Origin of the sequence: Aeromicrobium sp. HA, assembly GCF_027171405.1 — a bacterium.
In the GTDB taxonomy this organism is placed as follows: domain Bacteria; phylum Actinomycetota; class Actinomycetes; order Propionibacteriales; family Nocardioidaceae; genus Aeromicrobium; species Aeromicrobium tamlense.
Window position 1 is genome coordinate 1,916,837 of sequence record NZ_CP114372.1, and the last position, 110,962, is coordinate 2,027,798.

Here is a 110,962-nt window from a genome sequence, read left to right on the forward strand (position 1 = left end):
ACGTCCACGACGCGCTCGGTCTGGTGGGCCAGCTCGGTGAAGTTCACGCAGTCGGTGCGGTGCACCGAGATGCCGGAGCCGCGCGTGACGAAGCCCTGGATGGCGTCACCGGGCACCGGGGTGCAGCAGCGCGCCAGCTTGACCATGACGTCGCCCGACACGCCCACGACCTCGACGCCCGCGTCGCCGCGGACCGACGTGACCGAGCGGCTCGTGCGCAACGGCATCGCCGTGGCCTCGGCCGCCTCCTCCTCGGCGCCCTCACGGCCGCCGGCGAGGTCGATGACGCGGTCGACGACGTTCTGCGCGCCGACGTTGCTCTCCCCCACCGCCGCGTACAGCGCGGCGATGTCGGCGTGGCCCATCTCCTTGGCCACCGTGTCGAGGTTCGCCTGCCGGAACAGGCGATGCATCGGGAGGCCCTCCTTGCGCATCTGCTTCGCGATGAGGTCCTTGCCGTGGTCGATGGCCTCCTCGCGGCGCTCCTTCGTGAACCACTGGCGGATCTTGTTGCGGGCGCGGGGACTCTTGACGAAGTCGAGCCAGTCGCGGCTCGGGCCGGCCGTGGGCGACTTCGACGTGAAGATCTCGACGACGTCGCCGCTCTCGAGCTTGGACTCCAACGAGACGAGGCGGCCGTTGACCCGGGCGCCGACGCACGTGTGACCGACCTCGGTGTGCACGCCGTACGCGAAGTCCACGGGCGTGGCCCCGGCGGGCAGCTGGATGAGGTCGCCTCGCGGCGTGTACGCGTAGACGCCGGCGTTCTGCATCTCGAAGCGCAGTGAGTCCAGGAAGTCGCTCGAGTCCTCGGTCTCGGACTGCCAGTCGACGAGCTCGCGCAGCCACACCATCTCGTTGCCGCCGGGGGCGCCCTTGGACGCCTTGCCGCCGACCGCCGCCAGCGACTCCTCCTTGTACTTCCAGTGCGCCGCGACGCCGAACTCGGCGCGACGGTGCATGGCGTACGTGCGGATCTGCAGCTCGACCGGCTTGCCCTGCGGGCCGATCACGGTGGTGTGCAGCGACTGGTACATGTTGAACTTCGGGACGCTGATGTAGTCCTTGAAGCGGCCCGGGATCGGGTTCCAGCGCGCGTGCAGGACGCCGAGCACGGCGTAGCAGTCGGCCACGTCGTCGACGAGGATGCGCACGCCCACGAGGTCGAAGATGTCGGAGAAGTCGCGACCGCGCACGAGCATCTTCTGGTAGATCGAGAAGTAGTGCTTCGGCCGGCCCGTGATCTTCGCCTTGATCTTGGCGTGCCCGAGGTCGGAGTTCACGTCGCGGATGACGCGCTCCAGGAACGCCTCGCGGGACGGCGCGCGCTCGGCGACCAGGCGCACGATCTCGTCGTAGACCTTGGGGTGCAGGGTCGCGAACGACAGGTCCTCGAGCTCCCACTTGATCGTGTTCATGCCCAGGCGGTGGGCCAGGGGCGCGAAGATCTCGATCGTCTCGCGGGCGATGCGCTCCTGCTTGTCCTGGCGCAGGTAGCGCAGGGTGCGCATGTTGTGCAGGCGGTCGGCGAGCTTGATGACCAGCACGCGGATGTCGCGCGCCATCGCGACGACCATCTTGCGGATCGTCTCGGACTGGGCCGAGTCGCCGTACTTGACCTTGTCGAGCTTCGTGACGCCGTCGACCAGGTGCACGACCTCGTCGCCGAAGTCCTTGCGCAGCTGCTCGATCGTGTACGAGGTGTCCTCGACCGTGTCGTGGAGCAGCGCGGCGCACAGGGTGGGCGCGGTCATGCCGAGCTCGGCCAGGATCGTGGCGACGGCCAGCGGGTGCGTGATGTACGGGTCGCCGCTCTTGCGCTTCTGACCCTCGTGCATCGCCGCGGCGACCTCGTAGGCCTTCTGGATCGCGGTGACGTCGCCCTTGGGATGCGTGTCGCGGTAGACCTTGATGAGCGGGTCGAGCACCGGGTTGCCGGCGCCGGTGGACCGGCCGCCGATCCGCGCGAGGCGGCTGCGCACGCGCGAGGACGTCCGCGCCGAGTCAGGTGTCCTGGACTCGGCCGGCTTCGTCGAGGATCCCTCGGTCCGCTCAGCCACGCGTGCCTCCTTCAGTCCATCCTACGGAGGCCCGGTCAGAGCGCGCCGGAGATCACCGACGCGAACACGCCGAGCACGAGCGCGGCGATCGCGATGATGGCGACGATGCGGACGGTGTTCTGGCTCATCAGTACTCCAGGAGGGCGGTCAGGGCGAGGTCGCCGAGGGCGTCGCGGCCGCCCAGGGCGGGCAGCTCGATGAGGACGAGCCCGCCGGCGACCTCGGCGCCGGCGCGCTCGAACAGGCGCCGGGAGGCGGCCAGCGTGCCGCCCGTGGCGAGGACGTCGTCGACGAGGAGGACGCGGGCACCCTCGGTGACGGCGTCGGCGTGGATCTCCACGACCGCCTCGCCGTACTCGAGGGAGTAGTTCTCCGCGAGGGTCCGCGCCGGCAGCTTGCCGGCCTTGCGGACCGGCACGAGGCCGATGCCGAGCGCCTCGGCGATCAGCGGCGCGAGCAGGAAGCCGCGGGCCTCGACGCCGGCGACGACGTCGAGCGGGCCGAATGCGCGCGCGGCGTCGACGAGGGCGTCGACGGTGGCGCGCAGGCCCTCGGGGGCGGCGAGCAGCGGGGTGATGTCACGGAACGTGACGCCGGCCTCGGGCCAGTCCTCGATGGCGCGCACGAGGCGCGCGGCGACCTCGGGGAAGTCGCTCATGCCTGGGGGTCGATCACTTCGGCGACCGCGGCGCGGGCGACGGTGATGACGACGCCGGGCGCGACCTCGAGGTCGATCGTCTCGTCGGCGAGGGTCTGCACGGTGCCGTGGATGCCGCTGCTGATCATGACGCGGGCGCCCGGCTGGAGGGCGTCCTGCATCTGGCGCAGCTCGGTGTACTGCTTCTGACGCGCGCGCATCGGCCGGATGATCAGCAGGAAGAAGACGACGGCAAGAAGGAGGAGGGGAATCAGGTCAGCGGGACTCATCCCGATCGATTCTAGGGGTCGAGCCCCGCGCGGATCTCGTCGAGTATCCGGGGAGGGAACTCGGTCGTCGCGCGACACCGCTCGACGAGGTAGACGATCTTGTTCAGCCGCGGCCCGGGGAGGTCGATCGAGCGCCGCGCCAGCGCCGGGCGCAGGACGTTGCGGTCGAAGGCGCCGTCACTCGGCTCGGGGATGCCACGCCACGTCGCGAACGCCGTCTTCAGGTCCCCGTGGGCGACCACACCGTGCGGCGGCGAGAGCGCCACGGCGAGCGCTCCGACGAGCCACCCGTCATCGCCCTCCAGCGCGGCGACGCCCAGCTGCACCGTCCCGGAGCCCTCCGTCGGCGCCTGCTGCGGTGTCTCGATGTCGAGCGTCATGACCAGGTCCGGGAAGCGCAACGACACCTCGGTGCGTGCGTGCGGCAACGACAGGTGCTGGCCGGCCGCGGGGACGGTGATCTCGCCGGTGCCGGTCCTGACCTCGACGATCGCGCCGTTCGCGCGCTGGCCTCGGTAGAGCGCCGGGCGGTCCGCCGAGGCCGTGAGCACGAGGGCCGGGTCGCTGACGTACGGCAGCCGCACGAAGACGAAGCACGATCCGTCGATCTCCGTGGCCGCGACCAGCCGGTCCGTGGGCAGGTCCATCCGGCGGGCGACGACGCACCGCTGCCCCGGCTCGAGCTCGGCCGTGCCGGACGGGCCGGCGTCGGTCGACCAGGCGATGCGCATGTGAGTCCCCTCGCGCGGAACGTGTTCCACGGCGGCTCGACACCACCGATCCGGGGGCCGCACGCTGGCGTCATGATCGACTCGCTGACGACCCTCGGATCCAATCTAGTCGTGCTCGCGGTGTTCCTCGGCGTCGTGGTCGTGGCGCTGCTGGTCGCCCGCTCGGTGTTCGGCACGGTCTCGATCCGGTCGACGGCCGTCGAGGCGGCCGCCCGTCTCACGTCGCTGCCGACCGCGACGCCCGGCGCCCTGCGGCGCCGGTTCGCCCGCGCCGTGACGAGTCAGCACGTCGTCATGCCCAGCGGCGAGCGGCACGCCCACCCGCGCCTCGTCGTGCGGATCTCCCCGGAGGACGCCGAGCGCCTCGCTCCCGAAGGCGAGCTCTCGGGGCTCGAGCGCGATGCCGTCCAGCTGTACCTCAAGCACGCCGCCCGCAACCAGTGGAAGGTGCCCACGGACGTGCAGGTGGCCATCGAGATCGACCCGGTCCTCCGTCCCGGCTGGATCCCGCCGGCGCGCGGGGTCGGCCGCCCCACCGCTCCGGAGCCGGTCGCGTCGGCCCCGACCGGCACCGACGCCGAGCGGGCGGCCGCCTGGGCGCGGGTCGCGAGCCCGCGGTCGGTGTCGCTCGCCACGGACGACACCGGTCCGATCACCGCCACCTGGACCGCGGCCCAGATCGACCAGACTCGCGAGCCTGCCACCGTGGCCGTCGGCCGGTCCGGGATCGAGCTGGTGGGGCCCGACGGATCCGCCCACGTGGAGAAGGGGTCGATCGTCGTGCTGGGTCGGGGCGACCAGTCCCCCGTGCGGCTCACCGCCCCGGAGGTCTCGGGTCGCCATGCCGCCGTGCGCCACCGCGGCGGCGGCTGGGAGATCCGGGACCTGGGCAGCACGAACGGGACGGTGGTCGACGGCGAGCGCCTGTCGAACGACGCGTGGCAGCCCTTCCGGCCCGGCTCCACGATCGAGCTCGCCGGCGTCCGACTCACCGTGCGCGCCGACGCGTTCGGGACCGTGCCGCTGCTCGGGGGACAATGAGCCCATGGTCGTGACCGTCGGTGCCCTCGACCGGGCACCCCGCTTCGAGATGCTCGAGCGGATCGGCGCGGGCAGTCACGGCGTCGTCTACCGCGCGCACGACCACCAGCTGCGCCGGGACGTGGCCGTGAAGCGGTTCGCGCACGTCCTGACCGACGACCCGCGGGCGATGCACCGCATCCGGCGGGAGGTCAACGCCCTCGCCCGCGTGAGTCACCCGTACGTCGTCACGATCCACGACCTGGTGATGCTGCCCGACGGCGACGGCGAGGAGTCGCCGCACCTCGTGATGGAGCTCGTCGACGGCACGAGCGTGAAGCAGCTGCTCACCGACCACGGACCGAGCATCGAGTCCGTGCGACTCGTCCGGCACGTGCTGGCCGCTCTCGACGCCTGCCATCGGGCGGACATCCTGCACCTGGACATCAAGCCCGCCAACGTCCTGCTGACGGCGGCAGGCGACGTGCGCCTCGTCGACTTCGGCATCTCCCGCGCGGCCTCCGACCTGACGGCCACGATCGCCGGCACTCCGCACTACATGTCCCCCGAGCAGTACGAGGGCCGGGTCGACCGGCGCAGTGACGTGTACTCCGTCGCGTGCCTGCTGTTCGAGACCTTGACCGGCCGCACGCCGTTCCCCGGCCCGCCGGCGGTGCAGCTGATGGCGCACCGCTCGGCCGCCCGGCCGGATCCGCGCGAGGTCGATCCGGCGATCCCCGCAGGGCTCGTGGACGTCCTGCACCGTGCCATGGCGATCGATCCCGACCGTCGCTACGCGAGCGCCGCCGACTTCGCCGCGGCGCTCGCCCCCTTCGAGTCGATCGGGGCCGCCCAGGCGGGTCCGACGGTCACCGCCGTCGTCCCGTCGTCCCGCGTGACGCCCGAGCCGGCCCCGGCGCCGAGCGAGCCCGGTCTCGCCTGGACCACGCGCACGGCTCGTACGCTCGCGACCCTCGCGCTCAGCGCCGGCGTCGTCGCAGTCGTCCCGACACTCGCGTGGGCGAGCACGTCGCTGTCGCCAGCCGTCGAACACCGGCCGCCCGTCATGGACGAGTCCACCGCGTCCGCATGGTGGTGGGCGGCGGTCGTCCTCGCCGTCGCGTTCGTCGCGATCGGACGGAGGGCGTACTTCCGGCTCCTCGCGGACGCGCCGCGCCGAGCGCTGGGCATCGCCCTGGGAGCCGCCATCCGTGGATCCGCGGTACTCGCCTTCCCGTGGTACGCGGCCGGGGTCATGGCGGGCGCCCGCGCGTACGGCCTGTCGACGCCCGACCTCTACGGCTCGTGGGCCGACGTCGCCTGGATCCTCATGCCGCTCGCGACCCTGGTGCTGACGTGGCGGGCGCTGACCCGCCTGCGCTTCGGGATGACGGGGTTGCTGGCCTTCGCGCTGCGCCTTGGCGCCGCGGCCCTCGCCGCCGCGCTGTTCGCGGCCTACCCGAGCCTGCTCTGAGTTCTCACCCGTCGAAGTCGAGCGTGTCGGGCACGGCCGGCGGGGTGAGGCCGAGGTGCCGCCATGCCGCTGCGGTGGCGATGCGGCCGCGTGGCGTGCGGGCCAGGAAGCCCAGCCGGACGAGGAACGGCTCGGCCAGCTCCTCGACCGTCTCGCGCTCCTCCGACACCGCCACGGCGAGCGTGGCGATGCCCACCGGTCCCCCGCCGAAGCTGCGGCACAGGACGTCGAGCACGGCCCGGTCGAGCCGGTCGAGGCCGAGGTCGTCGACCTCGTACAGGTCGAGCGCGGCCCGCGCGATGGCGTGGTCGACCGAGCCGTCGGCGCGGACCTCGGCGTAGTCGCGCACGCGGCGCAGCAGCCGGTTCGCGATGCGCGGGGTGCCGCGCGAGCGCGAGCCGATCTCGGCCGAGGCCTCGGCGCTGATGCCCAGGTCGAGCAGATCGGCCGAGCGGCGCACGATGCGGTCGAGGTCGGCGGGCTCGTAGTAGTCGAGCTGGGCGGTGAAGCCGAAGCGGTCGCGCAGCGGGCCCGGCAGCAGGCCGGCGCGGGTGGTGGCGCCGACGACGGTGAACGGCGGGATCTGCAGCGGGATCGCCGTGGCGCCCGGACCCTTGCCCACGACGACGTCGACCCGGAAGTCCTCCATCGCCATGTAGAGCAGCTCCTCGGCGGGGCGCGACATGCGGTGGATCTCGTCGATGAAGAGCACGTCGCCCTCGTTGATGCCCGAGAGGATCGCCGCGAGGTCGCCGGCGTGCTGGATGGCGGGGCCGCTGGTGAGCCGCAGCGGGGCGGAGAGCTGGTGCGCGATGATCATCGCGATCGTGGTCTTGCCGAGTCCGGGAGGACCCGACAGCAGCACGTGGTCGGGGGTGCGCTCGCGCGCGACGGCGGCGTCCAGCACGAGGGCCAGCTGCTCGCGGACGCGCTCCTGGCCGATCAGCTCGTCCAGCGTGCGGGGCCGCAGCGCCTGCTCGAACGCGGTGTCCTGCGGTCCGGCGGCCTCGGCCACGATCGACTCGAAGTCGTCGTACTCGTCCATGCTCATCGGCGCCGGTCCATCGATCGCAGGGCGTCGCGCAGGACGGTGGAGACGTCGGGGTCGTCGCCGACGCCGTCGGCCACCCGGTCGATCGCGGCGTCGGCGTCCTTGGCCGACCAGCCGAGACCGACGAGGGCCTCGTGCACCTGGTCGCGCCACCCCGCACGGGCGGGCGCGGCGGCCGACGCGGCGACGGCGCCGACGCGGTCCTTGAGCTCGACGACGATGCGCTCGGCCCCCTTGCGACCGATGCCCGGGACCTTGGTGAGCGTGGCGTGGTCGGCCGACGCGATCGCGCTGCGCAGGCGCTCGGGTGGCAGCACCGCGAGCATCGCCTGGGCGACCTTGGGGCCGACGCCGCTGGCGGTCTGGACGAGCTCGAACATGTCGCGCTCCTCGGCGTCGGCGAAGCCGTAGAGGGTCATCGAGTCCTCGCGGACGACCATCGAGGTCCACAGCGTGGCCTCCTGCCCGATCCGCAGGTCGGCGATCGTGGAGGGCGTGCACATCACGTGGTAGCCGACGCCCTGCAGGTCGAGGACGGCGGAGTTGAGCGAGACGGTGGCCACGGAGCCCCGCAGGTGCGCGATCACCGGGCGCCTCCCGCGGCGGCGACGGCCGCGGCCAGGCGGTTCTGCGCCGAGCCGCGCCACAGGTGGCAGATCGCGAGCGCGAGCGCGTCGGCGGCATCGGCGGGCTTCGGCGGCGCGTCGAGGCGCAGCAGCCGGGTAACCATCGCGGTGACCTGGGCCTTGTCGGCCCGGCCGCTGCCGGTGACGGCGGCCTTGACCTCCGACGGGGTGTGCAGCTGGACGGGGATGCCGTGGCGCGCCGCGACGAGCATCGTGATGCCGCTGGCCTGGGCCGTGCCCATCACCGAGCGGACGTTCTGCTGGCTGAAGACACGCTCGACCGCGACGACGTCGGGCCGCAGCCGGACGACGAGGTCGTCGAGCGCGCGCTCGAGACGCAGCAGCCGCTTAGCGAGGTCGAGGTCGGCCGGGGTGCGCACGACGCCGACGTCGACCAGGTCGAGCGGGCGGCCCACCATCCCCTCGACGACGCCCACGCCGCACCGAGTGAGGCCGGGGTCGACTCCGAGCACACGAAGGGAACGCATGTTCGACACTGTAGGCGGTGGCGGCGACGGCCTCGCGGAGGCACGCCGCGCGCCGGGCTCAGCCCGTCAGCTGGTCGTCCGGGGTGCGCTCGATCTCCTCGGCCAGCTCGCCGGCGACCCGGCGCGCGTTCAGCCGTCCCGCCACGAGCGTGCGGTGCAGCGGCCGCTCGGAGCCGTCGCGGCGCAGCTCGACCGGATACCGCGCGAGCAACAGCCAGCCGGCGGCGAGCAGCACGGGGACGAGCGCGAGCACCCAGCCGCGATCCGACTTCAGCAGGACCGGCGTCAGGACGCCGAGCAGGACGAGCCCCGCCACGACGAGCAGCGGGCCGAAGCCGCCACCGGTCGGCGTGCCGCCGACGACGAGGTCGCCCTCGTGTCCGCGCAGCGCGGGACGACCGACACGGACGGTCCACCCGACGCCGTCGGGGGTGCGCACGCGTCGGTCCATGGCCACATCATGGCCGAGGCCGGCTCAGAGCTCGGCCATGACCTCGTCGGGCGCGTCGAAGTTGGCGAACACGTTCTGCACGTCGTCGGAGTCCTCGAGCGCGTCGATCAGCTTGACGACCTTGGCCGCCCCCTCGGCATCGACCTCGACGGTCACGCTGGGCACGAACGAGGCGTCGGCCGAGTCGTAGTCCAGGCCGGCCTCCTGCAGTGCCGTGCGGACCGTGACGAGGTCGCTGGGGTCGCACAGCACCTCGAAGCTGCCACCGAGGTCGTTGACCTCCTCGGCGCCCGCGTCGAGCACCGCCATCAGGACGTCGTCCTCGTTCGTGGCACCGCCCTCCTGCTCGGCGGGGACGATGATGACGCCCTTGCGGCCGAACATGTAGGACACCGAGCCCGGGTCGGCCATCGTGCCGCCGTTGCGGGTCATCGCGGTGCGGACCTCCATGGCGGCCCGGTTCTTGTTGTCGGTGAGGCACTCGATGAGGAACGCGACGCCGCTGGGGCCGTAGCCCTCGTACATGATCGTGGTGTAGTCGGCGCCGCCGCCGTCGGCTCCCCCGCCGCGCTTGACGGCGCGGTCGATGTTGTCGTTGGGGACCGACTGCTTCTTGGCCTTCTGGATCGCGTCGTAGAGCGTGGGGTTGCCGTCAGGGTCGGGACCACCCGTGCGCGCCGCGACCTCGATGTTCTTGATCAGCTTGGCGAACAGCTTGCCGCGCTTCGCGTCGATCGCGGCCTTCTTGTGCTTGGTGGTTGCCCATTTGGAGTGGCCCGACATGTCGTTCCTTTGCGTAGTCCTAGCTCTGCTTCACGAGATCGACGAAGAGTCCGTGCACACGGTCGTCGTCCCCGACCTCGGGGTGGAAGGACGTCGCCATGAGCGGCCCCTGCCGCACCGCCACGATCCTACCGGCGGCCTCGCCCGAGGGGACCTCGGCAAGCACCTCGACGCCGGGCCCGACCTCCTCGACCCAGGGGGCGCGGATGAACACGGCGTGCACCGGGTCGGCGACGCCCGCCATCTGCAGGTCGGTCTCGAACGAGTCGACCTGACGCCCGAACGCGTTGCGACGCACGGTGACGTCGAGACCGCCGACGGTCTCCTGCCCCGCCGCACCGTCGCGGATCCGCTCGGCGAGCATGATCATCCCGGCACAGGTGCCGAAGGTGGGCATGCCGTCCTTCACGCGCCGGCGCAGCGGCTCGAGCAGGTCGAACGTGCGCGCCAGCTTGTACATCGTGGTGGACTCCCCGCCGGGCACGATGAGCCCGTCGCACCGCTCGAGCTCGGCCGGGCGACGGACCGTGAACGCGTCCACGCCCAGCCGCTGCAGCGCGTGCAGGTGCTCGCGGACGTCGCCCTGGAGGGCGAACACACCGATGGAAGTCACCCCGGAAGTCTAGTCACCCTGGGCGACGGCGACCCTGACGTCGGTCAGGTCGAGTACATGGCCCTGTGACGTGTTGCCGAAGCCCGTGCCGAACGGGAAGTCGACCACGACCTCCGCGGCGAGAACGTCGCCGTCGTGGTCGTCCGTGATCTGGCCCGCCAGAGGCGTCCCGTCCACCGTGTACGTATCCGTGATCGAGACGTCGTCGGCCAGGCCGCCCTGACCCTCGAGGCCCGTGACATCGACGGTCGCCTCGAGGTCGTCGCCGGTCGCCGATATCGTCCACGAGCCGGTGAACAGCAAGGTGTCACCCGGAACGGCACGCACGGCCGAGACGTCGGCGAGCGGAGTGCCGTTGAGCGTCCAGGCGCCGGGCGTGGACTCCGTCAGCGTGAGTCGGCCTGCTGAGATGGTGCCGCCGGCGACGGCTCCGGAACCGTTCCAGTACGCGAGCGACGCCGCGCCGCCGAGCAGCACGAGCGCCGAGGCCCCGGCGACCGCGCCCTTGGTCCAGGTCTTCATGAGCTCCTCCCCGTGGGGAACGGGAACGACGTCCACGTGTCGTCCGACCCGCGCTCTTGGAGTCGTCTCGGCCCGGCTCAGGCGCCGACCGATGTGACGAGAGTAACTCGTGTGACGGATGGGGCCATCGGGGGTGGGGAGAGCTCAGGCCGTCCCGCAGTACGTGCGGTAGCTGAACTCGAAGAGCCCGCGCGTCTCGTAGAGCTTGAGCGTGACGTCGGAGGACGTCCACGTCGTCGACGACTTGAGCCGGCTGCTGACGCGCGCCGTGTACTGGACGGCACCGGCGTCGAAGAGGCCCCACGGGGTGAAGTTGCGCGCCACGTTGACGGTCTGGGCAGCGCCCACGGTCCCCGCTCCGGTGATCGTCCCGCCCCGGTTCGCGACGGTCGCACCGGTCTGGTCGTTCACGATCGTGACGACGTAGTCGTAGCGGGCGTCCTGGTGCGGGAACGTGAGATTGACCGACGCGCCACTGCCGCCGACATTGGTGCACGTGAAGGTGGCCGGCGCCTGCACGCTCGCGGCACCGAGGGCGCCGGAGACCATCATCGGGCTGTCGCCGAAGGCGGCCATGGTGGGCTGGAGCCCGAGTCCCGAGGCCACGAGCAGCGCGCCCGCACCGGCCCCCACGCCGACGACGCGCCGCACGCGGTGGCCCACGCCGTGATCGGGGACGAGCCCCCGATCGTCGGGTGCGGCGTCGTCGCTGTCGTCCTCGGCCGACGCGTCCGGACCGCCACCGCCGTCACGACGGAACGCGATCACCAGGATCGCGGCCACGAGCAGTCCGATGACGAACATGCCGAACGGCGAGTTCACGGCGTTGATCACGTAGCCGGCCTTCGGCACGGAGAAGCTCACGCGCTCGACCTCGTCGACGTTGTACGCCTGCTCGTCCGGCGAGGCGTTGGCGTCGCCCTGGAGCTGCAGCACCGCTCCCCCGTCGTCCTGAGGATCGATCCCGGTGACGCGGTGCGTGATGCGCACGCCGCGGTCGTCGATCACGCTGACGACGTCGCCCTCGGCGAGCTCGTCGGCCGGCACCGTGGTGGCGAAGGCCAGGTCGCCGGCCTCGATCGCCGGCGACATCGAGCCCGACGTGAACACCAGTGGCGTGAGCCCGAAGGCGAGCATGGCGGCGGTCCAGGCCAGGCACAGCGTGCCCAGGCCGGCGCCGATCCACAGGATCGTCTCGCGGAGCGTGCGGTTCATGTCAGGTCACTCGTTCGTCGGGTCGGGGTCACTGCAGCTGGCTGGCGGTGAGGGAGAACGTCGCGGTGCCCGTCGTTCCCTGCGCACTGTTGCCGGTGGTGGACGGCATCGCCACGCGGAAGCACAGGTTCTTGCTGAACGTCGTGCCGCCGAGGTTCACGGGCGTGGCCGTGGGGATCAGCGGCTTGGCGGTGCCGTCGAGCGTGACGTTCGTGGACAGCTGCGTTCCTGAGCAGGTGTTGGAGCGGACACCGTTCGCGTTGGTGGTCTGGGTCCCGGCGGTGCCCTCGTAGACCGACCACTGGACGTGGGGCGACAGGGTGCCCGCCGCCGTGCCGGTCGCGGTGAGCGCGAAGCCCGCGGTGTTGGCCTTGCGCTGCACCGGCACAGTGAACGCGAAGCTCTCCCCCGGGATCATCGCGGTGGCCGACATGGCCGTGTTCGTGACCGAGCCGCCCTGGCCGTCGAGCCGGCCGTCGAGGATCAGCAGGTCGAGCGATCCGGCCTGGATGGTGCCCGTGGTCAGCTGGGCCTCGTCGGTCCAGTACGCCAGCGTGCTGACGCTGGTCAGGCCCAGCACCATGCCGAGGCTCAGGATCGCTCGCGTGCGGGTCGACCGCAGGGTGCGGACGAGGCGCGAGGTCGTGGACTGCGTCATGAAACGTCACTCTCTTCTCGGTTCCGGCGGGCGCCCAGGGCGAGCCACAGGCCGGTGATGGAGGCGCCGATGCCCGCGGGCAGGAGCCACGAGGGCAGCTCGGCGCCGGTGCTCGGCAGCGAGCCGTCGCGCGCGGGCGCGGTCTCGGCTCGATCGTCGGGAGCGACCGCGCTGGTCGGCGAGGCCGCGGTGGGCCTCGCGGTCGGCTCCGTGGTCGGCCCGGTGGTCGGCTCGGTCCCGGTGACCTGGGTCAGCCGGGTCCGGACGTCGAACGCGAAGTGCTGGGCCTGGTCGGCGTTGGACGCCGTCTCGGACAGCGCGGCGCGGACCTGGACCCGTGCCGTCGTGCCCGCCGCCAGAGGACGCGGCGAGGTCCAGGCGGTGGAGAGGGGCTGCCACGCCTCGCCATCGGTCCGGATCTGCACGTCGAGGTCGCCGGACGCGTGAAGGGCGCCGTCCCGGGGCAGGATCACCAGCTCGATCTCCGCGGCGTCGGAGGATTGGTTGCGGGCCCAGAACTCTCCGGTCTGGGCGTCACCGGGCACCCAGCGGGTGTCGTCGGCGAAGACCGGCTCGGTCAGCGTCGAGGTCCACGGACCGACCCCGTCGGCGCTCAGGCCGAGGCGGGCCGCGGGCGCCGAGGCCGCAGAGGACCCCAGGGGCACCATCACGGCCAGCATGACGGCTGCCCCGAGTGCACCCGCTGCGGTGCGCACGGACTTCATCGCGTGGTCACCGCCTCGGCGTCGGAGTCGCTCCGGCGGCGGTCGCGGATCGCGCCGGCGAACATCCACGCGGCGTAGAGGCCCAGGCCACCCGCGACGACGTACACGGCCGAGTCGCGCTGGTCGTGCCCGATCGCCGTGCTGAGGAATCCCAGCTTCGGCACGGCGTACCAGAGGGTTCCCTTGAGCTGGACCGGCTGGACCGGCTCGGCGTCGACACCGTCGTTGGCGTCGCCCTGCGTCGTGAACTCGGGCTGGCCGTCCGCCCCGTAGGCGACCGAGACGACCCGGTGGGTCACGACGTCGCTGCGGCCCGACTCGAGCTGGTAGGTGACGACCGTGCCCACGCCGATCTCCTCGGCGGGCGTCGGCCGGACCACCACGAGCGTGCCGGGCGGGTAGGACGGCTCCATGGAGCTGGTGAGGATCGTGTAGGGCGTCGCGCCCCCGATCCGCGGGACGAGCACGCCGACGGCGATCGCCGAGGTGGCCACGAGGATGACGCCCAAGGCCAGGGCCTGGACGGCCCACCCCAGCACCGTGCGGTGCGTGCGGGTGGTCGTGGTGGTCGTCATCCTCGTGGGCCTTCCTCGTTCGATGGTCGGTCGGTTCGCTCAGTCCCGGGTCACTGCACCTGCGTGAGGGCGACCTTCACGTCGGACAGGTCGAGCGTCAGCGTCTGCGTCGTGTTGTCAGCAGAGGTGCCGAACGGGAAGTCGACGTTCAGGGTGGCGGCGAGGGTCTCGCCGTCGTCGGCGCTCGTGATCTGGTTGCCCGCAGGAGCCGTGCCGCCGACGAGGTAGGTGTCGGTGAGGGTGACCGCGGAGGCCAGCGAGCCCGAGGCGTTGAAGCCGGTCACGTCGACGACGGCCTTGAGGTTGTCACCGGTCGCGGTGATGTCCCAGCCGGCGGTGTACTCGAGCTCGTCGCCGGGAACGACGCGCACGGAGGACAGGCTGGTGACGGGGCTGCCGTTGAGCGTCCAGGCGCCGGGCGTCGGGTCGGTCAGCTTCAGCTCGCCGGCCGTGATGGAGCCACCGGCGATGTCGCCCTCGGCGTTCCAGTACGCCAGCGAGCCCGCTCCGCCGAGCATGAGGACGGCGGCGGCTCCGGCGGCGATGGCGCCCTTGGTGGACTTGTTCATCTTCTTCTCCTACGTCATGAGGCTGATCGACCATCGATCACATCCGTAACTGGTGCATCTGTTGCACCTGCTACCACCATGTAACGACGAAATACCGGCACTCTGATGCCGTTTAGCGAAGAAATAACGAAAATGAGTCACATGTCACGAACGATTCATGACTAGAGTCATGGTTCTTTGTGACCATGACATCGTCCTTTGTGACCAAGGACCCCCCTACGAACGAACGCCCCCGGTCGAAACCGGGGGCGTTCGCTCGTCAGCTGTGGTAAGGGTCACCAGCCGCGGGTCTCCAGGCGGTGCGGCTCGGGGATCTCGTCGACGTTGATGCCGACCATGGCCTCGCCCAGGCCTCGCGAGACCTTGGCGATCACGTCGGGGTCGTCGTAGAACGTCGTGGCCTTGACGATGGCCTCGGCGCGCTGCGCGGGGTTGCCCGACTTGAAGATGCCCGAGCCGACGAACACGCCCTCGGCGCCCAGCTGCATCATCATGGCCGCGTCGGCCGGGGTGGCGATGCCGCCCGCGGTGAACAGCACGACCGGCAGCTTGCCCGCCTCGGCCACCTCGGCGACGAGCTCGTAGGGGGCCTGGAGCTCCTTGGCCGCCACGAACAGCTCGTCCTTCGGCAGGCTCTGCAGACGCGCGATCTCGGCGCGGATCTTGCGCATGTGTCCCGTGGCGTTGGAGACGTCGCCCGTTCCGGCCTCGCCCTTGGAGCGGATCATGGCCGCGCCCTCGGTGATCCGGCGCAGCGCCTCGCCCAGGTTGGTGGCACCGCACACGAACGGGACCGTGAAGGCCCACTTGTCGATGTGGTTGGCGTAGTCGGCCGGGGTCAGCACCTCGGACTCGTCGATGTAGTCCACGCCCAGGCTCTGCAGCACCTGCGCCTCGGCGAAGTGACCGATGCGGGCCTTGGCCATGACGGGGATCGAGACGGCCTCGATGATGCCGTCGATGAGGTCGGGGTCGCTCATGCGGGCGACGCCGCCCTGGGAGCGGATGTCCGCGGGCACGCGCTCGAGCGCCATGACGGCGACGGCGCCGGCGTCCTCGGCGATCTTGGCCTGCTCGGCGTCGACGACGTCCATGATGACGCCGCCCTTCAGCATCTCGGCCATGCCGCGCTTGACCCGGGCGCTGCCGGTCGTGGACTGGTCGTTGCTGGGGATCTCGGTACTCACGGGTCAAGTCTACGAGGCCCGCTGATCGCTCCCGTCCCGGCCGGTCGTCGACGAGACGAGGGTCAGGCGGCGTCGGCCTGGCGCCTGACCATCACCATGCGCTGGGCCACGGTGACCAGGCTCGCGGCGGCCAGCGCCCACAGCGTGACGTGCTGCAGGATCGGCAGGTCGAACAGGCCCGACAGGCCCGTCATCACCAGGATCGAGACCAGGCGGTCGGACCGCTCGGCGATGCCGCCCTTGGCCTCCATGCCGAGCGACTCGGCGCGGGCCCGGATGTACGACGTCAGCGCGCCCAGGACGAGGCAGGCCAGCGCGAGGCACAGGTAGACCTTCGAGTCGCCCTCCCACGCGTACCAGAGCGCGATGCCGCCGAAGACCGCCGCATCGCCGACGCGATCGAGCGTGGAGTCCAGGAACGCCCCGTACTTCGAGGAGCGGCCGAGCTTGCGGGCCATCGTGCCGTCGATGATGTCGCTGAACACGAAGGCGGTGATGAACAGCGTGCCCCAGAAGAAGATCCCCTGCGGGAAGAAGAACAGCGCTCCGAAGGACACGCCGATCGTGCCGACCCAGGTGACCATGTTCGGAGTGACGCCGATCCTGATCAGGCCGTCGGCGACCGGCGAGAACAGCCGGTTCCAGAAGGCGCGGAAGCGTTCGAGCATCAGGTCACCTGCTCACTGGTCGACTGCGGCCAGGCGGCGCGCAGGAGCTCGGCGGACTCGGCGATCGTCTGGGGCAGCGTCTTGGTGCGCCCGACGACGGTCATGAAGTTGGCGTCGCCACCCCACCGCGGCACGACGTGCTGGTGCAGGTGCTGCGAGATCGAGCCGCCGGCGGACGCCCCGAGGTTGAGGCCGACGTTGTAGCCGTGCGGCGAGCTGACCTCGCCGATCGCGCGGATCGCCTGCTGCGTCAGCAGCGTCAGCTCGGTGGACTCCTCGAGCGTGAGCTCGGTGAGGCCGGACTCGTGCCGGTTCGGCAGCACCATGAGGTGGCCCGGGTTGTACGGGTACAGGTTCATCGCCACGAAGCAGTGCTCGCCGCGCACGACGATGAGGTCGGTCTGGCGCTCCCCCGCGACCATCGCGCAGAACGGGCAGCCGTCGTCGTGGCCGGCGTCGGTGCCGGCCTCGCGGACGTAGGCCATCCGGTAGGGCGCCCACAGCCGCTCGAGGCCGTCCGGATCCGGCATCAGACCTGGACCCGGTCGCGCACCGCGGCCACGATCTTGGCGACCGCGTCGTCGAGCGAGACGCCGTTCTCCTGGTCTCCGTTGCGGAAGCGGAAGGAGACGGCGTTCGCCTCGACGTCCTTGTCGCCCACCAGCACCATGAACGGCACCTTCTGCGTCTGGGCGTTGCGGATCTTCTTCTGCATGCGCTCGTCGGAGTCGTCGACCTCGAAGCGGATCCCCTCGGCGCGCAGCCGCACCGCGAGCCGCTCGAGGTACTCCACGTGGCGCTCGGCCACGGGGATGCCCACCGCCTGGACCGGGGCGAGCCACGGAGGGAAGGCGCCCGCGTAGTGCTCGACCAGCACGCCCATGAACCGCTCGATCGAGCCGAACTTGGCCGAGTGGATCATGACTGGCTGCTGGCGCGAGCCGTCGGCGGCGACGTACTCGAGGTTGAAGCGGTCGGCCGACGGCTGGTTGAAGTCGTACTGCACCGTGCCCATCTGCCACGTGCGGCCGATCGCGTCGCGCGCCTGGACCGAGATCTTCGGGCCGTAGTAGGCCGCGCCGCCCGGATCGGGCACGAGCTCGAGGCCGGTCGCGGTGGCAACCTCCTCCAGCACCTTCGTCGCGGTCTCCCAGTCCTCGTCGGAGCCGATGAACTTGTCCTTCGAGGCGTCGCGGGTGGACAGCTCGAGGTAGTAGTCGTCCATGCCGAAGTCGTCGAGCAGGCTCAGCATGAAGTTGAGCAGGTGCGCCACCTCGGCGGGCGCCTGCTCGGGCGTGACGTAGGAGTGCGAGTCGTCCTGGGCGAAGCCGCGCACGCGGGTGAGGCCGTGGATGACGCCCGACTTCTCGTTGCGGTACACGTGGCCGAACTCGAACAGCCGCAGCGGCAGCTCGCGGTACGAGCGCTGGCGCGACCGGTAGATGAGATTGTGCATCGGGCAGTTCATCGCCTTGAGGCGGTAGTCGCCGCCGTCGACCTCGAGCGCCGGGAACATGCCCTCGCCGTAGTACGGCAGGTGGCCCGAGGTGTGGAACAGGCCCTCCTTGGCGATGTGAGGGGTGCCGACGTACTCGAAGCCCTCCTCGATGTGCCGGCGGCGGACGTAGTCCTCCATCTCACGCTTGATCACGCCACCGCGCGGGTGGAACACCGGCAGGCCCGAGCCGATCTCGTCGGGGAAGCTGTAGAGATCGAGCTCGGTCCCCAGGCGACGGTGGTCGCGGCGTTGCGCCTCCTCGATGCGGTGCAGGTGCGCCTCGAGGTCCTCCTTGGTGGGCCACGCGGTGCCGTAGATGCGCTGCAGCTGCTTGTTCTTCTCGTCACCGCGCCAGTAGGCGGCCGCCGAGCGCATGAGCGTGAAGGCCGGGATGCGCTTCGTGGTGGGCAGGTGCGGGCCGCGGCAGAGGTCCTTCCACGCCAGCGAGCCGTCGCGCTTGAGGTTGTCGTAGATGCTCAGGCCGCCCTCGCCGACCTCGACGCTGGCACCTTCTGCGGCATCGCTCGCGGAGGACTTGAGGCCGATGAGCTCGAGCTTGTACGGCTCGTCGGCCAGCTCGGCGCGGGCGTCGTCGTCGCTGATCTCGCGGCGGCTGAACTTCTGGCCCTCCTTGACGATCTTCCTCATCCGCGACTCGATCTTCTGGAGATCCTCGGGAGTGAAGGGCGTCTCGACGTCGAAGTCGTAGTAGAAGCCGTCGGCGATCGGCGGGCCGATGCCGAGCTTCGCGTCGGGGAAGAGCTCCTGCACGGCCTGCGCCATGACGTGGGCCGTGGAGTGGCGCAGCACGTCGAGGCCGTCGGGCGAGTCGATCACGACGGGCTCGACGACGTCGCCGTCGGCCAGTTCGCGCGCGAGGTCGACCAGCGCGTCGCCCACCCGGGCGGCGATGACCTCGGGGTCGTCGGAGAACAGCTGCCACACCCGCGTCCCGGGATCGACCTGCTGCTGGGCTCCGTTGACGGTGACGGACAGGCTCATGAGATCCCCTCGGTGACTGGGCGGCCCCTACGGCTGGGCAGCGCTCTTGGCCTCACCCTACCGACGTCGTCGTTCTGCCCCGGCGACCGTCCCCGCTCGCGTACGCTGGGTGGACTTTGTCCCCGTTCTCGGAAAGGCGTCATCGCATGCGCCGCACCCTCCTCGGCCTCGTCGCCGCCGTCGCCGTCGCCGCGAGCACCACGCTCGTCGCCGCACCGGCCCAGGCCGCCGCCAAGCCGGTCACCATCAAGACGATCTCGAACAAGTCCATCGACTGGTTCGGGACCGCGCTGGTGAAGCCGTCCTTCACGAAGGCCAAGAAGGTCAAGGTCCTCAAGAAGGCCATGACGATCCACCAGGGCGGGAAGGTGCTGCGCAAGAACCGCACCGCCGTGAAGCTCAAGCCCGGCACCTACCGCGTGACCACGAAGGTCACCTACAAGTACAAGGGCAAGAAGCGCGCCACCGTGAAGAAGCAGCGCCTCGTCGTCAAGCAGGGCCGCTGCGCCACCGTGCAGAACCTGCGCAGCCTCAAGGTCGACCCGGCCTTCTCCCCCGACGTGATCGGCGACAGCATCGCCAACACCGCCCGCAAGCTGCACTCGCGCGGCTCGGGCGAGTCGTACACGCCCGACAAGCTGATCGCGCAGCTCGAGGCGCTCAAGGTGCTGCTCGGTGACGAGATGCCCGAGATCGTCGTCCTGATCGACGAGGCCATCGCGGAGGTGAAGGCTCTGCAGGCCAAGGGCGTGACGGTCCTCGAGGACCGCACCTACCAGGGCTGCGGCAAGCAGGACATCGACGTGTACGCCACGTTCGCCAACGGCGAGCTGATCATGGCCGAGGACGACTCGGACCTCATGATGATGAGCGGCGCCCGCGCCGCGCTCGCCGCCGCGCGCTGAGCCGCGTCCCGGCCGGGGCTCAGCCCTGGCCGGGCCGGCGGTGGCCGTCCGGCTCCACGAGCAGCTCGTCGCCGAGCAGCCGGCAGGCCAGCAGCGCGAGCTCGAGGTCGACCCGACGGTCGCCCAGGCGGTCGTCGAGGTCGGCCGTGATCCGCTCGATGCGGTACTTCACCGTGTTCCGGTGTACCTGCAGCGCCTCGGCCGTCGCCTGGAAGTTCCGGTCGTGGTCGAGCCACGCACCGAGCGTGGCCCGTGCCCGGGCCGCCGCGGGCGAGACCTCGCCGAGCGGCCCCAGCACGTCGCGCACCCAGCGCTGCAGGCCTCCGGGCTGCTGCAGCAGCAGGGAGATCAGGGCGATGCCCCGGTCGCCGAACCCCACCACCTGGCCGATGCGGTCTCCGGCCGTGAGCGCCAGCTCGAACGTGTCGCGCGCCTGCGCGTGCGTGCGCCGGAAGCCGTCGATGCCCGGCTCGGGCAGGCCGACGGCGGCACCGAGATCCGGGAACTTCGCCAGCACCTCGGCCACCACGCGGTCGATCGGCTCGGCGTGACGCCCCCGGCCCATCCACAGCCAGCCGGTGGTGCGGTCGATGGCGGAGAACAACGGCGGCGTGCCGGTGCCGATCCGCGCGTCGAGCTCGCGGCTGATCCGCTCCATCGTGAGCAGCGCGTCGGTGATGCCGCCGGGATCGCGCGACCACAGCACGAGGCCGACGTGGTGCTGGTCCATCCGGTAGCCGGTCTCGGACTCGAAGTCGTGCACCGACGTGTCCACGCCGCGCAGCAGGCCCTGCAGCATCGCCGAGGCGACGTTGCCCGAGGTGGTCGCCCAGCGGCCCCGCTCGTCCTCGTAGCGATCCAGCAGGTGCAGGCAGATCCAGTCGATGTACTGGTAGACCGCGTCGGCGATGACGCGGACCGCCCGCAGGGTGTCGGCGCGGTCGGCGTCGACCTGCTCGAACTCCTGCAGCACCACGGTCATGAGGTACTCCTGGCCCAGCTGGTAGGCCCGCACGAGGGAGTACGACGGGACGCCGCGCTGCGCGAGCCGCAGCGCGTACTCGACGGCCGCGGTGGGCGCCTGGATCCGCTCCACCGGGATCGCGTTGATGAGCAGGTGGACGATCGTGTTGATGTTGCTGTCGACGCTGGCGTCCAGCAGGTCGATGAGCGGCTGGTCGAGGTCGAGGTCGCTGATCGACCGGATGTTGTCGGTGAGCACGCGGGTCAGGTAGGGCTGCTGCTCGGCGAGCCGCTGTCCCATCGTCGCCACGAGCCGTCGGACCTCGGCGGCGTCGGGTCCCGCCCCGGTCAGCGGCTGCGTCATGGCCCGATGGTCCCGGCGATGCCCGCGCGGCGCAAGGCCCTGCGGGCGGCGAGATGGCCGCACATCCCGTGGGCGCCCGCGCCCGGAGGGGTGGCCGCCGAGCACAGCCACGTGCCGGGGACGCCGGTGGCGTACGGGTCGAGCGCGACCCGCGGACGGAAGATCAGCTGCCGCGGCGTGTTCGCGCCGGTCACGATGTCGCCTCCCACGTAGTTCGCGTTGTCGCGCGTGATCTGCTCGGTGGAGCGCACCGACATGCCGACGACGCGCTCGCGCACGCCCGGCGCGAACCGCTCGATCTGGGCCAGGATCGCCTCGGTGGCGTCGCCGTCGTACCCGGACGGGACGTGCGCGTAGGCGTCGATCGGGTGCACGTCCCCCGCGCGGCGGCCCGGGTCGGCCTGCGACTGCTGGCCCAGCAGGACGAAGGGCCGTTCGGGCATCCGGCCGCGCCAGACCTCGCGCTCAGCCGTGGCGATCTGCGCCATCGAGCCGCCCAGGTGGACCGTGCCCGCGGCACGCGTGGGCTCGTGGGTCCACGGGATCCCGCCCTCGACCGCGAGCGCGACCTGGAACGCGCCGGGTCCGTAGCGGTAGCGGCGGTAGGCCCGGGCCACGCGCGGCGGCAGGGCGTCCCCGAGGATGTCGGCGGCGGCTCCCGGCGTGGTGTCGAGCATGACGATGTCGGCGTGCGCGAGCTGGTCGCGGCCGGTCACGCGGACGCCCGTGGTGACCTTCCCGCCGTGCTCCGCCAGCAGCTGCTCCATGGCGCGCGAGATCGCCGCGGTGCCGCCCTCGGCGACGGGCCACCCGTAGCGGTGGGCCGCCGCGCCGAGGGCGACGCCGATCGCGGACGACAGCGGCGAGCCCAGCGGCCGGAACGCGTGGGCCGCGACGCCGGCGAACAGCGCCGCCGACTCCGGCGACCGCAGCATCCGGCCGAGCCACGTGGCCGGTAGCAGGCTGGCCACGCCGAAGCCGGCCAGGGCGATCGGGTGCCGCGGCACGTGGACCATCGGCTGGAGGAACTCGGTGGCGATCTTGTCGAACCGGTCGGACAGCGGGCCGAACAGCCTCCGGTAGGCCGCGCCGGACTCCCCCAGCGCCTGCGCCGTGCGGTCGACGTCGCGCCACACCGCAGCACCGGAGCCGCCGTCGAGCGGGTGCGCGTACTGCACCTCGGGCCACCGCCAGGCCAGGCCCTCCGCCGCCAGGTCGAACGCTCGACTGAAGGCCGTGTCGACCGCGAGCGGGTGGAACCCCGAGCACTCGTCGTGCAGCACCCCGTCGACCGTGTAGTGGCCGCTGCGGGTGCCGCCGCCGATCTCGTCGGCGGCCTCGAGCACCTCGACCTCGACGCCGGCGGCGGCGAGGGTGAGGGCGGCAGCGAGCCCGTTCGGACCGCTGCCGACCACCACCGCCGTCGTCACGTCGTCACCTTCTCCTCACCGGACAGCTCCCCCGCCGGACGGTAGCCGGGCGCCTGCCACGTGACCGTGTGCTGGACGCCGTTCGGGATCCAGGGCTGCTCGGACACAGCATCGCGCACGTCGTACCACCCGCGCTCGACGACACCCAGGGCCGCGTCGATCACCTTGTACTGCACCTTCGTGGTGTGGATCGGCTGCGACTCGGTGAACGTGGTGACCCACTCGCCGGGCTCGAAGCCGCAGCGCTGCTGCACCGCCGCGATCGTGCGCTCGTCGAACAGGTGGCCGTCGCCGAACTGCCAGCCCAACAGCACCGTGCAGACGACCTCGCCCTCACGGAGCCGGTAGTTCTCGAGGGCGTCAACGTGTCGCTGCATGAGTGCGAGCTGCACCCGGCCGTGGCTGTGCATGCTGCGGAACGCGACGCACTTCTGCAGGAAGACCTCGGCCACGTCGTAGCCGTACAGGGCGGCGAGCTGCTCGCGCTGGATCCTCATGCCCTTCACCAGACCCGCGTCGAGCTTGTCCTCGGCGCCGTTCATCCGGAACGCCATCGTGCCCGACGCCCAGTTGCCGGCGTACTGGCGCATGGAGATGAGGAACGAGACCCACTCGGGCTTGAGGTTGCCCAGGATCGGGCCGGTCAGGAAGCCGACCAGCACGGCCGCGAGCAGCCACGGGCTGGAGAAGTCGCCGATGCCGTAGCCGTCGCCGGCCATGAACCCGCCGAACAGGAACGGCGTCACGAAGATGAAGAAGATGTTCCACTCCAGCGGCACCGCGAGCGGGTAGGTGGAGTAGATGAACAGGTGGAACGCCATCATGCCGGCGATCGCGAGCCACGTGATCGTCGCGTTCGTCGAGAACAGCAGCACGAGCGGCAGCACGAGCTCCACGACGGTGCCGCCGATGTGCGCCCACCCGAACGCCATCCTCGTGGGCATGAGGTCCTCGTTCTCGACGTCGCGGTAGAGCGAGCGCTTGAACCGCTTCGAGGTCAGCCACGGGGTGTTGCTCATCATCGCCTGGACGACGAACGTCAGGTGGTGGCCGAACTTGGAGACGCCGGCGCCGAGCCAGATCGTGACCATCGCGATCTTGGCGACCAGCACCATGTCGACGTGCGAGGACAGCGTGGCGAAGGCCAGGAGGCACAGCGCGTACTGCTCGGGACGCGAGGCCAGGAAGACGACCTTGTCGCGGAACGCCATGACCACGAGACCCACGAAGTAGGCGACGAGCGGCCAGGACGCGATCATGCCGACCTCGGAGTAGGCCGCGTCGGTCTGCTGCCCGGGCAGGACCAGGGCGACGACGAGCATCGCCACGAGGGCCAGGTAGAGCGCGACGTCGAAGAGGCTCCGGGCCGCGCCGCCCGTGCCGGGGACCGTGTCCCCGTAGGGCGGGCAGCGCAGGGTGCCGACCTTCGTCCAGTACTTCCAGCCGCCGGTGAACGGCCCGAACTTGAACGAGAGCGGTCCCCACGAGGCCGCGTGCCCCGTGATCTCCCACAGCACGATCCAGACCATCAGCTTCTGGTAGACGATCAGCTCGCCCCACCAGTCGCCGAGGGACAGCAGGCCCAGCCCGGGCGTGGTGAGCCCGACGACGAGCCAGCCGCCGACGATGAAGGCGATCGTCTTGACCAGGTAGATCGCGTGCATCTGCTTGGGCCCGCCGAAGCCGTAGTCGGCCCAGTGCACCGCGAGCAGCCTCATCCGGTCCATCACCGGCATCTGCTCGAACCGCTCCGGATCGACCGGTGGCATGTCCGCTGTCGTGAATCCCATGAACCTCGACCTTTCTCGATGTGTCAGGCGCTGCGCACGAGTCGGCGCAGGGTGGGCTTGTCGATCTTTCCGACCGGGTTCTTCGGCAGTGCCTCGACGACGTCGACGGCAGCCGGGACCTTCACCCGGGTGAGCTCGCGCCGGCAGTGCGCGAGGACGTCGTCCTCGGTCAGCACCGCGCCGGGGTAGGCGACGACGAACGCGACGGGAACCTCGCCCAGGACGTCGTCGTGGCGGCCGACGACCGCCACCTCGAGGACGCCCTCGATGCGCGCGATCGCGTTCTCGATCTCCTTGGGATACAGGTTCTCGCCGCCGCGGATGATCATGTCCTTGATCCGGTCGACGAGCTGGAGGTAGCCGTCCTCGTCGAGCCGGCCCACGTCGCCGGTGTGCAGCCAGCCGTCGACGACCGTCTCGGCGGTGGCCTCGGGCTTGTTCAGGTAGCCCTGCATGACGGTGGGGCCGGCGATGAGGACCTCGCCGGTCTCGCCCGGGGGCAGGTGCTCGCCGTCCGGTCCGGCGATGGCGATGCGCTGGCCCGGGAGCGCCGGGCCGACGGTGCCGAGCTTGCGCACGGCGTCGGGGCCGACCGGGTTGCAGGCCGAGGCGCACGTGCCCTCGGTCAGGCCGTAGCCCTCGACCATCACGAAGCCGAACCGACGCTCGCAGGCCGCCAGCAGCTCCTGCGACACCGGCGCCGCGCCGCACACGACGAACCGCAGCGACGACGTGTCGGGACGGACCTCCTCGGGCAACGCCGCGAGCAGCGCGTAGATCGTCGGCACGGCCGAGAAGTAGGTGGGGCGCAGCCGCTCGACCTCGCCGAAGAACGTCTGGGGGCTGAAGCGCCCGATGATCGTCAGCCGGCCGCCGACCCGCAGCGGCGCGAGCAGGGAGACCATGACCGCGTTGACGTGGAACAGCGGCAGGATCAGCATGCAGTGGTCGTCCGCGGTCAGCTCCATGTGCCGCGCCATGGTCGCCGACATCGCGTCGACGTTCGCGTGGCTCAGCATGACGCCCTTCGGCCGGCCGGTGGAGCCGCTCGTGTAGACCAGCAGCGCCAGGTCGTCGGGCGAGACATCGACCGGGGCGGCGCCCGTGGGGGTGGCCGTGGCGAGGGAAGCCACGGTGAGGGGTCGGGCGCCGCCGGTCGGTGCGTCGTCGCTCTCGACGACGATCAGGGTCGCTCCGGAGTCGGCGACCTGGTGCGTGGCCTCGACCTCGGTGAACGCGGGGTTGACCGGCGTGGCCGTCCCGCCGAGCCGCCACGCGGCGAACAGGCAGACCACCAGCTCGACGCGGTTCGGCAGCATCACGGCCAGGACGTCGCCGCGTCCGAACCCCTCGGCGGCCAGACGTCCCGCCACGGCGGACGCCCGGGCGTCGAGCTCGGCGAACGTCAGGGCCGTCCGCTCGTCGGCGACGGCCGGTGCGTCGCCGTGCTGCTGGGCGAGTGCGTCGCTGAGATACGGCAGGGTCATCGCGTCGTTCCTCCGGTCCGGATGTGTGATGTGGGCCACAGTTCCGGACCGTAGGCCAGTCGCGCATGCCGCAAACAGGCGCGTTTCGGCAGAACTTCGGGGCGCGGATTGTGCACGGCGGACAAACCAGGGTGCGCCACCCCAGCCTCTTGTCACTCGTGCACAAGTTGGCGGCCCGGCTTGTCACTTCGGTCCATCGCGCCGTCGCGACCCGCCGGCGGTCCACACTGACGTCATGGAGGACCGGACGCCATGACGGCGGTGACCTGGTGGGGGCACTCGTTCGCCACGGTCGAGCTGCCCGGAGCGACCGTCGTGACCGACCCGCTCATGGTGCGCCGCCTGTTCCACGTGCGGCGCGCCTCGCCCCCGCCGCCGTCGGCGGCGACCCGCGCCGACCTCGTCCTGGTCTCCCACCTGCACCACGACCACCTGCACGTGCCGACGCTGCGGCGGTTCGACGACACCGTCCCGATCGTCGTCCCGCGCGGGGCGGTGCCCGCCGTGCGACCGCTCGAGCGGCTCGTCACGATCGAGGTGTCCCCCGGCGACCGTCTCCAGGTCGCGGGCGTCGACATCGAGGTCCTCCCCGCCCGCCACGACGGCCGGCGCGACAAGCGACCCGGTGCGGCCGAGGCGCCATCGGTCGGCTACCGGTTCGGTCGCGACGGCACGACGTGCTGGTACCCCGGCGACACCGGGGTGATGGACTTCCGCGCCGTCCGCCCCGTGGACCTCGCGCTCGTGCCGATCGGCGGCTGGGGCCCGTCCCTCGGCCACGGCCACCTCGACCCCGTGCAGGCCGTCGAGGCCGTGCGGCAGGTCGGCGCGCGCTGGATCGTGCCGGTCCACCACGGCACCTACTGGCCCGTGGTGCTGCGGTCCTCGGGGCCGACACACGAGGAGTGGTTCACCCGGCCGGCCGGCCGCTTCCTCGAGGCCGCCGCCGCGGCCGGCCTGGCCGACCACGTGGTGGCGCCGCCGATGGGCGTCCGGACGCCCCTGCCGCGTGGGACGATGCCGATGTGAGCCAGATCGCACCCGTCGGCTGGGCCGAGGAGCGCGTCGTCGCCGTCCGGCGCTCTCGGTGGGTGCCGCGCGTCGCCGACGTGATGCAGGCGCTGTGGACGGTCCTCGTCACCACCGCCGCGGTCACCCTCGGCCTGTGGTCCGTCGGCGAGACCGTCGACGACAAGGTGCAGCTGATCGTCTTCGTGATCGTCGCGATGTTCCTCGTCGACGTCATCCTCGCCGGTCCGCTGCGGCTGCTGGCCTCGCGCGGCAGCGTGCTGCTGGCGATGGCGCTCGGCCTCGGCGCGCAGGTGGTCGTGCTGGGTACGGCGATCAGCCTCGGCGCCCGGGCCGACCTCGACGTCGGCGAGACGCTCGTCATCCTGCTCGTCGCGTCGGCGGTCATGGCCGTCGGACGCTGGTTCTCCGGCGCGACCGACAGCGGCTACGTCGTCGGCGCCGCGACGGCGCGCACCGCGCGTGCCCTCGGGCGGGCGCGGTCCGACCCCGGCGGCCGCGGCGTGCTGGTCGTCCAGCTCGACGGACTGGCCCTGCCCGTGCTGCGCCGCGCGATCGCCGGCGGGCAGGCGCCCAACATCGCCCGCTGGATCGGCTCGAGCCACGCGCTGACGGGCTGGTGGGCCACGATCCCCTGCACCACGCCGGCCAGCATGGCGGGCTTCCTGCACGGCAGCCCCGACGTGCCCGCGTTCCGCTGGTGGGACCGGCGCTCGGGTCGTCTGCTCGCTGCGGGCAACCCGGCCGATTCGCGCTTGGTCGAGTCGCGGTTCCCGCCCGACTCGGGCCTGCTGCGAGACGGGAGCGCCATCAGCACGACCTACACGGGCGGCTCGTCGCGCGCGTACCTGACGATCAGCAAGGCCACCCGCGTCCGCGACCTGGGGTCCGGCTCCACGTACCTCGCGTTCTTCATCCGGCCCTTCCTGCTGCCCGGGGCGATCGTCATGACCGTCGGCGAGGTGCTCAAGGAGCTGTACCAGGGGTACCGCCAGCGCGCTCGCGACGTGCAGCCGCGCATCCCCCGCAAGGGCGGCTACGTCGTGCTGCGCGGTGTGACGAACGTGCTGCTGCGCAAGCTCAACCTGTCGCTCGTCGCCGAGGAGATGGCGCACGGCTCGCCGCTGATCTTCGTGGACTTCGTGGACTACGACGAGATCGCCCACCACGCCGGTCCCGAGCGCCCCGAGTCGATGCGCGCGATCGAGGGCCTCGACGGGGTCCTCGGTGCGCTCGAGGGCGTGGCGCGCACGGTGGCGACGCGGTACGACCTCGTCCTGGTCTCGGACCACGGCCAGAGCCTGGGCGCCCCGTTCTCCGACCTCGCCGGCGTCTCGTTCCCCGAGCACGTGGCGGCGCTGATGCGCACCGACCAGTCCGACGCGTCGCTGCTCACCACCACCGAGGGTGGCGAGGAGCGTGGTCCCGTCAACGCCCTGGTCTCCAGCGTCGTCGGCGAGGGCCAGCGACGCCCCGAGAAGGTCGTGGCCGACTCCGAGGATCCCGAGGTCGTCGTCACCGGCGGTGGCAACCTCGGCATGGTGTGGTTCCCCCGCCTGGCGGAGCGGCCCGCGCTGTCGCAGGTCGACGGCACGTGGCCGAACCTCGTGCCGGGCCTGTTGGCCAGTCCGGGCGTCGGACTCGTCATGGGCACCGACGACACGGGCGAGCCGATCGTGTTCGGGCCCGCAGGCGCACGCGCGCTCGGCGCGGACGGCACGGTGACGGGCGAGGACCCGCTGCGGGCCTACCCCTCGCGTACCGCGGCCGACCTCGCCCGGCTGCACGGCCTGCAGGACTGCGGCGACCTCGTCGTGATCTCCACGGTGGACGAGCTCGGCGGCATCCACGCGTTCGAGGGGCAGGTCGGCTCGCACGGCGGCATCGGCGGTCCGCAGAACCACGCGGTGCTCGTGCACCCGCGCGGCTGGAAGGTCGACCCCGACCTGACCGAGCCCGTGCCCGAGCTCGGCGACTCCCCCGTGCTGGTGGGCGCGTGGAGCGTGCACCGCCAGCTCCGGACGTGGGCGGGACTCCCGTGAGCGACGCGATCGCGCGGCTCGAGCGCTGGGTCGCCCACGGCGGCACGTGCCAGCTCGTCGAGCTCGGCGCCGAGGCCGACGTCGTCCTGTGCCGTTGCGACGGAGGCGAGGAGGTCGAGCGCTTCCGGACCAGCGACCCCGTCGTCGTCGACTGGGTGCGCGAACAGCCCTGAGGTCAGAACGCGGCGCGGATCGCGCCGACGGGGCGCCCGGCGCCCAGCACGTCACGCTCGCGCAGCGACGCGACGGCCTCGTGGTCCACGCCGTCCCCGTCGAACGCGCCCAGCGCGTCGAGGGCCGTGACGAGGACGGGAGCCAGGGGACGCTCGCCGCCGTCGAGCACCTTGAACGCCACGGCGCGGCCGTCGGGCAGACCCGCGGCGAAGATCCCGTCAGCGCCGTCCTTGGCGACCAGCCCGGGGACCGCGCGCATGAGCGTGGTGGTGGGCCGCTGACCGCCGGCGACCATGTCGGGATGGGCCGCCATGGCGCGCGCGACGCGAGCCTCGGCGGACTCCGGATCGCTCGTCGGAGCGGCCGCCACGCGGGCGAATCCCCGCGCGAGGCCCGTGACCGTCGTGGCGAACAGCGGCGCTCCGCAGCCGTCGACCGTCTCGGTCGTGACGGGCACGCCCGTGAGCTCGCCGACGGTCTCGCGGATCGCCCGCTGGAGCGGGTGGTCGGGCTGCAGGTAGGTCTCGGTGTCCCAGCCCGCGGTGACGCAGGTCAGCAGCATCGCCGCGTGCTTGCCCGAGCAGTTCTGGCTGATCCGCTCGGGACCCTGCCCGGCGGCGAGCCAGTCGCGCATCGCGGTGGATCCCCACGGCAGGTCGGGCGTGTTGCGCAGGGCCCCCTCGTCGAGGCCCGCGCAGGCCAGGATCGCGAGCGCGCCGGCGACGTGGTCGGGCTCGCCGTTGTGGCTGGCGGCGGCGAGCGCCATCAGCCGATCGGGCAGGTCGAGCCCGTGACGCACCATCGCGACCGCCTGGAACGGCTTGACGCTGGACCGCGGCCACATCGTCACGCCCGGGTCGCCGAGCTCCAGCACCGGCTCGCCGTCGGCGCCGAGCGCCACGAGATGGCCCAGGTGCACCGACTCGACGAGCTCGCCGCGCACCACGTGCGCGAGCGGGGCGGCGGTGAGGGTCGAGACGTCGTTCGGGGAGTCGGCGCGGGTCACTCTCGGAGGATAGTCACGCCACCGGCGACCCGCTTTGGGACACTGGTCGGGTGAGAGTCTCGACGAAGGCCGACTACGCGCTGCGCGCGCTGATCGAGCTGGCGGCCGAGCCGGGCGACAAGCCGGTGACCGCCGACGAGCTCGGACGACGCCAGGACATCCCCCACGGGTTCCTCCAGTCGATCCTCGGCGACCTGCGCAAGGCCGGCGTCCTCATCGCCCAGCGCGGCCAGTCCGGCGGCTGGAGGCTCGCCCGACCCGCCTACGCCGTGACGATCGCCGACGTCATTCGCGCGGTCGACGGCCCGATCGTCTCGATCTACGGCCTCCGTCCCGAGGCGGTCACGTACAACGGTCGCGCCGAGAGCCTCAAGCCCGTGTGGATCGCCGCGCGCGACGCCCTGCGCGAGGTGCTGGAGACGGTCACGATCGAGCAGCTCGCCGAGGGCAACCTGCCGTCGTCCGTGCTCAAGCGCACCGAGCACACGGAGGCGTGGCAGTCGCGCTGATCCCCGCCGGCCGTCAGCGCGCGAGCGCCGCGAAGGCGTCGTAGATCATGTACGCCGGCCAGAACAGGCCCTGGAAGATCGCGTATGCGTGCTCCCAGAACCCCTCGGCCTCGGTCCAGAACCACACCCAGGCCCCGAAGATCCCGAGGCCGTAGATCGCTCCACCGCCGGCCGCCGCGCCGGCTCCGCCGTCCGCCATGTCACGCCTCCCGTGATCGCGGGGCAGGATGCCCTCCTTCACTGTCCCGAACGGTGGGGTCCACCGGCAACGAGGCGTGTCGCCGCGAGGCCATCGGGGCTGATGGTGCCTACGATGTTCGGAACAGGCCCCGCCGGGGCCTCGACGAAGGCTGATCTCGTGGATGCATCTCGGGAGCGCGCCAGGGTGAGCGCGCTGCGCGACCTGAACGTGCTGGACACACCCGCCGAGGAGCGGTTCGACCAGGTCGTGCGCCTCGCGCAGCGGCTGTTCGACGTGCCGAAGGTGGCGGTGAACCTGGTCGACGACCGGCGCCAGTTCACGAAGGCGGCCGTCGGGTTCGACCTCGGCGACACGCCGCTCGACGAGTCCTTCTGCTCGCGCGCGGTCGCCGACCCGAATCCGCTGGTCGTCCGCGACGCCCGCCTCGACCATCGCTTCGCCCAGCATCCCGGCGTCGAGGCCGGCGACATCCGCTTCTACGTCGGCCAGCCGCTCGCGGCACCGGGCGGCGAGCTCGTCGGTGCCCTGTGCCTCGTGGACGACCATCCCCGCGACCTGTCGCCCACCGAGCTGGACCTGCTGGGCGACCTCGGTCGCTGGGTCGAGCGCGAGCTGGCGATGGACGCCGACGAGGTGCAGGCCCGCGAGGTCCAGCGCCGGCTGCTGCCGTACCGGCCGCTCGAGGTCCCCGCTTACGAGATCGCCGGCTGCTGCGTCCCCGCGCGACTCGTCGGCGGCGACTACTACGACTGGAGCCTGGTGGACGACTCCTTCCAGTTCGTCGTGGCCGACGTCATGGGCAAGGGCATGACCTCGGCCGTCCTCGCCGCCGGCATCCGCTCGATGATGCGGGTGGCCTCGCCGTTCAACCCGCTGGCCGAGGCCGTGCGCCGCACCGCCGTGGGGATGACCGAGGACTTCACCGAGACCTCTACGTTCGCGACGCTGTTCGCCTGCCGGATCACGCCCGGGACCGGTGCCCTGGAATACGTCGACGCGGGCCACGGCCTCACGCTGATCGTGCCGCCGGAGGGCCCGGCGCGCCGGCTGGAGTCCACCGATCTCCCGCTCGGCGCGCTCCCCGACGACACGTGGGCCGCCCGCGCCGAGCGTCTCGAGCCCGGCGAGACCCTGCTGCTGGTCAGCGACGGCGTCCTGGACATCTATCCCGAGGAGGACGCCGTGGTCGCCGTGGCGACCGACCTCGTCCGCACCGTCGAGCGGCCCGCCGAGGTGATCGGGCGGATCGAGCACTACGCCCGCACGCACGAGCTCGCGGACGACCTCACCGCGGTCGCGATCAGGAGGCTGCCCTCGTGAGGCGCCAGCTGCTGGTCCGCATCCTCGTCGTGCTGACCCTTCTCACCGGCACGTCGTACGTCGTGTGGCGGTGGGGCTGGTCGGTCAACTGGGACAACTGGTGGATCGCCGTGCCGCTCGTGATGGCCGAGACGTACGCACTGGTCGACTCGTTCCTCTTCGGCCTGACGATGTGGCGCATCAAGGTGCGCGGGGAGGCCCCTCCTCCTCCGGAGGGCGCGACCGTCGACGTGTTCATCACGACGTACGACGAGCCGATCGAGATGGTGATGGAGACCGCCCGTGGCGCGCAGAACATCACGTTCCCGCATCGCACCTGGATCCTCGACGACGGCAGCCGTGCCGACCTCGCCGCCGCCGCGGCCGAGCTCGGCATCGGCTACCTGACCCGCACGGACGACTGGACCGACCGTCCCCGGCACGCCAAGGCCGGCAACCTCAACAACGCGCTGTTCGCCACCGACGGCGAGTTCATGCTGATCCTCGACGCCGACCAGGTGCCCGATCCGGCGATCCTCGACCGCACCCTCGGCTGGTTCCGCGATCCCGCGGTGGCGCTCGTGCAGACGCCCCAGTGGTTCACGAACGTCACCGACTCCGATCCCCTCGGCAGTCAGGCGCCGTTGTTCTACGGTCCGATCCAGCAGGGCAAGGACGGCTGGAACGCCGCCTTCTTCTGCGGGTCGAACGCGGTGCTGCGACGCGAGGCCCTCATGCAGCTGGGCATCGTCGGCTACGTCCGCGAGGTCGAGACGGCCGTCGACTCCGCCCTGCGGGCCTCGCAGCGGATCCTCGCGAAGGCCGCGCGGGCGACGCGGACCCAGCACCCCGACGTCGCGGCCGGCCTCGAGGGCCTGCGCGCCGTCGCCCAGCGGGCATCGCGCGACCTGCGTGCGGGCGCGCCCGTCTCGGAGGTGACCTTCGCGTTCCAGCAGGAGGTCGACCGGGTCAGCCGCAGCGCCGTCGACCGCGACCTGGCCGCCATGCGCGAGGACCTGGCCGTCATCGCGCGCTACTCCCCCGTCGACCTCGACGACGAGATCGGCACCCTCGTCGTCGACGAGCAGGCGCTCGACCGGCTCTCCGACCGCGAGTGGTCGCCGATCGGCGCGCTCGAGTCCGTCGCCGCGCTGATCCGCGCGGTGGACGTCGACCGTCAGGACGAGGCGCAGCCGATGATGCCGCTGGCCACCGTCTCGGTCACCGAGGACATGGCCACGTGCATGCGGCTGCACTCGCTGGGCTGGAAATCGGTCTACCACCACGAGATCCTCGCCCACGGCCTCGCTCCCGAGGACCTGCGCACGATGCTCCAGCAGCGCCTGCGCTGGGCCCAGGGCACGCTGCAGGTCCTGCTGCGCGAGAACCCGCTCGTGCAGAAAGGGCTCTCGGCGGCCCAGCGCCTCATGTACTTCGGCACGATGTGGAGCTACCTGTCGGGCTTCGCCGCGGTGATCTTCATGGCCGCGCCGGTGTTCTACCTGTGCTTCGGCGTGCTGCCCGTGCACGCGTACGGGATGGAGTTCCTGGCCCGCTTCCTGCCCTACGTGATCCTCAACCAGCTGCTCTTCTTCGTCGTCGGGTACGGCGTGAAGACATGGCGCGGCCACCAGTACAGCCTCGCCCTCTTCCCCCTGTGGATCCGGGCGTGCACCACGGCCGCCGCGAACGTCTTCCTGAACCGACCGCTCGGCTTCGTCGTGACCCCCAAGACCCGCCAGGCCGGCGGCGGCTTCCCGTGGCGGCTCATCTGGCCACAGATCGTGGCCACCGTCGTGCTCGTCGGTGCGTGCGTGATCGGCGTCGTGCGACTGTGGACCGGCGCCGCCGACAGCGTGATCGGCACCGCGGTCAACGTGGTGTGGGTGGCGTACGACCTGCTGGTGCTGAGCATCATCTACAAGGCGGCGCTGTTCCGCCCCGACGAACCCGCCGAGGAACTGGAGTCCTGATGCAGATCGAGAAGACCCTCACCGACGACGTCGCCGTCCTGCGCTGCGAGGGACGCCTGACGATGGTCGCGGCTCCGCACCTGCGCACCGCCGTGGAGGAGAGCATCGCCACGGGCGGCCGGCGGATCGTCGTCGACCTCTCCGCCACGACGTTCGTGGACTCGTCCGGGCTCGGTGCGCTCGTGAACGGGCTCAAGTCGGCGCGCGTCGCCGGCGGCGACCTGCGCATCGCCGGGGCGCCCGAGCAGGCCCTCGCGGCGCTGCGCCTGACGAACCTCGACCGGGTGCTGCGCCCCTTCGCCGACGTCGACGAGGCGCGCCGTGAGTGGTGACGCGGACGGCGACCTCTCGCTGCGCGGGTGGGCCGTCCCCGACGGTCTCGAGGAGCTGCACGACCTCTTCGAGCGCGCCCGCAGCGCGCACCCCGAGGTGGAGGGCGCGGCGTTCATGATGCTCGAGACGGCCGTCATCGAGATCGCCGGCAACGTCGTCGAGCACGGCCGCCCGTCGGGTCGCGTGCAGTGGTCGTTCGAGCTGCGGGTCCTGCCCGAGGTGCTCGAGGGCGTACTGTCCGACGACGGGCAGGAGTACGAGGGCGACCTCAGCACCGTGATGCCCGACCTCATGTCCGAGTCCGGTCGCGGACTCGCGCTCGCGTGGGCGGCGCTCGACTCCCTCGACTACGCCCGGGAGGGCGACCACAACGTCTGGACGATGCGGAGGGACCGCTGATCTCCTCCCAGCGGGATCGACGACCAAGGCAGCCCGAAGGCGATACTCGACCCATGCCGGAGACCATCCCGATCCTGCCCAGCGCGGACTTCGACACCACCGCGACGTTCTGGCGTGACCTCGGCTTCGTCGAGCGGGGCCGGTGGGACGAGTACCTCGTCCTGCGTCACGAGGACCTCGGGATCGAGCTGCACTTCTGGCGCGACCTCGCCGTGGACCGGTGGACGAACGACGTGGCCTGCTACGTCCGCTTCGCCGATCCGGACGCCGCTCGGGCCTGTCACGCGGCCTGGAGCGGGGTGGAGGTGACCGCCCCGTCGGTCCTGAGCGAGCCACGGAACGAGCCGTGGGGAGCCACGGAGTTCCACGTCATCGATCCACACGGGAACCTCGTGCGGCTCGGCGGCTTCCCTCCGGTCAGCCCAGGAGACGAGCCGCCAGCTCGCGCGCCGAGCGCATGAGGCGCGCGTCGCCGTCGATCCCGCGCTGCGCGACGCCGCCCTCCAGGAGCAGGAACAGGTGCTCGGCCGTCGCGGCCGCGTCGAGGTCCGGCCGATCGGCCCGCATGAGCTCCTCCAGGCGCACCCGCACCGCGTGCTTGTGCGCACGGATCACGGCGTGCGCCGGGTGGCCCGCCGGCAGCTCGCCCGCGGCGTTGAGGAACGCACACCCTCGCTCGACCGACGGCGCGTCCTGCGCGTAAGCGTCGAAGACCGCCAGGGCGCGCGGTTCCGGTGCCTCCGCCAGTCGCTCGTCGAGACGTGCCCACCACGCGGCATGCCGGGCGCGCAGATACGTGGCCACGAGCACGTCCTTGGAGCCGAACCGGTCGTAGAGCGTGCGCTTGGTGACACCCGACGCGTCGGCGATCGTGTCGACCCCCACGGCGTGGATCCCGTGGAGGTAGAAGAGCTCGGCGGCCGCGTCGAGGATGCGCCCGGCCGCGGGCGTGAGGTCGGGCAGGACCAGCTCGCCCTCGTCGGTGGTCATCGCGTCCATGCTCGCTCCCCTGCTGTTCACCGATCAGTGTAGTAGCGTCGAGACGTATTCACAGATCTGTGAAGTGAGGAGCCCGATGACCCGTCGCGAGGAGCTGGCACTGAGCGCAGCCGGCCTGTGCCTGATCGGTGCCTGCTACGGGCTCGCCCGGTTCGCGTACGGCCTGTTCGTGCCCTCGTTCCGCGACGAGTTCTCCCTCGACGCGACCGCCACCGGAGTCATCGCGTCCGGCGGGTACGTCGTCTACTGCGTGGCGGTGCTCGCCGCGTCGGTGCTCACGCCGCGGCTCGGCGCCCGGGGGGTGGCGGTGACCGCCGGCGCCTTCGCGACGGCGGGCACGTTGACGATCGCGCTCGCCGGCAGCACACCCGCGCTGGTGCTCGGCGTCCTGCTGGGCGGGGCGAGCACCGGACTGGTGTCCCCCGCTCTCGCCCACGCGGTGGCGCACCGGGTGGCCTCGGAGCGACAGGGGCGCGTCCAGACGGTCGTCAACGCCGGCACCGGCGTGGGGGTCGCCATCGCCGGCCCGATCGCCCTGCTGACCCGCGACGAGTGGCGCGAGGCCTGGCTGTCCTTCGCGATCCTCGCCTCGCTCGCGACGCTCTGGGCCGCCGTCCGGGTCCCGGGCGACCGCGGTGACGCTCCGCCGGCCGGACTGCTGCCGCGGCCCTTCTTCCCGCCGGGGAGCCTGCACCTCACGGTGGCCGCAGTCCTCGCCGGGGCCGCGAGCGCCGCCGTCTGGACGTTTGGTCGCGACCTCATGGTCGCCGAGGGGCTCGACGAGCAGGGGTCCACCGTCGCGTGGATCCTGCTCGGCGCCCTGGGCGTCCTGGGCGCCGGCGCCGGCGATCTCGCCGCACGACTCGGGATCCCCGCGGCGTGGTCCGGTGCGACGCTCCTCCTCGCCGGCGCCACGGCACTGCTGGCCGTCGCGCCGGGCCGGCTCGCGACCGCTTCGGTGGCCGCCGCGTCCTTCGGCGCCGCCTACATCGCCGTCACCGGCCTGCTGCTGGTGTGGGCCACGCGCGTGCACCCCCGCAGTCCCGCCGCAGGCGTGGGCTGGGCGTTCCTCGTGCTCGCCCTCGGGCAGGCCGCGGGCTCGTCGGCCCTCGGCGCGGTCGCCGAGGCCTCGGACGCGCGGACGACCTTCGTCGTGGCCGCCCTCGCGGCGGTCGTGGCCGCAATGGTCCGGCCGACCGCCCGGGTCAGCCCCGACGCGCCGCCGCGACGAACGCGCGGATGAGGTCGGAGGACTTCTCCCCCGGCGCGACCTCGACGCCGCTCGAGACGTCCACCCCACCGGGACGGACCGCCGACACGGCCTCGGCGACGTTGGCCGGCGAGAGTCCGCCGGCCAGCAGCCACCGGCCGTCGGGCGCGCGCTCGGCGAGCTCCGACAGGTCCCAGCGCTCGCCCGAGCCGGGCTTCGGCGCGTCGAGCAGCAAGGCCTCCTCGCCCCACGCCCCGACCTCGAGCGGCGGGTCGAGGTCGAGCGAGGTGGCCCGCCACACGCGCGGGACGACCGCGAGGGCCGCGGCGAAGTCGGCCTCGCCGTAGGCACGCCCGTGCAGCTGCAGGACGTCGAAGCCCAGCCGCTGCGCGGTCCTCGCTGCCTCGGCCGACGGGAGGTCGTTGACCACGAGCACGGTGTCGGCGGCGCCCGACGCCTCGACCACCGCGCGAGCCTCGTCGTCGGTGGCCCGGCGCGGGCTCGTCGCGTTCATGACGACGCCGATCGCGTCGGCGCCGGCGTCCACCGCCGCGCGCGCGTGCTCGGCCGTGCGGAGTCCACAGATCTTCACGTACACGCGAACCAGTCTCCCAGTCTCCCCGACGCCCCAGTGCCGCGCCGGCCTAGACGGCCTGCGTCGGCGTGGGGAACAGCCGGTCCAGGACGTCGGTCATCGTGATGACGCCGTGGACCCCGTTCGTGCCCGGCGCGCCGACGACGGCGAGGTGGCTGCGCGACTCCCGCATCGACGCGAGTGCGCTGAACACCGGGGTGGTCGGGTCGAGCGCGAGCACCGGCCGGACGAGCGCTCGCACGGGGGCGTCCGGCTCGTGCAGCAGGGTGTCGCGCACGTGCACGAAGCCGTGCGTCGCGTCCTCCTGGTGGAGCAGGATCCGCAGGTGCCCGGACTCCTGCGCCGCCCGGCGCACGTCGGCCACGGTCGCGTCCGCGGGCACGCCCACGGGCTCCGAGTCCGCTGCGAGCAGCTCGGCCACCGTCAGCGATTGGAGCTCGAGCGCCACCGAGAGCTGGCTCGAGTAGGCCGGATCGAGCGTGCCCGCGGTGGCGGAGTGCGCGACCAGGTGACGCAGGTCGTCGCTCGTCTGCCCCGAGGCGACCTCGTTGGTCGGCTCGACGCCCACGCGGCGCAGGCACCGGTTGGCCAGCTCGTTCAGCCCCCGCAGCAGCGGACGCGTGAGCCACATGAAGCCGCGCATCGGCAGCGCCAGGACGGTCGCCGAGAGCTCGGGGTGGGCGATCGCCCACGACTTCGGCGCCATCTCGCCCACCACGAGGTGCAGGAACGTGACGATGATCAGCGCGAGGACGAAGCCCGCGACGTCGGCGACCCACAGGGCCATCCCCCAGGTCTCGAACCACGGAGTCAGCCAGTGGTGGACCGCCGGCTTCGTGATGGCACCGAGCGCCAGCGTGCAGGCGGTGATGCCCAGCTGGGACCCCGCCAGCAGCAGGGTCAGCTCGCTCGAGCTGCGCAGGGCCGCCCGGGCGGAGCGGCTCGTGCTGGCGGCGTCCTCGAGACGGTGCCGCTTGGCGGCCAGGAGCGCGAACTCCACGGCCACGAAGAACGCGCTGAGGGTGATGAGCGCGACGGTCGCGCCGACGATCAGCCAGGGGTTGCTCATCGGAGGGCCTCCTCGGCCTGGTCGTCGACGGGGGTGGTGACGCGGACGAGCGCCGGGACGTGCCGCTCGATCGCGAGCACCTCCACGCGCAGCAGCGGCGGCGCGACGTCCTCGGCGCCGACGAGGTCGGACGGGCGCAGCGGCAGCTCGACCTCGACGGTCGAGCCGAGCTCGGGCAGGGCGCCGTGGTGGGCGATGACGAAGCCGGCGATGGTCTCGTAGTCGCCGGGCGGCAGCTCGTGACCGATCGCGCGCTCCACCTCGTCGATGTGGACGTCGCCGCCCATCACCCAGCTGCCGTCGTCGGGCTGTGGCTCGGCCGTCGGGTCGTCGGGATCGTGCTCATCGGTGATCTCGCCGACCAGCTCCTCGGCCAGGTCCTCCACGGTGAGCACACCGGCGAATCCGCCGTACTCGTCGACCACGCAGGCCAGTTGCTGCCGCTCGCCGGTCAGGGCCTGGAGCGCGGCGGGCAGCGCCATCGTCGTGGGCAGGATGAGCGCTGGTCGCAGCAGGTCGGCCGCGGTGGGCTCGGCCGACCTGACGTCGGCCTCGAGCACGTCCGCGAGCTGGACGACGCCCAGCACCTCGTCGTCCTCGCTCAGCACCGGGTAGCGCGAGTGACCCTCGGCCATGACCGTGCGGATCTCGTCGAGCCCCGCGTCGGGGCGCAGCACGTCGACGCGCGAGCGCGGGATCATGGCGTGCTCCACGTCGGCCTGCGGGAAGTCGAGCACGCGGTCGAGCAGCGTCGACAGCTCGTGCGGGAGATCGCCGCTGCGCTCGGACTGCTCGACGATGTGCTCGAGGTCGCGCGGCGTGGCCGCGTGCTCGACGTCGTGCACCGGCTCGATGCGCAGCGCACGCAGGAGCGCGTTCGAGGCGGCGTCGAACAGCGTGATCAGCCAGCCGAACGCTGCGAGGTAGATCGTCGTCGAGCGGGCCAGCCACAGCGAGACCGGCTCCGGCCGCGCGATCGCGAGGTTCTTCGGGAACAGCTCGCCGAAGACCATCTGGACGAACGTCGACAGCAGCAGCGCGACGACCGTGCCGATCGCGATCCCGACGCCCGTGGGGACGTCCACGCCTCCGAGGGCGGTGCCGAGCGACTCGCCGATCAGCGGCTCGGCGACGTAGCCGACCAGCAGTCCGGTGACGGTGATGCCCAGCTGGGCACCCGACAGCATGAAGGACGTGCGGCGCGTCACGGCCAGCGCACGCCGGGCCCGTTGGTCACCCTTCTCGGCCAGGGCGCCGAGCCGAGCGCGGTCGACCGCCATGTAGGCGAACTCCTGCGCCACGAAGTACCCGGTGACGGCGGTGATCGCCAGGACCACCACGACGCCGAGCAGCAGTGTCAGCGCCCACATCAGTTCTCATTCCCCCCGTCCGCGTCTTCCTCAGGTGCAGGCAGGGGGCTCGTACTGTGTATGTCCATGTCTCTCTCGGGTCGACGGCGGACGACGGCGTCGTCCATCAGAGTGAGGCGAGTCTAAGCGCCGCCCCCAACCGCGGCACGCCGGTGCGTGCGCTCGGGCCCTTTGCAGGGCAGGATCGGGCCATGGTCACGATCGGTCTGGTCCTCGCGGGGCTCGCCGCCCTGCTGCACGTGTACATCTTCGTGATGGAGTCCGTCACCTGGACGAGTCCGCGGACCCGCGCCACGTTCGGACTCAGCGCCCAGGAGGCCGAGGCGACGAAGCAGATGGCCTACAACCAAGGCTTCTACAACCTGTTCCTCGCCATCGTCACGGGCATCGGCATCGCCCTCGTCCTGTCGAACGAGGACGACGCCGGCGTGGCGCTCGTGCTCGCCGGCATCGGCTCCATGGCCGCCGCCGCGCTCGTCCTGCTGCTCTCGGACCGGAGCAAGGCCCGCGCCGCGATCACCCAGGGCACGCTTCCCGTGCTCGGCATCGTCGCGCTGCTCGTCGGCGTCCTGGCCTGAGCCCCGCGGGGCGTCAACGACGCGCGGCCCGGGTCAGCGCCGTGCCGATCAGGTCGTTGCGGATCTCGCAGCCCCGCGCGTTGACGTGGATGCCGTCGCCTAGCAGGCGGGACCGGCCGTCGCGCAGCCGCCGGGTGTTCTGTCGCGACCACTCGAGCACCTCGATGCCCCGAACGCTGCGCAGGGCGCGGTTCGCCGCGTCGTGCCCCGTCACGGCGTCGGCGTAGACGTCCACCCACACCAGGCGCGTGCGTCGCGGCAGCAGCTGGCGCGTCCGGACCACCTGGGCGCGAAAGGCGCGAACGTCCTTCAGGTCATTGGTGCCGACCGCCATGACGACGACCGGAGGAGCGCCGTGCCGGCGCACGTCGGCCGCCAGCGCGTCGACCGCGCTCTCGGTGTCACGGCCCCAGTGCGCGTCCACGGCGGTGCGGACGGTGACGATCCGCCGCAGGTGCTGCCGCGACTGAAACGTGATCGAGTCGCCGTACGTCCAGGCCCCGGCGCGTCGGTAGGTCGCCGGAGCGGACTTCGACATCGGTCGGGCGGTGCGAGACTCGGGCTCGCAGGGCGGCGCACCGCGGGCCACCTCGACCGAGGTGGCCGCGTGGGCGACGCCGGGCAGGAGCGAGAGAGCGACCGCGGCGGCGATCGCGACGACGACGTGCTTCACGGGTGATCGGCGCCTCAGAAGTCGCCCACCCACAGGCAGGTCTTGACGTGACCCCGACTGGGAGGCGAGTACCGCGCATCACCGTTGCAGCCCTCGGTGCCGCACACCAGCGATGCGTCCTGCGAGCTCGCGGCCATCCAGGCCGCGAGCCGCTTGACCAGGTCTTTCATGCGTGGATGCTCGCATCACGACAGGTGCCGTGACCGCGGATTCAGCAGAGATGACCCCGATGGGCCATGCGGGCGCCGGTCACGCCGCCCGCACCCGGGTCGGTCTCAGCCGACGGCCACCTGACGGCCCGCGAGGATCTCGGTGCGCTCGGACTCGGTGAGACCGCCCCAGACGCCGTACGGCTCCTGGACCGCGAGCGCGTGCTCACGGCACCGGTCGATGACCGGGCACGTGGCGCAGACGGCCTTGGCGTTCTCCTCACGGCGGTGCCGCTTCATCCCACGCTCGGCCTCGGGCGAGAAGAAGACCGAGGAGTCGGCACCCATGCAGGCGCCCTCCCACTGCCATTCGTAGGACTCGATGATGGGCGACGGAAGCCTCTTGATGTTGACCATGGAACTGCCCCTTCCCCAGGGGTGTGTACTGACGCGAGCTGGGTGCACAACTCGGTGAGTAGTCCGACCGTACTACGTAACTTATTCATGTGGCAAGCAACGTGAATAGGTTTTTTCTCAGGAATCGGACGTGCGAGCACGAGGTGAGGACCCAGCAATGCCGAGAGCCCCGGAACCGTTGCGGTTCCGGGGCTTTCCTCGGGTGGGCGATACTGGGTTCGAACCAGTGACCTCTTCGGTGTGAACGAAGCGCGCTACCACTGCGCCAATCGCCCGAGTGCGACGACCAGACTAACGCACACCCCCGGCGCAGCACGAACGGGGGCATCCCCGATGCCCCTCGTCCCTACGCCACCGCCCGAATCGTGCCGTCGCGCGAGTGAACGTGGGTGTGGCAGACGGCGCAGCGTCCGGTCATGACGCCGAGGTCCGTGGGTCCGCCGAGCGACCACGGGATCTCGTGGTGGACGTGGTCGATCGGGTTCCGGCACCCCTCGGTGGCGCACTCCCCGCCCTGCCGGAGCCAGATCGCCTGCCGCTGCTTCCGGGTGGCGAGACGTTCGGCCCGGCCGACGTCAAGGATCTTCAGGTTCGGCTCGATCCGCTCGACGAGCACGGGCGTGAGGGTGGCGCCGCACGCGAGATGGCGCAGCAGGTTCCGGCCGATCATCCCGAAGCCGACCAGCACGGCGGGCTCGCCGGCCTCGAAGGACGATTGCGCGCCCGGAGCCAGCGCCTCGCGCAGCGTCCCGGCCTCGACGATGACGTGCAGCTGGGGCGCCACGGTGCCGTCCGTGGGCAGGCCCTCGGCGAGGACACGGTCAAGGAGGTCGTCGAGCGCATCGACGCGCCGCTGCGCGGCCGTGCGCTCGTCGCAGGCCTCTCCGGGCGCGGAGGCGGCCGTGAGGAAGGCCTGGAGGCGTGCACCGGTCTGGATCGGCAGGAAGCCGTTCACGTGCCAGCCGTCCTCGAACCGGTGCAGCTGCAGGTCACGTCGGTCCATACCGCGCAGCCAGGCCTCGTCGAGCGCCTCGGGGTGCATGACGTCCTTGAACCGGCGTGCCACCCGGCGCAGCTCGGTGGGCTCGGCCACGAGGGCCACGTCGAGCAGTGCCGGCTCGAGCTCGACCGTCTCGGGCTCCCCCACGTGCCGCAGCGCGAAGTCGAACGCCTTGGCGTGTTCGGCCGAGATCCGGCCCTGACGGTGGGCCTCGGCCATCGCCGGCAGCCGTCGCATCGCCCGCGCCGAGCGCAACCGCAAGCGGGTCTCGGCGGCGTCGAGACGCACCTCGCGTCGCGCCCAGGTCTGCACCGTGGACGCGTCCTCCTCGCGATGGACGCCCGTCTCCTCGATCGCGAGCAGCGACTCGGAGATCGCCGCGTCGAGCGCGTCGCGCGCCGCGACCATCGCGCGCACCTCGTCGAGCGCGGACGACGAGACCGACCGCAGGGTCTGCGCGGCGTCGCGCAGGCGTGCGATCACGGCGTCGCCGGCGGTCGTCGAGGTCATGGAATCGACACTAGGGACGACCACCGACACCGACTCAGGGCGTCGTCACGGGTCGGTCGACTCGGCCTCCCGGGCACGCCAGATCTCCTGCGCGCGCCGGGTGATCGGGCCGGGCGCGGGCAGTTCGCGGTCGTCCACGTGACTGATCGCCTGGATCGTGCGTGTGGTCCCCACGAGCATCACCTCGTCGGCGTCGAAGAGGACCTCCAGCGGCGCGTCGCGCTCGACCACGTCCAGCTCGCCGGAGAGCCACTCGATGGCCAGCGCACGCGTGATTCCGGCGAGACAGCCCGAGTGCAGGGTCGGCGTGACGACCTGCCCGTCCAGCACGTACATCACGTTCGAGCCGGTGCCTTCGCAGAGGTGGCCGCGCGTGTTCGCCATGACGGCCTCCGAGGCGCCGCGCGCCTTCGCGTACTCGACCATCTTGGCGTTCTCGGCGTACGACGTGGTCTTGAGTCCGGCCAGCGCGCTCCGCTCGTTGCGCGTCCACGGCACGGTCGCGATCCGGCTGACGGCGGGCGGGCGCTCGGCCGGCTCGGTGACCACGACGTGCGTGAGGCCACTGCTCCCCCGCGGCGAGCCCAGCGGCCCCCTCCCCGAGGTCACCGTGATGCGGATGCGTCCGAACGCGAGCTCCTGGCCGTCCATCGTCGCCGTGATCCCCTCGCGGAGCGCCCCGACGTCGGGTCGGCCGATCCCGAGACCTTCGGCGGACGTCACCAGGCGGTCGAGGTGACGCGTGATCGCGAACGGCTCGCCGTCGATCACGGCGGCCGTCTCGAACACTCCGTCGCCCACGACGAGCCCGTGATCGAGCACACTCAGGACCGGTTCGTCCGGTGATTCCAGCAGCTCGCCGTTGATCCACGCCTTCATGACTCGACTGTAGGCCGACCCGGTTTTGAGTGCGCCACGACCATCGGCTAATGTTTCTTCTCGGCCGGTAACGCGGCCAGCGCGGATGTGGCTCAGTGGTAGAGCATCACCTTGCCAAGGTGAGGGTCGCGGGTTCGAATCCCGTCATCCGCTCGGAGAGGGTCTCGCCGGACCCATCTGCGGTGGGTTGGCCGAGAGGCGAGGCAACGGACTGCAAATCCGTTTACACGGGTTCAAATCCCGTACCCACCTCGCTGAAAACTGCATCACCACGGGCGATTGGCGCAGCGGTAGCGCGCTTCCCTGACACGGAAGAGGTCACTGGTTCAAACCCAGTATCGCCCACCCACTGAGAACCCCCGGGAGACCGGGGGTTCTCGCATGTTCGGGGCTGGTCCCCACGGGAGGAGCGACACCGAGTGTTCGGCGAGGTCCCCGTGATGCCCGTGGTCGTGCCCCTCGCGGCTGTCGTCCTCCTCGTCCTGCTGTGGGTCCTGCACCGTCGGGAGCAGCTCACGGCGCCGCGGGCGTCGGTCGCGCTCGTGCTCTGCGTCTACGCCGCCGGAGTCGTGGCGAACACCGTGTTCCCGATCTACCTGGACATGCCCGGCGGCGACCGCCCCTGGCACGCGTCGCTGTCCACCGTGCCCCTCGTGGACTACGAGCTCGCCGACGCGGTGATGAACATCGTCGTGTTCCTGCCGGTCGGGGTGCTCGTCCCGCTGCTCGTGGCGGGTACGTCCTGGCGGCGCGTCCTGGTCGTGGGAGCGGCGTTCAGCCTCGCGATCGAGGTGTCCCAGTACGTCGCGGCGCACCTCTTCCACGGCGGCCACGTCGCCGACGTGAACGACCTCCTCTTCAACGTCGTGGGAGCGCTGCTCGGCTTCGGTCTCCTCACGGCGCTGTCACGGCTCACGCGGGTCGACGTGCTGGTGCAACGGTTCAGCTGGCACTGACCCCGTCGCGATTCGGGGACGGAGCCCGCGGCATGTGACAATCTCCGAGGCCCTTTCGTGACCTCGTCCCGGATCCGGCCCCCCAGTGACGACACGCCGTCTCACTCCCGCGTGCCGAGGCACGATCGGACGTGGCGGGCGCGCTATCTTCTACTGACTCAGCAGTGACGAACCCTCGGAGGAACCGGCGTGACGAGCCGTGCTCACTTGCCCTGGCGGCGCCTCGGACTCGTGGCCCTGGCCATCGCCGGCACCCTGATCGCCCTCGTCACCGGCGCCGGAGCGGCCTCGCCGTCCACGACGCCCGCGGCCAGCCCGACAGTCGCCCCGGTCACCGTGCCGGCGCAGCCCGAGACGATGCTCGTCATCGGCGACTCGTACTCCTCCTACTACGGCGACCGCCACAGCCGCTATCCCGGCTGGTGGGCCATGCTCGCCACCGACCTGGGCCTCGAGCCGCAGCTCGACGCGATGGGCGGCACCGGCTTCCTCTCGCGCAGCAGCAGCTGCGCGCACACCCGCTTCAAGGCCCGCCTCGACACCGTGCGCGCCGTCGACCCGCGCATCCTCATGATCGAGGGCGGCCGCAACGACTGGCGCCGCTGCACGCGCGACGGTCGCGTCGTGGAGGCCACCCGCACCGAGATCGAGCGGGCGACCGACGGCTTCTTCGCCGAGCTCGCCGGCGTCTGGGACGAGCTCGGTCATCCCCGCGCCGAGGTCTACGTCATGACGCCCTGGGGCACCACGAAAGCGCGTAAGGGCCGCATCATCCGCCCGATCGTGCAGGCCGCGGCCGAGCGCTACGGCTTCTCGTGGGTGGACACCGAGTCCCTGACCCTGGCCCAGGCACCCGACGGCATCCACCCCAACAACGACGGCAGCCGCTTCCTGCGCGACCAGGTCCTGCAGAACTCCGACCTCGCCGACCGCTTCCCCCGCGTCTGACGCCGTCGGGCAGGATCGACCCATGTCGATCGAGAGCGTGCAGGAGTTCCTGAGCGAGCACGGCCGCGGCGGCGACATCCGCCGCACCGACGGATCCAGTGCCACCGTGGCCGAGGCCGCCGCGGCGTTCGGCGTCGAGCCGGCCCGGATCGCCAAGACCCTGTCCTTCCGCGGCGACTCCCCCGAGACCTGCATCCTGGTCGTGATGGCCGGGGACGCCCGCACCGACAACGCCGCGTTCAAGGCCCGCTTCGGCCGCAAGGCCACGATGCTCAAGGCCGACGAGGTCGAGGCGCTCACGGGTCACCCCGTGGGCGGCGTCTGCCCGTTCGCGAACCCCGAGAGCGCCACCGTGTTCCTCGACACGTCGTTGAAGCGCTTCGACACGGTGTTCCCCGCCGCCGGCAGCGCCGACTCGGCGATCGAGCTGACGCCTGCCGAGCTGGAGGTCCTGTCCGGCGCCTCCGCGTGGGTCACCGTGAGCCGCCTGGCCTGATCAGGCGGCCCCGCACGACACGCAGTGCGGCGAGCCGACGCGGCGGGGTGCCCCGCACGTGGAGCACTCGCCCACGACCTCGCGGCCGCAGCCGGCACAGTGGGCGCCCGGCATCCCGGCGTCCTGGTGCGGGAAGCCGCAGAACGGGCACTCGCCCTTGCGCACCCGCCGCCCGGGCAGCCGCGCCGCGAGGTACCTCTGCAGGACACGGAACGCCACCACCGTGGCCGCGACGCCGAGGGCCGACAGCACGAACGGCCCGAGATCGAGCGGGTCGATGTAGTCGGTGACGTAGTCGATCGCGAAGACCAGCGCCATCACCGCGCCGACGGCGGCGCCCGCGAACGCCAGGGTGAGATAGCGCGAGTCGCGCCGCCGCAGCCGCGCCATCAGCTGGTAGGCGCCGACGGTCCAGGCCGCGACGAACGCGAGGCGGATGCCCGCGACCAGCCACGCCTTGAGCCCGGAGCGGTTCTCCCGGTCGTAGTCCTCGCGTGCCTCGACGGCGGCCTTCTCGGCCGTGCTCGCCTGCTCGGTGGCCGTCGTCAGGGCGGCGTCAGCGCGCTCGTACTCGCCCTGGGCCTGCTCGTACTCGGCACGCGCGGCCTGCACGCCCTCACCTTCCTGCAGGGCGACCTTGTACTCCTCACGCTCGAGGTCGAGCTGGACGAGCGCCTCGTCGCGGGCGGTCTCGGCGTCCCAGCGGGCGTCGGCCGTCTCCTGCTGCCGGTCCTCGGCCCGGACCACCGCGGAGTCGTCGACCGACGGCATCGCGTCGTCGACCCACGCCGGGACCTTCACGTAGAACCACACCGTGCCGACCAGCAGGAAGGCCGCGAGCAGGACCGCCAGCAGCCGCTCACTGCGCGTGGACTCGATCTCCTCGGTGTTGACGCGGGTGCTCATCGGGACTCCTTCATGGGACGGGTGCGCGGGCGGAACGTGACGTCCAGCTCGCAGTCGAGGGCCGCGGCGATCCGCAGCAGGGTGTCGAGCTTCGGCGGCCGTGAGCCGGTCTCGAAGCGGGCGATCGCCGACTGGGTGGTGCCGCACAGGTCGGCCAGCTCGCGCTGGGACAGGCGGCGCACGGTGCGCTGCTCGACCACCTGTCGGGCGATGCCCTCGTAGAAGTCGTCGTGCTCGATCGGTCCTCGCATGCCGGGACCGTATCGCACGCGTGCTATGCCTGTCCATAGCACCCGTGCAATGTTCGCTCAGCACCTTGCGCCCGCCTCGCGGTACCGTGGGCTAGAGAGAGACGTGCGTCACGCGCAGGCTCGGCTGAATCGCGACATCAATTCAGCCTGGAAATTCGGTGCTTCGCTTTCGCGAGTCTCGCCATGCGGACGATGGTTCCATCATTTGAGACGTCCGTTTGTTGGACCACCGTCTCACTGGACAGACTGTCTGCATGCTCGCCGCACAGACCACCTGGCTCGTGGAACGACTCCACGTCGACCTCGGTCGTGCGCGCTCCATGATGTGTCGTTGATCTGCCCCACCCCGCAGTCCTCAGCGCCGAGGCGACGACGCCCGCGCACCCGCACCGCGACAGAGAGCAACGATGTCCTCCTCCCCCGCAGCACCCGCACGTCCCCGCCGCCGTAAGGGCGAGGGCCAGTGGGCCCTGGGCTACCGCGAGCCCCTCAACGCCAACGAGCAGTCCAAGAAGGACGACAACCCGCTCAACGTGCGCGCCCGCATCGAGAACATCTACGCGCACCGGGGCTTCGAGAGCATCGACGGCGGCGACCTGCGCGGCCGGTTCCGCTGGTGGGGCCTCTACACCCAGCGCAAGGCCGGCATCGACGGCGGCAAGACCGCCACGCTCGAGCCCGAGGAGCTCGACGACTCCTACTTCATGATGCGCGTGCGCATCGACGGCGGTCAGCTCTCGCTCGAGCAGCTGCGCGCGATCGCCGACGTCTCGGTCGACTTCGGCCGCGGCTCGGCCGACGTCACCGACCGCCAGAACATCCAGTTCCACTGGATCGACGTCCGCGACGTCCCCACGATCTGGCAGCGACTCGAGTCGGTCGGCCTGTCCACGCAGGAGGCCTGCGGCGACTGCCCCCGCGTCATCATGGGCAGCCCGGTCGCCGGCGTCTCGGCGGACGAGCTGATCGACGGCCGTCCCGCGATCGACGCGATCGAGAGCCGCTACATCGGCGACCAGGCCTTCTCGAACCTGCCCCGCAAGTTCAAGACCGCGATCAGCGGCCACCCCGGCCACGACGTCGTCCCGCAGATCAACGACGTCGCGTTCGTCGGCGCGGTCCACCCCGAGCACGGGCCCGGCTTCGACGTCTGGGTCGGCGGCGGCCTGTCCACCAACCCGCACCTGGCCCTGCGCCTGGGCGCGTGGGTGCCGCTCGACGAGGTTCCCGAGGTGTGGGAGGGCGTCGTCAGCATCTTCCGCGACTACGGCTACCGCCGGCTGCGCTCGCGTGCCCGACTGAAGTTCCTCGTCCAGGACTGGGGCATCGAGAAGTTCCGCGAGGTCCTCGAGACGAAGTACCTCGGGCGCCCGCTGGTCGACCTGGACGCTCCCCCGGTCCCCGACACCCCGGTCGACCACGTGGGCGTGCACCGCCAGGTCGACGGACGCTTCTACGTCGGCGCCGCCACCACGGTGGGACGCATCTCCGGTCCGCTGCTCCAGCGGCTCGCCGACGTCGTCGAGGCCCACGGCTCCGCCCGCGTCGCGCTGACGCCGATGCAGAAGATCGTCGTCCTCGACGTCGAGGAGGACCGCGTCGAGTCGCTCGTCGCGGCGCTCGCCGAGCTCGGCCTGCACGCGCGTCCGTCGCAGTGGCGCCAGCACACGATGGCCTGCACCGGCATCGAGTACTGCAAGCTCGCGATCGTCAACACCAAGGACCGCGCCGCGGCGCTCATCGACGAGCTGGAGCAGCGCGTCCCCGAGCTCGACACGCCGATCACGGTCAACGTCAACGGCTGCCCGAACTCCTGCGCACGGATCCAGACCGCCGACATCGGCCTCAAGGGCCAGCTCGTCCTGAACGAGGACGGCCAGCAGGTCGAGGGCTTCCAGGTCCACCTCGGCGGCGCGCTCGGCCTCGACGCCGGGTTCGGCCGCAAGCTGCGCGCCCACAAGGTCACCGGCGACGAGCTGCCCGACTACGTCGAGAAGCTCTCGCGCACCTACCTGGCGAACCGCGAGGACGGCGAGTCCTTCGCCGCGTGGGTCGCCCGGGCCGACGAGGAGGTCTTGCGATGAGCGAGGGCCAGCGAGCGAACCGTTCAGCATCACGAGTCGCGACATCGCCGGACCGTTGCTTCTTCGAGGCGGTGTCGCGATGAGTGAACGCCTCGTCCCCTATTCGTGCCCGTACTGCGCCGACGAGGACCTGCGTCCTCACGGCGAGACGCACGGCGAGTGGGAGTGCCGCAGCTGTCTGCGCGCGTTCCGACTCAAGTTCCTGGGCCACCTGGCCCGCACCGACATCACCAGCACAGCACCGCAGGAAGGGAGGAATGCACGATGACCGCACCCGCACTGATCGCCCTGGCCCATGGCAGCCGCGATCCGCGATCGGCCGAGACCATCAACGCCCTCACGGAGGTGGTGGCGTGCATGCGCCCCGACCTGCGCGTGGAGACGGCGTTCCTGGACCTGTGCGGCCCGAGCTTCGACGAGGTCGTCGAGCAGCTGGCCGCGGAGGGCTTCGGCGAGATCGTCGTCGTGCCGCTGCTGCTGACCGAGGCGTACCACGCCAAGGTCGACGTCCCGGAGGTCGCGAAGGCCGCCTCGGCGAAGCACGACGTCCGCATCGAGGTGACGAAGGTCCTGGGCATCGAGGGCACGTTCCTCAACGTCCTCGACCGTCGCCTGCGCGAGGCGCTGCGCGAGAACCGCGTGCGTGAGCTCGACGCGCTCGTGCTGACCGGCGCCGGCTCGTCCGACCCGATGGCCAACGCGATGATCTCCCGCGCCGCCCGCGCGTGGGGTGCGCACCACAAGCTGCCCACGATCGCCGCGTTCGCCTCGAGCGTCCCGCCGGCGGCCAGCGAGGCCGTGCGCGCGCACCGCGCGGACGGTCGACGTCACATCGCCGTGGGCATGCTGTTCCTGGCGCCGGGCGTCCTGCCCGACCGCGCCAGGGAGCTCGCGCTCGAGGCCGGCGCCGTGGCGGTCGCCGAGCCGCTCGGTGTCGCCGACGAGGTCGCCGAGGTGATCCTGGCCCGCTACGCCGTGGGCGCGGTGGACCTGGTCCCGATGGACGCGCTCTTCGCCGACGTCTGAGAGCAACCGCCCGAGGGCGGAGGGAGGCGCCTGGTCACATCGTGGCCAGGCGCCTCTTCTGCTCCTCCACGTCGAAGTCGGCGGCCGGCCAGTCGAGGCCGAGCTCGGCCAGCGTCTCGCCGAGCATCGTGGCGATCGCCCAGTTGCGGTACCACTTGCGGCCCGCGGGGACGACGTGCCACGGGGCGTACTCGGTGGAGCAGCGCTCGAGGACGATCTCGTAGGCCTGCTGGTACTGAGGCCACAGGCTGCGCTCGTCGAGGTCGGCGGGGTTGTACTTCCAGAACTTCGTGGGGTCCTCGAGCCGCTCGGCGAGGCGCTCGCGCTGGTCGTCGGGGCTGATGTGCAGGAAGCACTTCAGCAGGACTCCCCCGCCGCCGGTGAACTCGCGCTCGAACGCGTTGATCTGCTCGTACCGCTGCTCGATCTCGTCGGCCGGGGCGAGCTCGCGCACGCGACCGATCAGGACGTCCTCGTACTGCGAGCGGTCGAAGACGCCGATCATGCCGGGCTCGGGCAGTCGCCGGCCGATCCGCCAGAGGAAGTCGTGCTCGCGCTCCTCGTCGGTGGGGGCCTTGAACGCGGTGATCGCCAGGCCCTGCGGGTCGACGAGACCGGCGACGTGGCGCAGCGTGCCGCCCTTGCCGGACGTGTCCATGCCCTGCAGCAGCAGGAGCACCTTGCGGTCGGTGGTGCCCGCGCGACCATTGGCGAACAGCAGCTCCTGCAGGTCCATCAGCCGCTCGCCGATCTCGGGCAGCAGGCGCTTCGCGTCGCGCTTCGTCCCCGTGAATCCGGGGGTCGCGTCGGAGGGGTGCGCGGCCAGGTCGATCGGTCCGGTGGTCGCGAGGGTCGAGCGCAGGTCCGTCATCTCGGCAGTATGCCTCAGGTCGCCCTACGGTGGAGCCATGCCGGATCTGGATGAGCTCGCCGACCTGTACGCCTACCCCGAGTCCCACAAGCCGTGGCTGCGCACGAACTTCGTCGCCTCGGTCGACGGCGGGGTGCAGAACTCGCAGGGCCTCTCGGGCACGCTCGGCGGCGAGCAGGACGCCCGGCTGTTCCAGGTGCTGCGCAGCCTCGCCGACGTCGTGGTCGTCGGCGCGGGCACCGCGCGGGCCGAGGGCTACCGCCCGATCGGCGCGGACGCCATCCACGAGACGCTGCGCGAGGACCGTCCCCGCGTGCCGCAGCTGGCCGTCGTCAGCCGCCATCTCGACATCCCGGAGTCGCTCCTGACGCCCGGGCTCATGGTGATCACGCCGGCCGCCTCCGACGCCGAGCGGCGGCAGGAGCTGTCGCAGTCCGTCGAGGTGATCGTCGCGGGCGAGCACGAGGTCGACTGGCCGGCCGTGCTCGACGCGTTCGCCGCCCGCGGCCTCGACCGGATCCTGTGCGAGGGCGGGCCCGACCTGCACGGGACGCTCGTCGACCTCGACCTCGTCGACGAGGTCTGCCTGACCGTGTCGCCGCACCTCCTCGGAGGCGCCGCGAAGCGGATGACCGAGGGCGCGCGACCCGTGGAGCTGCCGATGCGGCTGGGTCATGCGATCGACGACGACGGCGTGCTGCTCACACGCTGGGTCCGTGATCGGCGCGCGGCCTAGGCTGGGGACATGTACAACGTGGCCCTGCTGGTGGAGCGCCAGCTCATCGACCTCGACGCCGACCAGATCCTCGCCCTGCACGAGGGTGTCGACGACGAGGTCACCTATCACATGCTGCTGCCCGTGGACTCGTCCCCGGCGGCACTGAGCGCGTCCATGACGGCGTTCGGCGGGGCCCAGTTCGTCCCGCTCGAGGAGCCCGCCTCCTACACGCGCATCGAGGACGAGCTGCGCGCGGACGGTCAGCAGGAGCTCGACGCGTCCGCGGCCCTGCTCGTCGAGCGCGGGCAGAAGGTCACCACGAAGCTCGTGGAGTACGACCCGATCGACGCGCTGGTCGACCTCGTGAAGGAGCAGTCCTGCGACGAGGTCATCATCCTCACCGAGCCGCACGTCGTGCGTGAGTTCCTTCACCTCGACTGGACGTCGCGCGCGAGAAGAAAACTGGACGTCCCGACGTTGCACCTGTTGGAACACCTGACCTTCGACGAACAGGCGGAGATGTGAGCAACCCCACCGACAAGACCTACGCGGTCGACCGCAGCGACGACCAGTGGCGCGAGGACCTCAGCGCCGCCGAGTACCACGTGCTGCGCCAGGCCGGAACCGAGCGACCCTTCAGCAGCGACTACGAGCACGACCCCACGGTCGGCGTGTACCGCTGTCGCGGCTGCGGAGCCGAGCTGTTCCGCAGCGAGACCAAGTTCGACGCCCAGTGCGGCTGGCCGTCGTTCTACTCCCCCCTGGCCGAGGACCGCGTCGAGTACATCGAGGACTCCACGCTCGGCATGAAGCGCACCGAGGTCCGCTGCGCCAACTGCGGCTCCCACCTCGGCCACGTCTTCGCCGGCGAGGGCTTCGCCACGCCGACCGACCTGCGGTACTGCATCAACGGCATCGCCCTGGACCTCCAGGCCGACTGACCTGGCTTGTCGCGCCTCCGGCGCGCGAGATCTGTAGCGGTATCCACCCTTTTCCGGCCCATCGGCCGGAATTCCGGTGGATACCGCTACACATTTTCTGGGGTCGTCGGATCGGTCGTCCACAGGGCTGAGACGGAGGCTCCCGCACGACTCGCTCGCTCGCTAGGGTTCCTGCAACTCGGGTTCACACCATCGAGTCAGGGGGAACGATGCGGCTGGTCACGTCTGCCGTCATGGCGACACTCGCGCTCACGCTGAGCGCCTGCGGCGGGGACGACCCGCCGCCACCCGAACCCACCACGACGGCGACCACTCCGGCGAACCCGGACGCCACGCTCCCGCCCATGCCGGAGGTGGCGAAGGAGTTCACGCCGAGCGGTGTCTCGACCTTCACTCGGCACTTTGTCGATGTGATGGGCTATGCAGCAGCGACGGGCGATCTGCAGGAGCTGCAGCGGTTGTCCGACCCGCAGTGCGAGGGATGCGCGCGCTACGTCGAGTTCTTCAAAGACACCTACGAGAGCGGCGGGTTCATCCGCCAGACATGGTCCGCTCCTTCCGGTTCCGAGGTCCGGTTCGACAAGCGGAGGCAGCCCGAGGCCGAGTCGTTCGTCACCACCGATCTCAAGATCTCAGCCGGAGAGTTCCGCGAGTCGAAGCAGGCATCGACCGAGGCGACATCAGAGTCAAGCGACACGGTCACGTTCGGCCTGCGATTCGACGACGGCTGGACCGTGACCCAGTTCTGGGAAGGCAAGTACGAATGATCGCCCTGCTGGCGGCGCTCCTCTTAACAACTTCGTCTGGTGACATCGACGTCACCCCGAATCCCACGAGCCCGGAGGTCCGCCTCGACGGCATCAAACGGACTCCGCCGAAGAAGCCTGGCCCCATTCGCATAGGGAACCCGAGGCGCCCTGTGGAGCCTCCGCCGACCGAGCACGTCCCCGATCCGTTCTACTGCCGTCCCGAGGCACCATTCCCGAACGACGACTGCATCACCCGGCCCGAGCCGGCGGACCCGACCGAGGGGCCGGAGCGCGAGGTCAGGCCCGGCGACGTCGTCGAGGCGATCGAGCGCGTCGGGCTCCCCCGGCTCCAGGTGGCGGTCCAGCCCGCGGGGTCGACGCTCGTGAACCTCGAGACGATCTTCCACACCAGCGCCACGCCGTTCGAACGATCAGTCGACATCCTCGACTCCACCGTCGACCTGCGCGCCACGCCCGCCGGCTACACCTGGCACCACGGCGACGGCACCACCCAGACCACCGGCAGCCCAGGCCGCCCCTACCCCGCCCTCGACATCGTCCACCGCTACCGCGAGCCAGGGCGAGCCAGTGCACGCGTCGACGTCACCTACCGCGTGACCTACCGCATCGACGACGGCGACTGGCAGCAGCTCGACACCACCATCACCGCCACCGGCCCCGCCACGACCCTGCGCATCCGCGAAGCCAGACCCGTCCTCACCCGCTAGCGAAAGATGTGTAGCGGCATCCACGCCTTTCAGGCCGTCAGGCCCGAAAAAGGGTGGATACCGCTACACATCTCGCGCGCGGGGACCGCGTGACCGCGGCGCGGCGGTCAGGGCCAGAGCTGGGTGAGCTCGGGGAGCGAGAGGGCGCGGCCGGTGTAGAAGGGCAGCTCCTCGCGCACGTGGTTGCGGGCGCCGGTGGCGCGCAGCTCGCGCATGAGGTCGACGATGCGGTGCAGCTCGTCGGCCTCGAAGGCCAGCAGCCACTCGTAGTCGCCCAGAGCGAACGAGGCGATCGTGTTCGCGCGGACGTCGGCGTAGTCGCGGGCGGCCTCGCCGTGCTCGCGCAGCAGGTGGCGGCGCTCGTCGTCCGGCAGCAGGTACCACTCGTACGAGCGGACGAACGGGTACACGCAGATGTACTTCAGGGTGTTCTCGTCGGCGAGGAAGTTGGGGACGTGCGAACGGTTGAACTCCGCCGGACGGTGCAGGCCCGCGTTCGACCACACGGGCGCCAGGTGCGAGCCCAGCTCGGTGCGGCGGAAGGCGTTGTAGGCGTCCTGCAACGCGTCGGCCGTGGCCGCGTGCCACCAGATCATCAGGTCGGCCTCGGCGCGCATGCCACTCAGGTCGTAGGTGCCGCGCACGACCACGTCGTCGAGCTTGTCGAACAGCGCGTCGACCTCGGCCGCCATCGCGGCCCGGTCACCGTCGCCGAGTGGACGCTCGACCCGGAACACCGAGTACATCGCGTACCGGATGGTGGAGTTGATCTGTTCGGGGTCGACCTCGTGCGAACTCATGCGTCCATTCTCACCCGGCCATGGTTCGCTCGGCAGCAGCCCTCCCCGAAGCCACCACCGCGGCGACCCCGACGCCCTCGTAGGCCGCGCCGCACACCTCGAGACCCGGCACGGCGGCGACGTCGTCGAGCACGGTGCGAACGAGCTCGCGGTGCCCGACCTCGTACTGCGGGAGGCCACCGCCCCACCGCTGGACCGCCGACGCGGACACCGTGCCGAGCGAGCCGGCCGACGCCAGCACGGACCGCAGATCGGTGACGGCGAGGTCCACGAGCGCGGGGTCGTCGCGCTGGAGCACGGCGGTGTCGCCGGCGCGGCCGATCGAGGCGCGCAGCACCGTGGCGCCGCCGGCCTCCTCCGCCAGCCAGGCCCACTTGCGCGACGAGAACGTGGCCGCCTTGATCTCCAGCGGCTCGACCGGCGGCACGAGGAAGCCGGTGCCCGCGGGCAGCTCGGCGCCCTCGAGCAGCAGCGACACCACCACCATCGAGGCGTAGTCGACGCCCGCCAGCGCGAACGCGGCCCGGGGCGCGGCCTCGGCCAGCAGTCGCGCGGCAGCCGGCGCGGGCGTGGCCATCACGACGGCGTCGAAGCGCTCGCGGACGGCAGCGGTCGTGGGCCCGACCACGAGCTCCCAGCCGCCACCGTCGCGACGGACCGAGCGGACGGTGGCTCCCGTGCGCACCTCGAAGCCGCCGGTCTCGACGACCGCTCCTGGCACGCGCCCGACTCCCCCGCGCACGCCCACCAGCGCCGGGCCCGAGGCCTTCGGCAGGGCAGCACGCTCGGCGGCACCAGCCAGCAGGTCGGGACCGAGCTCGGAGATCACCGGCGCCGCAGCCCGCAGCGAGAGGCGCTCGGCGTGACCGGCGTACACACCGCCGAGCAGCGGCTCGACGAGGCGGTCGACGACGTCGCGGCCCAGCCGGTCGCCGACGAACTGCGCCACGGAGACGTCCTCGTCGGGCACGGGCACCGCCACCGACGTCACCGGATCGGTGAGGATCCCGGACGCCTCCAGCGCGGACAGGTCGGTCGGCACGCCCATGATCGTGGGCGGCAGCGGCCGGAGCGCGCCGTGACTCCACACCATCGACGGGATCGGCTCGGGCGCGACGACGTCGCCGGACAGGCCTGCCGCGGCGACCAGCTCGAGCGCCTCGGGCCGCCGCGCCAGCATCGCCTCGGCCCCGACGTCCACGGTGAGGTCGCCCAGTCGCGCCTGGCGCAGCTTGCCGCCGATCTCGGGCGAGCCCTCGAGCACGACGGGCTCGGCGCCCGCGGCCGCGAGGTGGAACGCGGCGGACAGCCCGGCGATCCCGCCGCCGACGACGGCGACCCGCACGTCAGGCCTCCGGCTCGTAGGAGTGGACGAAGTCGACCAGGCGCGTCAGCGCGTCGGGGTCGGTGGCGGGCAGCACGCCGTGGCCGAGGTTGAACACGTGGCCGCGCGCGGCGCGTCCGGCCTCGATGACCTCGGCGGCCCGTGCGTGGACGACCTCGGTGGGGGCGAAGAGCAGCGTGGGGTCGAGGTTGCCCTGCACCGCCCTCGGGCCGACCCGGCCGATCGCGTCGGCCAGCGGCACGCGCCAGTCGACGCCCACGACGTCGGCACCGGCGTCGCCCATCCGCGACAGCAGCTCGCCCGTGCCTACGCCGAAGTGGATGCGCGGCACGTCGAGGTCGGCCACCGACTCGAGCACGGCGGTCGAGTGCGGCCGCACGTAGGTGTCGTAGTCCGCCGGCGACAGCGCGCCCGCCCACGAGTCGAACAGCTGGATCGCCGAGGCCCCGGCCTCGACCTGCAGCCGCAGGAACTGGCCCGCGATCGCCGCGATCCGCCCCAGCAGCGCGTGCCACAGGTCGGGGTTGCCGTACATCAGCTCCTTCGTACGGCGGTGGTCGCGCGACGGTCCGCCCTCGACGAGGTAGGACGCGAGCGTGAACGGCGCGCCCGCGAAGCCGATGAGCGGCGTGCCGTCGAGCTCCTGCACGAGGCCGCGCACGGCATCGGTGATCGAGGTGACGTCGTCGGGCTCGAGGTCGCGCAGCGCGCCCACCTGCTCGGCCGATCGGATCGGCTCGGCCACGACCGGCCCGGTGCCCGGCACGATGTCCAGGTCGACGCCGATCGCCTTCAGCGGCACCACGATGTCGGAGAAGAAGATCGCCGCGTCCACGCCGTGACGGCGGACCGGCTGCATCGTGATCTCGACGACCATGTCGGTGCGGAAGCACGACTCGAGCATCGGCACGCCCTCGCGGATCGCGAGGTACTCCGGCAGGGACCGACCGGCCTGACGCATGAACCACACCGGCGTGTGCGAGGGCTCCAGACCCCGGCAGGCCCGCAGGAACGGGCTCGTGATGGCATCGTCGAGGGGGGTGGTGCGAGCGTCGGTGGTCACGTCCCGAGTCTGTCACGCCCTGCGTGTCGAGCCCCCGGCCCCCGCGATCCGTGCCTAAGATCACGGTGTGGGCGCCCGAACCAAGCTTGAAGGCATCCCGGCACCGTTCACGCGGGCTGTCGAGGAGGTCAAGCGTGCCGTCGCGCGCCCCGAGCTCGAGATCGGCGAGATGCCGGCCCCGCAGCGCATCGCGCCCTTCGCGCACGCCATGACCGCCGACGTCGTCGTCGCCGGCGCCGACCTCGGCACCGGTCGCTTCATCCTGCTGCACGACCCGGCCGGCAACGAGGCCTGGGACGGCACGTTCCGCTGCGTCACCTTCGCCCGGGCCGACATCGAGCAGGAGATGGCCTCCGACCCGCTCATCACGCAGGTCGGCTGGAGCTGGCTGACCGATGCGCTCGACGGCGCCGGTGCCGAGCACGCGAACCCGGCCGGCAGCATCACCGTGGTCCGCTCCGAGGGGTTCGGCGCGATGGCCGACGACGAGACCGACGCCCAGATCGAGGTCCGGGCCTCGTGGACGCCGCACGGTGACCTCGAGCCGCACGCCGCGGCGTGGATGGAGCTGCTCGCCAAGCTGGCCGGCCTCCCCCCGATGGCGCCCGGCGTCGTCCCCCTCACGCGTAGGCGCTCGGCCCGTTGACGAACGAACCGGAAGAGATCATCCCCGACGAGGCGCCCGAGCCCGTCCTCCCCCGCCTCGGCCTCCGCGAGCCGCTGACCCCGGTCGTCGACACCGAGGACGCCCTGGCGCGCGCGTGCGCCGAGATCTCGCTGGGCGAGGGCCCGATCGCCCTCGACGCCGAGCGCGCGTCCGGCTACCGCTACTCCCAGCGCGCGTACCTCGTGCAGGTGCGTCGCGAGGGCTCCGGCTCGTGGCTGATCGACCCCATCGCCTTCCCCGACCTCACCGAGCTCGGCCTGGCCTTCGGCGACGCCGAGTGGATCCTGCACGCCGCCACCCAGGACCTGCCCTGCCTGGCCGAGGTCGGCCTACGCCCCGCGTCGCTGTTCGACACCGAGCTCGCCGGGCGCCTGCTCAACCTGCCGCGCGTCGGCCTGGCGGCCCTCGTCGAGCACTACCTCGGGATGAGCCTGGCCAAGGAGTTCTCGGCGGCCGACTGGTCCACGCGGCCCCTGCCCGAGCCGTGGCTGGAGTACGCGGCCCTCGACGTCGAGGTCCTGCTCGAGCTGCGCGAGCTCGTGCTGGCCGACCTGGTCGCCGCCGGCAAGGACGGCTGGGCGCGCGAGGAGTTCGACGCCCTGCTGTCGTTCACCGGCCCGCCGGAGCGCAAGGACCCGTGGCGGCGCACCTCGAGCATCCACAAGATCCGCAGCCGCCGGTCGCTGGCCATCGTGCGCGCGCTGTGGCACGCCCGCGACGCCATCGCCGCCGACCGCGACGTCACCCCCGGGCGGATCCTGCCCGACGCGTCGATCGTCGCGCTCGCCACGCAGGCGCCGACCAGCCTCTCGGCGCTGAAGGACGACCCCACCATGCGTCGCCGCGGCCCGCGCCGGTTCCTCGACGACTGGTTCACGGCGATCGAGTCGGCGCTCGGCCTGCCCGAGGACGAGCTGCCCACCTCGGGCCAGCGCTCCGAGGGCCCGCCGCCCCCGCGCGCCTGGGCAGACAAGGACCCCGTCGCCGCGGCCCGCCTCGTGCGGGTGCGCGCCGTGGTCGCCGGCATCGCCGAGGAGCACAACCTGCCGGCCGAGAACCTCGTGGGGCCCGCCCTCGTCCGCGGCCTCGCCTGGCAGCCGCCGGCCGACCTCGATCCCGAGTCGATCGCGGCCGAGCTGCGCGAGCGCGGCAGCCGGAACTGGCAGATCGAGCTGGTCGCGGCGCCCATCGCCGCGGCGCTCGTCGACCCCTGAGCCGCATCCGAACGAACCTGCGCGTCACCTCACCGCCGCGGGTCTACGCTCGAACGCATGGCCGACTTCCACAAGCCGTCGTTGCCCGGTGCCGCCCTGTTCGACGCGGTGCCCGACCGGGACGACCCGGCCGAGCGCACGGCGGCGGGCCATCGCATCGCGAACCTGCTGGTGCGCGGCGCGCACGACCCGAGCGATCGTGACCTGATCGACCGCGTCCTGCACTTGGCCGACTCCGAGGGCATGGGCGTCATCGCCGAGCTGTGGTCCAAGGCGCCGTCCGAGACCGTGGCGGGCGCCCTGTGGCGGCTCTACGTCCTGCGCACGTGGGTGCGCAACAACCCCGTGCAGGCGTCGCGCGAGTTCGCGGCCGGACGCGCCTACGCGCCGGTGCAGGAGGTCCTGGCCGGAGTCGTCGACCCGCCCGGGCCGAACGAGGTCATCGAGCTCGCGGACACCGTCGTGCGGGGCATCGTCACGGCCGACTTCGACGTCGCCCTCGACCGGGCCGCGGCCTTCGCGCACATCGTCGGCGTGGGCCGCGGACAGATCGACGACAGCGATCCGGCCAGTGCCGCGCGCCTCGTCGACACGGCGCGCCACCTGCGCGCCGCGGCCGAGGCCGAGCGACACGGAGAGCTGCACTGAGTTTGGGCCCGGTCGTCTAGGCTGGTTCCCGCGCCGGGTCGAGGTAGCCCCGGGTCCCAACATCAGCCGCTACGAGCGGCCACGCGCCGTGAGGCGCTCCCGACCCGGCGCGCCCCTCCCCCTCCACGCCCTCAGCGGGGCGCGAACGTCGTGTACGAGTGCGCGGGCGCCATCAGCTCGTCGAGCCCCTCGGAGTCCTGCGCCGTGGGGGTCCACTGCGCCGCCTGCGCGTTCGCGGCCACCTGCTCCGGGCGCGAGACGCCCGCGATCACTGAGGCCACCGCGGGACGCGACGCGAGCCCGCCCATCGCGAGCTCGAGCAGGCCGATCCCGCGCTCGTCGGCGAACGCCTGGAGCGCGTCGATCCGTTCCCAGTCCGCGCCCTCCCAGCGCGCCCGCTGACCTGCGAGGCGGGTGCCCGCCTCGGGCTCGGCGTCGCGCGAGTACTTGCCCGTCAGCAGCCCGTAGGCGAGCGGGAAGTACGGCAGGATCCCCACCTCCAGCTCGACACACGCCGGGACCAGCTCGACCTCGGCCGCCGGGTTGTAGAGCGAGTACTCGTTCTGCGCCGTCACGAAGTGCGCGAGGCCGGCCGTGCGCGACACCCAGTCGGCGTCGACGAGCTGCCAGGCCGTGAAGTTCGAGCAGCCGATCGCGCGGACCTTGCCCTCGTCGACGAGCTCGGTCATCGCGCCGAGGGTCTCCTCGACCGGCGTGCCCGGATCGGGCGTGTGCAGCTGGTAGAGGTCGATGACGTCGGTGCCGAGCCGCCGCAGGCTCGCCTCGGCCGCGCGGCGCACGTAGGCCGCGCTGCCGCGGCGTCCGCCGTCGTCGCCGTTGCGTCCCTGCATGTCCATGCCGAACTTCGTCGCGATCACCACCTCGTCGCGCCGGCCGCGCAGCGCGGCGCCCAAGAGCGTCTCGCTCTCGCCGAGGGAGTAGGTGTCGGCCGTGTCGAAGAATCGCACCCCGTGCTCGAAGGCCGCGTCGACGACGGCGGCCACCTGGTCGCCGTCGATGCGCGCTCCGAACGCGTTGCAGCCGATCCCCACCGGTCCGACCTCGATGCCGCTCGTGCCCAGGACGTGTCGTGTGCTCACGCCCCCACCGTAGGACGGTTACACTCGCCGGGTGATCCGGACCACCCACGCCGCGCGACGTCTCGTCGCGGCCCTGGCCGCCGTGCTGCTCGCCGGCATGCTGGGACTGGGTGCCGTCGCCGGCTTCTCCGGCTCGGACCGTCGGGCCAGCGGCACGACGATGTCGGCCGGCCAGGACGGTCCCGCGCAGCCCCGGGTCACGGTCGCGAAGGCGACCTCCGACGATCACGCGATCTCCGTCGACCTGCCCGCGGGCACGATCGACGCCGCGCTGACCCTCACGGCGGCCGGCCTCGTGGCCCTGGCCGTGGCACTCGTCGTCGCGCAGGTGGGTCGGGCCGTCCCGGCGCCCGCCGGCCGCGCCCCGCCGCTGGCCTGACCGGATCCCCGGTCCGTCCCGCCACCCCTGTTCTTCCTCGCCGCGCCCCGCGGCCCCCATCGAAAGTCACCCATGCGCTCCAAGACCAACTTCTGGCGCGGGCTGATCTGCCTCGCCGTCATCGTCGGGTCGATCGCCGTCGCGTTCACCATGAAGCCCAACCTGGGCCTCGACCTGCGCGGCGGCACGCAGCTCACCCTCGAGACGAAGTCCACCGATCGCGTCACGGCCGACGCCGAGTCCACCGACCGGGCCCTCGAGGTCCTGCGCGGCCGCGTCGACGCCCTCGGCGTCTCCGAGCCCACGCTCGCGCGCTCGGGCGACAAGCGGATCATCGTCGAGCTCCCCAACGTCCAGGACCCGAAGAAGGCAGCCGAGGTCATCGGCCAGACGGCCAGCCTGGAGTTCCGTGAGGTCAAGGCTCCGGCCGACGAGAGCACCAAGCCCGCGAAGGGTGAGGTCGTCCTGCCCGACGAGTCCGGCCAGAGCCTGCTCCTGGGCCCCGTCGCGTTCGACGGCAACGGCATCAGTGACGCCAACGCCGCGCTCCCCCAGCAGGGCCTGGGCGACTGGGTCGTCAACGTGGAGTTCAACGGCACCGGCCGCGGGCCGTGGCGCGACCTGGTCACCTCGGCCTGCCAGAACACCGCCGCGGGCAACCGCATCGCGATCATCCTGGACAACGAGGTCATCTCCTCGCCCGGCATCGTCCCCGAGCTGTGCCAGTCCGGCGGCGGCAGCTCCACCAGCATCACCGGCGACTTCACGCAGGCCAGCGCCGAGGACCTCGCCGCGCTGATCAAGGGCGGCGCGCTGCCCGTGCCGGTCGAGATCATCGACCAGCGCACCGTCGGCCCGACGCTCGGCGCCGCAGCCATCGACGCCTCCATCCAGGCCTCGATCATCGGTCTGGCCCTCACCGGCCTCTTCATCATCTTCATCTACCGCCTCACCGGCGTGATGGCCACGATCGCCCTGTGCGTCTACGCCCTCATCTCCTACGGCGCACTGGTCCTGCTGGGCGCCACCCTGACCCTGCCCGGCCTCGCCGGCTTCGTGCTCGCGATCGGTCTGGCCATCGACGCCAACGTCCTGGTCTACGAACGAGCGCGCGAGGAGTATCACGAGAATCCGAAGGCCGGTCTGCTCTCGGCCCTGACCACCGGCTTCTCCAAGGCCTGGTCCGCGATCATCGACTCCAACGTCACCACCGTCCTCGCGGCGCTGCTCCTGTTCTTCCTGTCCGCCGGACCGGTCAAGGGCTTCGGCATCACGCTGACCATCGGCGTCATCGCCTCGATGTTCTCCGCGCTCGTCGTGGCCCGCTGGCTGACCGAGTGGCTGGTCAAGCGCGGCTGGGTGCGCCAGCACCCGCAGGTCAGCGGCATCGCCGGCATCTCCAGCGTGCGTCGCTGGCTGAACGACCACGGCCCCTACCTCGTGCGTCGCGCGGGCATGTGGGTCGCGGTCTCGCTGGCCGTGGCCGCGGTCGCCATCGGCGGCATCGTGGTGCGCGGCCTCGACCTCGGCGTCGAGTTCGCCGGCGGTCGCCAGATCGAGTACACGACCGCCGAGGAGATCACCCCCGACCAGGCCCGCGAGGCGGTCGCGGACGCCGGCTTCCCCGAGGCCGTGGTCCAGTCGTCCTCGGGCGACGGCGGCGAGAACATCTCGGTTCGCCTGCCCAACATCGACGAGGACCAGGCCGAGCAGGTCCGTGCCTCGATCGCCGAGGTGGGCGGCGAGACCGTCCAGGTCCGCTCCGACACGATCGACCCCACGCTCGGCAAGGAGCTGCGCAACAAGGCGATCCTGGCGTTCCTCATCGCGGTGGCGGCCCAGATGGCGTACCTCGCCTGGCGCTTCCGCTGGACCTGGGCCGCGGCCGCCATCGTCTCGATGGCGTCGGTCGTGCTGGCCGTGGTCGGCGTGTTCGCCTGGTGGGGCAAGCCGATCGACGGCGTGTTCCTCGCCGCGATCCTGTCCATCATCGGCCTGGCGGTCAACGACTCGATCGTCGTCCTCGACCGCATCCGAGAACGCACGCGCACCCGGGACATCCCGTTGCGCGAGATGGTCAACGAGGCGATCCTGTCGACGCTGCCACGAACGATCAACACCGCCATGGGTGCCACGTTCATCCTCGCGGCGCTCATGTTCCTCGGCGGCGATTCGCTGCGCGACTTCTCGATCGCGGTGCTGCTGGGCCTGCTGTTCGGCCACTTCTCCACCGTGTTCACGGCGGCCACGCTCGGCCTGCTGCTGGAGGAGCGCTGGCCGTACAACCCGGACAAGGACCCGCGGAACAAGGTCGATCCGTACGCCCACATCGTCGACGGGCGCGGCATGCCGGACGAGGGCGCGATCGTCTGATCGCGCGGTAGCGTTCGGGTCATGACGACCCCGCCGAACGACCCGCAGCCGGATCCCGATCCGCACGCGGGCGACCACGATCCGACGGTGCGGTTCGGCGGGGCACAGCCCCCGCCTCCCCCGCCTCCGCCGCCGCCTCCGGGTGCGTCCTTCCCGCCCCCGCCCCCTCCGGGGCAGGGTCCGGGCTGGGGCGTCCCGGGGGCGCCGTACGGGATCGACCCGAAGACCGGCATCCCGTTCTCGGACAAGTCCAAGATCGTCGCGGGCCTGCTCCAGCTGATCATCCCGCTGGGGATCGGCCGGTTCTACACCGGACACACGAGCATGGGCGTCGCCCAGCTGGTGGTCACCCTCGTCACGTGCGGCATCGGTGCGCTGTGGCCGTTCATCGACGGGATCCTGATCCTCGTGTCGGACTCCAAGGACGCTAACGGGCGCCCGCTCAGGTCCTGATCGGACGCGTGTGACACACGGTGCGATGATGGGGTCATGGCCATCGCGAACCACGTGGTCGACCTCATCGGCGACACTCCCCTAGTCCGGCTGAACTCCGTCGTACCCGAAGGCGCGGCCACCGTCGTGGCCAAGCTCGAGTACCTGAACCCCGGAGGCAGCGCCAAGGACCGCATCGCGGTCAAGATGGTCGACGAGGCCGAGGCGTCCGGTGCGCTCAAGCCGGGCGGCACCATCGTCGAGCCCACCTCGGGCAACACGGGGGTCGGCCTCGCGCTCGTCGCGCAGCAGCGCGGCTACTCGTGCATCTTCGTGTGCCCCGACAAGGTCAGCGAGGACAAGCGCAACACGCTCAAGGCGTACGGCGCGCAGGTCGTGGTGTGCCCCACGGCGGTCCCGCCGGACCACCCGGACTCCTACTACAACGTCTCCGACCGGCTCGTGCGCGAGACCCCGAACGCCTGGAAGCCCGACCAGTACTCGAACCCGGCCGGTCCCGCCAGCCACTTCGAGACGACGGGCCCGGAGATCTGGCGTGACACCGACGGTCGCGTCACGCACTTCGTCGCGGGCGTCGGCACCGGCGGCACCATCACGGGAGCCGGTCGCTACCTCAAGCAGCAGAACCCCGACCTCAAGGTCATCGGCGCCGACCCCGAGGGCTCGGTCTACTCCGGTGGCTCGGGTCGCCCGTACCTCGTCGAGGGCGTCGGCGAGGACTTCTGGCCCTCGGCCTACGACCCCGCGATCCCCGACGAGATCATCGCCGTCTCGGACGCCGACTCGTTCGACATGACCCGCCGCCTCGCCCGCGAGGAGGGCCTGCTCGTCGGCGGCTCGTGCGGCATGGCGGTCGTCGCCGCCGTGCGCGTGGCCGAGCGACTCGGCCCCGACGACCTCGTCGTCGTGCTGCTGCCCGACGGCGGCCGCGGCTACCTGTCGAAGATCTTCAACGACGACTGGATGGCGTCCTACGGCTTCCTGCGGACGCCGCTCGACGGCCACGCCGCCGACCTGCACGTGAGCGACATCCTGCGTCGCAAGAGCGGCGCGATGCCGGCCCTGGTGCACACGCACCCGTCCGAGACGGTGCGCGACGCGATCGAGATCCTGCGCGAGTACAACGTCTCGCAGATGCCGGTCGTCGGTCCCGAGCCGCCGGTCGTGATCGGCGAGGTCGCCGGCAGCGTGAGCGAGCGCGAGCTCGTCAGCGCCGTCTTCGAGGGCCGCGCCCAGCTGACCGACGCGGTCGCCCAGCACATGGAGCCGCCGCTGCCGATCATCGGCTCCGGCGAGGACCTCGCCGCCGCCCTCGACGCGTTCAAGGGCAGCGACGCGCTGATGGTCGTCGACGAGGGCAAGCCACTCGGCGTCCTCACCCGCCACGACCTGTTGGGAGTGCACGTATGAGCGAGAACGGCGGAGGCTTCTCCACCCGCGCAATCCACGCCGGCCAGGACCCGGACCCGCGCACCGGCGCGGTCAACATCCCGATCTACGCCAGCTCCACGTTCGCGCAGGACGGCGTCGGCGGGATGCGCGAGGGCTTCGAGTACGCCCGCACCGGCAACCCCACCCGTCGGGCGCTCGAGGCCAACCTCGCCGCGCTCGAGGGAGGCACGTACGGCCGGGCGTTCTCGTCCGGCATGGCGGCCACCGACACGGCCCTGCGTGCGATCCTGCGTCCGGGCGACCACCTCGTGATCCCCGACGACGCGTACGGCGGCACGTTCCGGCTCATCGACAAGGTGTTCTCGCACTGGGGCATCGAGCACACGCCGGCGCCGGTCAACGACCCCGAGGCCATCGCCGCGGCGATCACCGATCGCACGAAGCTGGTCTGGCTCGAGACGCCCACGAACCCGCTGCTGAACGTGGCCGACATCGAGGCCGTCTCGGCGATCGCGCGCGACGCCGGCGCCCGGCTGCTCGTCGACAGCACGTTCGCCTCGCCGTACCTCCAGCAGCCGCTGGCCCTCGGCGCCGACATCGTGCTGCACTCGTCTACGAAGTACCTGGGCGGTCACAGTGACGTCGTCGGTGGCGCGCTGGTCACGTCGGACGCCGAGCTCGACGAGGCGTTCGCGTTCCTGCAGAACGGCGCGGGCGGCGTGCCCGGTCCGTTCGACGCCTACCTGACGATGCGCGGGATCAAGACCCTCGCCGTCCGCATGGACCGCCACTGCGACAACGCCGAGGCGATCGCGCGGATGCTCGTCGACCACGACGCCGTCAGCCACGTGAGCTACCCCGGCCTGCCCGACCACCCCGGTCACGAGGTGGCCGCGCGCCAGATGCGCCGCTTCGGCGGCATGATCTCGCTGCGCCTGGCCGGCGGTCGCGAGGCCGCGCTCGACCTGTGCTCGCGGACGAAGGTGTTCACGCTCGCCGAGAGCCTCGGCGGCGTCGAGTCGCTCATCGAGCACCCCGGTGCGATGACCCACGCCTCCACGGCCGGGTCGCAGCTCGAGGTGCCCGAGGACCTGGTCCGCCTGTCGGTCGGGATCGAGGACGTCGAGGACCTCCTGGAGGACCTGGAGCAGGCTCTGGCCTGAGACTCGAGTCACTACGGCGGCGCTCAGCCGTTCGTTAGGCTCGACGTCATGTCCCGCAAAGGTCCTGCCACCGGTCTGTCCTGGCTCCAACTGGTGGCCGGTGCACTCGCCGCGATGACCTCTGCGTGGGTCGCGTCGTACCTCGGCGTGGCCGGCACGATCATCGGCGCGGCGGTCGGCAGCCTCGTGGCGTCGATCGCCAGTGCCCTCTACGTGCGCGGCCTCGACCGCGGCACGACGTTCATCACCGAGAGCGGCACCGTGGTCTCGCGCGCGGCGCCCGCCGGCGAGGTGGAGGGAGTCGACGAGGGCGAGATCCTCGTCACCGAGCACGAGTCGACCGTGGCCGTCGAGGACTCCGAGCGAGCCTTCTCGTGGAAGCGCGTCCTGACCTGGACCGCGCTGGGCCTGGGCACGGCGCTGCTGGTCATCGGCGGGTACGAGCTGGCCACTGGGTCCTCGTTCGGCAAGGCCGACAACCCCACGATCAGCCGCCCGTGGCAGGACCGCGGCAGCGGCGGCGAGTCGAACGACGAACCGGCGCCCTCGGAGTCGACGCGGCCCACCGCGGACCCGACCGCCGACCCCACCACGGCTCCGACGACGGCGCCCACGACGGCCCCGACGACCGCACCCGCGCCCGCGCCGCAGGTGCCGGATCCGACCACCGCGCCCACCGTCGAGCCCACGCCGGAGCCCACGGCCGGGGCCCAGGAGTAGCCGGGAACATTCCGCACCCTCCCGCCGTTGGAAGCGGTGACGAGAGGAGAGCGGAATGACCATCTGGATGAAGCCCACGCTGACCGACGAGAAGATCGAGGCGATGGAGCCCTTGGCGGCGTTCCGCTACGCCGAGGAGCTGCTGGACTCGCGCTTCCCGCGTGAGGCCGCCCGCGTGCTGCGGCCGCTCACCGAGGCCGAGCCGCGCAATGCCGCCGTGTGGGAGCTGCTGGGCCGTGCGCACTTCGCCGCCGCCCACCTGGGCCCAGCCGAGGAGGCGTTCCGCACGCTGGTCGATCTCGAGCCCACGAGCGCCTGGGCGCAGACCGCGCTCGGCCTGTCGCTCGACCGGCAGAGTCGTCACCGCGAGGGCGCGGTGCACCACCGCCTCGCCGCCGCGATGGGCTCCAGCGCGCGCGACGCCACGCGCGTCGAGCTGGTCGACCGCCCCGCCGACTGACCGCGAGCACGGCCCCGTCTGTTTGGATGGGGCCGTGTTCACCGTCGGAAGCACCCTGCCGGACGCCCCCGGAAGATCGGGCACCATCGAGACCCCGCACGGCTCGATCCGGACCCCCGCCTTCGTCCCCGTGGGCACGAAGGCCACGGTCAAGGCCGTGCTGCCCGAGTCGATCTCCGAGCTGGGCGGGCAGGCCGTGCTGGCCAACGCGTACCACCTGTACCTGCAGCCCGGCGCCGACATCGTCGAGGAGGCCGGTGGGCTCGGGGCCTTCATGAACTGGCGCGGTCCCACCTTCACCGACTCGGGTGGCTTCCAGGTGCTGAGCCTGGGCGCCGGCTTCAAGAAGACCCTCGCGATGGACGCGGTGGGCACCGAGGCCGACGACGTCATCGCCCCCGGCAAGGACCGCCTCGCCCACGTGGACGACGACGGCGTCACGTTCAAGAGCCACCTCGACGGCTCGAGGCACCGCTTCACGCCCGAGGTCTCGATGGGCATCCAGCACCAGCTCGGCGCGGATGTCATCTTCGCGTTCGACGAGCTGACCACGCTGATGAACTCCCGCGAGTACCAGGAGGAGTCGCTCGCGCGCACGCAGGCGTGGGCGCGGCGCTGCCTCGACGAGATCGAGCGGCTGCGCGCGCTGCACCCCGACCGTCCGCGCCAGGCGCTCTACGGCGTCGTGCAGGGCGCCCAGCACGAGGACCTGCGGCGCCGCGCGGCGCGGGGCCTGGCCGACCTGGCCTTCGACGGCTACGGCGTCGGCGGCGCGATCGAGAAGGAGAGCCTCGGCACGATCGTGCGCTGGGTGACCGACGAGCTGCCCGACGACCGCCCGCGGCACCTGCTCGGCATCGGCGAGCCCGAGGACCTCTTCGAGGGCGTCGAGGCCGGCTGCGACACCTTCGACTGCGTCACGCCCACCCGGGTGGCGCGCTCGTCGCGCGTCTACAGCGCCACCGGTCGCTACAACCTCATGGTGGCGGCCTCGCGCCGCGACTTCGGGCCCATCGAGGACGGCTGCGACTGCTACACCTGCACGCACTACACGAAGGCGTACCTGCACCACCTGTTCAAGGCGAACGAGTACAACGCCGCGACGCTGTGCTCGATCCACAACGAGCGGTTCTTCGTGCGGCTCGTCGACGCGATGCGCGCGGCCATCGAGAACGGCGACTTCGCCGAGCTGAAGCAGGACTGGCTGGGCCGCTACCTGGCGGGCCGGCGCTGAGTCAGGCCGCGAGGTAGCTGGGCTCGCGCCGCTTGAGCCCCGCGATGACCCGCACCGTGACGGGCATGACCAGCAGCTCGACGCCGACCTTCAGCACGACGCCCATGACGAAGTAGTTCACGAAGGCGCCGAACGTGGTGACGCCGATCGCCGAGGCGGCGATCGCGCAGAAGATCAGGGTGTCGGCGACCTCGCCCACTCCGGTGGAGCCGATGAGTCGGGCGACGAGGCGACGCTCGGCCGAGCGCTGCTTCATCCGCACCAGGACCCACGAGTTGAGGAGCTGCCCGACGACGTAGCCGGCCAGGCTGGCCAGCACGATCTGCGCGACCGGGCCGAGGACGGCCTCGTACGCCGCCTGGTTCTCGTACCAGGACGCGCCGGGCAGCAGCTGGACCACGAAGAACGTGGCGGTGGCCAGCGCGGCGGCCGCGAAGCCGGTGAGGATCGCTCGGCGGGCGGCGCGCAGGCCGTAGACCTCGGAGATCACGTCGCCGAGCACGTAGGCCAGCGGGAACAGCACGACGCCGCCGTCGACGACGAGCGGCCACAGCTGCACCGGACCCAGCATCACCTGGCCGGAGCCGATCTCTACGGCCTTGCTCGCGACGATGTTCGACACGACGATCACGACGCAGAACATCGCGATCAGGACGTCGTAGTGGGTGGAGCCGCGGGAGGCGAACCGGACGACGTCGGGGCTCGGCGTGGACGTGTGGGACACGACCGCCATCCTCCCACGGCGCGCCCCGCGCCGACCCGGCGTGGGCCCGGTGGGAGAATCGTCACATGAGCCTGCCGACCACCACCGACGTCCTCGTCGTCGGCGCCGGTCCCGCCGGCTCCTCGGCCGCCGCGTGGACCTCGCGACTCGGGCTGGACACCGTCCTGGCCGACGCGGCCACGTTCCCGCGCGACAAGACCTGCGGCGACGGACTCACCCCGCGCGCGATCGCCGAGCTCGAGCGTCTCGACCTCGGTGACTGGGTGCGCGGCCACACCGTGAACCGCGGCCTGCGCGCGGCCGGCTTCGGCCAGGAGCTGCTGCTGCCGTGGCCCGGCGGCTCGCTGCCCGACCACGGCTCGGCGGTCCCCCGCACCGAGCTCGACGACCGCATCCGGCAGCGCGCCATCGACGCCGGCGCCACCGGGATCGACGGCGCCCGTGCGGTCGACGTCGAGCGCGGTCCCGACGGCTCGGTCACCGGCGTCGTCTTCGACACGGCCGCCGGCCGCCACACGATCGCGTGCCGTCGCCTCGTCGTGGCCGACGGGGTCCGCTCTCCGCTGGGCCGCGTGCTCGGGCGCGAGTGGCACCGCGAGACCGCGTACGGCGTCGCGGGCCGCAGCTACGTCAAGTCGGGACGCGGCGACGACCCGTGGATCTCGTCGCACCTCGAGCTGCGCGGTGAGAGCGGCGAGCTGCTGCCCGGCTACGGCTGGATCTTCCCGCTGGGCGACGGTCGCGTGAACCTCGGCGTGGGCGCGCTGGCCACCGCGAAGCGCCCGGCGAAGGTCCAGATCCGCCCGCTCATGGAGTACTACGCCACCCTGCGCCGCGAGGACTGGGACCTCGGCGCCGACCTGCACCTGCCCACCTCGGCACTGCTGCCGATGGGCGGCGCCGTGTCCGGCGTCGCCGGACCCAACTGGATCGTCATCGGCGACGCCGCCGGCTGCGTCAACCCGCTCAACGGCGAGGGCATCGACTACGGGCTCGAGACCGGACGCATCGGCGCCGAGCTGCTCGCCACGGACGACTCCCCCGCCGAGGCGTGGCCGGCCATGCTGACCGCGCACTACGGCCCCGCCTTCTCGATCGCACGGCGTCTCGCGGGCCTGCTCACCGTGCCGCACCTGCTGCCCGCCGCCGGCCCGATCGGCATGCGCTCGCACGCGCTCATGACGATCGCCCTGCGCGTCATGGGCAACCTCGTCACCGACGAGGACCACGACCTCACCGCGCGCGTCTGGCGCTGGGCCGGCCGCCGCTCGATCCGCCTCGACGAGCGCCCGCCCTTCTCCGACTGACGTTCGCCCGCCCTCCGCACTTCTGGAACGCGATGCACGCTTTCGCCGCCCGGAAGCGTGCCTCCCGTTCCGAAAGTGGTGGGTGGGGGCCGGTAGCCTCGCGGGGTGCTGAGGATCTCGACCGTCAACGTCAATGGCATCCGCGCCGCGTGGCGCAAGGGGATGAAGGAGTGGCTCGAGGGCCGCGACGCCGACATCATCACGCTGCAGGAGGTGCGCGCGCCCGACGCGATCGTGCACGAGATCCTCGAGGGCACCGGCTACCACGTGGTGCACACCGAGGCCGCGGCGAAGGGCCGCGCGGGCGTCGCCGTGATCAGCCGCCTCGAGCCCACCAGCCACCGCGTCGGCAACGGCGACGCGTTCTTCGACGACGCCGGACGCTGGATCGAGTCCGACCTCACCCTGGCCGACGGCTCGGTCCTCACGGTCGTCAGCGTCTACGTGCACTCGGGCGAGGCCGGCACGCCGCGCCAGGAGGAGAAGTACCGCTTCCTCGACCAGATGACCAAGCGGATGGCCGAGCTCGGCGGGATGGACGGGCACGCGCTCGTCACCGGCGACCTCAACGTCGGCCACACCGAGCTGGACATCCGGAACTGGAAGGGCAACCGCAAGAAGGCGGGCTTCCTGCCCGAGGAGCGGGCGTACTTCGACCAGTTCTTCGGCGACCTGGGCTGGTACGACGTGCACCGTCACCTCGCCGGACCCGTCGAGGGCCCGTACACGTGGTGGTCGATGCGCGGCCAGGCCTTCGACAACGACACCGGCTGGCGGATCGACTACCAGATCGCGACCCCCGAGCTGGCGCAGTCGGCCCGCGCCGCGACGGTCGACCGGGCGGCCAGCTGGGGCGAGCGCTGGTCCGACCACGCGCCGCTCACGATCGACTACGACCTCGGCTGAGCGCCAGATACATAGCCCCGTGATATAACGGGGCTATGGAAGAGATCGCCGACATCACCGACGTGCTGCGTCGGCTGAGCAACACGATCGCGCGCCGCACGCCCCGGCTGGAGACCAGCCGAGCGGCGGCGAGCAGCCTGGCCATCCTCGACTCCGAGGGTCCCCAGCGCATCACCGCCCTGGCCGAGCGCGAGGCGGTGTCGCAGCCTGCGATGACCAACCTCGTGCAGCGGCTCGAGGCCCAGGGCCTCGTCACGCGCGCCGCCGACCCGGCCGACGCGCGGGCCAGCCTCATCTCGATCACGCCCGAGGGCCTCGCCGTGCTGCACGAGCGACTGCGCCTGCAGGACGAGCTCATCGCCGCGACCGTCGCGCGCCTCTCCCCCGACGACCGCGCCGCGATCGCCGCCGCCCTGTCCGCCCTCACCCACTTCACGGAGTCGCATGAGTCACGCTGAAGCCCCGCACCTGTTCCGCCAGCCGAAGGCCGTGTACGCCGTCGCCTTCGCCTGCGTCATCTCCTTCATGGGGATCGGCCTGGTCGACCCGATCCTGCCGGCGCTGTCGTCCGAGCTGGACGCGACGCCGAGCCAGGTCACGCTGCTGTTCACCAGCTACCTCGTCGTCACCGCGGTGATGATGCTCGTCACCGGCTGGGTGTCCAGCCGCATCGGCGCCAAGCGCACGCTGCTCGTCGGACTGGCGATCATCGTGGTCTTCAGCGCGCTGGCCGGCTCGGCCGACAGCATCGGCGGCATCGTCGCCTTCCGTGCGGGCTGGGGCCTGGGCAACGCCCTGTTCATCGCGACGAGTCTCGCGGCCATCGTCTCCAGCGCCCGGGGCGGCTTCGCCGGCGCGATCATCCTCTACGAGGCGGCGCTCGGCCTGGGCATCGCCGCCGGTCCGCTGCTCGGCGGCGTGCTGGGCGACATCAGCTGGCGCGGCCCGTTCTACGGCGTGGCGCTGCTCATGTCGCTGGCCCTCGTCGCGACGACGCTGCTGCTGCCGGCCACCCCGAAGCCCGCCACCCCGACCTCGCTGTCCGCTCCCCTGCGCGCCCTGCGCCACCGCAGCCTGCTGCTCATGAGCCTCACCGCTCTGCTCTACAACTGGGCCTTCTTCACGATGCTGGGCTACGCGCCGTTCCCGATGGAGCTCGAGGCGATGCAGCTGGGCTGGGTGTTCTTCGGCTGGGGCGTGCTGGTCGCGATCTTCTCGGTCGTCGGCGCGCCGCGCCTGCAGGCCCGCTTCGGCACGGCCGTGTCGCTGTACGGAGCACTCGCCGGCTTCGCGGTGGTGCTGGCGTGCATCGCGGCCTTCCCCGACGACCGCGCGGTCCTGGTGACCTGCGTGATCGTGTCGGGCGTCTTCATCGGCATCAACAACACGCTCACCACCCAGGCCGTCATGGTCATCTCACCCGTCGAGCGCCCGGTGGCGTCGGCAGCGTACGGCTTCGTGCGCTTCATCGGCGGCGGGCTCGCGCCGTTCGCGGCGGGCCAGCTGGTCGAGGCCACGAACCTGCACGTGCCGTTCGCGATCGCCTCGCTCGCCTGCCTCGCGGCCATCGCCGTCCTGACCACGAACCACGCCGCCCTGCGCCGTGCGGACGCCGGGATGGACGAGGACGCGCACGCCGATCGCGAGGCCGGTGAGGTGGCGGGAGAGGTCGCCGACGAGTTCGGCGGGGCGCCCGGCGCGATCGACGACTTCGAGACGGCGGACCGCCGCTGAGCGGGGCCGGAACAGGTGCGGGGGACGCGCCGTCCCCCCGGATGCACGCCCCCCGCTCGGCCCTCCGGCGGACCGGCGGGCACCACCCCTGGCGGGTGGTTCTTCCTGACTATACCGACGTAGTCACTCGGGTGGGTGTCGCGGCGCGCCGCGTTCACGGGACATTCACTCCGACGCGGTGTCTCAGGGGCCTGCCCCGACCCCTTCCCGTGTCGTAGGGTGGTGCCAGTTGCACGACGTTGGACAGCAAAAGGATGCGGTTCCCTCCGGGGCGTGGTTCCTCTCGCGGTTGGATGTGCGTCGCGACCGTCGGCCGTGACCATCGCGTCCGACCATCGCCAGAAGGATCAAGAGGAGAAAGACCATGGCCACCGGTACCGTCAAGTGGTTCAACGCCGACAAGGGCTTCGGATTCATCGCCCCCGACGACGGCGGCGAGGACGTCTTCGCGCACTACAGCGCGATCCAGTCCAGCGGCTACCGCTCGCTGAACGAGAACCAGAAGGTCGAGTTCGACGTCGAGCAGGGCCAGAAGGGCCTCCAGGCCGCGAACATCCGTCCCCTCTGAGACGGACTCACTGCCTGACGGCTGCACAGCCTGAACGCTGAACGCCAAGAACCCCACCACCGCGAGGTGGTGGGGTTCTTGCTGTCAGTGCCGGGAGGGAGCCGGACTCACAGGGCGGCGAACCGCCTCCACCCGCTCGCGTCTCCGAAGCAGTCACGAGGGGTGACGGAAGGACGATTCGAAAAGCCGCGCGGGCCCGTGGCCCAGAGGCGCTGCATTCCCCATGACGTCGGCGAGCCGAGTCGTCCCCCACCGATGACGATAACCGACCCGCACCTCGAAACGCCAGTGAAATCTCAGGCGGATATCGCGACGCGCACGATCCGGTCGTCGCCGTCACGGGGACGGCCGCGGCCGTCGGTGTTGGAGGTGCCGAGCCACAGCGAGCCGTCGGGCGCGGCGGCCACGGCGCGCAGCCGGCCGAGCTCACGCGTGAAGAAGGCGCGCGGCTCCCCCGTGGACGTGCCCTCGAGCGGCACCTGCCACAGGCGCTCTCCGCGCAACGCCGCCACGAACGCGCGGTCGCCGCTGATCGCGAGCCCCGCGGGAGAGGCGTCGGCGGTGGGCCAGGTGACCTTCGGACGGACGAAGCGGCCGTCGTCGCTGTCGCCCTCGACGATCGGCCAGCCGTAGTTGCCGCCCTTGACGATCCGGTTGAGCTCGTCCTGGCTGCGGTCACCGAACTCGCTGGCCCACAGCCGGCCCTCGCCGTCCCAGGCGAGGCCCTCGACGTTGCGGTGGCCGTACGACCAGACCTCGTTGCCGAACGGGTTGCCGTCGACCGCGCGCCCCTCGGTGTCGATGCGCAGGATCTTGCCGTTGAGCGAGTCGCGGTCCTGCGGCGTGCCGGTGTTCGCGGCGTCGCCGACGGCGACGAACAGGTGGCCGCGACGGTCGAAGGTCAGCGCGCCGCCCTGGTGGTTGAAGGCCTTGGCGAGGCCCGTCAGGATCGGCTCGGCGCGGCCGATGCGCTCGCCGTCGAACGCCAGCCGCACGACCCGGTTGTCCTCCGGACCGGTGAGGAAGACGTAGAGGGCCGACTCGTCGGGCGCGACGGCGAGGCCCTGCAGACCGCCCTCTCCCCCCGGCGCCACGCCGGGCACGTCGCCCACCCTCGAGACGTCGCCGTCGGCGGTGACCCGCACGATCGAGGCGTCGTCGCGCTGGGTGACCAGGGCCGTGCCGTCGGCGAGGAACGCGATCGCCCAGGGCACGTTCAGGCCCGTGGCCACGGTGCCGTCGATCCGCGGGTCGACGGCCTGCGGAGCCGGCGGGGTGGTCGTGGTGGTGGCGGTCGTGGTCGGCGAGGCGGAGGGGCTCGCGCCCGTGGACCGGCTGGGACGCGGCTCGGGATCGTCGCCGCTGCACCCGGCCAGCCAGGCGGCGCCCAGCGCGGCTCCGCCGACGATGACGCTCCTGCGATCCATGACCCGATCATGCCGCAACCAGCGGACTCGCCCTAGTCGTGGAATGGCACAGTGGACGAGGACGTTGACAGCAGTAACCGACGAAAGGCCATCATGACCACGATCAACCTGACCGCCGACACGTTCCAGGACACCGTGACCTCGGACGGCATCACCCTGGTGGACTGGTGGGCCGGCTGGTGCGGGCCGTGCATGCAGTTCGCGCCGGTCTACGAGGCCGCCAGCGACCGCCACCCCGACATCACCTTCGCCAAGATCGACACCGAGGCCGAGCAGGAGCTGTCCGCCGCCGTGCAGATCTCCTCGATCCCCACGCTGATGGCGTTCCGCGACGGCGTGCTGCTGTACGCCCAGCCCGGCGCACTGCCCGCCGACGCCCTCGACGAGATCATCGGCCAGGTCCGCGCGCTCGACATGGACCAGGTGCGCCGCGAGATCGCCGAGCAGGAGCAGGCCCAGTCGCCCGACGTCTCGGAGGCCTCGCAGAACTGAGTCCCCGCGCTGGGATACTGGGGTCATGAGTCGTGTGACGTGCCCCGAGGTGTCCTCGCGCATCATGACCGCCGAGGAGGCGGTCGAGTTCATCCGTCCCGGCGACAACGTCGGGATGAGCGGCTTCACCGGCGCGGGCTACCCCAAGGCGATCCCGCCCGCGCTCGCCGCGAAGGCGCGCGCCGCTCACGACGCCGGCGAGGACTTCCGGATCGGCCTGTGGACCGGTGCCTCCACCGCTCCGCAGGCCGACGGCGTCCTGGCCGAGGCGCACGCGATCTCCAAGCGCCTCCCGTACAACTCCGACCCGCTGCTGCGGCGCCAGATCAACGCCGGTGAGGTCGACTACGTCGACGCCCACCTGAGCCACTCGGCGCAGCAGATGTGGTTCGGCTTCTACGGCCCGCTCGACGTGGCCGTCATCGAGGTCACCGCCGTCCTGCCCGACGGGCTGCTCGTGCCGGGCAGCTCGGTGGGCAACAACAAGACCTGGCTCGACCAGGCCGACCGTGTGATCCTCGAGGTCAACCACTGGCAGCCGCGCGAGCTCGAGGGCTTCCACGACATCTACCCCGGCACGGCGCTGCCGCCCCACCGGCGACCCCTCGTGCTGACCGAGCCGATGCAGCGCATCGGCGAGCCCTACCTCAAGGTCGACCCCGCCAAGGTGGTCGCCGTGGTGGAGACCCGCGAGCCCGACGCCGGCGCCGCGTTCTCCGCCCCCGACGACGTCTCCCGGGCGATCGCCGGTCACGCGCTGGACTTCCTGCGCGGCGAGGTCGGCGCCGGCCGGATGCCGCCCGAGCTGCTGCCGCTGCAGTCCGGCGTCGGCAACGTCGCCAACGCGGTGCTGCAGGGACTCGACGACAGCGAGTTCACCAGTCTCGTGGCGTACACCGAGGTGCTCCAGGACGGCATGCTCGACCTGCTCGACTCGGGCACGCTGCGGGCGGCGTCCACGGCCTCGTTCGGCCTGTCGCGCGAGGGCATGGAGCGCTTCCACTCCGGGATCAACGGGTACAAGGGCCGCATCCTCATGCGCAGCGAGGAGATCTCGAACCACCCCGAGGTCGTGCGCCGGCTCGGCGTCATCGCGATGAACGGGATGATCGAGGCCGACATCTACGGCAACGTGAACTCGACCCACGTGATGGGCAGCTCGGTGATGAACGGCATCGGCGGCAGCGGCGACTTCGCGCGCAACGCGTACCTCAACTTCTTCCTGACGCCGTCGACGGCGAAGGGCGGCGCGATCTCCACGATCGTGCCGATGGTGAGCCACGTCGACCACACCGAGCACGACGTGCACGTCGTCGTCACCGAGCACGGCCTGGCCGACCTGCGTGGCCTGTCGCCGCGGGCGCGGGCCGAGCGGATCATCGCGAACTGCGCGCACCCCGACTTCCGGCCACGGCTGCGCGACTACCTCGAGCGCGCGCTGGCGCAGCGCCCCGACGCCCGCCACACCCCGCACCTGCTGGACGAGGCCCTCTCGTGGCACCAGCGCTACCTCGACACCGGCCGCATGTGACCCGCCAACCCATCCGCCCCCGCGCCGCCCTCCGCCCCCTCCCCGCGAGTGGCGCAGAACGGCCCGCCACTCGGCGTCGGGCGGCGCGATGAGGGCGCGGGCGCGAGCCACGCCCGTGCTCGCCGCCGCGGCGCTGCTCCTGGCCGCCTGCACCACCGACGCTCCCGGAAGGACCGACTTGTCCGACGCCTCGCTGCCCACCGTGTCCGCCTCGCCGAGCCCGAGCCCGGAGCCGACTCCCCCGCCGGACTTCGCGGCGCTCGACCGGCTCGTCGACGCGTCCGGGTCCACGTGCACGCTCGTGCTGCGCGGCGACGAGGTCGTTCACGAGCACCCCGCCGACTCGCGCCACGTGACCCGTCGGGTCTACTCGATCACCAAGTCGGTCACCGGGGTGCTGCTGGCCGCCGCCGCGGCCGAGGGCGAGCTCGACCTCGACGACCCCGTCGCGCGCCACGTGCCGCAGTGGCCCGACGAGTCCGCCGACGTGACGATTCGCCACCTCATGTCCATGACGTCGGGTCGGGCCTGGACCGAGGCGCTCGACGCCGCGATGATCCGCACGGGCGACCAGACCGCCGCCGCACTCGCGACCGGGCAGCAGGACCCCGCGGGCGAGCAGTGGCGGTACGACAACCTGGCCAGCCAGGTGCTCTCGGCCGTCCTGGAGTCCGCCGTGGGCGACGTCGAGGCCTACGCGCGCGAGCGGCTCTTCGGACCGCTCGGACTCGCCGACACCTCGTGGGAGCGCGACGCCGCCGGGAACGTGAAGACCTACGCCGGGATCGTCTCCTCGTGCGCCGACCTGGCCCGGCTCGGCGTCATGATGCGCGACGGCGGGCGGTTCGAGGGGCGCCAGATCCTGTCCCCCGCGGCCGTGTCCGAGCTGACCACCACCTCCTCCGACCGGAACGCCGCCTACGGCCTGCTGTGGTGGACGAACGCGCAGGGTCGGGTCGTGGAGGTCCGCCGCGCCGCGGGCTTCGACGTCGACCGCGAGCCCTACGAGGGCCGGTTGGCCCCGTCCGCGCCGGAGGACGCCTTCTGGGCGCTGGGCTGGGGCAACCAGCTCCTCGCGGTGGTGCCGTCGGAGGACCTCGTCACCGTCCGGCTGGGTCCGAAGCCCGCCGGCCCGGACGACCTCACGTTCGACTCGTTCACCGGCACCGTGCTCGGCGGCTGGGACGTCAGGCAGCCGTGATGAACGAGCGCATGCCGATCGAGCCGAGGTCGATCTCGGTGTTGAAGAAGCCGATCTCCTCGTCGGCCTCGAGCAGGCTCAGGGCGGCGACCATCGGGCGGTAGTGGTCGTCGGTGGGCACCGCGATGCGGGCCGCCGACCAGCTCCGGTACGGATCCACCAGCCTGGCCACGTCGCGCGTGGCGAGCGCCTCGGCGGTCTGGGTGTCGAACTCCTGCGCCCAGTCCCAGGCGGGTCCGCCGCCCCAGCGGACGCGGCCGAGCGCGTGCACGATGTTGCCGCTGCCGATGAACACGACGCCGCGGCGGCGCAGGTCGCGCAGGCGCGCGAACAGGTCGTACAGCTGCGGCAGCGGCATCGAGTAGTCGATGCTGATCTGCAGCACGGGCACCTGAGGCGCCGGCGCGAGGAACTTCAGGACGCTCCACGTGCCGTGGTCGAGGCCCCATTGGCTGTCGAGGCGCGCCTCGTACTCCACGAGGTGCTCGGCCAGGAGGCGCGCGACCTGCTCATCGCCGTGCGACTCGTACTTCACGCGGTAGAGCTCGTCAGGGAAGCCGCCGAAGTCGTAGATGATCGGGTTCCTCGGCGCGTCGGTGATGTGCGTGCCGCCGGGCGTGAGCCAGTGCGCGCTGATGACCACGATCGCCTGGGCGTCCGGCAGTCCGGCGCCGACGCGCTCCCACTCGCGGGTGAACGTGTTGTCCGCGAGCGCGTTCATCGGGTTGCCGTGACCGACGAACAGCACGGGCATCCGCGGGCTCGGGACGAGCCGGTTCGTGAGGTCGGAGAGCGAGTGCGTGGGCACGGTCTCGGGTCGCAGGTTCATCATCGACTCCTGATAGTTGATGATTCAACTATACCAGACGACGGGACGTTTGAGAGCATGCGCGACAATGGAGGGATGGCCACCCCGACCGAGTTGCAGATCGCACTCCGGCACCCGGTCAGGTTCGTTCAGGACCAGGAGGACCCGTCCCGGTCGGTCTTCGTCTTCGACACCCCGAGCGGCCCCCTCGAGGCCACCGCGAACGAGGCCGTCGGCCCGCTCAGCGGCGGCATCCGCGCCCTCACGGCCGACCCCAGCGTCCGGGCGTGGGCCACCCCGTCGATCGTCGCGCTGCGCCTCATGGCCACGGGCACGCTCGCCTCCCCCGGCTCCTCGGAGCTGCAGCAGATGCTCGACGCCGGCCGGTCGGTCGGCCCGACGCCGGCCGAGGGCCAGGCCGCGATCCGCGCCTTCCTCGCCGCGCTCGTCGCGGGCGCCCCCGCCGTGGCCACCACCCCGCAGCGCCGCCGCGAGACCGAGCAGCCGCGCCCCACGATCGAGCGGCCCACGAGCTTCTCGTACCGCCTCGACATCACGCTCAGCGAGGACGCCGACGCGATGGCCGACCTCGAGCTGCAGGTGCGCCCGCTGGCCCTGAACCGCGCGTCCGTGCCCGCGCCCGCCGTGCTGACGCGCGACGACCACCACCTCGGCGAGGCCGCCCGTCCCGCCCTCGTCGCCATGCTCGAGCGCCTCGCCGTCAGCTGGCCGCCCGCCGACCAGCTCGCCCGCGAGGGCCGCGCCCGGGTGACCCCCGAGGAGCTCGGCGCGCTCGGCCAGGGACAGCCGCTCATCGCCGCGCTGGCCAACCGGATCGAGATCGCGTGGCCCGAGGGGCTGCGTCGCGACGTGCAGGCCACCGGCGTCGTCAGCCGGGTCGACGGCGAGGAGCCCCGCCTCGACCGCGAGCACGACCGGCCCCGCGCCTTCACGTCCGACCAGCTGTTCCGCTTCGACTGGAGCGTCTCGGTCGGCGGCGAGCACCTCACGCGCGCCGAGGTCGAGCAGCTCGCGGAGTCGCAGTCGGGCATGCTCCACCTGCGCGACCGCTGGGTCATGGTCGACCAGGCCCAGGTCGCCCGCGTGCTGGAGGGCCACGGCCGCACCCTGGGCGCCGGCGAGGCCCTGCGCGCCGCCGTCACGGGCAGCCTGGAGATCGACGGGCTCGAGACCGAGGTCGACACCGTCGGCTGGCTCGAGGACGTGCGACGCCGACTGGCCGAGCAGGACGCCGACATCGCGCCCGCCGTGCAGCCCGACGGCCTGGACGGCAGCCTGCGCGAGTACCAGCTGCGCGGCCTGCGCTGGATGAGCCAGCTCGTCGACCTCGGACTCGGCGGCATCCTCGCCGACGACATGGGCCTGGGCAAGACGCTCATGCTCATCTCGCTGCACCTGCACCTGGACTCCCCCGAGCCCACGCTGGTCGTGTGCCCGGCGTCGGTGCTGGCCACGTGGGAGCGGGAGATCGCGCGCTTCGCGCCGGGCGTGCCCGTGTACCGGTACCACGGTCCGCGCCGCACCCTCGGCGACGCCAAGACGGGCTTCGTCGTCACCACGTACGCCACGATGCGGTCGAGCGTCGAGGAGCTGCGCCGTCACCGCTGGAACCTGGTCGTCGCCGACGAGGCCCAGCACGTGAAGAACCCCGGCAGCGGCGCCGCGCAGGCCCTGCGCCGGATCGACTCCGAGGCCCGCATGGCGCTGACCGGCACCCCGGTCGAGAACCACCTCGGCGAGCTGTGGGCGCTGCTCGACTGGACCACGCCCGGCCTGCTGGGCACGCGGGAGCAGTTCCGCCGCGAGTGGTCGCGCCAGATCGAGCGCGACCACGACACCGAGCGCGCCGCCCAGCTGTCGCAGCTGATCCGGCCGTTCGTGCTGCGTCGCCGCAAGTCCGACCCCGGCATCGCGCCCGAGCTGCCGCCGAAGATCGAGACCGACCACCGCGTGCCGCTGACCCGTGAGCAGGTGGGGCTCTACGAGGCGGTCGTCCAGCGCACGATGTCCGAGATCGCCGACTCCACCGGCATCCGCCGCCGGGGTCTGGTCGTCAAGCTGCTCACCCAGCTCAAGCAGATCTGCAACCACCCGGCGCAGTTCCTGCACGAGCCCGAGGCCCGGCTGCCCGGGCGCTCGGGCAAGCTCGAGGCGTTCGACGAGCTCGTCGAGGAGATCGTCGACGAGGGCGGCGCCGCGCTCGTGTTCACCCAGTACGCGCAGATGGGCCGGCTGCTCGCGCGGCGGCTCGGCGAGCGCAAGGTGCGTCACGACTTCCTGCACGGCGGCACGCCCGTCAGCCGGCGCGAGCAGATGGTGCGCGCGTTCCAGGACGGCCAGACCGACGTCTTCGTGCTGTCGCTCAAGGCCGCTGGAACGGGCCTCAACCTCACCCGTGCCGACCACGTCGTGCACTACGACCGCTGGTGGAACCCGGCCGTCGAGGACCAGGCCACCGACCGCGCCCACCGCATCGGCCAGACGAGGAACGTGCAGGTGCACCGCCTCGTGGCCGAGGGCACGATCGAGGAGTCGATCGCCGAGCTGATCAGCGCCAAGCGCGCGCTGGCCGACGCGGTCGTCAACGCCGGCGAGGGCGCGCTCACCGAGCTCACCGACGCCGAGCTCGAGGTCCTGGTCCAGCTGCGCTACTGAGCGCCGCGGTCAGGCGGTGCCGCCGAGACGGCGGCGCGATCCCACCGGGCGGCGCTGCGCGATGGTCAGCACCATCCCCAGATCGAGCTCGAACTCATTGACGACGCGGGCCATGCCGCCGCTCTCGCCCAGCCCCGACGGGTCGACGGTGAGCAGGTGCAGCATCGACGGTCCGCCGGCCTCGCGCACGCGCATCTGCGTGCCCGGGCGCAGGCCCATGCTCGCGGGGAACACGATCGCGACGTCCGAGGCGCCGAGACCGCGTCCGGCGGAGATCAGTCCCGCCGCGATCTCGTCGGCGAGGTCCTCGGTGTAGTCGCGGGCGCACACCGACGTGGCGACGAGCTCGGCGTCGGACTCGACGATCGTGTCGACGGTGCCCGCGGCGGCGGAGGCGTCGTTGAGGCGGCGCGAGCGGCCGCCACGGTAGGCGGTGAAGCCGGCGGACTTCGCGGCCCTCTCGGCCACGACCTGGACGAAGTCGCCGAACAGCTGCTCGGTGCTCCACAGGAACGCGCGCGTCGGGCCGTCGGCGCGACCGCCGGTGCCGTTCTGCGGGCCCATCGCCAGCATCCGCGCGACGTCGAGCGCCTCGCCGAGGAAGCCGAACTGTGGCGTCAGCCGGAGGCCGTCCATGATCGCCGGTGGCGGCAGGTCGCGGGAGGCCTCGGGGAACAGGTCGGCGTAGGCGCGCAGCTCGGACTCCAGCCACGGCTGCTGCACGGCGCCTGCGAGCTCGGTGCACGCCCACTTGAGCGCGGAGGTGACCGGGCCGTCGGCGACGAACTCGGAGAAGCGGCAGTCGACGCTGTACGGGTCGACGACGCGGCGCCACATCCGGCCCGCGTCGACCTGGCCGCGGATCGAGGCCGTGACGGCCGTGCGCTCGACGTAGGTGCGCGGCACGCCCTCGGACGAGGCGCGCCCCATGGCACCGGCGACGATCATGCCGAGCAGGTCCGACAGGCCCGCGTGGCGCGTGCCGCGGTCGACCCGCGGCACCCACTCGAGGTGGTGCACGGTGGTGAGGATCGTCAGCATCGAGACGCGCCAGCCCGGGTCGTGGCGCAGGAAGTGCGGCATGATCTCGATCGTCGAGTCGCCGAGCGAGACGAAGCCCGCGACGCCGCGCACCTCGACCGTGCCCGCGGCCTCGTCGATGACGAACGGCTCCTCGGCCAGGCCCAGTCGGGTGGCCAGCTCGGACGAGCGCAGGCGCAGCTCGGCGAGGTCCGACGCGGTGCCCGTGAACGGCTGGGCGGGGCCGCCCTCGAGGAGGGTCTGCGCGCCGATCATCCGCGCACCAGGAAGTCCAGGGTGATGGCGGTGTCCTCGTGGGACTGTCCCATGAGGCTGTCGACGGCCAAGGCCCGGCCCGTGACCGTCCGCGTGCGGAAGGGGTAGTTCGCCGGAGCGTTGCGCGAGTTCACGCGCAGCAGGTCGGCCAGCTGATCGGGTCGGGCGCCGAAGCGGTCCCGGATCTGCGGCCAGATGTCGTGGTCCCACACGCGCTGCAGGTCCTCCCATGTCGCGATCTTCCAGAAGTACAGGTGCCCGAGCTCGTAGTCCTGCCCGAGCCGCTCGGTGATCTCGTCGTTCAGGTAGGCCAGCAGCGCGACGGCCGCGGCCTGGGGCGTCCAGTGCTCGGCGTCGATGTCCGGCGCCGTCGCGACCTCGAGGCTGACCCCGAGGTGCTGGGCGAGGAAGTCCAGGTCGGCGTAGGCGTCGATGCGCTCGAAGCGCCGGCCGATCGCCGAGTCCAGCGGCGCGACCGCGCGGTCGACCGAGTTCATCGTGGCCAGGATGTGCACGTCGTGGGGGAAGGTCCACGGCTGCGGCAGCATGTACGAGTCGCCCGAGAGCATCCAGATGGGCTCGGTGACGGGGTCGCCCGTGGGGCTGCGCTGGACCTTCGGCAGGTTCACCGGGATGGCCGAGCGGGTGTTCCCGTCGCGGCCGCGGCGGTAGGACGTGTCCATGTAGGTCATGAAGTCGCCGAGGATCTTCGGCACGTTGCCACGGTTGATCTCGTCGATGACGAGCAGCGCCGAGCCGCGGCCCTGACGGTCGAGCCGGATCGCGAGGTCGAGCAGGCGGCCGGCGAACGGCGCCAGGCGGATGCCCTCGCCGGTGGGACGCAGGCCGACGATGAAGTCCTCGTAGCCGTAGTCCTGGTGGAAGGTGACCCAGTCGGTGATGACGGGCGGCACGACCGGCGACGCCTCGAAGCCCGAGCTGAACGGCTGGTCGACACGGTGGGGGTCGATCTCGATGGCCTCGCCACCGGTCCACTTGTCGTCGAGGATCTGCCGGACCTGCGCGACGGCGTGCGTCTTGCCGGTGGCCGGAGGTCCGTAGATGAGGACGTTCTTGCGGTCGCGGAAGGCGTCGAGGATCTTGCGCGCGAGCGGCGTCAGGCTCTGCACCGAGCCGCTGCCGACGCTGATGACGCCCGACTCCGAGCCGGTGAACAGCGGCTGGCACGACGACGGCCAGCCGGGCGGCAGCGAGGCCCCCGTGGTGTGGCCGGCGAAGTACTGGCCCGTGACGGTGCGCGCGACGTAGACGTGCAGGCCGCCGAGCTCGCCCAGGACGGCCTTGGCGTCCTCGACCGAGGTCGGGATGCGCAGGTCGGGCCAGCCGTGCAGCGGGAGCCACGCGGGGTGCCGCTCGTGCCGCTCGTCGTGGCGGTTCTGCCCGGTCAGCTCGTAGACGCCGTGACGCCGGTGGGCCTTGAACACGAGCGGCGCGGAGACGGAGGGATCGCCGACGACATGCGGGATGATGCGCACGTCCTGCCAGCCGTCGGGCGAGGCGAAGCGGTCGAGGCCGGCGAACTCCAGCAGGTCGGCGACCTGGCGGATCTCCACGCTCGTCCTCCCGCGCAGCACCCGCGTGGACTTCTCCATCGAGTAGTAGTCCTCGGGGCTGATCTCGCGCCACCAGATGCGTTCGACCTTCACCGTCCCGCCTCCCTTCGTCCGCCGCTCGGTCCTGTCGCCTGCGACGGTGAGACGGCGCGGCACGCGCCCCATGACGCAACTCTCGTCACATTTCTTCCACGAGTCACCCTGGTTGTCCCGCGTACCCTACGAGTGTGGGCTGGTTCACACGTCGTCGGCGACGCGAGCGCGCGGTCGTCCTCGCGACCCCGACGCTCGACGGCCGCACCTGGCCGGCCGACGACCCCGGCGCCCGCACGGGATTCGACGCGTCCACGACCCACCGGCTCGGGCTGGACGCCGCGTTCACGCCCGAGGCGCACGAGGTCGCCGACCTGCTGACCGCGCACCTCGTGCCGCTGCTGCCGATCGACGCCTCCCCCGACGACCTGCCCCACGTGGTCGACGTGCTGCGCAGCGCCGCCCAGGCGGGCGCCGGACTCGGGCTCGTGGACGCGCGCAGCACGACGCCCGCGTCCGACCGGATCGGGCCCGAGGTGGCGGGCGCACTGGGGGAGGCCGAGCGCGACCTGCCGCCGATGCCGGCGGAGCTGCGCCGGCAAGCGCGCTTCCTGATGCACGCCGGGCACCACGTGGCGCGGCTCGGCCCGGGCGTCCTGCCCGCCCTCGAGGCCGAGATCACGGGCTCCACCGCGGCGGGCTGAGCGCGCCGCCGAGCGGCGACGAAGGCTCCCGGCACGACCGTTCGTCGCAGAATCCGGTCGTTCGTCGCACGCGCGCCGTGGCGGGACGGCGCCGGAGAGCCACCCCGCCTAGCGTCGGATGTGACCGCCGTCACTGTGACGCCGGTCACGCACTCCGATCATCACCCTGGAGGTGAAGCTGTGAGCAAGTCGACCGAATCCGACTCGGCGTCCCCGGCGCCGACCGAGCGCGAGGCCGCGTACATCGCCGTCCTCGCGTCGCCGGAGTTCCAGGAGCTGAAGCGCAAGCACCGGAACTGGGTCCTGCCGGCCACGGGCGCGGCCCTGGTCTTCTACTTCGTCTACGTCCTCGCGTCCACGTACGCCGTCGACTTCATGAGCCAGAAGCTGTTCGGCAACATCAACGTCGGGCTCGTCTTCGGGCTGCTGCAGTTCGTCGCGACCTTCGTGGTGACGATGGCGTACGTCCGCTACGCCGACCGTGAGCTCGATCCCCGCTCGGCCAAGATCCGCGACGAGATGGAAGCCGAGGGCCTCGCATGATCACCACCTCCCTGCCCGCCCTCGCGCGGGCCGCCGAGTCCGAGCAGGTCGGCAACACCACCTTGAACATCGCGATCTTCGCGGCCTTCGTGGTGCTGACCCTCGTCTTCGTGATCCGGGCGAGCCGCACCAACAAGAGCACGTCGCAGATGTACACCGCCGGCGCGTCCTTCACGGGTCGCCAGAACGGCTTCGCCATCTCGGGCGACTACCTGTCGGCCGCCTCGTTCCTGGGGATCGCCGGCGCCATCGCGCTGACCGGCTACGACGGCTTCCTCTACAGCATCGGCTTCCTCGTGGCCTGGGTCATCGCCCTGCTGCTGGTGGCCGAGCTGCTGCGCAACACCGGCCGGTTCACGATGGCCGACGTGCTGAGCTTTCGCATGCAGGAGCGTCCCGTGCGCACCGCCGCGGCCGTCTCGACGCTCGTCGTGTCCTTCTTCTACCTGCTGGCCCAGATGGCCGGCGCCGGTGGCCTGGTCGCCCTCCTGCTCAACATCAACGACTCCTTCGGCCAGGCCCTGGTCATCGCCGGAGTCGGCGCGCTGATGATCGTGTACGTCCTCGTCGGCGGCATGAAGGGCACGACCTACGTCCAGATCATCAAGGCGATCCTGCTGATCGGCGCCGCGCTGCTGATGACCGTGTGGGTCCTGGCGCAGTACGGCTTCAACTTCTCCGACCTGCTCGGTGACGGCGCCGCCGCCGGTGCCGCGCTCGAGCCGGGCAAGAAGTACGGCCTCGACGGCGTCACGAAGATCGACTTCATCTCGCTGTCGGTCGCCCTGGTGCTGGGCACCGCGGGCCTGCCGCACATCCTCATGCGCTTCTACACCGTGCCCACGGCCAAGGAGGCCCGGAAGTCGGTCGTGTGGGCCATCTGGCTGATCGGCCTGTTCTACCTGTTCACGCTGACCCTGGGCTACGGCGCCGCGGCGCTCGTCGGTCCGGAGCGGATCGCGGCGGCACCCGGCGCGGCCAACTCGGCGGCACCGCTGCTGGCGTACGAGCTGGGAGGCACCCTCCTGCTCGGCATCGTGTCGGCGGTGGCGTTCGCGACGATCCTCGCGGTCGTCGCCGGCCTCACCATCACCGCGTCGGCCTCGTTCGCGCACGACATCTACACGAACGTGATCCACCGCGGCAAGGCGCCGGACGGCCAGGAGGTCAAGGTCGCCCGCATCGCGGCGATCGTCATCGGCATCGTGGCGATCTTCGGTGGCATCGCGGCCAACGGCCAGAACATCGCGTTCCTCGTCGCGCTGGCGTTCGCGGTCGCGGCCTCGGCCAACCTGCCGACGATCCTCTACTCGCTGTTCTGGAAGCGGTTCAACACCCGCGGCTGCCTCTGGAGCATCTACGGTGGCCTCATCATCACGGTCGGGCTGATCGTCTTCAGCCCCGCGGTGTCGGGCTCCGAGACGGCGATGTTCCCCGACCAGGACTGGTCGTGGTTCCCGCTGGCCAACCCGGGCCTGGTGTCGATCCCGGCCTCCTTCCTGCTGGGCATCATCGGCACGCTCACCAGCAAGGAGCACCTGGAGATCAAGGCCGCGGAGATGGAGGTCCGCGCCCTCACCGGTGCGGGCGCGGAGGGCAAGGCGCTCGACCACTGAGGACGAGCACCTGACAGACGCGACGATGGGGCGGCCCCGAGAGGCCGCCCCATCGTCGTCTTCGGGCGTCAGCTGCGCACGAGGCGGCGCGCGAGGTCGCGGTGCAGCGCCTCGACCTCGCGCTCGTCCAGGGGTCCGCCCGCCCGCAGCCGGCGCAGGGTGGAGCGGACCGAGAGCACCCGCACGCCGTCGACCTCGAGCGGGCGCATCGGCAGCTCGCCCTCGACGAAGCAGTAGCTGGTGTGCACCGGCGCCTCGGGCAGCGGGCCCGTCGAGACGGCCGCCTGCAGCGCCTCGGCGTGCTCGGCCATCTGCTCCGAGAGCCGGGTGTGGCGCACGCCGTCGATCTCGAACGTGCTGCCGTCGCGGCACGCGCGGACCTTCTTGCCAGGGTACGAGCGCGGCTCGACCAGGTGCACGCCCGTGGACGTCACGGCGATGACGGGCAGGTCGCCCGTCTGGCCGGGGATGCGGCGGTGGAACAGGAACAGGACCCGATCGCCGAAGGCGTCGATCAGGATCGTGGAGAGCACGTCGGTGGCGTCGGCGCGCTCAGGTGCGGGGGTGGGTTCGGCGGCGGCCTCGCCGCGCACGACCGTCAGTCTGGGGCGCGACAGCGGGTCCACGCTGCGCACCGTCCTTCTGCTCATGCCAGTGAGACGCGCCTCCCGGCGCGCCATGACGCGGTTTCGCGGATTTGTGTGAGACCGAGGTCTCACCCGTTCACCGGGGCCGCTCCGCGTGTCGGTGGGACACGGCAGACTGAGGCTCGACATGACCTTCCACCTGCACCGCGCCGAGCGCACCGACGTGCTCGCCGACGGCCTCGCCGCCCTGCTGGCCGAGCCCACCGACGACCCGTTCGCCACCGAGCTCGTCGTCGTCGCGGCCCTGGGCACCGAGCGCTGGCTGTCGCAGCGGCTCAGCCACCGGCTGGGCGCGTCCCCCGGCGGGGGCGACGGGGTCACGGCCGGCGTCCGGTTCGCGCGGCCGCACTCGATCGTCGCCGAGCTGCTCGGCGAGGACGAGCAGGACCCGTGGCGACCCGACGCCCTGGTGTGGCGGGTGCTCGAGGTGCTCGACGCGTCGCTCGGCGAGCCGTGGCTGGCGCCCGTCGCGCGCCACGTCGGTGAGGGCCACTCCGGCCTCGAGCGCGAGCTGCGTCTCGACCGGCGGCTGGGCGTCGCGCGGAGCGTCGCCGGCCGGCTGCACGCCTACGCGCGCCAGCGTCCCTCGATGACGCGGGCGTGGTCGCAGGGCCGCGACGAGGACGGCACCGGCGCCCCGCTGCCCGCCGACGTGCGCTGGCAGGCCGAGGTGTGGCGCCGTGTGCGGGCGCGGATCGACGCGCCCTCGCCCGACGAGCGCATCGCCGCCACGATCGCCGACCTCGGCGCGTCCGCGGCCGCCGCCGACCTCCCCGCCCGCGTCAGCCTCTTCGGCCACAGCCGCCTCCCGCTCGGCGAGCTGCAGGTGCTGGCGGCGCTCGCCGCGCAGCGCGACGTGCACCTGTGGCTGCCGCACGCCTCCCCCGTCGCCTGGGACCGCCTCGACGACGTCGCCGCGATCGTCCCGCGCGCCGACGACGACACCGCCGAGCGGCTCGAGAGTCCCCTGCTGGCCGCCCTCGGCCGCGACGTGCGCGAGCTCCAGCGGTCGCTCGCCTCGGTTGCCCCTGAAGCCGTCACGCACCCGTCGCTCCCCGTGCCTCGCCCGGACACGCTGCTGGGGCGGCTGCAGGCCGACGTCGCCGCCGATCGGCCCGGTGCCGGCGGACCGGTCCCGCCGGCGTCCGACCGCTCGGTGCAGGTGCACGCCTGCCACGGTCGCGCGCGGCAGGTCGACGTGCTGCGCGACGTCGTCGTCGGCCTGCTCGAGGACGACCCCACGCTCGAGCCGCGCGACGTGCTCGTCATGGTGCCCGACATCGAGGCCTACGCCCCGCTGTTCCACGCGGCCTTCGGCCAGTCCGAGATCCTCGGCGACACGCCCCACCATCCCGGCCACCGGCTGCGCGTCATGCTCGCCGACCGTGCCGCCTCGCGCACCAATCCCCTGCTCGGGCTGACCGTCGCGGTGCTCGAGCTCGCCCGGCGCGGCCGCGCCACCAACGCCGAGGTGCTCGACCTGCTCGGCACCGAGCCCGTGCGGCAGCGCTTCGACCTCGACGACGACGCGATCGAGCGGATCGCCGGCTGGGTCGAGTCCAGCGGCGTGCGCTGGGGGTTCGATGCCGAGCACCGACGGCACTTCGGTCTGCGGGTCGAGCAGAACACCTGGCGCGCGGGGCTCGACCGCCTCGTCGCCGGCGTCGTGGCCACCGAGGACCCCAGCCGGCCCGTGGCCGACGTGCTGCCGCTCGACGACGTCCCCAGCGGCGACGTCGACCTCGCGGGCCGACTGGTCACGTTCGTCGACGGCCTCGAGCGGGCGGTCGAGGCGTTCGGGCGCGACGCCACCATGGCGCAGTGGTCGGCGCGGATCGCGGCGATGCTCGACGACCTCGCCGAGGTCCCGCACCGCGACGCGTGGCAGCGCCAGCAGGTCGAGCGCGAGCTGGAGCGCCTCGGCGACGAGTCCACGGTGCTCCGCCCGGGCGAGGTCCTCTCGATGGTCCGCGACCGCTGGGCCGGCCGCCCGTCGCGCGCCAGCTTCCGCACCGGCAGCCTCACCGTCTGCACGATGGTGCCGATGCGCTCGGTGCCCCACCGGGTCGTGTGCCTGGTCGGCCTCGACGACGGCACGTTCCCGCGGGCCACCCACGTCGACGGCGACGACGTGCTGGCCCGCCGTCCGCTCACGGGCGAGCGCGACGCGCGGGCCGAGGACCGTCAGCTGCTGCTCGACGCGGTCATGTCGGCCACCGAGACCCTCGTCGTCACCTACACCGGCGCCGACGAGCACCGCGGCCAGCCGCGTCCGCCGGCCGTCCCGCTCGGCGAGCTGCTCGACCAGGTGCGGCGCACGGCGGGCGAGGTCGACGTCGTCACCCATCACCCGCTGCAGCCGTTCGACCCGCGGAACCTGCGTCCCGGCGCGATCACCGCCGACGGGCGTCCCTTCAGCTTCGACCCCGCCGCGCTGGCCGGGGCCCGGGCCAGCCTGCGGCCGCGCACCGAGCCCCCACCGTTCCTGTCCGAGCCGCTGCCCGCGGCCGCCCGCGAGGACCTCGTGCTGGCCGACCTCGTCGGGTTCGTGCAGAACCCGGTCCGGGCGTTCTGGCGGCAGCGGCTCGACGTGCTGCTGCGGGGCGAGGAGGACCTGCTCGACGAGGACCTGCCCATCACGCTCGACGGGCTCGAACGGTGGCGCATCGGCCAGCGCCTGCTCGACGACGCCGTGCGCGGCGTCGCCCCGGCCGACGCCTGGTCGGCCGTGTGGCGCGCCGGGATGATGCCCCCGGGCCGGCTGGGCGAGGCCGTGGGCACCGACGTCGGCACGCGCGTGGCCACCCTCGTCGCGGGCACCGCCGCACTGCGCACCGGCGACGCCTCCACGATCGACGTCGACGTCGCGCTGCCCGACGGACGGCGCCTCACCGGCACGGTCGAGGGCGTGCACGACGACCGTCTCGTCACGGTCTCCTACTCCACGGTGCACGGTCGGCACCGCCTGCGCGACTGGGTGCGCTTGCTCGCGCTGGCGTGCGAGCGTCCTGAGGTGCCGTGGGTCGCCCACCTCGCCGGCAAGGTCGGTCGTGGCACGGCCCAGGTCGTCACCCGCGCCCCCGACTCGCGTGAGGAGGCGCTCGGCCTGCTCGCCGATCTCGTCGAGCTGCGCGACGCGGGACTCGTGCGGCCGCTGCCGCTGCCGGTCGAGCTGGCCCGGCTGTTCGCGTTCCAGCAGCGGGCCCGCGGCCCGCAGGCCGCGGCCCGCATCGCCGCGCGCGAATGGCAGCGCGAGCCCAAGGCCTACGGCCCACCCGCCGACCGCGACGCGGAGGAGATCGTGCGCGTGTGGGGTCCGAAGGCGCCGTTCTCGGCGCTCGTCGCCGACGGGTTCACGTCGCTCGCCGCGCGCCTGTGGGACGGCGCGCTCGACCACCAGCAGGAGGCCGCGCTGTGACCACTCCACCGGCGGACGACCGCCCCACCGACCTGCGTCCGTTCGACATCGCCGATCCGCTGCCGAGCGGCACGACGCTGCTCGAGGCGAGCGCCGGCACCGGCAAGACCTGGACCATCGGCGCGCTCGTCTCCCGTTACGTCGCCGAGGGCGTCGTCACGCTGCCCGAGCTCCTCGTCATCACGTTCGGCCGGGCCGCCAGCCGCGAGATGCGCGAGCGCGTCCGCGACCAGCTCGTGGCGGCCGAGGCCGCGCTCGCCGACCCGGCGGCGCACCGCGACGGCGACGACCCGCTGCTCGCGCTGCTGGTCGACGTCCCCGAGGCCGAGCGCGCCGCCCGCCGTGCCCGCCTCCGCGCGGCGCTGGCCGACTTCGACGGCGCGACGATCGCGACCACCCACCAGTTCTGCCAGACCGTCCTGCGCAGCCTGGGCACCGCCGGCGACTCGGACGGCTCGGCCGAGCTGACCGACGACCTCACCGAGCTGGTCGACCAGATCGTCGACGACCTCTACGTCGCGAAGTACGCGAACGAGGACGGGCCCGCACTCTCGCACGGCCAGGCCCGCACGCTGGCCCAGGCCGTCGTCTCCGACCCGCACGCGGCCCTCGTCCCGGTCGAGGCCGACCCGGACTCCCCGGCGGGCGTGCGCGTCCGGTTCGCCCACGCCGTCCGGCGACGGCTCGACCAGCGCAAGCGCGAGCTCGGCCTGCTCGACTACGACGACCTGCTGAAGCGGCTCGAGACCGTGCTGGAGGATCCCGACTCGCCCGCCCGCGCGCTCATGCGGTCGCGCTGGCGGGTCGTGCTCGTCGACGAGTTCCAGGACACCGACCCCGTCCAGTGGAACGTGCTCGACCGCGCCTTCAGCGGCGCGGCCACGCTCGTGCTCATCGGCGACCCGAAGCAGGCGATCTACGCGTTCCGGGGCGGCGACGTCCACACCTACCTGCGCGCGGCGGCCACGGCCACCGAGCGGCGCACCCTGCCCGTCAACTGGCGCAGCGACGCGCCGCTGGTCGACGCGCTCGGCGCCACCTTCGCGGGCGCGCAGCTGGGCCACCCCGACATCGCGGTGCGTCCCGTCCGGGCGCGGCACGCGGGCAGCCGGCTGGTGGGCCTGCCGCACCCCGCGGCGTTCCGGCTGCGGGTGCTCGACCGCGAGGACGCCGACGAGCCCGAGCGCGACCTGCCCGTGGCGGCCGCGCGCGAGCGGATCGTAGAGGACCTGGCGCTCGACGTCGCCGAGGCGCTGGCGTCCGGCGCCACCTACGACTCCGGCTCCGAGGTGCGACCCCTGGCCGCCGGCGACATCGCCGTCCTCGTCGCCACGGGTGTCGAGGCCGACCTCGTGCGCCGCACCTTCGCCCGGCACGGCATCCCGGCGGTCCTCGGCGGCGGCAGCAACGTGCTCGTCAGCCAGGCCGCCGACGACTGGCTCACCCTGCTCGAGGCGATGGAGTCGCCGCAGCGCTCCGGGCTGGTGCGCGCCGCGGGGCTCACCGACCTCCTCGGCCACGACGCGGCCACGCTCGTCGCCGGCGGCGACCGGCTGACCGACGCGCTCGCCACCCGGGTCCGCGACCTGGCCGACCTGCTGGGCGCCCGCGGGGTGGCCGCGGTCGTCGAGTCCCTCACCGACGAGGTCTTCGCCGCACGCATCCTGGCCCGACCCGACGGCTACCGGCGGATGACCGACCTGCGCCACGTCGCGCACCTGCTGCACGAGGTCGCCCTGCGCGAGCGGCTCGGCCTCTCGGGCCTCGTCCAATGGCTGCGGCGCAAGCGGGCCGAGACCGGCGAGTCGGCCGAGCTGACCCGTCGCCTCGACAGCGACGCGAAGGCCGTCCAGGTGCTCACGATCCACGCCAGCAAGGGCCTCGAGTTCCCTGTGGTGCACCTGCCGTTCCTGTTCAACCGCTGGCGTCCCGACCGCGACGAGCGACCGCGCTTCCACGACGCGTCGGGCGCCCGGATCCTCGACGTCGGCGGCCCGGGCTCGCCCGACTTCGCCGCGCACTCCCGCGCCGCCCAGACCGAGGACGCCGGCGAGGTCCTGCGGCTGGCCTACGTCGCGATGACCCGCGCCAAGTCACAGCTGGTCGCCTGGTGGGCGCCCACGCGCGACGCCCGCAACTCCGGCCTGCACCGCCTGCTGTTCCGGCCCGATCCCGCGCGCCCCGAGGTGCCCGACGAGGTCCCGGCGCCCGACGACCCCACGGCGTGGTCGGTGCTGCGCGGCTGGCACGAGCGCGGCGGGCCCGAGCTCGAGCGGGTCGACCCGCGCACCGTGCCCGCCACCGCCCCGGGCGACGAGCCCGCCGACCTCGCCGTGCGCACCTTCGACCGCGAGCTCGACACCATGTGGCGGCGCACCTCCTACTCCGGGCTCATCCGTGCCGAGCAGGAGGCCGCACCGCACGTCGGCACCGAGCCCGACGCCGAGGGCACCACGGACGAGATCGACCTGCCGGTCGTGGCCACCGACCGCGACGAGCGGCCCTCCCCCATGGCCGACCTGCCCAAGGGCGCCACGTTCGGCAGTCTCGTGCACGCCGTCCTCGAGGAGGTCGACGTCACGGCCGCCGACCTGCGCTCCGAGCTCGAGGAGCGTGTCCTCGAGCAGATCGCCCTGTGGCCGGTCGAGCTCGACGTCGACGCCACGGTCGCCGCGTTCGAGGCCATCCTCACCACGCCGCTCGGTCCGCTGGCGGACGACCTCGACCTCGCGACGGTCCTGGCGAAGCGCCAGTTCAAGGAGCTCGACTTCGAGCTGCCCCTGGGCGGCGGCGACCACCCGGTGGCCACGATCGGGCGGCTGGGCCAGCTGGCCGACCTGCTCGAGCAGCACCTGCCCGCCGACGACCCGCTGCGGCCCTTCGCCGACCGGCTCCGCGCTCCCGCTTTGGCCGACCAGCCGCTGCGGGGGTACCTGACCGGCTCGATCGACCTCGCGCTCCGGCTGCCGTCCGGGCGGTTCCTCGTGGTCGACCACAAGACGAACTGGCTCGGCGCCCCCGACGCGCCGCTCACGATCGGCGGGTACCGACCCGACGCGCTCGCCACCGCGATGAACTCGGGTACCTACCCGCTGCAGGCGCTGCTGTACGCGGTCGTCCTGCACCGCTTCCTGCGCTGGCGGGTGCGCGGCTACGACCCGCAGGAGCACCTCGGCGGGGTCCTCTACCTCTACGTGCGCGGCATGGTCGGTGCCGACGCGCCGCGGGTCGACGGCGTGCCCTACGGCGTCTTCTCGTGGCGGCCGCCCACCGGGCTCGTCCTCGCCCTGTCCGACCTGCTCGACGGCACCACCCGCGAGGAGGCCTCGTGACCGCCCCCGCCACGATCGACGACTTCGTCGCCGCCGAGGAGCTCACCACCGGCGACGCGCTCATGACGGCGCGCCTCGCGCGGCTCACCGGCGAGACGGCGCCGCTGCCGCTGCTCGCGCTGGCGTTCGCGGTCCGTGCCGTCCGGCACGGGTCCACGTGCTTCGACCCGCGCCAGGACCCCGAGGTCCCCGGCCTGGCCTGGCCCGACCCGCGGGCCTGGCTCGACGCCGTCCGCTCCAGCCGGCTCGGGCGCGTGCTCCTGGTCGAGCACGACCTGCTCTACCTCGACCGCTACCGCGAGCTCGAGGTCGCGCTGTGCGACGACCTCGCCGCCCGGGCCGCCGCCACGCCGCCGGCGCTCGACGAGGAACGGCTCGTCGCCGACCTCGACCGGCTGTTCCCCGGCGCCGACCACCTCGACCAGCGCGCGGCTGCCGAGCGCGCCGCACGGGTCGGCACGATCGTGCTCACCGGTGGGCCGGGCACGGGCAAGACCACCACGGTGGCGGGCGTCCTGGCGATCCTGCAGGCGCAGTCGCTGGCCACCCTCGGCCGTCCGCTGCGCGTCGCGCTGACGGCGCCCACGGGCAAGGCCGCGGCCCGCATGCGCGAGGCCGTCGCGGCCACCGCCGCTCGGCTCGACCTCACCCCCGACGAGCGCGAGTGGCTCACGGCGCTGCCCGCCTCGACGATGCACCGCCTGCTGGGCTGGCGCCACGACAACCACACGCGGTTCCGCCACGACCGCACGCGGCGGCTGCCGCACGACGTCGTGGTCGTCGACGAGACCTCGATGGCGTCGCTGGAGAACGTCGCGCGGCTGCTCGAGGCGCTGCGGCCCGACACGCGGCTCATCCTCGTCGGCGACGCCGACCAGCTCGCCTCGGTCGAGGCCGGCGCGGTGCTCCACGACGTGGTGGCCGGCTGGTCCGACCAGCACGTCGTCCGGCTCATGCGCAGCCATCGCTTCGGGGCGGGCATCGGCCGCCTGGCCGAGGCCGTCCGCGACGGCGACGCCGACACTGCCGTCGCCCTGCTGACGGCCGGCGATCCGACCATCCGTCTCGTCGACCCGGCCCGCGCCCAGGCCGAGCTCGAGGGCACGCTGCTCCCCCTGGCCCGCGATCTCGTCGCCGCCGGTCGCGCCGGCGACGCCGCCACCGCGCTCCGGCGGCTCGGCGGGCACCGCCTGCTGTGCGCCCACCGCGACGGGCCCACAGGTGCCACCACCTGGAACGATCACGTCACCGCCTGGCTGCGACCCGACGTCGGCTACGACGACTGGTACCCGGGCCGACCCGTGCTGGTCACCCGCAACGACGCGCCGCTGGGCGTGTTCAACGGCGACGGCGGCGTCGTGGTGGCGCGCGACGGGCACGTCGAGGTCGTCCTCGACGGCGATCCCGTCCGCGAGCTGGCGACGTCGCGGCTGCCCGACGTCCAGACCGGCTACGCCATGACGATCCACCGCAGCCAGGGCAGTGAGTTCGAGCACGTCACCGTCCTGCTGCCGGGTCCGGACTCGCGCGCCATGACGCGCGAGCTGCTCTACACGGCGATCACCCGCTCGGTCGCCGCGGTGACCGTGATCGGCACGCCCGAGGACATCCGGACGGCGATCGGGCGGCGAGTCGCCCGATCCAGTGGGATCGCGGAGCGACTCGCCGCCCGAGCAGCGGTGCGGTAGGTCAGCGCTCGGCGCCGGTCATCGCCTCCGTCGCGTCGAGGGTCTGCTCGCCGAGCGACTCCTCCTGCTTGGACGCCTCGATCGTGTGGCGCAGCGGCTTCTCGTGCACGAACCACAGCACGAGGGCCGAGACCAGCGTCAGCGGCGCCAGCCACAGGAAGATCGGCATCAGCGCGCCGTTGTAGGCGGTCACGACGATGTCGTGGATCTCCTGCGGGAGGTGGGCCACCGAGTCGGGCGTCAGCGAGGACGACCCACTGTGCGCCTCGCCGGCCGACGGCAGCCTGGTCGCGAGCGACTCGGTCAGGCGCGACGTGAAGATCGAGCCCACGGCCGCGGCACCGAGCGTGCCGCCCACTTGGCGGAAGTAGTTGTTCGCCGCGGTGGCCGTGCCGACGATGCGGTGCGAGAACGAGTTCTGCACGATCAGCGTCAGGATCTGCATGCCCAGGCCGATGCCGATGCCGAGCACCAGCAGCGAGCCCTCGATCTGCCAGCGCGAGTCGCCGATCTCGATCGTGGAGAGCAGGAACAGGCCGAGACCCGTGACCAGCGCGCCGGCGATCGGGTACCAGCGGTACTTGCCCGTGCGGCTGACGGCCTGGCCCACGACGATGGACGTGACGAGCATGCCGCCCATCATCGGGATCATCATGAGTCCCGCGTGGGTGGCGTCGACGCCGACCGACATCTGCAGGTAGGTGGGCAGGTACGACAGCGACCCGAACATCGCGACGCCGAGGATGATGACACCGACCGTCGTGAGGTTGAAGTTCCGGTCGCGGAACAGCGCCAGCGGCATGACGGGCTCCTCCGCGCGACGCTCGACCGCGACGAACGCGATCGCGCCGACGATGGTCGTCACGATGAGACAGATGATCTGCGGGCTGTTCCAGTCGTACTGGTGACCGCCCCACGTCGCGGCGAGGATCAGCGAGCTCGTCGCGAGGGCGAGCAGCGCCATGCCGAGGAAGTCGACCCGGGTCCGGGCCCGCTCGGTGGTGGGCTTGTGCAGCAGCGCGACCACGGCGACGGCCGCGATGATGCCCAGCGGCACGTTGATCCAGAAGGTCCAGCGCCAGCCGGGACCCTCGGTGAACCAGCCGCCGAGCAGCGGGCCGGCGACCGAGGAGAGGCCGAACACGGCACCGAGGATGCCCATGTACTTGCCGCGGTCGCGGGCCGGCACCACGTCGGCGATGGCGGCCTGCGACAGCACCATGAGGCCGCCGCCGCCGAGGCCCTGGACGGCGCGGCCGGCGATCAGGACGGTCATGTCCTGGGCGAGGGCGCCCACGAGCGAGCCGATCGTGAACAGGGTGATCGCGATCAGCAGCATGGGCTTGCGGCCGACGCGGTCGCCGAGGCGCCCGTAGATCGGCATCGTGACGGTCATGCCCAGCAGATAGGCGGTCATGACCCACGCGATGTGGTCGGCACCGTCGAGCGAGCCGACGATCGTCGGCAGCGCGGTCGACAGGACCGTCTGGCTCAGGGAGGCGAGCAGCATGACGAGCATGAGCGCGGCGAAGACGAGGGTGACGGTGCGCTTCTCGTGCGTCGTGGTGGAGGGGGATGTCGTGGTCATAGGGCGGTGGAGGTGACCTTCCGGAAGGTGGCGATGGCCGCGTCGAGGGCGTCGTCGCGGTGGGACATGAGCTGGTCGGGGTCGTTCGTCCACGCGAGCGTGACGACCGATCCGGCCAGCAGGATCAGGGCGCGGGCCTCGTGCAGGTCGGCCGGGAGGCCGGCGATGCCGAGCCACGGGGTCTCGACGTCCTCGACGAAGCGGGCGACGACGAGCTTGCGCGCGTCGGTGAAGACCTGGGTGAGTCGCGAGCGCAGCCGCGGGTTGGCCGCGGACAGCGCGCGGCGCTGGGCGAGGTCGACCTCGGGACCGATGGTGCTGGAGGCGACCTCCAGGACCAGGAGGCTGACGCGCTTGAGCGCGGGCTGGCCCTCGGAGTCGCGCAGCGCCTGCAGCGTCTCCTCGGTGACCCGCGCCGGACGGACGCCGACGATGGCGTCCTCCTTGGACTCGAAGTAGTTGAAGAAGGTGCGCGGCGAGATGCCGGCGGTGGCCGCGATCTGCGCGACCGTGACGGCGTCGGGACCGTGCTCGAGGGCGGCCGTGGCCGCGGCATGGTGGATGGCGGTCCACGTCTGGCGCTGGCGCTCGGCCACGAGAGGGCTGACGACTTCAGTTTGCACAACTGCATTCTATGCAGTCGTGCAAACCTTGCACCAGTGCAGAGCGACGGTAACTGCGAGTTGCCCTCGTGTCGTTCGTCACCTACGGTCGAGGGGTCCCGCGCACGCCCCCGCAGCTCGGGACGGGGCCCCGGGCGGTGTGGTGCAGACCGGGGCCCCACCCCGGCGGCGGCCCGCTCAGCTCAAGTCGGTCAGCTCCGAGCGGTCCACTCGGGTGCCGACCATCTCGCGCAGCGTGTCGTTCACGTCCCAGATCCCCACGTTCATGCCCGCGGTCAGCCGCGACTCCTCGTCGATCCAGTAGGCGATGAAGGCATTCGCCTCGAGGTCGCCGCGGATCTCCACCGTGTCCTTGGGTCCGGGGCGCCCGACGTACTCCATCGAGAACTCGAACTGGTCGGTGTAGAAGTACGGGTACCAGTCGTGCACCGTGTCGCGGCCCAGCAGCACGTCGGCCACGGCGCGGCCCTGCCGGATCGCGTTGTCCCAGTGCTCGACGCGGAGCCGGTCCTCGAGCGTCACGTTCCACGCTCCCGCGACGTCGCCGATCGCCAGGACGTGCTCGTCGGCGGTCTGGAACCGCTCGTCCACGACGATGCCGTCGTCCACCTCGAGGCCGGACTCCTCGGCCAGCGCCGTCGCCGGCACCGCACCGATCGCGACGAGGACGTGGTCGGCCTCGATGGTCTCCCCCGACGCGCGGACGCCGACGGGTCCGTCGTCCCCCAGCACGATCTCCTCCACCGTGACCCCGGTGCGCAGGTCGACCCCGTGGGAGCGGTGCAACGCGGCCAGGTGCGTGGCCAGCTCGTCGCCGAGCACCCGCTGCAGGGGCAGGTCGTCGCGCTCGAGCACCGTGACTCGGACGTCGTGGCTGCGCGCCGCGGCCGCCACCTCCAGCCCGATCCAGCCCGCGCCGACGATGACGAGCCGGCTCCCGGACTCCAGCGTGGCCAGGATGCGGTCCTTGTCCTCGAGGGTGCGCAGGTAGAGCGCCCGGTCGGCGCCCGGCAGGTCGGGCACCCGCGGCTCGGCGCCGGTCGCCAGCACCAGCAGGTCGTACTCGAGCCGGTCCCCCGACTCCAGCTCGACCCGGCGCGCCTCGCGGTCGAGCGCGGTGACCCGCGTGCCCGTCATCAGCTGCACGTCGTGCTCGGACCACCAGTCGGCGTCGAGCACCGTCGGGTCGGTGTCCTTGCCGAGCAGCAGGTCCTTCGACAGCGGCGGCCGCTCGTACGGCGGGCTCCCCTCGGCGCCCACGACGGTCACCGATCCCTCGTACCCCTCCTCACGCAGTCGCTCGACCGCCTTCGCGGCGGCCAGTCCTCCTCCGACGATCACGAGTCGCTCCATGCCCCCATCGTCCGCCCCGCGGGCCGCGACGCAACCCCGCGCGCGGAGACGATGTGCCCCCAGGCACCCCCGCGGTGCCGTAGGTTGGCCACTCGGCCGCCCCGCGAGGAGATCCACGTGAACGACGACCTGACGATTCGTACCGCAACACCGGAGGACGTGTCCTGGGCCCTCGCCCTGCGGCACCGCGTCTATGCGGAGGAGCTCGGGCAGCACCCGACCAACGCCGACGGCCTCCTCACCGACACGCTGGACGGCGACAACGTCTACCTCGTCGCGGCCCGCGACGGCGAGCCGGTCGGCTTCGTGAGCGTCACGCCGCCGTGGGTGGGCCGGTTCGGCCTCGACAAGTACGTCACCCGCGAGGAGCTCCCGCTGCTCGACGAGCCCGACGTGTTCGAGGTCCGCATCCTCACGGTGCGGCCCGACCAGCGGCACACCGGCGTCGCCACGCTGCTGATGTACGCCGCGATGCGCTGGGTGGCCAGCCGCGGCGGTCGCACGATCGTCGCGATGGGGCGCAGCGAGGTCATGGACCTCTACCGCGGCGTCGGGCTCGTGCCCACCGGCCGCACGGTGACCAGCGGCTTGGTCGACTTCGAGGCCATGAGCACGTCCGTCGCCGCTCTCACGGCGCTCGCGCTCGGTCCGTTCGCGGAGCTCGTCGAGCGCTGGCGGACCACCGTCACGTGGGAGCTCGACGCCCCGTTCGCCACCCGCCCCGACGGCTGCGAGCACGGCGGCGCGTCGTTCGGCGCGATCGGCACCGCCTTCCGCACGCTCGAGCGCCGCACCGAGGTCGTCGCCGCCGACGTCCTCGACGCCTGGTTCGAGCCGGCGCCCGGCGCGCGCGCCCTGCTCGCCGAGGATCCGGGGTGGCTCGCCCGCACGTCCCCGCCGTCCGACGCCGAGGGACTGCTCGCCGAGATCGCCGCCCAGCGCGGTCTGCCGATCGACGCGCTCGCGGTGGGGTCCGGGTCCTCCGACCTCATCTTCCGCGCCTTCACGTCCTGGCTCACGCCGTCCAGCCGGGTGCTGCTCGTCGACCCCGGGTACGGCGAGTACGCCCACGTCACCGAGCGCGTCGTCGGCTGCCACGTCGAGCGGTTCGTCCTCCGGCGCGAGGACGGCTGGCGCGTCGACACCGAGGCCCTCGCGGCCACGGCGGCCGCGGGCGCGTACGACCTCGTCGTGGTGGTGAACCCGAACAACCCCACGGGTCGGCTGACGCCCGCGGAGGACCTCCGTCGTGCGATCACCGCATCGCCGGACGGGACCCGCTGGTGGGTCGACGAGGCCTACCTGGGCTACGTCGGCCCCGGGGAGTCCCTGGCCGGGCTGGCCGCCACCGACCCGCGCCTCGTCGTGTGCACCTCGCTGTCGAAGATGTACGCACTGTCGGGGATGCGCGCCGCCTACCTCGTGGCGCGCCCCGAGACCGCGACCGCGATGCGCCGCCTCACCCCGCCGTGGCAGGTCAGTCTCCCGGCGCAGGTCGCCGCCGTCGCGGCGCTGCGCGATCCCGACCACTACCGCGACGCCTGGGACCGGACCCACGAGCTGCGCCGCGACCTCGCCAAGCGGCTGGACGCGATCGGAGGCCTCGAGGTCGAGGACTCCGAGGCGAACTTCCTGTGCCTCACCCTCCCCCGCGGCGGGCCGAGCGCGGCCTCCTTCGTCGCCGCGCTGCGCGAGCACGACGTCTTCCTGCGCGACCTGTCGCCGCTCTCGCCCGCCTACGAGGGCCGGACCGTACGGGTCGCGGTGCGTGACGTGGAGGAGAACGACCGCATCGTCGCCGCCTGCGCCGAGGTGCTGGGCCGCTGATGGTCTCCGTCGAGTCGCTCGTCCCCTGGATCGGCGGCGCCCTGGTGATCGGCGGGATCGCGGTCCTGGCGTCCCGGCGCGGGGAGCTGATCCGTCGCTGGCTCATCTGGGCCGGAGCCGTGCCGGTCGTCGTGGCCCTGTTCTGGTGGGGCGGGCCCGGGACGGCCCTGCTCGCCTCGGTGGCCGGCATCGTCGCGGCGATCGAGCTCGGGATCCTGCTCGGGCTGCGCCGCGAGGACGTCGTGGTGCTCGGCGTCGCCCTGGTCGGCGTCGTGGGCACCGCCTGGCTCGAGCCCGACCTCGTCCTGCACGCGCTGGGCGCCGGGGCGCTGCTCGTCGTGGCGCCGCCGCTCCTGCAGGGCGACGCGGACGAGGGGCTGCGCCGGATCAGCGGTGGGCTCCTGGGGCTCGCCTGGCTGGCTCCGCTCGCCGGGCTCGTGACGCTCGGGGGCACCGCGCTGGCCCTGTTCGTCGCCGTGTCGGTGGCCGACATCGTCGCGTTCTTCGCCGGGCCCCGACTCGGCGGACCACGGCTGTCGCCCCTGTCCCCGGCGAAGCGGTGGAGCGGCCTGCTGGTCGGTGCCGCGGCGGGCATCGCCGTGCTCGCGCTGCTCGGCGCGCTGACGTGGCCCACCGCGATCGCGGTCGCCGTCGGCGCCCCGGCCGGCGACCTCCTGGAGTCCCTCGTCAAGCGCGGCGTGCGGGCGAAGGACTCCGGCACCATGATGGCCGGCGCCGGCGGGCTGCTGGACCGGATCGACTCCACGCTCCTGGCGCTGGCCACCGTCCTGCTCCTGTCCTGAGCGCGCGACCCCGGACACACGAGAGCGGCGCGGCCGACCCTTCCCAGGGTCGACCGCGCCGCGGCTCGTGACGGTCAGCTGCAGCCGCTGGTGCTGCCGCAGCCCTCGCAGACGTGGCAGGAGCCGGCCGGCCGCATCTTCGTGCCGCAGGTCATGCACAGCGGGCTGTCGACCGCCGCGCCCGTGATCTCCTCCAGCAGCTCCGCCGAGGTGTGCGCCTGGCCGGAGGCCGGACGCGCCGTCTCGATCTGGACCTCGACCGCCGCGGCGTCGGCGACCTGCGCCTCGGCCTTCAGCTCGGCCGCGGCCTCGCTCGAGGCGCCCGCGGGCTCCTCGGAGACCAGCTCGGCCGCCGTCGTGCCGTCACCCTTGACCGGCTCGTACGAGCCCGTGTCCAGGTAGCGCTGACGCTCCTCGACCGAGTGGATGGACATCGCCGAACGGGTGTCGAAGTCCAGGTAGTCCAGCGCCACCCGGCGGAACACGTAGTCCATGATCGACTGCGCCATCCGCACGTCCGGGTCGTCGGTCAGACCGGCGGGCTCGAACTTGAGGTTCGTGAACTTGCTGACGAAGGTCTCCAGCGGCACGCCGTACTGCAGGCCGATCGACACCGCGATGCTGAACGCGTCCATCACGCCGGCCAGGGTCGAGCCCTGCTTGCCGAGCTTGAGGAAGATCTCGCCCAGCGTGCCGTCGTCGTGGGCGCCGGAGGTCATGTAGCCCTCGGCACCGCCGACGCTGAAGCTGGTGGTGATCGACGCGCGCGACTTCGGCAGGCGACGACGGATCGGCTTCTCGACGATCTTCTCGACGACCTGGACCTCGGTGGCCTTCGGCGCGTCGGTCTTGTCGTCCTGGGCCTTCTGGCTGGACAGCGGCTGGCCGACCTTGCAGTTGTCGCGGTAGACCGCGAGCGCCTTCAGGCCGAGCTTCCAGCCCTGGAAGTAGACGTCGGCGATCTCGTCGACCGTGGAGGTCTCGGGCATGTTGACCGTCTTGCTGATGGCGCCGGACAGGAACGGCTGGCAGGCCGCCATCATCCGGACGTGGCCCATCGGCTTGATGGCACGCTCGCCGACCGCGCAGTCGAAGACCTCGTAGTGCTCGGGGCGCAGGCCCGGGGCGTCGATGACGTGGCCCTTCTCGGCGATGTACTCCACGATCGCCTCGATGGTCTCGCCGGTGTAGCCCAGCTTCTCCAGCGCGACGGGGATCGTCTGGTTGACGACCTGCAGCGAGCCGCCGCCGACGAGCTTCTTGAACTTGACCAGCGAGAAGTCCGGCTCGATGCCGGTGGTGTCGCAGTCCATCATGAAGCCGATCGTGCCGGTGGGCGCCAGGACCGAGGCCTGCGAGTTGCGCCAGCCGTTCTTCTCACCGATCTTCAGGTTGGCCGCCCACTGCTTGGTGGCCTCCTTCTGCACGGCGATGTCCATCGCGTGCTTGGAGCGGATCTCGTCGTTGGCCGCCTGGTGCTTGCGCATGACGCGCTGGTGGCCGTCGACGTTGGCCGCGTAGCCCTCGTAGGCGCCGACGACACCCGCGAGCTCGGCGCTGCGACGGTAGGACGTGCCCGTCATGAGCGACGTGATCGACGCGGCGAGCGCGCGGCCGCCCTCGGAGTCGTACGCCAGGCCCGAGGCCATCAGCAGGGCGCCGAGGTTGGCGTAGCCGATGCCGAGCTGGCGGAACTTGCGGGTGGTGTCGCCGATCGCCTCGGTCGGGAAGTCGGCGAAGCAGATCGAGATGTCCATCGCGGTGATGATGAACTCGACGCTCTTGACGAACTTCTGCGTGTCGAAGGTGCCCTCGTCGGTGAGGAACTTCAGCAGGTTGAGGCTGGCCAGGTTGCAGCTGGAGTTGTCCAGGTGCATGTACTCGCTGCACGGGTTCGAGGCGGTGATGCGGCCCGACTCCGGCGTGGTGTGCCAGTCGTTGATCGTCGAGTCATACTGGATGCCCGGGTCGGCGCAGGCCCACGCGGCCTGGGCCATCTTGCCCCACAGGTCGCGGGCGTCGATCTCCTCGATGACCTCGCCGGTGGTGCGGGCGCGCAGGCCGAAGGCGGTGCCGGCCTCGACGGCCTCCATGAACTCGTCGTTGACGCGGACCGAGTTGTTGGCGTTCTGGTACTGGACGCTGGTGATGTCGGAGCCACCCAGGTCCATGTCGAAGCCCGCGTCACGCAGCACGCGGATCTTCTCCTCCTCGCGCTCCTTGGTCTCGACGAACTCGACGATGTCGGGGTGGTCGACGTCGAGCACGACCATCTTGGCGGCGCGACGGGTGGCGCCACCGGACTTGATCGTGCCGGCGGAGGCGTCGGCGCCACGCATGAAGGAGACCGGGCCCGAGGCGGTGCCGCCGGAGGAGCGGAGCAGCTCCTTGCTCGAGCGGATGCGCGACAGGTTCAGGCCGGCACCGGAGCCGCCCTTGAAGATCAGGCCCTCCTCGCGGTACCAGTTCAGGATCGAGTCCATCGAGTCGTCGACCGCCAGGATGAAGCACGCGCTGACCTGCTGCGGGCTGGACGTGCCCACGTTGAACCACACCGGGCTGTTGAAGCTGAAGACCTGGTGCAGGAGCATGTACGTCAGCTCGTGCTCGAAGATCTCGGCGTCGGCGTCGGAGGAGAAGTAGCCGAAGTCCTTGCCGGCCTTGACGTACGTGAGCACCACGCGGTCGAGCAGCTGGCGCAGGCTCTGCTCACGCTCGGGCGTGCCCACGGCGCCGCGGAAGTACTTGGTGGTGACGATGGTGGAGGCGTTGAGGCTCCAGAAGTCGGGGAACTCCACGCCACGCTGCTCGAAGACGGTCTCGCCGGTCTTCCAGTTGGTCTGGACGACGTCGCGACGCTCCCACGTGACCGCGTCGTAGGGGTGCACGCCTTCGGTGGTGTGGACGCGCTCGATCTTGAGTCCGGCCTTGGAGGCGGACTTGCGGCTGGTGCGAGGGGCGGGTCCCGAGTTCCCGCCGACCGTCTCGGTCATGTGGTGCTCCTGTCCTGGTGGTGCTGCGTGGTTGGGTGTGGCGTCTGGTGGGGGTCCGTCAAGACCCGTGTCCGGGGTCGGCCGCGTCGAGCTCGGCCTCGTCCAGCGTGGAGATGTCGGCGTGGTCGGCCATCAGCCCGGCGATCTCGGCGACGAAGTCGTCGGCGGAGTCGAAGGACTTGTAGACCGAGGCGAACCGCAGGTACGCGACCTCGTCGAGGGTGCGCAGCGGCTCGAGGATGGCCAGTCCGATGTCCTGCGTGTTGATCTCGGCCTGGCCCGAGGCCCGCAGGGTGTCCTCGACCTGCTGGCCCAGGCACGCGAGGTCGTCGGTGGAGACCGGGCGGCCCTTGCAGGCCTTGGCGACGCCGGCGACCGCCTTCTCGCGGACGAACGGCTCGGTGGCGCCCGAGCGCTTCACGACCATGAGCTGCATCTGCTCGATCGTGGTGAAGCGCTTCTCGCACTGCGAGCACGCGCGACGACGACGGATCGAGCCGCCCTCGTCGGCGACGCGGGAGTCGAGCACGCGGGTGTCGGTGTTCCGGCAGAACGGGCAGTGCATGGCTTCCTCCTCGCGTCGGGCGGATCGGGGTCCCCGTGGACGGGCCTGGGGACGAGCTGTGGACAGATCCTCGCGGGCTGTGGGCAACAGCAGGATTGCTGTGGACCTATATGTGGAGAATCACATCCGTGTAACTACTAGATGTAGTGGTCACTCTACGTGCCAGTGAGCCCGTAAGCAACAACTTCGCAGACACGTCCGACAGAATGCGTCGACGCCCCTGCAACCCCGGCGTTTGCGCTGGTGGGAACGGGGGCGACGGTCTCTCGAGTCGCGGAGTCCTGGCGTGTCGGCCACCATCGAGGGGTCACCCGCCCGCGATCGCCGCCCCGAGAATCGAGAGGAGCCCGCGCGCCGCCACCGCGTCGCCCGTCACCCGATGACAACGTCCCTGCCTCGCGAGCTCCGTTCCGCACGCCTGCGCGCCCTGGCCGTCCTGACCGACCGCCTGGGCGACGTCACCCCAGCCCGCACAGCGCTCGACGCCGCGCTGGCCGCGCCGCCGCGAGGCGCTGACGACTGGGAGCCCGACGCCATCCTGGCGCGGGCGTGGGAGATCGCCGGGCTGGAGCGGCCTCCCGGCCGGGTCCCCGCGGACGACACCGCTCCCGTCCTGCGTCTGCTGGCGACGTGCGCTCATCGATCCCTGCCCGAAGCGGCACGCATCGCGCTCGTGCTCAGCGCGGCCGCTGGGTTGTCCACCGATGACATCGGGCACGTGTTCGCCGCCCCCGAGTCGGTCATGGCCCAGCGGATCGCCTGGGCCGAGATGCGGGTGCGGCCGAGCCTCGGGGAGCCGATCGCCGAAGAGGACGTCTCGGCGCAGCTCGGTCGTGTGCTCGACGTCCTGATGCTGATCTTCGACGACGGCGTCGTGCACCCCCACGCGCCCGTCGACCTGCCGTGGGAGGCGGTCGAGACCACCCGGGTGCTCATCGAGCTCTTCCATGGCGAGCAGGAGCCACGCGCCCTGCTGGCGCTCATGCTGCTCACCCGGGCGCGACGCGACGCACGTCAGGAGTCCGACGGCACCCTGCGCGCGCTCGAGGTCCAGGACCGCGACCTGTGGCACCACGCCGAGATCGAGGAAGGGCTGTTCCTGCTGCGGGGCAGCCAGCGCCAGGGGCGCACCGGCCCCTACCAGGTCCGCGCCTCCATCCAGGCCGCGCACGTCACGGCCCACGAGGCGTCCGACACCGACTGGCCCCGCCTGCTGACGCTGTACGACCGCCTCATGGAGCTCGCACCCTCCGACGCCGTCGCGCTCGGGCGGGCGTGCGCGGTGGCCGAGGTGACGGGACCCGAGGCCGCGCTGGAGTCGGTCGAGCGCATGGGCGTCGACACGCACCTCTTCCACGCCACCCGTGCCGAGCTGCTGCGCCGGATGGGCCGCGCCGAGGAGGCAGACCGAGCATGGACCGCAGCGGTCGCACGCGCGCGCAGCGCGTCGGAGCACCAGAGGCTGCGCGGCGAGGTGGAGCGCTAGTCACGTCACATCCGCTGCGGTTGCGAGCCGCTGCGAGCACCCTACGGTGGAGGCATGGCCACCAAACCCAAGTACACGGTTCCCGGTCTCAGCATCGCCGATGGCGAGAGCATCGCGAAGACGCTGCAGGACCGGTTGAACGCACTCAACGACCTGATGCTGACCCTGAAGCATGTGCACTGGAACGTCGTGGGGCCCCACTTCATCGCCGTGCACGAGATGATCGATCCCCACGTCGTGGAGGTGCGCGACATGGTCGACGAGACCGCGGAGCGCATCGCCACCCTCGGCGCCGTGCCGCTGGGCACGCCCGCCGCGATCGTCGAGGGCCGCTCGTGGGACGACTACCCGCTGGGCCGCGCGACCACGACCGAGCACCTCAAGGCACTCGACGAGGTCTACATCGGCCTCATCGACGACCACCGCAAGGCCCAGGCCGCCGTCGCCGACCTCGATCCCGTGACCGAGGACATGGTCATCGGTCAGATCAAGACGCTGGAGCTGTTCCACTGGTTCGTCCGCGCGCACCTCGAGAGCGCTGGCGGCGAGCTCAAGAGCTGACGCTCCCCCACACCCGAGAACGCCCCCGGTCCGTCGGACCGGGGGCGTTCTGCGTGCAGGGCGTCAGGCGGGGGCGGCCGCGGAGCGCCGGGCCTGCAGCACGGCGATCCCGTGGCCGGCCAGCGCGGCGAGGACCTGCAGGGTCATCGACGTGATGACGACGGCCGAGCCGAGCCACCAGTAGACCGGTCCCTCGCCCAGCCCGCTGACGAGCACGATGGCCAGGGAGACGAAGCCGAGCGCTCCCCCGGCCACGACCCAGGCCAACGCGCCCATGTCGGCGGGACGACCGCGCTGCCAGGCCCAGCCGACGACCGCGAGGACGACGAGCAGGACGGCCGCGGCGGGCCAGAGGATCTCGGTGAGCGCACTGCCGAGCCAGGCGGCGGGCGCGTCGATCCCGTGCGCCCCGGCGCGGTCGGGCACGAGCCAGGTGACCGCGCTGGCGAGCAGCAGCACCGCGGCGCGACTGAGCACCTGTCCGCGGAACCGCGTCATCACGTGGATGTGGTGACCGTGGGCGACGATGGCCATGGCGACGACCTCCTCGACATCGTTGTCCTCGTCCACGCTACGCCGCCCCGGCGTCCGGCGGGACCACTACCGCACGAAGGCGTGTCGAACGACGGGAGAACAGACGCACACGGCGCCCACCGGCCCCTTCCCCGAGGCAACGATGGGCGCCGTGTGCTGGCGCGGCGGACGACCGGAGAGGTCAGTCCTGGACCGGCACCGCGAGGGTGGAGCCGATCGGCAGCGAGGCGCCGTCCTCGAGCGCGTTCAGCTTGACGATCTCGTCGACGGTCGAGCGGATGTCGGCGTTGGGACGCGCCTCGGCGGCGATGCTCCACAGGGTCTGTCCGGGCTGGACGGTCACCGTGGTGACGATGCCCGGCTCGGAGGCCGAGTCGGTGGCCGCGACCGCGGAGCCGAAGACGATCGCGAGCGTCGTGATGACGGCGAGCGCCACGGCCACGATCACGGCGCGGCCACGGCCCGTGAGCCGCAGCGGGGCCGCGGGCTGCACGGCGGCCGACACGTAGGTCGTGCGGGTCA

General features: G+C 72.0%; 110 protein-coding genes and 4 tRNA genes (2 of these 114 cut by a window edge). 57 read left to right on the top strand and 57 right to left on the bottom strand.

The window, feature by feature from the left end:
• From O3S82_RS09420 to O3S82_RS09435, 4 genes are all read right to left on the bottom strand, one after another.
• Nucleotides 1–2,060, bottom strand: partial view of a RelA/SpoT family protein gene (locus O3S82_RS09420; RefSeq protein WP_395487554.1) — the 5' portion only. Its footprint begins 265 nt before the window's first position; 2,060 of the gene's 2,325 nt are visible here — the first part of the coding sequence; its start codon is at nucleotides 2,058–2,060; its stop codon lies off the left edge, out of view.
• 127 nt (nucleotides 2,061–2,187) lie between these two features.
• Nucleotides 2,188–2,718: an adenine phosphoribosyltransferase gene (locus O3S82_RS09425; protein ID WP_179424250.1), complete on the bottom strand. Its 531-nt coding sequence runs from the start codon at nucleotides 2,716–2,718 to the stop codon at nucleotides 2,188–2,190.
• Entirely contained in the window at nucleotides 2,715–2,987 is a 273-nt protein-coding gene (yajC, locus tag O3S82_RS09430) for a preprotein translocase subunit YajC (RefSeq protein ID WP_269302379.1), read from the bottom strand. The genes O3S82_RS09425 and yajC overlap by 4 nt, the downstream gene beginning before the upstream one ends.
• A gap of 11 nt (nucleotides 2,988–2,998) precedes the next feature.
• Nucleotides 2,999–3,718, bottom strand: a complete 720-nt coding sequence (locus tag O3S82_RS09435) for a hypothetical protein (protein ID WP_269302381.1) — start codon at nucleotides 3,716–3,718, stop codon at nucleotides 2,999–3,001.
• A 72-nt stretch (nucleotides 3,719–3,790) separates the two neighbouring features.
• On the opposite strand from O3S82_RS09435, the gene O3S82_RS09440 reads away from it, so the two are divergent.
• Both O3S82_RS09440 and O3S82_RS09445 read left to right on the top strand, forming a co-directional pair.
• Entirely contained in the window at nucleotides 3,791–4,759 is a 969-nt protein-coding gene (locus O3S82_RS09440) for an FhaA domain-containing protein (protein ID WP_269302383.1), read from the top strand.
• 4 nt (nucleotides 4,760–4,763) lie between these two features.
• Nucleotides 4,764–6,212: a serine/threonine-protein kinase gene (locus O3S82_RS09445; RefSeq protein WP_269302385.1), complete on the top strand. Its 1,449-nt coding sequence runs from the start codon at nucleotides 4,764–4,766 to the stop codon at nucleotides 6,210–6,212.
• 4 nt (nucleotides 6,213–6,216) lie between these two features.
• Here O3S82_RS09445 and ruvB read toward each other — a convergent pair whose 3' ends face one another.
• From ruvB to thrS, 16 genes are all read right to left on the bottom strand, one after another.
• On the bottom strand, nucleotides 6,217–7,257 hold the full coding sequence (gene ruvB, locus O3S82_RS09450) for a Holliday junction branch migration DNA helicase RuvB (RefSeq protein ID WP_179428047.1): 1,041 nt from the start codon (nucleotides 7,255–7,257) through the stop codon (nucleotides 6,217–6,219).
• 2 nt (nucleotides 7,258–7,259) lie between these two features.
• A complete protein-coding gene (gene ruvA / locus O3S82_RS09455; RefSeq protein ID WP_179424245.1) occupies nucleotides 7,260–7,850 on the bottom strand; it encodes a Holliday junction branch migration protein RuvA in 591 nt (196 codons plus the stop codon).
• Entirely contained in the window at nucleotides 7,847–8,377 is a 531-nt protein-coding gene (gene ruvC / locus O3S82_RS09460) for a crossover junction endodeoxyribonuclease RuvC (protein ID WP_269302388.1), read from the bottom strand. Before ruvC ends, ruvA begins: the two co-directional genes overlap by 4 nt.
• 58 nt (nucleotides 8,378–8,435) lie before the next feature.
• Nucleotides 8,436–8,828 (bottom strand): hypothetical protein, encoded by a 393-nt coding sequence (locus O3S82_RS09465; protein WP_269302390.1) that lies wholly within the window; start codon nucleotides 8,826–8,828, stop codon nucleotides 8,436–8,438.
• Between the two features lie 24 nt (nucleotides 8,829–8,852).
• Nucleotides 8,853–9,611 (bottom strand): YebC/PmpR family DNA-binding transcriptional regulator, encoded by a 759-nt coding sequence (locus O3S82_RS09470; protein WP_179424242.1) that lies wholly within the window; start codon nucleotides 9,609–9,611, stop codon nucleotides 8,853–8,855.
• A gap of 19 nt (nucleotides 9,612–9,630) precedes the next feature.
• Nucleotides 9,631–10,224, bottom strand: coding sequence for a pyridoxal 5'-phosphate synthase glutaminase subunit PdxT (gene pdxT / locus O3S82_RS09475; protein ID WP_269302393.1), 594 nt, complete (start codon nucleotides 10,222–10,224; stop codon nucleotides 9,631–9,633).
• Between the two features lie 9 nt (nucleotides 10,225–10,233).
• Nucleotides 10,234–10,746: an alternate-type signal peptide domain-containing protein gene (locus tag O3S82_RS09480; RefSeq protein WP_269302395.1), complete on the bottom strand. Its 513-nt coding sequence runs from the start codon at nucleotides 10,744–10,746 to the stop codon at nucleotides 10,234–10,236.
• Between the two features lie 144 nt (nucleotides 10,747–10,890).
• Entirely contained in the window at nucleotides 10,891–11,961 is a 1,071-nt protein-coding gene (locus tag O3S82_RS09485; protein WP_269302396.1) for a signal peptidase I, read from the bottom strand.
• 28 nt (nucleotides 11,962–11,989) lie between these two features.
• Nucleotides 11,990–12,619: a SipW-dependent-type signal peptide-containing protein gene (locus tag O3S82_RS09490; RefSeq protein WP_179424238.1), complete on the bottom strand. Its 630-nt coding sequence runs from the start codon at nucleotides 12,617–12,619 to the stop codon at nucleotides 11,990–11,992.
• Nucleotides 12,616–13,344, bottom strand: coding sequence for an LPXTG cell wall anchor domain-containing protein (locus tag O3S82_RS09495; protein WP_269302399.1), 729 nt, complete (start codon nucleotides 13,342–13,344; stop codon nucleotides 12,616–12,618). Before O3S82_RS09495 ends, O3S82_RS09490 begins: the two co-directional genes overlap by 4 nt.
• Nucleotides 13,341–13,919 carry a signal peptidase I gene (locus O3S82_RS09500; protein WP_269302401.1) on the bottom strand — a complete coding sequence of 193 codons (579 nt, stop codon included), beginning with the start codon at nucleotides 13,917–13,919 and terminating at the stop codon, nucleotides 13,341–13,343. The genes O3S82_RS09495 and O3S82_RS09500 overlap by 4 nt, the downstream gene beginning before the upstream one ends.
• A gap of 50 nt (nucleotides 13,920–13,969) precedes the next feature.
• Complete coding sequence (locus O3S82_RS09505) at nucleotides 13,970–14,488, bottom strand: alternate-type signal peptide domain-containing protein (RefSeq protein ID WP_179424235.1); 519 nt, start codon at nucleotides 14,486–14,488, stop codon at nucleotides 13,970–13,972.
• A 275-nt stretch (nucleotides 14,489–14,763) separates the two neighbouring features.
• Nucleotides 14,764–15,675, bottom strand: a complete 912-nt coding sequence (pdxS, locus tag O3S82_RS09510; RefSeq protein WP_179424234.1) for a pyridoxal 5'-phosphate synthase lyase subunit PdxS — start codon at nucleotides 15,673–15,675, stop codon at nucleotides 14,764–14,766.
• Between the two features lie 62 nt (nucleotides 15,676–15,737).
• Nucleotides 15,738–16,343, bottom strand: a complete 606-nt coding sequence (pgsA, locus tag O3S82_RS09515; protein WP_269302404.1) for a phosphatidylinositol phosphate synthase — start codon at nucleotides 16,341–16,343, stop codon at nucleotides 15,738–15,740.
• The gene (locus O3S82_RS09520; RefSeq protein WP_269302405.1) at nucleotides 16,343–16,873 is read right to left on the bottom strand and encodes an HIT family protein; all 531 of its coding nucleotides are present in this window, start codon (nucleotides 16,871–16,873) and stop codon (nucleotides 16,343–16,345) included. The genes pgsA and O3S82_RS09520 overlap by 1 nt, the downstream gene beginning before the upstream one ends.
• Nucleotides 16,873–18,843, bottom strand: coding sequence for a threonine--tRNA ligase (thrS, locus tag O3S82_RS09525; protein ID WP_269302436.1), 1,971 nt, complete (start codon nucleotides 18,841–18,843; stop codon nucleotides 16,873–16,875). The genes O3S82_RS09520 and thrS overlap by 1 nt, the downstream gene beginning before the upstream one ends.
• Nucleotides 18,844–18,989: 146 nt before the next feature.
• On the opposite strand from thrS, the gene O3S82_RS09530 reads away from it, so the two are divergent.
• Entirely contained in the window at nucleotides 18,990–19,748 is a 759-nt protein-coding gene (locus O3S82_RS09530) for a hypothetical protein (protein ID WP_269302438.1), read from the top strand.
• Nucleotides 19,749–19,767: 19 nt separating this feature from the next.
• Here the strand turns inward: O3S82_RS09530 and O3S82_RS09535 are convergent, their stop codons facing one another.
• From O3S82_RS09535 to O3S82_RS09550, 4 genes are read right to left on the bottom strand one after another with little or no spacing between them, the layout of a single operon-like run.
• Nucleotides 19,768–21,075: a PucR family transcriptional regulator gene (locus tag O3S82_RS09535; protein ID WP_269302440.1), complete on the bottom strand. Its 1,308-nt coding sequence runs from the start codon at nucleotides 21,073–21,075 to the stop codon at nucleotides 19,768–19,770.
• On the bottom strand, nucleotides 21,072–22,505 hold the full coding sequence (locus O3S82_RS09540; protein ID WP_269302442.1) for a phytoene desaturase family protein: 1,434 nt from the start codon (nucleotides 22,503–22,505) through the stop codon (nucleotides 21,072–21,074). The genes O3S82_RS09535 and O3S82_RS09540 overlap by 4 nt, the downstream gene beginning before the upstream one ends.
• Nucleotides 22,502–24,295 (bottom strand): DUF3556 domain-containing protein, encoded by a 1,794-nt coding sequence (locus tag O3S82_RS09545; RefSeq protein WP_269302444.1) that lies wholly within the window; start codon nucleotides 24,293–24,295, stop codon nucleotides 22,502–22,504. The genes O3S82_RS09540 and O3S82_RS09545 overlap by 4 nt, the downstream gene beginning before the upstream one ends.
• A gap of 23 nt (nucleotides 24,296–24,318) precedes the next feature.
• The gene (locus O3S82_RS09550) at nucleotides 24,319–25,782 is read right to left on the bottom strand and encodes a class I adenylate-forming enzyme family protein (protein WP_269302446.1); all 1,464 of its coding nucleotides are present in this window, start codon (nucleotides 25,780–25,782) and stop codon (nucleotides 24,319–24,321) included.
• Between the two features lie 252 nt (nucleotides 25,783–26,034).
• On the opposite strand from O3S82_RS09550, the gene O3S82_RS09555 reads away from it, so the two are divergent.
• The 3 genes from O3S82_RS09555 to O3S82_RS09565 are packed head-to-tail and all read left to right on the top strand — an operon-like array spanning nucleotide 26,035 to nucleotide 29,026.
• Nucleotides 26,035–26,811, top strand: coding sequence for an MBL fold metallo-hydrolase (locus O3S82_RS09555; protein WP_269302447.1), 777 nt, complete (start codon nucleotides 26,035–26,037; stop codon nucleotides 26,809–26,811).
• Nucleotides 26,808–28,853 (top strand): alkaline phosphatase family protein, encoded by a 2,046-nt coding sequence (locus O3S82_RS09560; RefSeq protein ID WP_269302449.1) that lies wholly within the window; start codon nucleotides 26,808–26,810, stop codon nucleotides 28,851–28,853. The genes O3S82_RS09555 and O3S82_RS09560 overlap by 4 nt, the downstream gene beginning before the upstream one ends.
• Nucleotides 28,850–29,026 carry a hypothetical protein gene (locus tag O3S82_RS09565; protein WP_269302451.1) on the top strand — a complete coding sequence of 59 codons (177 nt, stop codon included), beginning with the start codon at nucleotides 28,850–28,852 and terminating at the stop codon, nucleotides 29,024–29,026. Before O3S82_RS09560 ends, O3S82_RS09565 begins: the two co-directional genes overlap by 4 nt.
• A gap of 2 nt (nucleotides 29,027–29,028) precedes the next feature.
• Here the strand turns inward: O3S82_RS09565 and O3S82_RS09570 are convergent, their stop codons facing one another.
• Nucleotides 29,029–30,033: an asparaginase gene (locus tag O3S82_RS09570; protein ID WP_179424222.1), complete on the bottom strand. Its 1,005-nt coding sequence runs from the start codon at nucleotides 30,031–30,033 to the stop codon at nucleotides 29,029–29,031.
• 50 nt (nucleotides 30,034–30,083) lie between these two features.
• Here O3S82_RS09570 and O3S82_RS09575 point away from each other — a divergent pair, with 50 nt between their 5' ends.
• Nucleotides 30,084–30,542: an RrF2 family transcriptional regulator gene (locus O3S82_RS09575; RefSeq protein ID WP_179424221.1), complete on the top strand. Its 459-nt coding sequence runs from the start codon at nucleotides 30,084–30,086 to the stop codon at nucleotides 30,540–30,542.
• Nucleotides 30,543–30,555: 13 nt separating this feature from the next.
• On the opposite strand, the gene O3S82_RS09580 is transcribed toward O3S82_RS09575, so the two are convergent.
• Entirely contained in the window at nucleotides 30,556–30,741 is a 186-nt protein-coding gene (locus O3S82_RS09580) for a hypothetical protein (protein ID WP_179424220.1), read from the bottom strand.
• A 159-nt stretch (nucleotides 30,742–30,900) separates the two neighbouring features.
• Between O3S82_RS09580 and O3S82_RS09585 the strand changes: the two genes are divergently transcribed.
• Genes O3S82_RS09585 through O3S82_RS09605 form a run of 5 tightly spaced genes read left to right on the top strand, consistent with a single transcriptional unit; the run spans nucleotide 30,901 to nucleotide 35,209 of the window.
• Nucleotides 30,901–32,064, top strand: coding sequence for a PP2C family protein-serine/threonine phosphatase (locus tag O3S82_RS09585; protein WP_269302454.1), 1,164 nt, complete (start codon nucleotides 30,901–30,903; stop codon nucleotides 32,062–32,064).
• Complete coding sequence (locus O3S82_RS09590) at nucleotides 32,061–34,016, top strand: glycosyltransferase family 2 protein (RefSeq protein WP_269302457.1); 1,956 nt, start codon at nucleotides 32,061–32,063, stop codon at nucleotides 34,014–34,016. The genes O3S82_RS09585 and O3S82_RS09590 overlap by 4 nt, the downstream gene beginning before the upstream one ends.
• Nucleotides 34,016–34,348 carry an STAS domain-containing protein gene (locus O3S82_RS09595; RefSeq protein ID WP_269302459.1) on the top strand — a complete coding sequence of 111 codons (333 nt, stop codon included), beginning with the start codon at nucleotides 34,016–34,018 and terminating at the stop codon, nucleotides 34,346–34,348. The genes O3S82_RS09590 and O3S82_RS09595 overlap by 1 nt, the downstream gene beginning before the upstream one ends.
• Complete coding sequence (locus O3S82_RS09600; RefSeq protein WP_269302460.1) at nucleotides 34,338–34,748, top strand: ATP-binding protein; 411 nt, start codon at nucleotides 34,338–34,340, stop codon at nucleotides 34,746–34,748. Before O3S82_RS09595 ends, O3S82_RS09600 begins: the two co-directional genes overlap by 11 nt.
• Nucleotides 34,749–34,801: 53 nt before the next feature.
• On the top strand, nucleotides 34,802–35,209 hold the full coding sequence (locus O3S82_RS09605; RefSeq protein WP_179424219.1) for a bleomycin resistance protein: 408 nt from the start codon (nucleotides 34,802–34,804) through the stop codon (nucleotides 35,207–35,209).
• On the opposite strand, the gene O3S82_RS09610 is transcribed toward O3S82_RS09605, so the two are convergent.
• Nucleotides 35,166–35,747 carry a TetR/AcrR family transcriptional regulator gene (locus tag O3S82_RS09610; RefSeq protein ID WP_269302463.1) on the bottom strand — a complete coding sequence of 194 codons (582 nt, stop codon included), beginning with the start codon at nucleotides 35,745–35,747 and terminating at the stop codon, nucleotides 35,166–35,168. The genes O3S82_RS09605 and O3S82_RS09610 overlap by 44 nt on opposite strands.
• Before the next feature lie 76 nt (nucleotides 35,748–35,823).
• Between O3S82_RS09610 and O3S82_RS09615 the strand changes: the two genes are divergently transcribed.
• Nucleotides 35,824–36,990 carry an MFS transporter gene (locus O3S82_RS09615; protein WP_269302465.1) on the top strand — a complete coding sequence of 389 codons (1,167 nt, stop codon included), beginning with the start codon at nucleotides 35,824–35,826 and terminating at the stop codon, nucleotides 36,988–36,990.
• Here the strand turns inward: O3S82_RS09615 and O3S82_RS09620 are convergent.
• Genes O3S82_RS09620 through O3S82_RS09630 form a run of 3 tightly spaced genes read right to left on the bottom strand, consistent with a single transcriptional unit; the run spans nucleotide 36,953 to nucleotide 39,991 of the window.
• Nucleotides 36,953–37,555, bottom strand: a complete 603-nt coding sequence (locus O3S82_RS09620; RefSeq protein WP_179424217.1) for a phosphoribosylanthranilate isomerase — start codon at nucleotides 37,553–37,555, stop codon at nucleotides 36,953–36,955. The genes O3S82_RS09615 and O3S82_RS09620 overlap by 38 nt on opposite strands.
• 46 nt (nucleotides 37,556–37,601) lie before the next feature.
• Nucleotides 37,602–38,621: a hemolysin family protein gene (locus O3S82_RS09625; protein WP_179424216.1), complete on the bottom strand. Its 1,020-nt coding sequence runs from the start codon at nucleotides 38,619–38,621 to the stop codon at nucleotides 37,602–37,604.
• A complete protein-coding gene (locus tag O3S82_RS09630) occupies nucleotides 38,618–39,991 on the bottom strand; it encodes a hemolysin family protein (protein WP_269302468.1) in 1,374 nt (457 codons plus the stop codon). The genes O3S82_RS09625 and O3S82_RS09630 overlap by 4 nt, the downstream gene beginning before the upstream one ends.
• A gap of 191 nt (nucleotides 39,992–40,182) precedes the next feature.
• Between O3S82_RS09630 and O3S82_RS09635 the strand changes: the two genes are divergently transcribed.
• Complete coding sequence (locus tag O3S82_RS09635; RefSeq protein ID WP_179424215.1) at nucleotides 40,183–40,569, top strand: DUF1304 domain-containing protein; 387 nt, start codon at nucleotides 40,183–40,185, stop codon at nucleotides 40,567–40,569.
• A gap of 13 nt (nucleotides 40,570–40,582) precedes the next feature.
• On the opposite strand, the gene O3S82_RS09640 is transcribed toward O3S82_RS09635, so the two are convergent.
• The 6 genes from O3S82_RS09640 to O3S82_RS09665 all read right to left on the bottom strand — a co-directional run bounded on the left by O3S82_RS09640 (nucleotide 40,583) and on the right by O3S82_RS09665 (nucleotide 44,197).
• Nucleotides 40,583–41,242, bottom strand: a complete 660-nt coding sequence (locus O3S82_RS09640) for a hypothetical protein (protein ID WP_179424214.1) — start codon at nucleotides 41,240–41,242, stop codon at nucleotides 40,583–40,585.
• A gap of 14 nt (nucleotides 41,243–41,256) precedes the next feature.
• A complete protein-coding gene (locus O3S82_RS09645; protein WP_179424213.1) occupies nucleotides 41,257–41,412 on the bottom strand; it encodes a hypothetical protein in 156 nt (51 codons plus the stop codon).
• 105 nt (nucleotides 41,413–41,517) lie between these two features.
• On the bottom strand, nucleotides 41,518–41,808 hold the full coding sequence (locus O3S82_RS09650; RefSeq protein ID WP_179424212.1) for a WhiB family transcriptional regulator: 291 nt from the start codon (nucleotides 41,806–41,808) through the stop codon (nucleotides 41,518–41,520).
• A gap of 203 nt (nucleotides 41,809–42,011) precedes the next feature.
• Nucleotides 42,012–42,083, bottom strand: a tRNA-Val gene (locus tag O3S82_RS09655).
• A 71-nt stretch (nucleotides 42,084–42,154) separates the two neighbouring features.
• A complete protein-coding gene (locus O3S82_RS09660; protein ID WP_269302472.1) occupies nucleotides 42,155–43,318 on the bottom strand; it encodes an HNH endonuclease in 1,164 nt (387 codons plus the stop codon).
• Between the two features lie 45 nt (nucleotides 43,319–43,363).
• Nucleotides 43,364–44,197 carry an aminotransferase class IV gene (locus tag O3S82_RS09665; RefSeq protein ID WP_269302474.1) on the bottom strand — a complete coding sequence of 278 codons (834 nt, stop codon included), beginning with the start codon at nucleotides 44,195–44,197 and terminating at the stop codon, nucleotides 43,364–43,366.
• A gap of 81 nt (nucleotides 44,198–44,278) precedes the next feature.
• Between O3S82_RS09665 and O3S82_RS09670 the strand changes: the two genes are divergently transcribed.
• The 6 genes from O3S82_RS09670 (at nucleotide 44,279) to O3S82_RS09695 (ending at nucleotide 46,597) form a co-directional block, all read left to right on the top strand.
• Nucleotides 44,279–44,350, top strand: a tRNA-Gly gene (locus tag O3S82_RS09670).
• A gap of 28 nt (nucleotides 44,351–44,378) precedes the next feature.
• Nucleotides 44,379–44,449: transfer RNA gene (locus tag O3S82_RS09675), tRNA-Cys, on the top strand.
• A 21-nt stretch (nucleotides 44,450–44,470) separates the two neighbouring features.
• A tRNA-Val gene (locus O3S82_RS09680) sits at nucleotides 44,471–44,542 on the top strand.
• A 95-nt stretch (nucleotides 44,543–44,637) separates the two neighbouring features.
• Nucleotides 44,638–45,153, top strand: coding sequence for a VanZ family protein (locus O3S82_RS09685; RefSeq protein ID WP_269302476.1), 516 nt, complete (start codon nucleotides 44,638–44,640; stop codon nucleotides 45,151–45,153).
• A gap of 207 nt (nucleotides 45,154–45,360) precedes the next feature.
• Nucleotides 45,361–46,101 carry an SGNH/GDSL hydrolase family protein gene (locus tag O3S82_RS09690; protein WP_179424208.1) on the top strand — a complete coding sequence of 247 codons (741 nt, stop codon included), beginning with the start codon at nucleotides 45,361–45,363 and terminating at the stop codon, nucleotides 46,099–46,101.
• 22 nt (nucleotides 46,102–46,123) lie between these two features.
• Entirely contained in the window at nucleotides 46,124–46,597 is a 474-nt protein-coding gene (locus O3S82_RS09695; protein WP_269302478.1) for a YbaK/EbsC family protein, read from the top strand.
• On the opposite strand, the gene O3S82_RS09700 is transcribed toward O3S82_RS09695, so the two are convergent.
• Together O3S82_RS09700 and O3S82_RS09705 are read right to left on the bottom strand one after the other, a co-directional pair.
• On the bottom strand, nucleotides 46,598–47,503 hold the full coding sequence (locus O3S82_RS09700; protein WP_269302480.1) for a hypothetical protein: 906 nt from the start codon (nucleotides 47,501–47,503) through the stop codon (nucleotides 46,598–46,600).
• The gene (locus O3S82_RS09705) at nucleotides 47,500–47,754 is read right to left on the bottom strand and encodes a helix-turn-helix domain-containing protein (protein ID WP_179424205.1); all 255 of its coding nucleotides are present in this window, start codon (nucleotides 47,752–47,754) and stop codon (nucleotides 47,500–47,502) included. The genes O3S82_RS09700 and O3S82_RS09705 overlap by 4 nt, the downstream gene beginning before the upstream one ends.
• Nucleotides 47,755–48,161: 407 nt before the next feature.
• Here O3S82_RS09705 and O3S82_RS09710 point away from each other — a divergent pair, with 407 nt between their 5' ends.
• The 3 genes from O3S82_RS09710 to O3S82_RS09720 all read left to right on the top strand — a co-directional run bounded on the left by O3S82_RS09710 (nucleotide 48,162) and on the right by O3S82_RS09720 (nucleotide 50,864).
• On the top strand, nucleotides 48,162–49,838 hold the full coding sequence (locus O3S82_RS09710) for a nitrite/sulfite reductase (protein ID WP_269302481.1): 1,677 nt from the start codon (nucleotides 48,162–48,164) through the stop codon (nucleotides 49,836–49,838).
• A gap of 79 nt (nucleotides 49,839–49,917) precedes the next feature.
• The gene (locus O3S82_RS09715; RefSeq protein ID WP_179424203.1) at nucleotides 49,918–50,106 is read left to right on the top strand and encodes a hypothetical protein; all 189 of its coding nucleotides are present in this window, start codon (nucleotides 49,918–49,920) and stop codon (nucleotides 50,104–50,106) included.
• Nucleotides 50,103–50,864, top strand: a complete 762-nt coding sequence (locus tag O3S82_RS09720) for a sirohydrochlorin chelatase (RefSeq protein WP_179424202.1) — start codon at nucleotides 50,103–50,105, stop codon at nucleotides 50,862–50,864. Before O3S82_RS09715 ends, O3S82_RS09720 begins: the two co-directional genes overlap by 4 nt.
• A gap of 34 nt (nucleotides 50,865–50,898) precedes the next feature.
• On the opposite strand, the gene O3S82_RS09725 is transcribed toward O3S82_RS09720, so the two are convergent.
• Nucleotides 50,899–51,735 (bottom strand): PPK2 family polyphosphate kinase, encoded by an 837-nt coding sequence (locus O3S82_RS09725; protein ID WP_269302484.1) that lies wholly within the window; start codon nucleotides 51,733–51,735, stop codon nucleotides 50,899–50,901.
• A 37-nt stretch (nucleotides 51,736–51,772) separates the two neighbouring features.
• Between O3S82_RS09725 and O3S82_RS09730 the strand changes: the two genes are divergently transcribed.
• The 5 genes from O3S82_RS09730 to O3S82_RS09750 all read left to right on the top strand — a co-directional run bounded on the left by O3S82_RS09730 (nucleotide 51,773) and on the right by O3S82_RS09750 (nucleotide 54,871).
• Nucleotides 51,773–52,471, top strand: a complete 699-nt coding sequence (locus tag O3S82_RS09730; RefSeq protein ID WP_179424200.1) for a pyrimidine reductase family protein — start codon at nucleotides 51,773–51,775, stop codon at nucleotides 52,469–52,471.
• Between the two features lie 9 nt (nucleotides 52,472–52,480).
• Entirely contained in the window at nucleotides 52,481–52,978 is a 498-nt protein-coding gene (locus O3S82_RS09735) for a universal stress protein (protein WP_179424199.1), read from the top strand.
• Nucleotides 52,975–53,394, top strand: a complete 420-nt coding sequence (msrB, locus tag O3S82_RS09740) for a peptide-methionine (R)-S-oxide reductase MsrB (protein WP_179424198.1) — start codon at nucleotides 52,975–52,977, stop codon at nucleotides 53,392–53,394. Before O3S82_RS09735 ends, msrB begins: the two co-directional genes overlap by 4 nt.
• A 209-nt stretch (nucleotides 53,395–53,603) precedes the next feature.
• Nucleotides 53,604–54,161 carry a DUF6318 family protein gene (locus tag O3S82_RS09745; protein ID WP_269302487.1) on the top strand — a complete coding sequence of 186 codons (558 nt, stop codon included), beginning with the start codon at nucleotides 53,604–53,606 and terminating at the stop codon, nucleotides 54,159–54,161.
• 152 nt (nucleotides 54,162–54,313) lie between these two features.
• Complete coding sequence (locus tag O3S82_RS09750; RefSeq protein ID WP_269302489.1) at nucleotides 54,314–54,871, top strand: hypothetical protein; 558 nt, start codon at nucleotides 54,314–54,316, stop codon at nucleotides 54,869–54,871.
• 107 nt (nucleotides 54,872–54,978) lie between these two features.
• On the opposite strand, the gene hemQ is transcribed toward O3S82_RS09750, so the two are convergent.
• Genes hemQ through hemE form a run of 3 tightly spaced genes read right to left on the bottom strand, consistent with a single transcriptional unit; the run spans nucleotide 54,979 to nucleotide 58,079 of the window.
• A complete protein-coding gene (hemQ, locus tag O3S82_RS09755; RefSeq protein ID WP_179424195.1) occupies nucleotides 54,979–55,671 on the bottom strand; it encodes a hydrogen peroxide-dependent heme synthase in 693 nt (230 codons plus the stop codon).
• 10 nt (nucleotides 55,672–55,681) lie between these two features.
• Nucleotides 55,682–57,016, bottom strand: coding sequence for a protoporphyrinogen oxidase (gene hemG / locus O3S82_RS09760; RefSeq protein ID WP_269302492.1), 1,335 nt, complete (start codon nucleotides 57,014–57,016; stop codon nucleotides 55,682–55,684).
• Nucleotide 57,017: 1 nt separating this feature from the next.
• A complete protein-coding gene (hemE, locus tag O3S82_RS09765) occupies nucleotides 57,018–58,079 on the bottom strand; it encodes a uroporphyrinogen decarboxylase (RefSeq protein ID WP_179424193.1) in 1,062 nt (353 codons plus the stop codon).
• A gap of 67 nt (nucleotides 58,080–58,146) precedes the next feature.
• On the opposite strand from hemE, the gene O3S82_RS09770 reads away from it, so the two are divergent.
• From O3S82_RS09770 to O3S82_RS09780, 3 genes are read left to right on the top strand one after another with little or no spacing between them, the layout of a single operon-like run.
• Nucleotides 58,147–58,725 (top strand): DUF3000 domain-containing protein, encoded by a 579-nt coding sequence (locus tag O3S82_RS09770; protein WP_269302495.1) that lies wholly within the window; start codon nucleotides 58,147–58,149, stop codon nucleotides 58,723–58,725.
• Nucleotides 58,722–59,960 (top strand): HRDC domain-containing protein, encoded by a 1,239-nt coding sequence (locus O3S82_RS09775; protein ID WP_179424191.1) that lies wholly within the window; start codon nucleotides 58,722–58,724, stop codon nucleotides 59,958–59,960. Before O3S82_RS09770 ends, O3S82_RS09775 begins: the two co-directional genes overlap by 4 nt.
• A 57-nt stretch (nucleotides 59,961–60,017) precedes the next feature.
• The gene (locus O3S82_RS09780; RefSeq protein WP_269302498.1) at nucleotides 60,018–60,608 is read left to right on the top strand and encodes a hypothetical protein; all 591 of its coding nucleotides are present in this window, start codon (nucleotides 60,018–60,020) and stop codon (nucleotides 60,606–60,608) included.
• A 131-nt stretch (nucleotides 60,609–60,739) separates the two neighbouring features.
• Here the strand turns inward: O3S82_RS09780 and O3S82_RS09785 are convergent, their stop codons facing one another.
• On the bottom strand, nucleotides 60,740–61,708 hold the full coding sequence (locus O3S82_RS09785; protein ID WP_269302500.1) for an aldo/keto reductase: 969 nt from the start codon (nucleotides 61,706–61,708) through the stop codon (nucleotides 60,740–60,742).
• A gap of 31 nt (nucleotides 61,709–61,739) precedes the next feature.
• Between O3S82_RS09785 and O3S82_RS09790 the strand changes: the two genes are divergently transcribed.
• The 5 genes from O3S82_RS09790 to O3S82_RS09810 all read left to right on the top strand — a co-directional run bounded on the left by O3S82_RS09790 (nucleotide 61,740) and on the right by O3S82_RS09810 (nucleotide 67,468).
• Entirely contained in the window at nucleotides 61,740–62,087 is a 348-nt protein-coding gene (locus O3S82_RS09790) for a hypothetical protein (protein ID WP_179424189.1), read from the top strand.
• A gap of 72 nt (nucleotides 62,088–62,159) precedes the next feature.
• Nucleotides 62,160–64,460 (top strand): protein translocase subunit SecD, encoded by a 2,301-nt coding sequence (gene secD / locus O3S82_RS09795; RefSeq protein WP_179424188.1) that lies wholly within the window; start codon nucleotides 62,160–62,162, stop codon nucleotides 64,458–64,460.
• Between the two features lie 21 nt (nucleotides 64,461–64,481).
• Nucleotides 64,482–64,913, top strand: a complete 432-nt coding sequence (locus O3S82_RS09800; RefSeq protein WP_179424187.1) for a TM2 domain-containing protein — start codon at nucleotides 64,482–64,484, stop codon at nucleotides 64,911–64,913.
• Nucleotides 64,914–64,949: 36 nt separating this feature from the next.
• The gene (locus O3S82_RS09805) at nucleotides 64,950–66,323 is read left to right on the top strand and encodes a cystathionine beta-synthase (RefSeq protein WP_179424186.1); all 1,374 of its coding nucleotides are present in this window, start codon (nucleotides 64,950–64,952) and stop codon (nucleotides 66,321–66,323) included.
• Entirely contained in the window at nucleotides 66,320–67,468 is a 1,149-nt protein-coding gene (locus O3S82_RS09810; RefSeq protein WP_179424185.1) for a cystathionine gamma-synthase, read from the top strand. Before O3S82_RS09805 ends, O3S82_RS09810 begins: the two co-directional genes overlap by 4 nt.
• Nucleotides 67,469–67,677: 209 nt before the next feature.
• On the opposite strand, the gene O3S82_RS17350 is transcribed toward O3S82_RS09810, so the two are convergent.
• Nucleotides 67,678–68,205, bottom strand: coding sequence for a glycine zipper domain-containing protein (locus O3S82_RS17350; RefSeq protein WP_395487584.1), 528 nt, complete (start codon nucleotides 68,203–68,205; stop codon nucleotides 67,678–67,680).
• Nucleotides 68,206–68,243: 38 nt separating this feature from the next.
• Between O3S82_RS17350 and O3S82_RS09820 the strand changes: the two genes are divergently transcribed.
• Nucleotides 68,244–68,648: a tetratricopeptide repeat protein gene (locus O3S82_RS09820; RefSeq protein WP_179424183.1), complete on the top strand. Its 405-nt coding sequence runs from the start codon at nucleotides 68,244–68,246 to the stop codon at nucleotides 68,646–68,648.
• A gap of 34 nt (nucleotides 68,649–68,682) precedes the next feature.
• A complete protein-coding gene (tgt, locus tag O3S82_RS09825; protein ID WP_269302506.1) occupies nucleotides 68,683–69,882 on the top strand; it encodes a tRNA guanosine(34) transglycosylase Tgt in 1,200 nt (399 codons plus the stop codon).
• A gap of 1 nt (nucleotide 69,883) precedes the next feature.
• On the opposite strand, the gene O3S82_RS09830 is transcribed toward tgt, so the two are convergent.
• Complete coding sequence (locus O3S82_RS09830) at nucleotides 69,884–70,606, bottom strand: queuosine precursor transporter (RefSeq protein WP_396336570.1); 723 nt, start codon at nucleotides 70,604–70,606, stop codon at nucleotides 69,884–69,886.
• A 65-nt stretch (nucleotides 70,607–70,671) separates the two neighbouring features.
• On the opposite strand from O3S82_RS09830, the gene O3S82_RS09835 reads away from it, so the two are divergent.
• From O3S82_RS09835 to cspE, 5 genes are all read left to right on the top strand, one after another.
• On the top strand, nucleotides 70,672–71,913 hold the full coding sequence (locus O3S82_RS09835; RefSeq protein ID WP_269302509.1) for a geranylgeranyl reductase family protein: 1,242 nt from the start codon (nucleotides 70,672–70,674) through the stop codon (nucleotides 71,911–71,913).
• Between the two features lie 105 nt (nucleotides 71,914–72,018).
• A complete protein-coding gene (locus O3S82_RS09840) occupies nucleotides 72,019–72,819 on the top strand; it encodes an exodeoxyribonuclease III (RefSeq protein WP_179424179.1) in 801 nt (266 codons plus the stop codon).
• 35 nt (nucleotides 72,820–72,854) lie between these two features.
• Nucleotides 72,855–73,277, top strand: a complete 423-nt coding sequence (locus O3S82_RS09845) for a MarR family winged helix-turn-helix transcriptional regulator (RefSeq protein ID WP_179424178.1) — start codon at nucleotides 72,855–72,857, stop codon at nucleotides 73,275–73,277.
• Nucleotides 73,264–74,553: an MFS transporter gene (locus tag O3S82_RS09850; RefSeq protein WP_269302512.1), complete on the top strand. Its 1,290-nt coding sequence runs from the start codon at nucleotides 73,264–73,266 to the stop codon at nucleotides 74,551–74,553. Before O3S82_RS09845 ends, O3S82_RS09850 begins: the two co-directional genes overlap by 14 nt.
• 364 nt (nucleotides 74,554–74,917) lie before the next feature.
• Nucleotides 74,918–75,121, top strand: coding sequence for a transcription antiterminator/RNA stability regulator CspE (gene cspE / locus O3S82_RS09855; protein WP_179424176.1), 204 nt, complete (start codon nucleotides 74,918–74,920; stop codon nucleotides 75,119–75,121).
• A gap of 296 nt (nucleotides 75,122–75,417) precedes the next feature.
• Here cspE and O3S82_RS09860 read toward each other — a convergent pair whose 3' ends face one another.
• Nucleotides 75,418–76,548 (bottom strand): PQQ-dependent sugar dehydrogenase, encoded by a 1,131-nt coding sequence (locus O3S82_RS09860; RefSeq protein ID WP_269302514.1) that lies wholly within the window; start codon nucleotides 76,546–76,548, stop codon nucleotides 75,418–75,420.
• Nucleotides 76,549–76,599: 51 nt separating this feature from the next.
• Here O3S82_RS09860 and O3S82_RS09865 point away from each other — a divergent pair, with 51 nt between their 5' ends.
• The 3 genes from O3S82_RS09865 to O3S82_RS09875 all read left to right on the top strand — a co-directional run bounded on the left by O3S82_RS09865 (nucleotide 76,600) and on the right by O3S82_RS09875 (nucleotide 79,772).
• Nucleotides 76,600–77,040: a thioredoxin family protein gene (locus tag O3S82_RS09865; RefSeq protein ID WP_331283435.1), complete on the top strand. Its 441-nt coding sequence runs from the start codon at nucleotides 76,600–76,602 to the stop codon at nucleotides 77,038–77,040.
• Between the two features lie 25 nt (nucleotides 77,041–77,065).
• On the top strand, nucleotides 77,066–78,571 hold the full coding sequence (locus O3S82_RS09870) for an acetyl-CoA hydrolase/transferase family protein (RefSeq protein ID WP_179424173.1): 1,506 nt from the start codon (nucleotides 77,066–77,068) through the stop codon (nucleotides 78,569–78,571).
• Nucleotides 78,572–78,659: 88 nt separating this feature from the next.
• A complete protein-coding gene (locus O3S82_RS09875; protein ID WP_269302518.1) occupies nucleotides 78,660–79,772 on the top strand; it encodes a serine hydrolase domain-containing protein in 1,113 nt (370 codons plus the stop codon).
• Here O3S82_RS09875 and O3S82_RS09880 read toward each other — a convergent pair.
• A complete protein-coding gene (locus O3S82_RS09880) occupies nucleotides 79,759–80,601 on the bottom strand; it encodes a dioxygenase family protein (RefSeq protein ID WP_269302520.1) in 843 nt (280 codons plus the stop codon). The genes O3S82_RS09875 and O3S82_RS09880 overlap by 14 nt on opposite strands.
• A 75-nt stretch (nucleotides 80,602–80,676) precedes the next feature.
• On the opposite strand from O3S82_RS09880, the gene O3S82_RS09885 reads away from it, so the two are divergent.
• On the top strand, nucleotides 80,677–83,256 hold the full coding sequence (locus O3S82_RS09885; protein WP_269302521.1) for a DEAD/DEAH box helicase: 2,580 nt from the start codon (nucleotides 80,677–80,679) through the stop codon (nucleotides 83,254–83,256).
• A gap of 9 nt (nucleotides 83,257–83,265) precedes the next feature.
• Here O3S82_RS09885 and O3S82_RS09890 read toward each other — a convergent pair whose 3' ends face one another.
• Nucleotides 83,266–84,552: a 5-methylcytosine restriction system specificity protein McrC gene (locus O3S82_RS09890; RefSeq protein WP_269302524.1), complete on the bottom strand. Its 1,287-nt coding sequence runs from the start codon at nucleotides 84,550–84,552 to the stop codon at nucleotides 83,266–83,268.
• Entirely contained in the window at nucleotides 84,549–86,219 is a 1,671-nt protein-coding gene (locus O3S82_RS09895; protein ID WP_269302525.1) for an AAA family ATPase, read from the bottom strand. Before O3S82_RS09895 ends, O3S82_RS09890 begins: the two co-directional genes overlap by 4 nt.
• Before the next feature lie 134 nt (nucleotides 86,220–86,353).
• Between O3S82_RS09895 and O3S82_RS09900 the strand changes: the two genes are divergently transcribed.
• The 3 genes from O3S82_RS09900 (at nucleotide 86,354) to O3S82_RS09910 (ending at nucleotide 89,022) form a co-directional block, all read left to right on the top strand.
• Complete coding sequence (locus tag O3S82_RS09900) at nucleotides 86,354–86,863, top strand: hypothetical protein (protein WP_269302527.1); 510 nt, start codon at nucleotides 86,354–86,356, stop codon at nucleotides 86,861–86,863.
• Between the two features lie 180 nt (nucleotides 86,864–87,043).
• Nucleotides 87,044–87,406 (top strand): DUF485 domain-containing protein, encoded by a 363-nt coding sequence (locus O3S82_RS09905; protein ID WP_269302529.1) that lies wholly within the window; start codon nucleotides 87,044–87,046, stop codon nucleotides 87,404–87,406.
• Entirely contained in the window at nucleotides 87,403–89,022 is a 1,620-nt protein-coding gene (locus tag O3S82_RS09910; protein ID WP_269302531.1) for a solute symporter family protein, read from the top strand. Before O3S82_RS09905 ends, O3S82_RS09910 begins: the two co-directional genes overlap by 4 nt.
• 68 nt (nucleotides 89,023–89,090) lie before the next feature.
• Here the strand turns inward: O3S82_RS09910 and O3S82_RS09915 are convergent, their stop codons facing one another.
• The gene (locus O3S82_RS09915) at nucleotides 89,091–89,672 is read right to left on the bottom strand and encodes a hypothetical protein (protein WP_179424165.1); all 582 of its coding nucleotides are present in this window, start codon (nucleotides 89,670–89,672) and stop codon (nucleotides 89,091–89,093) included.
• A gap of 124 nt (nucleotides 89,673–89,796) precedes the next feature.
• Here O3S82_RS09915 and recC point away from each other — a divergent pair, with 124 nt between their 5' ends.
• From recC to recD, 3 genes are read left to right on the top strand one after another with little or no spacing between them, the layout of a single operon-like run.
• Nucleotides 89,797–93,087, top strand: a complete 3,291-nt coding sequence (recC, locus tag O3S82_RS09920; protein ID WP_269302534.1) for an exodeoxyribonuclease V subunit gamma — start codon at nucleotides 89,797–89,799, stop codon at nucleotides 93,085–93,087.
• Nucleotides 93,084–96,419, top strand: a complete 3,336-nt coding sequence (locus tag O3S82_RS09925) for a UvrD-helicase domain-containing protein (RefSeq protein WP_269302536.1) — start codon at nucleotides 93,084–93,086, stop codon at nucleotides 96,417–96,419. The genes recC and O3S82_RS09925 overlap by 4 nt, the downstream gene beginning before the upstream one ends.
• The gene (recD, locus tag O3S82_RS09930; RefSeq protein ID WP_269302539.1) at nucleotides 96,416–98,107 is read left to right on the top strand and encodes an exodeoxyribonuclease V subunit alpha; all 1,692 of its coding nucleotides are present in this window, start codon (nucleotides 96,416–96,418) and stop codon (nucleotides 98,105–98,107) included. The genes O3S82_RS09925 and recD overlap by 4 nt, the downstream gene beginning before the upstream one ends.
• A gap of 1 nt (nucleotide 98,108) precedes the next feature.
• On the opposite strand, the gene O3S82_RS09935 is transcribed toward recD, so the two are convergent.
• The 3 genes from O3S82_RS09935 to O3S82_RS09945 all read right to left on the bottom strand — a co-directional run bounded on the left by O3S82_RS09935 (nucleotide 98,109) and on the right by O3S82_RS09945 (nucleotide 101,671).
• The gene (locus O3S82_RS09935) at nucleotides 98,109–99,695 is read right to left on the bottom strand and encodes an MDR family MFS transporter (protein ID WP_269302541.1); all 1,587 of its coding nucleotides are present in this window, start codon (nucleotides 99,693–99,695) and stop codon (nucleotides 98,109–98,111) included.
• Complete coding sequence (locus tag O3S82_RS09940; protein ID WP_269302543.1) at nucleotides 99,692–100,318, bottom strand: TetR/AcrR family transcriptional regulator; 627 nt, start codon at nucleotides 100,316–100,318, stop codon at nucleotides 99,692–99,694. Before O3S82_RS09940 ends, O3S82_RS09935 begins: the two co-directional genes overlap by 4 nt.
• Before the next feature lie 177 nt (nucleotides 100,319–100,495).
• Entirely contained in the window at nucleotides 100,496–101,671 is a 1,176-nt protein-coding gene (locus O3S82_RS09945) for an NAD(P)/FAD-dependent oxidoreductase (RefSeq protein WP_179424161.1), read from the bottom strand.
• 117 nt (nucleotides 101,672–101,788) lie between these two features.
• Between O3S82_RS09945 and O3S82_RS09950 the strand changes: the two genes are divergently transcribed.
• Together O3S82_RS09950 and O3S82_RS09955 are read left to right on the top strand one after the other, a co-directional pair.
• Complete coding sequence (locus tag O3S82_RS09950; protein WP_269302545.1) at nucleotides 101,789–103,498, top strand: aminotransferase class I/II-fold pyridoxal phosphate-dependent enzyme; 1,710 nt, start codon at nucleotides 101,789–101,791, stop codon at nucleotides 103,496–103,498.
• Nucleotides 103,498–104,301, top strand: a complete 804-nt coding sequence (locus O3S82_RS09955; RefSeq protein ID WP_269302547.1) for a phosphatidate cytidylyltransferase — start codon at nucleotides 103,498–103,500, stop codon at nucleotides 104,299–104,301. Before O3S82_RS09950 ends, O3S82_RS09955 begins: the two co-directional genes overlap by 1 nt.
• Nucleotides 104,302–104,375: 74 nt before the next feature.
• On the opposite strand, the gene O3S82_RS09960 is transcribed toward O3S82_RS09955, so the two are convergent.
• Together O3S82_RS09960 and nrdR are read right to left on the bottom strand one after the other, a co-directional pair.
• Nucleotides 104,376–107,294 carry a vitamin B12-dependent ribonucleotide reductase gene (locus tag O3S82_RS09960; RefSeq protein WP_179424158.1) on the bottom strand — a complete coding sequence of 973 codons (2,919 nt, stop codon included), beginning with the start codon at nucleotides 107,292–107,294 and terminating at the stop codon, nucleotides 104,376–104,378.
• Nucleotides 107,295–107,352: 58 nt separating this feature from the next.
• Nucleotides 107,353–107,859 (bottom strand): transcriptional regulator NrdR, encoded by a 507-nt coding sequence (gene nrdR, locus O3S82_RS09965; RefSeq protein WP_179424157.1) that lies wholly within the window; start codon nucleotides 107,857–107,859, stop codon nucleotides 107,353–107,355.
• 379 nt (nucleotides 107,860–108,238) lie between these two features.
• On the opposite strand from nrdR, the gene O3S82_RS09970 reads away from it, so the two are divergent.
• Nucleotides 108,239–109,345 carry a DUF6596 domain-containing protein gene (locus O3S82_RS09970; protein WP_269302550.1) on the top strand — a complete coding sequence of 369 codons (1,107 nt, stop codon included), beginning with the start codon at nucleotides 108,239–108,241 and terminating at the stop codon, nucleotides 109,343–109,345.
• A gap of 54 nt (nucleotides 109,346–109,399) precedes the next feature.
• Entirely contained in the window at nucleotides 109,400–109,906 is a 507-nt protein-coding gene (locus O3S82_RS09975; RefSeq protein WP_179424155.1) for a Dps family protein, read from the top strand.
• A gap of 63 nt (nucleotides 109,907–109,969) precedes the next feature.
• Here O3S82_RS09975 and O3S82_RS09980 read toward each other — a convergent pair whose 3' ends face one another.
• Nucleotides 109,970–110,476, bottom strand: coding sequence for a hypothetical protein (locus O3S82_RS09980; RefSeq protein WP_179424154.1), 507 nt, complete (start codon nucleotides 110,474–110,476; stop codon nucleotides 109,970–109,972).
• 145 nt (nucleotides 110,477–110,621) lie between these two features.
• Nucleotides 110,622–110,962: the 3' portion of a LysM peptidoglycan-binding domain-containing protein gene (locus O3S82_RS09985; protein WP_269302552.1), read on the bottom strand. The gene runs 58 nt beyond the window's last position; the window shows 341 of its 399 coding nt (coding positions 59–399); the start codon falls outside the window, past its right edge — the gene reads right to left on this strand; the stop codon is at nucleotides 110,622–110,624.

Coding starts and splice junctions, on each gene's coding strand:
- O3S82_RS09610 (WP_269302463.1), bottom strand. CDS start 35,747: ATGGACGCGATGACCACCGACGAGGGCGAGCTGGTCCTGCCCGACCTC.
- O3S82_RS09955 (WP_269302547.1), top strand. CDS start 103,498: ATGGTCTCCGTCGAGTCGCTCGTCCCCTGGATCGGCGGCGCCCTGGTG.
- O3S82_RS09915 (WP_179424165.1), bottom strand. CDS start 89,672: ATGAGCAGAAGGACGGTGCGCAGCGTGGACCCGCTGTCGCGCCCCAGA.
- O3S82_RS09500 (WP_269302401.1), bottom strand. CDS start 13,919: ATGACGACCACCACGACCACCCGCACGCACCGCACGGTGCTGGGGTGG.
- O3S82_RS09860 (WP_269302514.1), bottom strand. CDS start 76,548: ATGGATCGCAGGAGCGTCATCGTCGGCGGAGCCGCGCTGGGCGCCGCC.
- O3S82_RS09660 (WP_269302472.1), bottom strand. CDS start 43,318: ATGACCTCGACGACCGCCGGCGACGCCGTGATCGCACGCCTGCGCGAC.
- O3S82_RS09635 (WP_179424215.1), top strand. CDS start 40,183: ATGGTCACGATCGGTCTGGTCCTCGCGGGGCTCGCCGCCCTGCTGCAC.
- O3S82_RS09490 (WP_179424238.1), bottom strand. CDS start 12,619: ATGACGCAGTCCACGACCTCGCGCCTCGTCCGCACCCTGCGGTCGACC.
- O3S82_RS09875 (WP_269302518.1), top strand. CDS start 78,660: ATGAGGGCGCGGGCGCGAGCCACGCCCGTGCTCGCCGCCGCGGCGCTG.
- O3S82_RS09945 (WP_179424161.1), bottom strand. CDS start 101,671: ATGGAGCGACTCGTGATCGTCGGAGGAGGACTGGCCGCCGCGAAGGCG.
- O3S82_RS09970 (WP_269302550.1), top strand. CDS start 108,239: ATGACAACGTCCCTGCCTCGCGAGCTCCGTTCCGCACGCCTGCGCGCC.
- O3S82_RS09725 (WP_269302484.1), bottom strand. CDS start 51,735: ATGACGGACCTGCGCTCGACCCTCGCGACCACCGGACCGATCGACCTG.
- O3S82_RS09695 (WP_269302478.1), top strand. CDS start 46,124: ATGTCGATCGAGAGCGTGCAGGAGTTCCTGAGCGAGCACGGCCGCGGC.
- O3S82_RS09645 (WP_179424213.1), bottom strand. CDS start 41,412: ATGAAAGACCTGGTCAAGCGGCTCGCGGCCTGGATGGCCGCGAGCTCG.
- nrdR (WP_179424157.1), bottom strand. CDS start 107,859: ATGCACTGCCCGTTCTGCCGGAACACCGACACCCGCGTGCTCGACTCC.
- O3S82_RS09550 (WP_269302446.1), bottom strand. CDS start 25,782: ATGACCCTGCCGTATCTCAGCGACGCACTCGCCCAGCAGCACGGCGAC.
- O3S82_RS09960 (WP_179424158.1), bottom strand. CDS start 107,294: ATGACCGAGACGGTCGGCGGGAACTCGGGACCCGCCCCTCGCACCAGC.
- O3S82_RS09700 (WP_269302480.1), bottom strand. CDS start 47,503: ATGAGCACCCGCGTCAACACCGAGGAGATCGAGTCCACGCGCAGTGAG.
- O3S82_RS09820 (WP_179424183.1), top strand. CDS start 68,244: ATGACCATCTGGATGAAGCCCACGCTGACCGACGAGAAGATCGAGGCG.
- O3S82_RS09445 (WP_269302385.1), top strand. CDS start 4,764: ATGGTCGTGACCGTCGGTGCCCTCGACCGGGCACCCCGCTTCGAGATG.
- O3S82_RS09630 (WP_269302468.1), bottom strand. CDS start 39,991: ATGTGGGCGCTGACACTGCTGCTCGGCGTCGTGGTGGTCCTGGCGATC.
- O3S82_RS09555 (WP_269302447.1), top strand. CDS start 26,035: ATGACGGCGGTGACCTGGTGGGGGCACTCGTTCGCCACGGTCGAGCTG.
- O3S82_RS09885 (WP_269302521.1), top strand. CDS start 80,677: ATGGCCACCCCGACCGAGTTGCAGATCGCACTCCGGCACCCGGTCAGG.
- O3S82_RS09705 (WP_179424205.1), bottom strand. CDS start 47,754: ATGCGAGGACCGATCGAGCACGACGACTTCTACGAGGGCATCGCCCGA.
- secD (WP_179424188.1), top strand. CDS start 62,160: ATGCGCTCCAAGACCAACTTCTGGCGCGGGCTGATCTGCCTCGCCGTC.
- O3S82_RS09685 (WP_269302476.1), top strand. CDS start 44,638: ATGCCCGTGGTCGTGCCCCTCGCGGCTGTCGTCCTCCTCGTCCTGCTG.
- O3S82_RS09910 (WP_269302531.1), top strand. CDS start 87,403: ATGATCACCACCTCCCTGCCCGCCCTCGCGCGGGCCGCCGAGTCCGAG.
- hemQ (WP_179424195.1), bottom strand. CDS start 55,671: ATGAGTTCGCACGAGGTCGACCCCGAACAGATCAACTCCACCATCCGG.
- O3S82_RS09745 (WP_269302487.1), top strand. CDS start 53,604: ATGCGGCTGGTCACGTCTGCCGTCATGGCGACACTCGCGCTCACGCTG.
- O3S82_RS09880 (WP_269302520.1), bottom strand. CDS start 80,601: ATGAACCTGCGACCCGAGACCGTGCCCACGCACTCGCTCTCCGACCTC.
- O3S82_RS09780 (WP_269302498.1), top strand. CDS start 60,018: ATGGCCGACTTCCACAAGCCGTCGTTGCCCGGTGCCGCCCTGTTCGAC.
- ruvB (WP_179428047.1), bottom strand. CDS start 7,257: ATGGACGAGTACGACGACTTCGAGTCGATCGTGGCCGAGGCCGCCGGA.
- O3S82_RS09530 (WP_269302438.1), top strand. CDS start 18,990: ATGCGCCGCACCCTCCTCGGCCTCGTCGCCGCCGTCGCCGTCGCCGCG.
- O3S82_RS09580 (WP_179424220.1), bottom strand. CDS start 30,741: ATGGCGGACGGCGGAGCCGGCGCGGCGGCCGGCGGTGGAGCGATCTAC.
- O3S82_RS09605 (WP_179424219.1), top strand. CDS start 34,802: ATGCCGGAGACCATCCCGATCCTGCCCAGCGCGGACTTCGACACCACC.
- O3S82_RS09505 (WP_179424235.1), bottom strand. CDS start 14,488: ATGAACAAGTCCACCAAGGGCGCCATCGCCGCCGGAGCCGCCGCCGTC.
- O3S82_RS09845 (WP_179424178.1), top strand. CDS start 72,855: ATGGAAGAGATCGCCGACATCACCGACGTGCTGCGTCGGCTGAGCAAC.
- O3S82_RS09485 (WP_269302396.1), bottom strand. CDS start 11,961: ATGAACCGCACGCTCCGCGAGACGATCCTGTGGATCGGCGCCGGCCTG.
- O3S82_RS09710 (WP_269302481.1), top strand. CDS start 48,162: ATGTCCTCCTCCCCCGCAGCACCCGCACGTCCCCGCCGCCGTAAGGGC.
- O3S82_RS09470 (WP_179424242.1), bottom strand. CDS start 9,611: ATGTCGGGCCACTCCAAATGGGCAACCACCAAGCACAAGAAGGCCGCG.
- O3S82_RS09545 (WP_269302444.1), bottom strand. CDS start 24,295: ATGGGATTCACGACAGCGGACATGCCACCGGTCGATCCGGAGCGGTTC.
- O3S82_RS09975 (WP_179424155.1), top strand. CDS start 109,400: ATGGCCACCAAACCCAAGTACACGGTTCCCGGTCTCAGCATCGCCGAT.
- O3S82_RS09850 (WP_269302512.1), top strand. CDS start 73,264: ATGAGTCACGCTGAAGCCCCGCACCTGTTCCGCCAGCCGAAGGCCGTG.
- O3S82_RS09480 (WP_269302395.1), bottom strand. CDS start 10,746: ATGAAGACCTGGACCAAGGGCGCGGTCGCCGGGGCCTCGGCGCTCGTG.
- O3S82_RS09800 (WP_179424187.1), top strand. CDS start 64,482: ATGACGACCCCGCCGAACGACCCGCAGCCGGATCCCGATCCGCACGCG.
- O3S82_RS09440 (WP_269302383.1), top strand. CDS start 3,791: ATGATCGACTCGCTGACGACCCTCGGATCCAATCTAGTCGTGCTCGCG.
- O3S82_RS09595 (WP_269302459.1), top strand. CDS start 34,016: ATGCAGATCGAGAAGACCCTCACCGACGACGTCGCCGTCCTGCGCTGC.
- yajC (WP_269302379.1), bottom strand. CDS start 2,987: ATGAGTCCCGCTGACCTGATTCCCCTCCTCCTTCTTGCCGTCGTCTTC.
- O3S82_RS09810 (WP_179424185.1), top strand. CDS start 66,320: ATGAGCGAGAACGGCGGAGGCTTCTCCACCCGCGCAATCCACGCCGGC.
- O3S82_RS09495 (WP_269302399.1), bottom strand. CDS start 13,344: ATGAAGTCCGTGCGCACCGCAGCGGGTGCACTCGGGGCAGCCGTCATG.
- O3S82_RS09720 (WP_179424202.1), top strand. CDS start 50,103: ATGACCGCACCCGCACTGATCGCCCTGGCCCATGGCAGCCGCGATCCG.
- O3S82_RS09435 (WP_269302381.1), bottom strand. CDS start 3,718: ATGCGCATCGCCTGGTCGACCGACGCCGGCCCGTCCGGCACGGCCGAG.
- O3S82_RS09935 (WP_269302541.1), bottom strand. CDS start 99,695: ATGACCACGACATCCCCCTCCACCACGACGCACGAGAAGCGCACCGTC.
- O3S82_RS09665 (WP_269302474.1), bottom strand. CDS start 44,197: ATGAAGGCGTGGATCAACGGCGAGCTGCTGGAATCACCGGACGAACCG.
- O3S82_RS09730 (WP_179424200.1), top strand. CDS start 51,773: ATGCCGGATCTGGATGAGCTCGCCGACCTGTACGCCTACCCCGAGTCC.
- O3S82_RS09805 (WP_179424186.1), top strand. CDS start 64,950: ATGGCCATCGCGAACCACGTGGTCGACCTCATCGGCGACACTCCCCTA.
- O3S82_RS09465 (WP_269302390.1), bottom strand. CDS start 8,828: ATGGACCGACGCGTGCGCACCCCCGACGGCGTCGGGTGGACCGTCCGT.
- ruvC (WP_269302388.1), bottom strand. CDS start 8,377: ATGCGTTCCCTTCGTGTGCTCGGAGTCGACCCCGGCCTCACTCGGTGC.
- O3S82_RS09535 (WP_269302440.1), bottom strand. CDS start 21,075: ATGACGCAGCCGCTGACCGGGGCGGGACCCGACGCCGCCGAGGTCCGA.
- O3S82_RS09615 (WP_269302465.1), top strand. CDS start 35,824: ATGACCCGTCGCGAGGAGCTGGCACTGAGCGCAGCCGGCCTGTGCCTG.
- O3S82_RS09520 (WP_269302405.1), bottom strand. CDS start 16,873: ATGCCGGATCCGGACGGCCTCGAGCGGCTGTGGGCGCCCTACCGGATG.
- O3S82_RS09715 (WP_179424203.1), top strand. CDS start 49,918: ATGAGTGAACGCCTCGTCCCCTATTCGTGCCCGTACTGCGCCGACGAG.
- thrS (WP_269302436.1), bottom strand. CDS start 18,843: ATGAGCCTGTCCGTCACCGTCAACGGAGCCCAGCAGCAGGTCGATCCC.
- pgsA (WP_269302404.1), bottom strand. CDS start 16,343: ATGCTCGAACGCTTCCGCGCCTTCTGGAACCGGCTGTTCTCGCCGGTC.
- recC (WP_269302534.1), top strand. CDS start 89,797: ATGACCTTCCACCTGCACCGCGCCGAGCGCACCGACGTGCTCGCCGAC.
- O3S82_RS09425 (WP_179424250.1), bottom strand. CDS start 2,718: ATGAGCGACTTCCCCGAGGTCGCCGCGCGCCTCGTGCGCGCCATCGAG.
- O3S82_RS09735 (WP_179424199.1), top strand. CDS start 52,481: ATGTACAACGTGGCCCTGCTGGTGGAGCGCCAGCTCATCGACCTCGAC.
- O3S82_RS09835 (WP_269302509.1), top strand. CDS start 70,672: ATGAGCCTGCCGACCACCACCGACGTCCTCGTCGTCGGCGCCGGTCCC.
- O3S82_RS09890 (WP_269302524.1), bottom strand. CDS start 84,552: ATGATCGGCGCGCAGACCCTCCTCGAGGGCGGCCCCGCCCAGCCGTTC.
- O3S82_RS09650 (WP_179424212.1), bottom strand. CDS start 41,808: ATGGTCAACATCAAGAGGCTTCCGTCGCCCATCATCGAGTCCTACGAA.
- O3S82_RS09625 (WP_179424216.1), bottom strand. CDS start 38,621: ATGAGCAACCCCTGGCTGATCGTCGGCGCGACCGTCGCGCTCATCACC.
- cspE (WP_179424176.1), top strand. CDS start 74,918: ATGGCCACCGGTACCGTCAAGTGGTTCAACGCCGACAAGGGCTTCGGA.
- O3S82_RS09870 (WP_179424173.1), top strand. CDS start 77,066: ATGAGTCGTGTGACGTGCCCCGAGGTGTCCTCGCGCATCATGACCGCC.